Genomic DNA, 115,343 nt, shown 5'->3' on the forward strand with positions numbered 1-115,343 from the left:
GCTGTCTCTATCATACCCGATCCCAGCCCCGGGAGCAAGCACAATCTGTCCCTACTCCCTGGGGCGGCCCAGCAGCTCTCCCACGCCTACCGCCAGCAGAAAGCCCCCAAAGAGCTTGCGCAGCAGCGCCACCTCCAGGGAGGTGGCCAGCCAGGCCCCCAGTCCCGCGCACAGAAGGCCCGCCCCGATGGCGGGCAGCAGGGCACTCCGGCGGATGTAGCCGTTTTTTACGTGGGCGGGCAGGGCCAGCAAAGCGGCCGGGAGAAAGTAAAGGAGGTTGATGCCCTGGGCCTGGTGCTGGTCCACCCCGGCAAAGGCGGTGAGATAGACCAGCAGCAGGGTGCCGCCCCCCACGCCGAAGCCGGACAGCACCCCGGTGGCCGCCCCCACCAGCAGGGGCAGAATCCACTCCGTCATGGCTGTTCCTCCCTCCTCGCCGTCACAGGAAGCACCGCACCCCTCCGTAGATGAGCAGCAGCCCGAAGGCCCGCTTGAGCCACCCCATGTTCATTCCCTTGAACCACCTTCCGCCCACAAAGCCGCCCACCGCCCCGCCGATGAGATAGGGTACGGCTTCCATCCAGTCCAGATTTCCCCGCAGCAGGTAGATGGTGACGGACAGCCCGCACAGAGGCAGCACCACCGCCACCGAAGTGGCGAAGGCCTCCCGCTGGCTCAGGCGGCAGTACCCGGTGAGCATGGGCACCAGCACGGACCCGCCTCCGCCCCCGAACAGTCCGTTGGTCACCCCGGCCAGCCCTCCGGCCAGGGCATAGCGCAGTTTGGAGCACGATTCCAAAAAAATCCTCCCCTTTCCCGCCTAGTGTGGCAGGAAGGGGGAGGATTTATGCAGCAAAGCCGTCTCAGGCGGCCGGGTCCCGGGTCAGCTTTCGCCCCTTGGTAAGGTAGCGCGCCCAGTACAGCACCAGCATCACGGTCCAGGAGACCGCCTCCGCCCAGGCAATGATGCGCCAGCCCGCCCATGGGGCCAGGGCGTAGGAGAGGGCAATGCGCAGTCCCAGCGCGCCGATGCCCGCCAGACTGGAGTACAGTACGTCGCCCAGTCCCTCCAGGAAGCCCCGCAGGGACATGGCCAGGCCGTAGATGAGGTAGAATCCGGCGATGTTGGCAAAGAATTCCGCACCCTGGGCCGCGGCCTGCTCGGTCACGCCGAACAGGGCGATAACCGGGCCACCCACCAGCAGCACCACCCCGGTGAGCACCAGAGAGGTCACCGCCATGATGATACTGCCCACCCGCAGGGTCTCTCTGGCCCGGCCGGGCTGGCCGGCCCCCATGTTTTGGGCCGCTACCGTGGAAATGCCGGAGCTGAGGTTGGTGATGGGAAGCAGCAGCACCGTGTCCACCCGGTAGGCGGTGGTAATGGCGGCCACCGTCTGGGTACCGAAGCCGTTCATAAAGTCCTGCAAGGCCACGCCGCCCAGGGAGTTGATGCTGGACTGGAGGGCAGAGGGCACGCCCAGCGCCAGTCCCTCCCGCAGCTTTACCCGGTCCACACAGCCCCGGCCGGGCCGGAAGCGCAGCGCGGGGCTGCGGTACACGGTATAGAGGATGATAAAGACCATCATCATCCCCTGGGCAGCCACGGTGGCCGCCGCCGCACCGGCCACGCCCATCTCAAGGCCGGCCACCAGCACCAGATCCAGCCCCACATTCACCACCGAGGCCACCAGCACTGCCAGCAGCGGGGCCCGGCTGTCTCCCATGCCCCGCAGCACAGCGGCGTACACGTTATAGACTGCCACAAAGGGCAGGCCCAGCAGGACAATGCCCAGATACTGGCTGGCCTGATCCAGCTCGGGGGTATTGATGGCAGCCAGCACCGGACGCACCACCGCGCTGCCGCCCAGCCCGATGACCACAAAGGCCGCTCCCAGCACCACCACGAAGGTGGAGAGCACAGGCCGCAGCTCTTCCCGCCGCTCCTGCCCCCACAGCCGGGCGGCCAGCAGGGCCGGGCCCAGGGTAATCCCGGTGATCACCAGCACGAACAGGTTGGACAGGGCCGTGGTTGCTCCGATGGCGGCCAGGGCCTGCTCCCCCTCCACGTTGCCCACAATAAAGGCGTCCGCCCAGGCATAGAGCTGCTGCAGCAGTCCGCTGAGCACCAGAGGGATGCTGAACCGCACCAGAATCCCGGCCAGGCTGCCTTGCGTCATATTCCGGGCCATGGTCTCACCTCCGCAGATCAAAAAAGCCCCGAACAGCACTCCTCATTTCCCGGCTGAAGTGCCTTCGGGGGTTCATATAATTGCGGGGAAATTGTAACATTTTCCCCCTGCTCTGTCAAGATTCCCCCTTCCCGCGGGCCGAATGATACCATCTGCGGCATAAAAGAAAAAGGAGGGGCTTCCACCGTGTGGGGGCCCCTCCGCCTCTTCGCTTGTTCAGTCGGCCAGCTTGTCCAGAAGGGTGGCCAGCTCCTCCAGCTTCTCGCCGGGGTCGCCGGAGTCAATCGCCTCCCGGACGCAGCAGTCCATGTGGGCCCGGAGCACCATCCGGTTGGCCTTTTTCAGAATGGACTGGGTGGCCATGAGCTGGTTGGACACATCCAGACAGTACCGGTCCTCCTCCACCATCTTTAAAATGCCGTCCAGCTGGCCCCGGGCGGTTTTCAGCAGGCGGGTAACCTGGGCGTGATCGGCCTTCACTGGATGGACACCACCTCATAGCCCGCCTGGGTGACGGCATCCTTCAGCTCCTGGTCGGAGACGGGGGCAGCCAGAGTGACGGTGGCACACTTGCCCTCCAGGTCGGCCTTGGCCGAGGTCACCCCGCCCAGGGCGCTGAGGGCCTTCTCCACATGGGCCACACAGTGGGCGCACATCATACCTTCAATGTTCAGTTTCTTGGTCATGGTTTCGTTTCCTCCTTGTTCATCTTCTTCCGCTTGCGGGGCGGGACAGGCGCAGGGACAGGCCGGCTCCGCCGGGCTATGGGCACCGGCCTCGGGGCCGGAGACCTTCGGGGCAAATTTACTCTTGAAAAAGCGCAGACGCAGGGCGTTGGTCACCACACACACGGAGCTTAAGCTCATGGCGGCGGCGGCAAACATGGGGTTCAGCATAAAGTCCGTCCAGCCCAGGGCATAGAACACCCCGGCAGCCAGAGGAATGCCCAGAGAATTGTAGAAAAAGGCCCAGAACAGGTTCTCCTTGATGTTGCGGATGGTGGCCCGGCTGAGCTCCACCGCCGCGGCGGCGTCCAGCAGGTCGGACTTCATGAGCACGATATCCGCGCTCTCCATAGCCACGTCGGTGCCCGCCCCGATGGCCAGGCCCACGTCCGCCCGGGCCAGGGCGGGGGCGTCGTTGATGCCGTCGCCCACCATGGCCACCTTCTTCCCCTGCTCCTGGAGCTGGCGCACCATGCGCTCCTTGTCCTGGGGCAGCACCTCGGCCATCACCTGGGTCACACCCAGCTCCCGGCCGATGGCCTGGGCGGTGCGCTGGTTGTCCCCGGTGAGCATGACCACCTCCAGGCCCAGCTGCCGGAAGGCGGACACGGCCGCCGCGCTGGTGGGCTTGGGGGTATCGGCCACGGCGATGAGGCCCAGCACCCGGTGCTCATCGGCAAAGTACAGCGGGGTCTTGCCCTGGCCGGCCAGCTCCTCGGCCCGCGCCCGGAAGGAACCCAGATCCGCTCCGGCCTCCTCCATCATGGCCAGGTTGCCGCCCAGGAAGGTACGGCCGCCAATGGCGGCCCGGACCCCCCGGCCGTGGACGGCCTCAAAGCCTGTCACTCCGGTGACGGCCAGTTGTTCTTCCTTGGCCTTCTCCACAATGGCGGCAGCCAAGGGATGCTCCGAGGGGCCCTCCAGACAGGCGGCCAGAAGGAGCAGGCCCTCCTCCGTCATATCCTCCCCGGGGAGGATGTCGGTAACCACCGGCTCCCCCTGGGTGAGGGTACCCGTCTTGTCCAGCACCACGGTGTCGATGCTGTGAAGGGTTTCCAGAGCCTCGGCGGATTTGATGAGGATGCCGTGCTCGGCTCCCTTGCCCGTGCCTACCATGATGGCCACCGGAGTGGCCAGGCCCAGGGCGCAGGGGCAGGAGATGACCAGCACCGCCACCCCGGCGGTGAGGGCCTGGGTGACGCTGTGGCCGGTAAACAGCCAGGCGGCAGCGGCCACCAGGGCGATGGTCATGACCACCGGCACAAAGACACCGGCCACCTTGTCCGCCAGCTTGGCGATGGGGGCCTTGGAGGAAGCGGCCTCCTCCACCAGGCGGATCATCTGGGCCAGGGTGGTGTCCTCCCCCACCCGGCTGGCCTCAAAGATGAAGGAGCCCGACTTGTTCAGGGAGGCGGCGGCCACCTTGTCCCCCGGCCCCTTGTCTACGGGGATGGACTCGCCGGTGAGGGCGGACTCGTCCACGGCGGAGGAGCCCTCCACCACCACGCCGTCCACGGGGATGGACTGGCCGGGCCGGACCACAATCCGGTCCCCCACCCAGACCTCCTCCACAGGGACTTCGGTCTCCACGCCGTCCCGGAGCACCGAGGCCGTCTTGGGGGCCAGGTCCATGAGCCGGGTGATGGCCTGAGAGGTCTTGCCCTTGGACCGGGTCTCCAAAAACTTGCCAAGCGTGATGAGGGTGAGAATCATGCCCGCCGACTCGAAGTACAGGTCCATGTGGTAGTTTGCCACGCGCTCCAGGTCTCCATGCCCCAGGCCGTAGCCCATCTGGTAAATGGCAAACACGCCGTAGATGACAGCAGCGGAGGATCCCACAGCAATGAGGGAGTCCATGTTGGGGGCGCGATGCCAGAGTGTTTTAAACCCCACCCGATAATACTTATCGTTGATATACATAATGGGCAGAGTGAGCAGCAGCTGGGTCAGGCCAAAGGCCACGGCGTTCTCCAGCCCGGTGAGAAAGCCGGGCAGCGGGGCCCCCAGCATGTGGCCCATGGAGATGTAGAACAGGGGAATGAGAAAGACAAAGGACCAGATGAGCCGGTGCTTCATGGAGGCCAGCTCCGCCTCCATGCCGTCCTCCCGGGCCGCCGTCTTCTCCTGGCCCTTGGCGTTGGGAAGGGAGGCCCCATAGCCTGCCTCGGTCACCGCCCGGATGATGTCCTGGGGGGTGAGGGCGCTCTCGTCGTACTGGGCGGTCATGCTGTTGGTCATGAGGCTCACATCGGCACTTTGAATGCCCGGCAGCTTGCGCACCGCCTTCTCCACATGGGCGGAGCAGGCCGAGCAGGTCATGCCGGTAATGGCAAATTTCTGTTTGGTCACAGGAGAATCCCTCCTAAACAAAGCGATAAACCAGATACCCCCCTGGGGTGGGGTATCTAACGTCAGTTTAGCGCCCGCTGACCATCCTGTCAAGGGGAAGTTTTTCCCTCGCCGCTCCCTCATCGTTTTTCGGGGGTGCTATCCATGCGGCGGCACAGAAAAACGCGCCCGCAATCCGCGGACGCGTTTTTTGTTTCTTATTTGGAGACAAACCGGCGGGCATAGCCGCACTTCCGGCAGAGCTCCTCCGCCGCCCGCCCCTGGGAAAACCCCTCATAGATGGCCCGGGCCCGGGGACTTTCCAGAATCTCCTCCAGGCTCTGCTTATAAAGATTGCCCAGGGGAATGTCCCCCTCATGGTCCAGACAACAGGGGACCACCGTGCCGTCCCACAGGACCCCCACCTGGTCCCGAAGGCCCCGGCAGAAGGCCCGGCCCTCATAGGCCCCGGCCTCCAGGTCGGGCCACTCGAAGCGCTCCCCCCACTCCAGGTAGACGTTGGGAGCCAGGGTCACGCCCTGCCACCCCTCCTTCCAGGGGCGTGGGAAATACCGGGCCATGTGCTCCAGAATGTCCTCATTCTGGGCGTTGGCCCCCTCGGTCTCCGCCCCATCCAGGTTCCACAGGCGCAGGGCACAGCGCTTGCCCGCCTCCGCCGCCTGTTGGGCAAAGGCAAAGCATCCGTCCAGGTAGCCCCCCAGATCCTCGTCCCCGCCCTCGTTTCCTTCGAAGGAGTGCAGGGAAATGCTCACCCGGTGGACGGCCGGACTGCTGCACAGCAGTTCCCCCCGCCGGGGCAGCAGGGTGCCGTTGGTGGTAATCATGATCCGGAAGCCCAGCTCCTCCCCCGTCTCTAATAGCTGCTCCAGCTGGGGGTGGAGCAGGGGCTCCCCCATGAGGTGGAGGTAGAGATACTGGGTGTGGGGCCGCAGCCGTCCCGCCAAAACACGGAATTGCTCCGGGGTCAGAAAGCCCTGAGGCCGCCTGGAACCCGGGCAGAAGGAGCAGCGCAGGTTACAGACATTTGTAATTTCCAGATAGGCTTTTTTCAGTGTTCGCATTGTTTGTCCTTCCTGTGGCTCCTTTGCCCTGTTTTTCTCAGGCCAGATGCTTCTGCAGCAGCCGCAGCAGCTCCCGCATATCCAGCGGCTTGGCCACGTGGGCGTCCATACCGCATTCCAGGCACCGGTGGATGTCCTCGGAGAAGGCGTCGGCCGTCATGGCAATAATGGGAATGGTTTTGGCGTCGGGCCGTTCCATGGCCCGGATGGTTCGGGTGGCCTCATAGCCGTTCATCACCGGCATCCGCAGATCCATCAAAACGAGGTGATAGGTCCCCGGCTGGGATGCCTCAAACATTTCCACACACTTCTGGCCGTTTTCCGCCCAGTCCAGCACAAAGCCCTGGGCGGAGAGCAGCTCATTGGCAATCTCCCAGTTGAGCTCGTTGTCCTCCGCCAGCAGCACCCGCACGCCGGTGAAGTCGTGGACAGCCTCCTGCGCCTCCTCCGCCCGGGCTGCCTCGCCCCCGGCGAAGCGCACAAGGCCATGGTAAAGGGTGGACTTGAAGAGAGGCTTAGCGATAAAGCCGCTGATGCCCGCTGCCCGGGCCTTCTCCTCAATGTCACTCCAGTCGTAGGCGGAGATGAGCAGGATGGGCACACGCTCCCCAATGGTCTGCCGCAGCTTCCGGGCAATCTGGATGCCGTCCATGCCGGGGATCTTCCAATCCAGCAGCACCACGTGGTAGTCCCGGCCCTCTTCACTGCGCTTTTGGGCCATCTCCACCGCCTGCTCGCCGCTGAGCGCCCACTCGGCGCGGACGCCGATCTCCTCCAGGGAGTCCACGGCGGAGCGGCACAGCTGCTCGTCGTCATCCACCACCAGCATGTCCCAGGCGGGCAGCACCATTGCCTCCTCCTGTTCCGGCGCAATCTCCAGATCCAATGTCACATGGAAACAGCTGCCCTGATCCTTCTGGCTGGATACGACAATCGTTCCCTTCATCTCGTCCACAATGTACTTGGTTATGGCCATGCCCAGGCCGGTACCCTCCGTGCGCTGGACCCTGGTATTGTCCTCCCGGGCAAAGGACTCGAAGATCCGCTTCTGGAACTCCTCCGACATGCCGATGCCGGTATCCTGGACGATAAAGTGGGTACGGACATACTTCTCGCCCCTGGGAGAATCCTCCTGGGAGACGGTCATGGTCACCCGTCCCCCTTCCGGGGTAAACTTCAGGGCGTTGGAGAGGAGGTTCAGCAGCACCTGGTTAAGCCGCACCCCGTCACAGAGCACATTTTCCTGCCGGACATTCTGGATAAACACGTCAAAGGACTGCTTTTTGATCTTGATCTGGGGCTGGATGATGCTGACGATGCTCTCCACCGTCTCCCGCAGGCACATGGCATCCAGATTGAGGGTCAGCTTGCCGCTCTCAATTTTGGACATGTCCAGCACGTCGTTGATAAGCCCCAGCAGGTGTTTGCTGGACAGGGAAATTTTCCGCAGACAGGAGGCCACCTGGTCCCGGTTGTCCATATTGGCGGTGGCGATGGCGGTCATACCCACAATGGCGTTCATAGGCGTGCGGATGTCATGGCTCATGTTGGACAAGAATTCGCTCTTGGCCCGGTTGGCCCGCTCCGCTTCCTTCTGGGCCTGCTCCACCGCCTGAAGCTGGCGGCGGGACATGCGGAAATAGAGGAAAAACACCACCAGGGTGGCAGCCAGCAGGATGCCGCAGGCCGCCAGGGTAACGGTTGTCCTCTGGTCATCCAGTTCGTCCAGCGACTCATCCAGCGCTCCGTAGGGCATTACCGTCACCAGATACCAGTCCGAGTTGGAGAGCGGGGAACAGTAGATATGGCGGCGCTGTCCATTCGCCGTGAGCACCAGGCTGAACATCTCGCCTCTGTCCAGTGCACTCTCCATGTCAGATACCACGTCTTCGGGCTCCTGCCCGTCAAATTCGCAGCCTGCCACCAGCCAATCGAAGTAGTTGTCCTCCTCCATATCCGAGTTCTTGATCACAAAGCGGCCGTTGCTTTCAATGATATGGGAGTAGACCAGCGCTCTGTTTACACTGAGGGACAGGCTCTTGTTGATCTCCTCCACCGGTATGCCCGCCAGCAGAGCGGTACACCGACTTCCATCCTTCATGGGATAGCCCTGAGCGTCAGGATAGCCCACCGATACGCCGAAGAGAATCATCCCCTGGCCATCCTCCGTATCCCCCAGAACAACTTTGGGCTCGGCCTGGTTGAGTGAGCGGAGGAAGGCTTCCTCCTCCCGGATGGTCACCTGAGGTCCGTAAATAACATCTGCCTCACCCTCGGTATTATAGAGGGCCAGGCATGAAAAGTCCCGAAAGCGTCCGTTGGCCTCCAGCGCCATGCGCAAAACCTCGTTCATGCTCTTCGTCAAGTCGGGCGGCACTGCTGTGGAAATATCCTCCACCTGAGCCAGCTGCGCTTCCACCAGGGAGTCAAAATGATGCTTGAGCTGGCTGTTCATCTCCTCCATGTAGAGGTTGGCCACCTCGGTGAGTGTTTCATCACTTTTTTCGCCCATCACCCCGGTCAGCCAGGTAAACACAGCCACGCACAAAACAGCCAGGACAAACAGGCTGATCCATAAAAATCGGATGGTTTTCTTTTTCATTGCATCCATTGGAAAACGCACCTCCTGCCGCCAGTTTCCTGCCCGCATCGGTCTTTTTTATACTATACCCTATTTAGTCAAAAAATGGTAGTATTATTTCCCAAAAAGGTACTCTGCTCCCACAGTTGAACAACATTTTGCCCGCCAGCGGCCATCTTCCGATGTAGACGCCGGGAGAAGGTCTCTTCCTGCTGTTTCCAGCCAAAAAGGTTCCCCTGCGGGCGCATGATTTGTACTGTGTCCCCAACCAAAACAAAAAGACAAACGCTGAGCGGCCTGTTTCGGGACAGAACCCCTCAGCGTTTCTTTTCCACGGTGCTTGGACACTTTCTCCGAAGCGCCGCCAGCCGCACCTTCGTTTCGCCGGACACAAAAAAGGCTCCTCTTCAAGAGGAGCCTTTTTGGAGCTGGAGATCGGACTTGAACCGACGACCTGCTGATTACGAATCAGCTGCTCTACCGACTGAGCCACTCCAGCTTATTCCATTCCTGCTGCCCGGCGGAGGTTGCCTTCCGGTCCAGTTTACAGCGCTCCTTATTATATCTGTTTTCCCACCGCTCGTCAAGAGGCGGCTTTGGATTCTCCCCCCATTTCGCACGATTTTCTGCCGAATTCCGCCTTTTTTGTCCCGGCACGGCAAAAGAAATTTTTCATATACAATCCGGCGGCAGAATGATAGAATAGTCCTGCAAGTTTTCCGCACCGCGTGTCCAGAGCAGGATATCCCGGCCCGGATTTGGGAGGATCCTTATGGTAATTTCCGGCTTTCAACAGCTTAAACAGTCTCTGCACCACATGCCGCCCAAGGGCGCGGTGGTAGCAGCAGCTCACGACCTGCACACCCTCCAGGCAGTCTTTGCCGCCCAGAAGGACCAGCTGATCCGCCCCATTCTGGTGGGACGGCGGCAGGAGATTCTGGACCTGAGCCGCCAGTTGGATGTTTCCCTCTCCCCGGACCAAATTATTGACACGGAGGGAGAGGCCGCCTGCGCGGAGCGAGCGGTGGATCTCATCCGGGCCGGGGCGGGGGAGATGCTCATCAAGGGCATGCTCCAGACCAGTTCCCTGCTTCGGGCGGTGGTGAACAAGCAGACGGGCATCTCCACCGGAAGGCTCATGTCCCACGTGGCCATTCTGGACGTGCCCAGCTATCCCAAGCTTCTGTTTGACACCGACGGAGGGATGGTCATCGCCCCCGACCTGGAGCAGAAGCGGCACATTCTCCAAAATGCACTGGACTTCTGCCGCTTCCTGGGCTACGACTGTCCCAAGGCGGCGGTGCTGTGCGCCGTAGAGACGGTGAACCCCCACATGCCGGAGACCCTGGACGCCGCCGCATTGAAGGAGGAGGCCCGTCGGGGGGACTTCGGCCCCTGCGCGGTGGAGGGGCCCATCTCGCTGGATCTGGCCACCGATCCCCAGGCCGCCCAGGTGAAAGGCTACCACAGTCCGGTGGCCGGAGACGCGGACATTCTCCTCTGCCCCTCCATCGCCGCGGGCAACCTGTTGGGCAAGGCGCTGTACGGCCTGGCGGGAGGCCAGATGGCCGGCGTGGTACTGGGGGCCAGCGTCCCCATCACCATCAATTCCCGCGGAGCCACTCCGGAGGAGAAGTACAGTTCCATTCTCATCTGCTCCGCCATGTCCCCCGCGGGTCCGTCCCGCTCCTGACCACCCACAAAGAGGAGGCCTTCTCTATGGCTTACACCATTTTAGTGCTCAACCCCGGCTCCACCAGCACCAAGGCGGCCGTCTATGAGGACGACCGCCCCCTGCTCTCCAAGAGCATTGTCCACACCAACCACGACCTCGCCCCCTATCCCACCCTCAACGACCAGCTGGATTACCGGGTGGCCCTGGTGCGGGGCTGGCTGGCCCAGGAGGGCTTCGACCTCGGCAACCTCTCCGCCGTCGTAGGCCGGGGCGGTATCATCCCCAACATTGTGGCGGGGGGCTATGTGGTGGATGACGCGCTGGCCGACTGCCTGCTCCACCACACCGTTTTCGACCACGCCTCCAACCTGGGCGGCCTGATGGCCCGGGAATTTGCCCGCCCGCTGGGCATTCCCGCCTACATCTACGACGCGGTGACCAGCGATGAGCTGCTCCCCGAGGCCCGGGTCACCGGCTTCAAGGAGGTCACCCGCACCAGCTTCTGCCACGTACTCAACGCCCGGGCCACCGGCCACAAATACGCCCAGGCCATGGGCCGCAGCTATGAGGATATGAACCTGGTCATCGCCCACCTGGGCGGCGGTATCTCCATCTCCGCCCACAGCCACGGCCGGATTATCGACTCGGTCTCCGACGACGCCGGTCCCTTCTCCCCCGACCGGGCGGGCAGCCTGAACATGCTGTATGTGGTGGATATGTGCTACTCCGGAAAGTACACCAAGGCGGAGATGCTGAAGAAGCTGCGGGGCGAGGGAGGCATGTCCGCCCTGCTGGGCACCCACGACTGCCAGGAGGTGGAACGGCGCATCCAGGCCGGGGACGAGTGGGCCGCCCTGGTGTATAAGGCCCAGGCCCTCCAGATTGCCAAGGGCGTGGGCATCATGCTGGGCTGCTTTACCGAGCTCATCGACGCGGTGATCCTCACCGGTGGTCTGGCCAACTCCAAAATGCTTACCGGCATGGTCATCGGCTACCTGCACAACCTGTGCCGGGTGGTAGTCATCCCGGGAGAAAATGAGATGGAAGCTCTGGCCCTGGGGGCACTGCGTATTCTCCGTGGCGAGGAGCAGCCCCATACCTTCCGTCCCCTGTGCAATCCATAAATATTTTAAAGTATGACAAAGGGGCTCCGGCGGATGCCGGGGCCCCTTTCCTTTTTTATTTAATAATGCTCTGTCGTTATTCGCAGCCCGCCAATTCCCGGTTCTCTTCCGGCAGCAGACGCCGCAGTGTCTCCGGGTCCGGGTCCAGATAGAGCTGATGGTTGGTTCCGTCCAGCAGAGCGGTGTGCCCGTCCCAGCACTCGTCCAGGTCCACCTCCGCCATGGCCGGAATCCGGCAGGCCCGCAGCAGCAGAGCGGTATGGCTGTCCACGCTGCCCTCCCGGGCCAGGATGCCCACCACCCGGCTTCGATCCAGCTCAATCACCTCGCTGGGCAAAAACTCATCCGCCACCAAAATGGTGGGCTCATCGTCCAGCGGGTTCTCCATCCGCTCCCCACGAAGGTGCCAGATCACCCGGTAGGTAATGTCCCGGATGTCTCCCGCCCGGGCCCGCATGTATAGGTTATCCATGGTGGTAAAGGTGGAGGCCAGACGGCTGCCGGTCTTCCACACGGCCCACTCCGCACAGGTCTCCTCCTCCCGGATGATCCTGTGCACCGACTGCTCAAAGTCATTGTCCTCCAGCAGCATGGCATGGATAGCAAAGATCGAGGCGGTCTCCTCCCCAATCTGCCGCGCGGCCCGGTCATACAGCGCCCCCAGGTCCAGTACGGCCAGCCGCTGTGCCTGGGCAAAGCGCGCTGCCTCCTCCTGAGGCCGGAGGGCGGGAAGCGGCTGCGGCCGGGGAGGCGCAAGCCGGCAGAACTTCAGTTTGCCTACCACCGCCTGGTCCAGTACGGACTTTCCCTTGACTGTCTGCATCCCATCACCTCCTGCTGTGGCTTCCGTCTCTGGGGGCGAACGCTCCGCTTCCGGCCTCATTTTGGCCGGATGCGCGTTGTTTTTCTATGATTATAGCGGCACCGGACCAAATTGTAAACTACCGAATATTCGTTCTTGCACCGGCCAACCGGAAATTTTTTCGTCGCCGGGCCCCGGTAGGGGTTTGGCTTTACTTCACAAAAGCAGTGTGCTATAATACAATTTGTTCCAATCTTGCCGCCTCTTTTCGCGGTTATTCCGGATTTTTCCAACCCTTTTCCCGGAACGTGTCCGGGTTCTATGTGCTTGTCCTGCTCCATGTCTATGCACAGGCTGGCGCTTCTATGACTATTTATGCAGGAGGTTCTTTATGGTTTCTGAACGCATGCTGGGGCTGGGCACCGCCCGGTCCGTCATTCGAGAGCTGTTTGAATACGGCAAGCAGCGCGCCGCCGTGGTGGGTGCGGAAAATGTCTTTGACTTCTCCCTGGGCAACCCCAGTGTCCCCGCCCCCGACGCCATCAACGAGACGGCCATCCGCATTTTGAAGGAGCAGCCTGACCTCATTCACTGCTACACCAGCGCCCAGGGCGACGCCGCCGCCCGGCAGCGCTTTGCCGATTCTTTGAACCGCCGCTTCGGCGGGGACTACACCGCCGATAATTTCTACATCACCGTGGGCGCTGCCGCCTCCCTGTGCTGCGTCTTCAACGGTCTGTCCTGCCCCGGGGATGAGTTTATCGTCTTTGCCCCCTATTTTCCCGAGTACAAGGTGTTCATCGAGGGTGCCGGCGCCAAGATGGTGCTGATTCCCCCTGAAATTGAGCACTTCCAGATCGACTTTGCCGCCTTTGAGGCGGCCATCACCCCCCACACCAAGGGCGTGGTGGTGAACTCCCCCAACAACCCCTCCGGTGTAGTTTACTCCAAGGAGACGCTGGAGAAGCTGGCCTCCATTCTCACCGCCAAGAGCCAGGAATACGGCCACCCCATTTACCTCATCTCCGACGAGCCCTACCGGGAGATTGTCTTCCAGGGCTTTGAGGTGTCCTGGATTCCCCACATCTATAAGGACACCATCGTGTGCTACTCCTTCTCCAAGTCCCTGTCCCTGCCTGGCGAGCGTCTGGGCTATGTGCTGGTGCCTAACCAGGTCACCGACAGCAAGGAGGTCTACGCCGCCGTGGCCGGCGCGGGCCGCTCCCTGGGCTATGTAAATGCCCCCAGCCTCTTCCAGCAGGTCACCTCCCTGTGCTGTGACATGACCAGCGACCTGTCTATCTATGAGCGAAACTGCCAGCTGCTCACCTCCGCTCTGCGGGAGATGGGCTACCACGTGGCCCAGCCTGGCGGCGCCTTCTACCTCTTCCCCCGAACCCTGGAGCCCGACGACGTGGCCTTCAGTGAGCGGGCCAAGAAGGACTTCGACCTGCTGCTGGTGCCCGGCTCCGGCTTCGGCGCCCCCGGTCACGTGCGCATCGCCTACTGCGTTCAGACCGAGATGATCGAGCGGGCCCTGCCCAAGTTCCGCGCCCTGGCCGAGTCCTATCGGTAAAGTTTTCGTTTGTTTCTTGTAAAAAAGTGCGTCCAGATAAGCTCTGACGCACTTTTTTACTGATTTTTCCCAAATTAGGGTGTGATTTTCATGGATTTCACATCTATTCAAATTCTTTGTTTTCCTGTATGATATGGCTGTAACGAGAGAAGCTAACACCAATTTCCCACAGGAGGAAATCTGATTATGAGAAAAACGAAAATTATCTGCACTCTGGGCCCCGCCGTCAACAGCGAGGAGATGATCCGCAAGCTCATCCTCTGCGGCATGAATGCGGCCCGCTTTAATTTTTCCCACGGCAGCCACGAGGAGCATCTGGGCCGTCTGAATCTGCTCAAGTCCATCCGGGACACCATGGGCTATCCCGTGGCCACCATTCTGGACACCAAGGGTCCTGAGATCCGCATCAAGTCCTTTGAGCAGAAGTCCATCACCCTGGAGACCGGCGATACCTTTACTCTGACCACTCGTGAGGTGGAGGGCACCTCCTCCATGGTCTCCGTCACCTACCCCAAGCTCCATGAGGAGGTGGGCCCCGGCCAGGAGATTCTCATTGACGACGGCCTGGTGGCCATCCGCGTAGAGGAGATCCGCGGCCAGGACATCGTGTGCCAGGTGGAAAACGGCGGCTCCCTGTCCGCCAACAAGTCCATCAACATCCCCGGCGTCCACATCCATCTGCCCGCCCTGACCGACAAGGACGTGGCCGACATCCGCTTTGGTGTGGAGAACGACTTTGACTATATTGCCGCCTCCTTCGTCCGCCGTGCGGCCGACGTGGAGGCCGTCCGTGAGGTGCTCCACTCCTGCGGCGGCGACGACGTGCGCATCATTGCCAAGATCGAAAACCAGGAGGGCGTGGACAACGTGGACGAAATCCTGGCGGCTGCCGACGGCATCATGGTGGCCCGCGGCGACTTGGGCGTGGAGATCCCCGCCGCCCGGGTCCCCATTCTGCAGAAGCAGATGATTCGCAAAGGCCTGCAGGCCGGCAAGCCGGTCATCACCGCCACCCAGATGCTGGACTCCATGATCCGCAACCCCCGTCCCACCCGTGCCGAGGTGTCCGACGTGGCCAACGCCGTCTTCGACGGCACCAGCTGCGTCATGCTCTCCGGTGAGACCGCCGGGGGCAAGTACCCCATCGAGGCTCTCTCCGCCATGGTGGAGATTGTGGAGGAGGCCGAGAGCTCCATCCACTACTGGCGTCAGTTCCAGAAGCAGCGCGTGGTTCCCGCCTCCAACATCAACGACGCCATTACCCACACCTGCTGCCTCACCGCCAAGGATCTGGATGCCAAGGCCATCCTGGCCGCCACCAGCTCCGGCCGCACGGCCCGGAACATCTGCCGCTTCCGCCCCGCCTGCCCCATAGCCGCTCTGACCATGCACGAGAAGGTGCGCCGTCAGCTGGCCATCTGCTGGGGCGTGGTGCCCTTCCTCACCGGCGAAGTCACCTCCACCGACCGCATTTTCTCCCTGTCCGCCGAGGTGGCGCTGAAGGAGGGGCTGGTCCAGAAGGGAGACACCGTGGTCATTACCGCCGGCGTGCCCCTGGGCAAGAGCGGTTCCACCAACCTCATCAAGGCTCAGATCATCGACCAGTAATTTTTATCTGTTCTGCCCTGCCTTTGGGGCAATGCTATGAACGTAAACGGCGGAGGCATGTTTCAACGTGCCTCCGCCGTTCGGGCGCCGTCTCCCAGGAGGCGGCGCCTTAGCTGTGTGTTGTAATCTATGAGAATATGGACGGTGTATCACGATATGTCATCCTTCATCCGCTTCTTAAAACAGGAGACCGTTTTGGTGGTGGCCTGGGTGCTGGCCCTGGCATCCATGGTGCTGGTCCCGCCGGACGGGAAATACCTGGGCTACATAGATTTTGAGACGCTGGGCCTGCTGTTTGCCCTGATGGCGGTGATGACCGGCCTTCGTGGGCTGGGCGTGTTCAGCCGCCTGGGCCGGATGGTGCTCTCTCACACCGGGTCCACCCGCCAGCTGGAGGGCGTGCTGATTTTTCTCCCCTTTCTCACCAGCATGGCCGTAACCAACGATGTGGCGCTCATCACCTTTGTCCCCTTTGCCCTGGAGGTGCTGGATCTGGTGGATCAGCGGGATCGGATTATTCCCGTGGTCAGCCTTCAGACCATCGCCGCCAATCTGGGCAGCATGGCCACTCCCATCGGAAACCCTCAGAACCTGTACCTCTATGCCCACTACGGTCTGAGTCCGGCGGACTTTTTCCGCCTCATTTTTCCGCTGACCCTGGCCTCTGCCCTGCTGCTGGGTCTGTTTCTGCTGCTGAACAAGTCAAAGCATCTCGCCTCTGCACCCCGGCTGGAGGAAGAGCCCAGCGCTGAGCGGCAGTCTCTGCTGTGGGGCTACGGTGTGCTGTTTCTGCTGTGTCTGGGGTCCGTGGGCGGTCTTATTCCGGTGTGGTTCCCCTGCCTGGCCGTCCTGCTGTTTACCGCCCTGCTGGACCGGAAGGTACTGCCCCGTGTGGATTACGCCCTGCTTTTGACCTTTGTGGGCTTCTTCCTTTTTGTGGGCAACCTGGGCCGTCTGCCCGCCTTCCGGGAGCTGGTACAGCAGGTTCTCTACCACCATGAGGTGGTGTGCGCCATTCTGGCCAGTCAGGTCATCAGCAACGTCCCCGCCGCCCTGCTGCTCTCCGGCTTCACCGACCAGGGGCAGGCCCTGCTGGTGGGTACCAATCTGGGCGGTCTGGGCACCCTGATCGCCTCCATGGCCAGCCTGATCTCCTATAAATATGTGGTCCGGGCCCTGCCCGGCAAAAAGGGCCGGTATCTTTTGTGGTTCACCGCAGCCAACGTTCTGTTCCTGGTCATTCTGTTCGGACTTTACAGCCTGCTGTTCTAAGCTTCCAGCCATTAAAAAGGGCCGCCCCGTTGGGGCGGCCCTTTTCACGCTTGGTTTATTTGCAGCAGTTTCTTACAGGAACTGAGCCGCAACAATGGCAGCAATCATCAGAGGGATGTTGAAGTGCAGGAAGGTGGGCACACAGGTATCCCAGATGTGGTCGTGCTGACCATCCGCATTCAGACCGGACGTGGGGCCCAGGGTGGTGTCGGAAGCGGGGGAGCCGGCGTCGCCCAGAGCAGCAGCAGCGGACATCAGAATGATGGTGGCGGCAGGAGAGAAGCCAATCTGCTCACACAGAGGCACGAACAGAACAGCCAGAACAGGAACGGTACCGAAGGAGGTGCCGATGCCCATGGTAACCAGCAGGCCGATGAGAGTGATAACGGTAGCAGCGACCCAACGGTTGCCGCCCATGGCGTGGATACCGGCCTCAACCAGGGCCTCGACGCCGCCGGTGGCCTTCATAACCTCGGCATAACCGCCGGCAATCAGCATCACGAAAGCAATGAGGCCCATGAGCTGGACACCGCCGGCCAGCTGGTCGTCAATCTGGTTCCACTTGATGGCACCAAAGACGATCATGACCATGATGCCGGCCAGAGCGGACAGGGCCAGGTTCTGAGTGATGACCTGAACCACAACCACCACAACAGCGGCGGCCATGGTGATGTAGTGACGGTACTCCAGGGTCTCGCTGATAGCATCAGCAGCGGAGGTGTCGGCCTCCAGCATCTTGTACTCGCGGGGCTTACGGTAGGTGATGAATACAGCAATGAACAGGCCGATGAGCATGGCAACAGCCAGAATCCAGTTGACGGAAGCAATTTGGTTAATGGTAACAGGCATGCCGTTCTCAGTCAGGTTGTTCATGATGATCTCCTGGAACTGCAGACCAAAGCCGAAGGGGATGGCGATGTAGGGGGCCTTGTGGCCGAAGGCCAGACAGCAGGCCACAGCGCGGCGGTCCTGCTTCATCTGATTCATCATGGCCAGCATGGGGGGAATCAGAATGGGAATGTAAGCGATATGAACAGGAATCAGGTTCTGGGACAGGCAGGCGATGATGGTGATGGCGCCCAGCAGAACCAGCTTTTTGCCGCCGATGATCCGGGAGAGCTTCTTGGAAAGAATCTCAGCCAGGCCGGTGGTGGCAATGGCGGTAGCAAAAGTACCCAGAAGGATGTAAGACAGAGCGGTGGTGGCGTTACCGGAGAATCCACCGGTCAGGGTGCCCATGATGGTAGGAATGTCCATACCACCCACCAGGCCGCCCACCACACAGGCGATGAGCATGGCCAGCAGCACGTTCAGCTTCAGCAAGCTGAGGACACACAGGACAATAACGGATATGGTTACGGGGTTGGTTAAAATTTCCATAAACTGTTCTCCTCTTCCTTTCTTGTTCTCGGCTTCTTGGTTGCCCCACGTTTCTCCCTTCTCTTTACCGATACAAAATGGCATGGCCTTTGTCTTTTGGTTCATCGCCTCCAGGAAAAGCCATGTCGTCTTACCAAGCGTTTGTGTGATTGTGGGGCTTACTGGCATTATCATACCATACGTTTTGTCTTATATCAACAAAAATTTTTCCCATCACTCGCCATTGTTTGTGCGCTATTGCAACTGTTCATCGTTGCATTAGTGCATTGCAGCAAAAAAGTTTCCAGTTTTTCCTTCATTTTTTATTCACTTTTTCATTTTGTGCAACCTTCATTCATTTTAGGGAATTCCTTGTTACCGACCTTTCTCCCTCCCCTCCCGCAGCACCGTTTCCCCAAGGAAAATGCACGTATTCCTCCATCCGGCTGCCCCTCATCCAGTTTGCTGTGCTTTTTGCATTTTTTCCTGCATTACTATGCATATTTTTTCGCTATACTGATTTTTTATTTACACGATACGCTATTTCACTAGTGCGGCAGAACGCTAGTGCCTCAGATATTATATACAAATTTAGCCCTTTTTTGGAGGCTACTTTTATTTGATTTTTACAACGCGCAGTGCTATAATTTAGCACAGAAAGGATCCCGCTGGCAAAACAGCCCTGCCTCGTACATAATACTTTCCGCCCTGGCGGACCAGCACACCGAGAGGAGAGCGGTGTATGGACAGGGGGTGGGGATCCCACACCTTAGGCTGAGGGAATGTAAAGAAAAGAGGGATTTATTTATGCCAGAAACTGAGAAGAAAAAACGCACCGTTCGACTTCCTAACTTTATTGAAGCCCTGATCCCCATCGCCGTTATGATGGGCCTGATGATCTACGGCCTGAACTTCAGCGGAGGGGTCTATAGTGACGCTCACATGCCGCTGGTGGTATCCATCGTAGTGGCCTGTATCATCGGCGCCATCTGCGGACACGATTTCTCCGACATGCTGGCTGGTATGATTGACCGTCTGAACGCCACCATGGAAGCTATCCTCATTCTGTGTACCGTGGGTCTGCTGGTTGCCTCCTTTATTATGTCGGGCACCATTCCGGCCCTCATCTACTACGGCCTGGATCTTCTGAGCCCCAAGCTGTTCCTCCCCGTGGGCTGCATCCTGTGCGCCATCGTCGGCCTGGCCTGCGGCTCCTCCTGGACCGCCACCGCTACCATCGGTATCGCTATGCTGGGTATCGGCGCCGGCCTGGGCATCAACCCCGCCATCACCGGTGGTATGATTATCTCCGGTGCCTATGTGGGCGACAAGTTCTCCCCCCTGTCCGACACCACCAACCTGGCTGCCGCCGTGGCCAAGACCGGCCTCTTTGACCACGTGACCGCCATGGTGTCCACCACCGCCCCCACCTTTGTCATCGCTCTGATCCTCTACACCATCCTGGGTCTGATTACCGGCAGCGGCAACTATGATCCCACCGTGGCTCTGGAGCTGCAGGCTGCCCTGAAGGAGGGCTTCAACCTCAATCCCCTGGTGCTCATCCCCATCGTGGTGGTTATCGCCGCCTGTATCGCCAAACTGCCCGGCCTGGTGGGCATCGCCCTCTCCGTGGCCAGCGGCGTTCTCTTCGCCGTGATCTTCCAGGGCGTGGGCAGCCTGGCTGACCTGTTCAACATCCTGCACAACGGCTACTCCTTCGAGACCACCAACGAGCTGGCCAGCGAGCTGCTCAACCGCGGCGGCATGGACAACACCATGTGGACCATCAACCTCATCCTGCTGGCTGTGGCCTACGGCGGCGCTCTGGAGCGCTGCGGCTGTGTTGAGGCCCTGTTCGGCAAGCTGAAGCATCGCCTGCACTCCGTGGGCAGCCTGATTCTGGCTACCCTGCTCACCTCCCTGTTCTGCGACGCTACCATGTGCGACCAGTTCCTGGGCATCGGTGTTCCCGCCCCCCTGTACGAGGACAAGTACGACGAGATGGGCCTGAGCCGCAACATGCTCTCCCGTACGCTGGAAGACTGCGGCACCCTGTGGGCCGTTATGTTCCCCTGGACCGGCTGCGGCGCCTATCAGCAGGGCGTTCTGGGCATGAGCCCCTTCACCTACTTCCCCTTCGCCTTCGTGAACCTGCTCAACCCCATCTATGCCGCCATCACCGCCTTCCTGGGCCGCAATATCTTCTGGGCTGACGGCGCTTACACCAACATCTTTGGTAAGACCACCATGCACAAGCCCGCCGGCGCTCCCGCTGAGGCTCATGAGCGCGCCGTGAAGAACCTGGAGGCCCTGCGCGCTGCCGGCAAGGCTCCCATCCCCTCCAAGTAATCTTTTATCCGGAAAGGAACCTTCGCCGTGAGTGTACATCTTCCCTGGGAGTCGGTCTCCGGCCCTATCTATACAGCAAGACCCCTGAAGCCGCGTAAAAAATGGGTAACGACGGGCGGCTGGATTTTGTCCGTTGTACTCGTTCTGGGCGGCATCGCCACCCCTTACCGCATACTCATTTTGTTTGGTGTGCTCTATCTGCTCACCATGCTCGCGGTCAAGGACACCGTGGTCACCAGCCGCGGTGTGGAGGTCTTCTACCAGATGCGCATTACCACCCATTACGATTTTATTAGCTGGGATCAAATTGAGTCGGTGGTGCGTAAGAAGGAGGACAGTCCCACGATGGTGTCGCTCTACTTTGCCCACGGCGACCGGGTAAAACGGCTGTTTTTCTTAAAGCCTGACGCAGAAAATATTCTGGCTTTGGCCAAGGAGCAAAATCCCAAGGTCAAGCTGGCGGAAGACGACGGAACCCCCATCGTGATTCCGAAAAAGCCCAAAAAAGCCTGATATTACCTGCCAAAGCGGGTCCGGAGCCTGTTCTCCGGGCCCGCTTTTTATATTTGCAATCAGCCCCTTTCCCCCGGTCCGTCCCCGTTGTTTTCCGGCCGCAAAAATTTTTCTTGACTTTGTTGCTTTTTTGCGTTAAACTTCAACGCATCAAAGCAAAGAAGTTGTGAAACGTTTATTTGCAAAGGACGGATCAACGATGGGGATTAAACTGGGACTGCTGCTAATCTTTTTCGGTGTCATGGTGGGCATCGGGCTCTACTGCCGCCGCCACACCACCGACGTCAACGGCTTTGTGCTGGGCGGACGGTCGGTAGGACCGTGGCTCACCGCCTTCGCTTACGGCACCTCCTACTTTTCCGCCGTGGTTTTTGTGGGCTACGCGGGCCAGTTCGGCTGGAAATACGGCATCGCCGCTACCTGGGCGGGCATTGGCAACACCCTGCTGGGCTCTCTGCTGGCCTGGGCGGTGCTGGGCCGCCGCACCCGGATTATGACCCAGCACCTGAACAGCGCCACCATGCCCGAGTTTTTCAGCCAGCGCTTTGGAAGCCGCTCCCTGAAAATTGCCGCCTCGGTGATTATCTTCATCTTCCTGATCCCCTACACCGCCAGCCTCTATAACGGCCTCTCCCGTCTCTTCGGCATGGCCTTCCACATTGACTACTCTGTGTGCGTCATTGTCATGGCGGTACTCACCGGCGTATACGTCATCGCTGGAGGCTACATGGCCACCGCCATCAACGACTTCATTCAGGGCATTATCATGATTGTAGGCATCATTGCCGTGGTGGGCGCGGTGCTGAACAGCCACGGGGGCTTTCTCAGCGCTCTGGATGAGCTGGCCCAGGTGAGCGACCCCTCCGTCTCTTCCACCCCCGGGGTGTTCGCCTCCTTCTTCGGCCCGGACCCCCTGAACCTGCTGGGCGTGGTGCTGCTCACCTCCCTGGGCACCTGGGGCCTGCCTCAGATGGTCCAGAAGTTCTACGCCATCAAGAGTGAGAAGGCCATCGACACCGGCACCGTCATCTCCACCGTCTTTGCCGCCATTGTGGCGGGGGGCTGCTACTTCCTGGGCGGCTTTGGCCGGCTCTACGCCGGTCAGGTGGACGTGGCCGTGGAAGGCTACGACGCCATTATCCCCGCCATGCTCTCCGACCTGCCCGACCTGCTGCTGGCCGTGGTAGTCATTCTGGTGCTGTCCGCCTCCATGTCCACCCTGTCCTCCCTGGTGCTCACCTCCAGCTCTACCCTCACTTTGGATCTGCTGAAGGGCCACGTCATCAAGGAAATGGATCAGAAACGGCAGATTTTTGTCATGCGCTGCCTCATTGTGGTGTTCATTGCCATCTCCGTGGTGCTGGCCATCATCCAGTACAAGTCCAACGTCACCTTCATTGCCCAGCTCATGGGCGTCAGCTGGGGTGCCCTGGCGGGCGCCTTCCTGGCCCCCTTTCTCTATGGTCTCTACTGGAAGAAGGCCACCAAGGCCGCCTGCTGGACCAGCTTTGTCTTTTCCTCCGTGGTCATGCTGGCCAACATCGGCCTCAAGTCCCTATTCCCCCCCATTCTCCAGTCCCCCATCAACGCCGGCGCCTTCTGCATGCTGGCGGGGCTCATTCTGGTTCCGGTGGTCTCCCTAGTTACCCCCAAGCCCGATGCCGGTCTGGTGGAGGAAGCATTCTCCTGCTATGAGGAGAAGGTGCTGGTCCGCCAGCGGCAGGCCCTGGGCGACCAGCAGTGAGGATTTCCTCCTTTTAAAAGTAAAAAACCTGTGGTATGCTCTCTGGTGTACCACAGGTTTTACTCCTTTGTGAAAGGTCTTGTCAGACATGATTGTTGATTTTCATACTCACACATTTCCCGACAAAATTGCCGCCTCCACCCTGCTCAAGCTGCAGAACATGTCCCACACCCGTCCCTTCACTGACGGCACGGAGGCAGGTCTGGCTGCTTCCATGGCCCAGGTGGGCATCGACTACTCCCTGGTGCTCCCCGTGGCCACTGCCGCCCGGCAGGTGTGCCACATCAACGATGCCTCCGCCCGCCTCAACGAGGAGGGGCAGGCCCGGAGCATTTTGTCCCTGGGCTGCATGCACCCGGACTTTGACGGCTGGAAGGAGGAGCTGAGCCGCATTGCCTCTCTGGGCCTCCGGGGCATCAAGCTCCACCCGGTCTACCAGGACGTGGACTTTGATGACATCCGGTACCTGCGGATTCTGGACCGGTGCGGTGAGCTGGGCCTTATTGTCCTCACCCACGCCGGGCTGGACGTGGGCTTCCCGGGTAAGGTGAACTGCTCCCCGGACATGGTCCTCCGGGCGGTGGAGCAGGTGGGACCCGTCACCCTGGTGCTGGCCCACATGGGAGGCTGGCGCAACTGGGATGAGGTGGAACAGCTGCTGCCTCAGACCAGCGTGATGCTGGACACCTCCTTCTCCCTGGGCTCCATGACACCCCTTGGGGACGGCTACTACGGCCCCGGTGACCTGCATCTGCTGGATGACGACGCCTTCCTGCGCATGGTGCGCACCTTCGGCGCTCACCGCATTCTGTTCGGCACGGACAGCCCCTGGGACGGCCAGGCTGAGAGCCTGGCGCGTCTGCGCGCCCTCCCCCTGACGCCTCAGGAGCAGGCGGATATTCTGAGCGGCAACGCGCAGCGTCTGCTGAAGCTCCGCTGATTGTGCTCTATCGTCTCCCGCCTCTCTCTCCGTGTCAACGCCCTTCAACTTTAATTCAACGCAAGCATGGTAACATGACGCTGTTGCATTAAAGCGAGAGAGCAGCAATGTCCGGACGGTGGCCTCAGAGTATGCCCGGACACGGAAGTTCAAAGGAGGAGAGCACTTTTGAGTAACAAACCCCTGACAAAAAAGAAAAAACGGGAATTTCCCCACGCGTTTGTCATTCTGTTTGCCATCCTGGTCCTGATGACGGTACTGACCTGGGTTTTGCCAGCCGGTCAGTATGACTCGGTCACCGTCAATGGCGTGACCACCGTGGACCCCGACAGCTTCCACTATGTGGAGAGCACTCCCGTAAATCTCTTTGAGATGTTCAAGGCCATCCCTCTGGGCATTCAGAACGGTATTTCCCTCATCTGTATGATTCTCACCATCGGCGCCGCCATCGGCCTCATTGACGGCACCGGCGCCATCCGCGCCGCCCTGGTGAGCATGACCCGGCGCACCAGCGACAAGAGCGGCAAGTTTGTACTGGCCGGCATCATGGTCTTCTTCCTGTGCATCGGCGCCTTCCCCTCCATGCTGGAGGGCTCCATCCCCTTTATTCCCATCGGCGTAGGCGTGGCCCTGATGCTGGGATATGACGTCGTCACCGGTGTGGCCATCGTCTTCGTAGCTGACATCGTAGGCTGGACCGCCGGCCCCACTAACCTCTACACCGTGGGCAACGCCCAGACCATCGGCGGTCTGGAGCTCTTCTCCGGCCTGGGCTACCGCATGATCTGCCTGGTGGTGCTGGGCGGCATCGCCATCTGGTTCGTGCTGCGCTACGCCGAGCGGGTCAAGAAGGACCCCACCAAGGGCATCATGTACGGCAACGATTACTCCGACCTGCAGAACGCCTCCGATGCGGAGCTGGAATTCACCCTGCGCCGCAAGCTGATTCTGGTGGTCTTCATCATCACCATCGCCCTGGTGGTGTACGGCAGCCTGGAGTGGGGCTGGGGCCTCTTTGAGATGGCCGCCGTGTACCTCATCTGCGGCATCGTCTGCGGTATCATCGCCGGCTTCAGCGGCGGTAAGATTGCCGACAGCCTGCTGGCCGGCGCGCAGTCCGTGTTCATTGCCGCCATGGCTATCGGTCTGGCCCGCGGCATCTCCATCGTCATGGATGACGGCCAGATTACTTACACCATCGTTCACGGCCTGGTTACCCTGGTGTCCGGTCTGCCCGCTGCGGTTACCGGCATCGCCATGCTGGTGGTTCAGACCATCCTCAACTTCTTCATTCCCTCCGGCAGCAGCCAGGCTCTGGTCACCATGCCCATCCTCATGCCCATGGCGGAAATTGTGGGCATCAGCAAGCAGATGACCATTCTGGCCTTCCAGTTCGGCGACGGTCTGAGCAACCTGGGCTATCCCACCATGGGCGCCCTCATTGCCTGCCTGTCCTATGCCCGCATCCCCTTCAACAAGTGGTTCAAGTTCATTGGTCCCTTCCTGGCCATTGCTTATGCTGCCTGTGCCATTCTGATTGTCATTTCCTCGTTCATCGGTTATTAAGAATGGAATTAATAAGCCCGCGGACCTGCCGTCAGCAGGTCCGCGGGCTTTTTCTTTTCACAGACGTCACAGCTTCTCCAGACGCCTCTGGAGTTCCTCTGTCTCCAGGCGGGGCGGAATCCGTTCCAGGTACTCCAGCCCCCACCGGCAATGTTCCCCTTCGTCCGCGGGCCAGAGCGCCCGCAGCTGGGGGGCCTCCTGTCCCGTCTGGTCCAGCCAGGTGCGAATCCGCCAGGACAGGTAGATGACAACCCCCTTCCACCAGGGCGATCCGATGATGTCGCAGATCCGGTGGGCCTCCTTCAGCTTGTCCGCGGCCCCCGTCAGGTCGCCCTGCCGGACCCCGTAGAGGGCCAGATAGCCCAGGGCCAGCGGACAGCCGGAATACTCATGGGAGGAGCGGTAGATCTCCGCCGCGTAGAGAAACAGCTGATAGGCCCCCTCATACTCGCCCTTCTGGAAGGCGCACACCCCGTAATTGGTGTAAAATACCGCGGCCCCCGGGTAATAGCCCCGGCTGCGGTTGTGAATGATGGCCTTGTCGTAATAGCCGAAGGCCTCCTCATACCGTCCCTCCAGCCGGTAGCACTCGGCAATGTAGTTATAGGCTCCGGCTATGTTGATGGCATAGCGGTCGTCAGAGGGGGAAACCAGAGATTCCAGAGTACGCACGGACTGGTGCAGCAGCTCCCGGGCCCGGGAATAATTGCCCCGCATCTGCTCCAGCAGCCCTTTCAGGCGCAGATAGATGCCGTAGCTCTCCGAGTGCTCCTCCCCGTCCAGCAGGGCGAGGCCCGCCGCCAGGTGGATCTCCATCACCCGGGTATCGCAGATCTGGATGCCATAATAGATGTACTGCAGGTGGACCTGCACCAACAGCCGCTTCTCTCCCCGCCGCCGGCACAGGGCGTTCAGCTGCTCCAGGGCCTCCAGCCCCGGCTCATAGAGGCCGTTGTAGATGCAGTAGCGGCTCTTGGCGTGGAGCAGCGTCATCTCCATCCGGTCCAGCTCCTCCTGTCCGGCGTACAGACGGCGCAGGGCGCTCACCTCCTGCTCCAGCCGCTGAAATTCGGCGGGCAGGCTCTCCGCGTCCGGCTCCTCCCGTCCGGGCGAGACGGTCAGGGTGGGCAGCAGGTCAAAACACAGTCCGGTAAAGGCATTCAGGGACAAAATCCGATAGTGCAGCGCCTTCAGGCGGTTACCCCCCGCCTCATAGTGGTACACCAGCCGGTCATAGAGCTGCGCCCCCATCCGGTCCAGCCGGCTCTCCAGGTGCTGGGCCACTCGCAGGTGGAGAATCCGCCGGGCGGATTCCGGCTCCCGCTGGATTAAGACACGGCGGATCAGGTCGTGGGCTAGGGTGTAGCAGATGCTTCCATCCCGTTCACACTCCGTAATCAGCATCCGCTGCTTCAGCTGCCCGCACAGGCACATCAGGTCCATGGCGTCCTTGGTCAGGATGGAGGCCAGAGCCTCCATGGGCGCCCACTCCGAGAAGGCGGAAATCATGTCCAGCACCTGCAGCTCCTCCACGGTCAGCTGGGCCAGGCGATAGTCAATGACTCCCTTCACCATCCGCCCCATGTCCTGGGGCACGCCGCCCTCCTCCAGCGAGCCCACCAGCTGGGTCAGCAGCAATGCGTTGCCTCCCGTCCCCTGGTACACCTGGCTCAGCTGCTCCTCCGTCAGCTCCTGGCCCCGGTAGTGGCGGACAAATTGTCCCGTCTCGTCCAGGCTGAGGGTTGAGATGGTGTAGCGCTCCAGCAGCTTGTCCCGCTGGGCCCCCTCCACAAACTCCTTCCGGAACCCGGCGGGCAGCTCCCGGGAAGAGCAGATCACCGTCACATTCAGGCCGCGCAGCCGGTGGAGGACGGCGGACAGCAGCTCCACGCTGGTGCGGTCGATCCAGTGGATATCCTCAAAGACCAGCAGCAGGGGGAACTGCCGGGCCACCATGGACAGAATGAGCAGAGTGCTCTCCTGGGCCACGTGGTAATTGTGCTGAAGGGGGTACTGCTCGTCCGAGGCAGTATAGCCCTGGCCGCACTGCAGGGCCAGGCAGGGGAAGAGGGCGGCGGCCGTCTTCAGATAGGTGTCGGGAATGGACAAGCCCCGGCTCTCCATCTCCGAGAGCAGGCCCAGCATCACCGAGTTCCAGGGGGCCAGGGGCACGCCGGACTCCGACTGGTAGCAGCTGGCCCGCAGCACAAGCCGGTCGGAGAAGTCATAGTGATTAAGCACATGGTCCAACAGGTAGGTCTTTCCCACCCCCGCCTCTCCCTCCAGCAGCAGGCAGGGGATCCTCCGGTCGGACAGGGGCCGGTTGCAGACGGAGAGCAATCCGTGCAGCGCCGCCTCCTTGCCGAACATGGGGTGGTCGGACTGCTCCTCAATGCGGTAGGTGGAGGAGTTCCACTCATTGACAATGCGGTAGTAGAGGGCCGTGGTCTCCTTCAGGGGGGAAATGCTCAGCTCGGTCTCCAGATTTTTGCACAGCTGGTGGTAAATCCCAATGGCCTTGCGGAATTTTTTCTGCCGGCTGTAAACCTCCATCAGCACCACATAGGCGCTCTCCTCCAGGGGGTCCCGGCCAATGTACTCCAGCCCCAGCTGCTCCGCCTGCTCCAGCTCTCCGGCGGCAAAGGTCTCCCGCTCCGCCGTCAGCAGCTCCTTGAGGTACCGGGCCCGCAGCAGGTTTCGCTGGGTGTTCAGCCACTCCTCAAAGGCGGCGCCCCCGTGCATCGTAAAGCCGGAGAGAAATTCCCCGTGGTAGGCCTCCAGCTTGCCCTCCCGCAAAAAGTCCAGCACATCACACCGGATGGACACCTGGGGATCCAGCTCCAGCATGGTGCGCTGACCGGACACAAACAGCTCCATCCCCAGGGCCTTGCGCACCGTATAAATGGCATGGCGCAGATTTTTCAGAGCCGCGGAGGGCTCCGTGTCCTCCCACAGCAGGTCCACCAGATCCCTCCGGGCCACCCGCCGCTCCATCACCACATAGTAAAGCAGCGCCTCCGCCTTCCGATAGGGCAGCGTTACAGCCTGTCCATCCACCAGGATGGACGGACTGCCAAACATTCGGACAAACAGCTCCGGCACAGCCGCACCCCTCTCCCTTGTTCTTCCTCTTTATCATAGTACAGACCGCAGAAGGGCGCAAGGAAAACCGTTGAATTTTCTCCTGTTTTTCCACGTCCGGAATCTTTGTTTCATCTTCTTTAAAAATTTCGAAAAATTCAACGCTGTTTCAATGCTTTTGTCGTATAATAAGCTTATCAAAATCCGACCATGGGCCCTGTCCCTATCATCGCAGGCCGGTCGGACCGCTTAGCTGCAAATGAGGAGGGAAACAATGATGAATGTGATCGGAACTGGCCGTCCCATTCACGACGCCAAGGGCAAGGTCACAGGGCGGACCCACTACGCGGGTGACCTCACCCTGCCCCACATGGCCCACATCGCCATGATTTTCAGCTCCATTCCCCACGGCCGCGTGCGGTCGATAGACGCCTCCAAGGCGCTGGAGCTGGAGGGCGTCTACGGCGTGTTCCACTGCTTCAACACACCGGACTACCGCTACAACCGCTACCGCAGCCAGTTCTCCAGCCCCGGCTCCCAGATGCTGCCCGACGAGGAGCATGTGTTCCATTCCTACGTCCGCTTCGTCGGCGACCGGATCGGCGCCGTGGCTGCCCGGGACGAGGAGACCGCCCGGCGGGCCGCCGCCCTGGTGAAGGTGGAGTACGAGGAGCTGCCCTACGCCCTGAACTTCGAGGACGCACTGGCCGGAAAGCACTGCCTGGAGGGCGAGTCTCCCATTGTGGACGAGGGTACCATCACGGTAGGCGAGTCCCAGCCCGATGAAGCTGAGGGCATTGTGGTCACGTCCCACAGCGAGCTCAGCCGCCTCCACCACGCCGCCATGGAGACCCATGCCTGCGTGGCCCAGTATGAGCCGGACACCGGTGTACTCACCGTCCAGAGCCCCAACCAGGCCGTCTTCGGCATCCGTACCGTCATCGCCGACATGATGGGCCTGCCCTACAACCAGGTTCGGGTCATTAAGACCACCATGGGCGGCTCCTTCGGCGGCAAGCAGGAGTGGTTTGTGGAGCCGGTGGCCGCCGCTCTGGCCAAGGAGCTGAACCGCCCGGTGAAGCTGGTCTACGATCGGGCGGAGACCATGCGCTCGGCCTACTGCCGCGGCGCCATGCGCGGTGACCTGCGGGGCGTGTTCCGCAAGGACGGCACCATTCTCCGCCTGGATATGGACGTCCTCTATGACGCCGGCGCCTATATCAGCAGCGGCCGGGACTATATCCGCGCCCCCTTCGGCAAAATGTTCCGCTGCTACCGGGTGCCCTACGCCACCCTCCATTGCCGCCTGGTGTCCACCAACACCACCCCCGGCGGCTCCTTCCGCAGCTGGGGCGTGGCTGAGTACTACACTCTGCTGGAGCACCTGCTGGAAAACGCCGCCAAGGCGCTGAACATGGACCCCGTGGAGCTGCGGCTGAAGAACGTGCTCCAGCCGGGCGAGTACGACATCAAGATGAACCTGCCCGTGGAAAACACCCGCATTGAGGAGTGCCTGGTCCGGGGCCGTGAGAAGTTCCGCTGGGAAGAGCGCCTGGAGGAGGACCGCGCCTTCAATGCCGCCAACCACCGCTACAAGCGGGGCTGCGGCGTGGCCTGCGGCGGACACACCAACACCTACTACACCCGCTTCCGGGACTTTGCTCAGGCGGAAATCCGCATGGGCGACGACGGTACCGTTCAGGCCTGCGCCAGCATCCACGACCACGGCTGCGGCAGCGTCCAGGCCTTCAAGATGATTCTGTCCGAGGTGCTGGAGCTGCCCATGGACCAGATCCGTCTGGGAGAGGCCGACACCGCCGTCACTCCCTACGACTACGGCTGCTACTCCAGCCGCAGCACCTTTATGGTGGGCGGCGTGCTCATGCGCTGTGCCCAGAAGCTGCGCCGGGAGCTTCTCTCCATCGCGGCCCAGATGCTGGATGCCCCCGTGGAGGAGCTCTACTTCCAGCAGGCCGTCATCCACCGGAAGGATCACCCGGAGGTAGCCCTCACCTACAAGGACGTGTCCCAGTGGTCCATCCTGAACCTGTGCCACGAGGTCTTTGCCCGTGAGACCTTTGAGACTCACTCCAACCCCATCACCACCGGCGCCCACTACGCCCACGTGGAGGTGGACACCTGGACGGGCCTGACCAAGGTTCTGGACTATCTGGCCCTCCACGATGTGGGCCAGGCCATCAACCCCGCCATGTGCATTGCCCAGACCCAGGGCGCTGTCCAGATGGGCTGCGGCGCCGCCCTGCGGGAGCAGTACACCTTCTCCCCCGACGGCCGCGGCGTAAACAGCCTGTCCAAGTACCACCTGATGAACGCCCCCGATCTCCCGGAGATCCAGGTGGAGCTCATCCAGGACGGCCCGTCCCAGGACGGTCCCTTCGGGGCCAAGTCCATCGGCGAAATCGGCATGGTCCCTGTGGCCGCCGCGGTAAGCAGCGCGGTAAACCGGGCTCTGGGCACCGACATGGGCGTGCTGCCCATGGACCCGGACCGTATTCTGGAGTGTATTGCAAGGAGGGAAGCCTGACATGCGCCTGAACTTTTTTGTCAACGGAGATCCGATCTCCCTGGACACCGATCCCCAGCGCCGCCTGCTGGACATCCTGCGGGAGGACCTGGGCCTCACCGGCACCAAGGAGGGCTGCTCCGAGGGCGAGTGCGGCGCCTGCACCGTGCTGATGGACGGCGAGGCCGTTCACTCCTGCCTCACCCTGGCCGCCCAGCTCAATGGACGGCACGTAGAGACCATTGAGGGTCTGGAAAAGAGCGGAGAGCTGGATATCCTCCAGCGCGCCTTTGTGGAGGAGATTGCCGTGCAGTGCGGCTTCTGCACCCCGGGCATGATTATGTCCGCCAAGGCCCTGCTGCTGAAAAATCCCAATCCCACCCCCGAAGAGATTCGCACCGCCCTGTCCGGCAACATCTGCCGCTGCTCGGGCTACGTTCAGATTGTCAACGCGGTCAGCCGGGCCGCCCGGGAGATGGGAGGAGAAGCATGAGTACTTGTCTGATCCCCAAAACGCTGGAGGAACTGGGGGAGGCCCTGGGTCAGCTGACCGGGAAGAGCCTGGTTCTGGCCGGAGGCACCGACCTGATTCTTCAGATGCGCGCCAAGCATCTGGAGCCCGATGTCCTTCTCTCTCTCAGCGACGTGTCCGCCCTGCAGGACATCGTCATCACTCCTGAGCAGGCCGTCATCGGCGCCATGGCCACCATGGCCCGGGTGAAGGAGGCCACCGATGGTCTTTCTGACCTGCAGGCCCTGGCCGATGCCGCGGGCGGTGTTGGCTCCCCCCAGATCCGCAACAAGGGCACCATCGGCGGCAACGTGGCCAACGCCTCTCCCGCCGCCGACCTGCCCTCCGTGCTGTGGCTGCTGAATGCCCAGGTGGACATCCTCTGCCCCGGCGGCCTGCGCCGCGCCCTGCCCGTTCAGCAGTTCTTCCAGGGGAAGGACGGCCGCAAGACCCAGCTGGAGCTGGGCGAGGTCATCGTCAGCTTCACCATCGACCGCACCGCCCTCCAGGGCTGGCGCTCCGCCTTCCACAAGCTGGGCCACCGCTCCCAGGTGACCATCTCCCGCATCGGCATGGCCATCGCCCTGCGTCTGAACGGGGAGGGCGTCATTGAGGACGCCCGGGTGGTGGCAGGAGCCATCAAGCCCATCCCCTTCCAGCTGCCTGATGCCGAGGACATCCTCCGGGGCAAGCGGCCCGAGCCCACCCCCGAGCTGTGCATTGCTCTGGGTGAGACCTTTAAGGGCAACACCCGCCGTGTCTACAAAGAAAACGCCGCCAAGGGCGTCTTTGAGGACACCCTGAAGCTGTTTGCCCGGTAACTTCTGATTTCATTGCAAAAGGGCCTGCATGGCACATGCCATGCAGGCCCCCTTTTGTCTTAAGCGTTCAATCTTCCAACGCCCGGTTCAAATCGCCCCGTACAATCATGTCATAGGCCAGGGCAATGTCCCGGCTCAGGTTGCGGTCCCGGTCCAGGAAGGGGATCTCCCGGCGCAGCGTCTCCTTCAGCTTCCGGGTCTTGCAGCCCAGGGCAATGTCTCCCCGCAGGTCGGTGGCCTGGGCCCCGTGCATAGCCTCAATGCCCAGGATGTAGCGCAGGTTGTCCACCATCTTCAGGCACTTGTCCACCGCCAGGGGCAGGTTGCTGGCATGGTCCTCAATGTTCCCGGCCACGGGCATGTGGTCCATGGAGCTTGGATTGGCCAGAGAGCGGTTCTCTGCGTCCAGGGCGGTAAAGGTCTTCTGGATGGTGCCATAGGCAATCACCTTCACGTCCTCCGGGGTGAGGAAGCGGGTCAGCCCGGTGAAGGCGGGATCGGCCAGATGGAAAAGGCGGTTGCAGGCGGCCCTGGACATGTGGCTCAGGGCGTTGGCCAGCATCTCCACTCCCATGGCCAGCTGGAGCACCTCAAAGTTGGGGCTCACCGAGGTTGTTCCCGTCTCGTAGTGGATGCAGGGGTTGTCGTCGGTGGTGTTGATCTGGTGGAGAACAATCTGCTTGACGTAATTCAGCGCATCCACTACCGCCCCCTGGATGGACACGTGGCAGCGGAAGGTAATGGGGTCCTGGAGGGGGCGCTTGGGGTCGGGCTGCTCCAGATAGCTGCCCTTCAAATAGCTGCGGCAGATGGCTGCCGTCTCCATCTGCCCCGGGAAGCCCCGCAGCTCGTTCACCCGCTCCCCCAGAGGCTGGATGCCGCCGTTCAGGCCCTCCAGGCTCAGGCAGAACACCCCGTTGGCCAGCTGCAGCAGCTGCTCCAGCTGTTCAATGAGCAGAATGGTCAGGATCTCCCCCTGGGCGTTGCGGGCCACAATGGACAGCCCGTCCTTGGGCCCCAGTACCGCAGGCTTCAGCCCGGTGAGCTCAAAGGCCCGGGCGGCGGACATCCGCTCCCCCTTATACTCCACATCGTTCTCCCCGATCATGCTCAGACCGATGAGGGACTGGGTGGTGATATCTCCCTCGCCGATGGATCCCCGGTGGGGCACAATGGGGTGAATCCCGTAGTTGAGGAAATCCCGGTAGAGCTCCAGAAGCTCCACCGACACGCCCGTGCGGCCGCACAGCGCCGTGCTCAGCCGCAGGAGCATCATGCCCCGCACCTCCTGAGTGGAGCAGTAGGGGGCCACGCCCAGGGCATGGCAATTGAGGAGGTTTCGATTGTAGGTCTCAAAGAAGTCCTGGTCAAACTCCTTGTCCTTGTTCCAGCCCACCCCCCGGTTGAGCCCGTACACCGGCTGGCCCTTGGCCGCCATGTCAAAGAGCACCTGCCGGGCCTTGGTCACCCGGGCCGCGGCCTCCGGGTCCAGCTCCACGGGGCGGTATTCCGCGACTACCTGGTGCACATTCTCAAAGGTCAGATTACTGCCGGTCAGAATCAGCGGTTCCATCATTCTTCGGTCCTTTCTATCTGTTTTCCCTCCAGCCCTCTCCCGGTCGGGATCCCCGGAAGGCCAATACAAAAAAAGCCGCGGCCCAGTTGGATCGCGGCTTTTTTGTATGAATGGTTCCGATGCTTAGTTGGAAGCGGTATCCAGGTCGGTGTCGCCGCCCCAGATCATGTTCTTGCGCAGCTCAGCGCCCACGGTCTCCATCTGGTGCTTGGCCAGCTGGGCACGCTTGGCGTTGAAGAAGGTGCGGCCGTTCTTGTTCTCGGCAATCCACTTGCCGGCGAACACGCCGTCCTGGATGTCCTTCAGGACCGCCTTCATGTTTTTCTTGGTCTCCTCATAGGGCAGGACACGGGGACCGGAGACATACTCGCCGTACTCCGCGGTGTCGGAGATGGAGTAGTTCATGGCAGCCACGCCGCCCTTGTTGATGAGGTCGATGATGAGCTTCATCTCGTGGATGCACTCGAAGTAGGCGTTCTCGGGCTCGTAGCCGGCCTCGACCAGGGTCTCGAAGCCCAGCTTCATCAGCTCCACAACGCCGCCGCACAGGACAGCCTGCTCGCCGAACAGGTCGGTCTCGGTCTCGTCCTGGAAGGTGGTCTCCATCACGCCGCCGCGGGCGCCGCCGATGCCGGCAGCATAGGCCAGAGCCAGCTTATAGGCGTCGCCGGTGGCATTCTGCTCCACGGCGATGAGGCAGGGCACGCCCTTGCCGTTGACATAGGTGGAGCGGACGGTGTGGCCGGGGCCCTTGGGGGCGATCATAGTCACGTCCACGTCGGTGGGAGGCACGATCTGCTTGAAGTGGATGTTGAAGCCGTGGGCGAACATCAGCATGTTGCCGGCCTCCAGGTTGGGGGCGATGTCCTTCTTATAGACGTCGGCCTGCACCTCGTCGTTGATGAGGATCATGACGATGTCGCCCCACTTGGCGGCCTCGGGCACGGTCATCACCTTCAGGCCGGCCTGCTCGGCGTTGGCCCAGTTCTTGGAGCCCTGACGCAGGCCGACGCACACGTCGCAGCCGGAATCCTTCAGGTTCATGGCGTGGGCATGGCCCTGGGAGCCGTAGCCGATGATGGCGATCTTCTTCCCGTTGAGGTAGTTGATGTCGCAATCCTTCTCATAATACATTTTTGCCATAGTTATATTCCTCCTTCAGTTTGTTGTCATCATATATAGTGCTGCGCCCTCTTTCGATGGCGAGAGTACCCGTTTTTGCGATTTCCAGAATGCCGAAGTCCTCCAGCAGGGCAATGAGCGCCCCGGTCTTGTCCTTGTCTCCGAAGATGGCCACCGTCAGGGTGTCCCGGCCCACGTCAATGATGTTGGCGCGGAAAAGGTTGGAGATCTGAATGACCTCGTCCCGGGCGTTGCGGTCGGCGGTCTTTACCTTAATTAAGGCAAATTCCCGCTGAATGGACTCGGCCTCCTCCAGGATCTTCACCGCCTGCACCGGAATGAGCTTGCGGCACTGGGCGGCAATCTGGTTGACCATCAGCTCGTCCCCGAGAATGACAATGGTAATCCGGGTGGTACCCGGCTTATCCGTCTCGCCGGAGACGATGGACTCGATGTTGTAGCCCTTCCGGGAAAAGAGCCGGGCCACCTGGCTGAGGACGCCTGGGATATCCTGGACCAGAATGGCCAGGGTGTAGAGCTTCTTCTGGGTATCAAATTCTTTTTTCATCCCGTCGCCCCCTTACTTCAGCAAAAAGTTGGTGATGTGGGCGCCGCCGGGCACCATGGGCCGGACCATCTCGTCCATATCCAGCCGACAGTCCAGCACGCAGCCGCAGCCGGCCTCCAACGCCGCCTTCATGGCCTCCTCCATCTCCGCCTGGTTGGTCACCCGGAACCCCTTCAGGCCATAGGCCTCGGCCAGCTTCACAAAGTCCGGCCCCCGGTCCAGGGTGGTCTCGGAGTAGCGCTGGTGGTAGATGAGGTTCTGCCACTGGCGGACCATGCCCAGAGTTCCATTGTTGAAAATCACCGTAATAATCGGCAGGTGATAGTGCTCCACCGTGGCCAGCTCATGGCAGTTCATGCGGAAGCAGCCGTCGCCGGTGGTGTGGATCACCACCTTGTCCGGGTTGCCCATCTTGGCCCCGATGGCGGCCCCCAGGCCGAAGCCCATGGTGCCGAAGCCGCCGGAGGTCAGCAGCTGGCCGGGGTAGTCAAAGTGGAAATGCTGGATGGACCACATCTGGTGCTGGCCCACGTCAGTGGCCACGATGGAGTCCTCCGGGGCCAGGCGGTGGATGGTCTCCAGCACCTGCTTGGGGGTCAGGCTCTCGCTCTGGCGGGGAATGGAGGGCTCCCGCAGGGGGAGAATGTGCTCCTTCCACTCGGGATGGCTGTACTGGGGCAGCTTGGGGTTCAGCAGATCCAAGACTGCCTTGGCGTCGCCGATGATATGGTGATCGGTGAGCACGTTCTTGTCGATCTCCGAACGGTCAATGTCGATGTGGACAATCTTGGCCTGACTGGCAAAGGAGCCGGGGTTCAGAGCCACCCGGTCAGAGAACCGGCAGCCCACGGCGATGAGCAGGTCGCACTCGTTACAGGCCAGGTTGCTGGCCCGAGAGCCGTGCATGCCGATCATGCCGGTGGTCAGGGGGTGTCCCCCGGGGAAGCCGCCGCCGCCCATGACGGTAATGGCCACCGGGGCGTCCAGCTTCTCGGCAAATTCCCGGAACTGCTTGTGGGCCCGGCCCCGGACCACGCCGCCGCCGCAGATGAGCAGCGGGCGCTCCGACTGGGCAATCATGTCCACCAGAATGTCAATATCCTCGCCGTTGGGCTCGGGATTTTTCAGCTGGTGGCTGTCCGCCAGGGCCTGGATACTGCTGCAGGAGCGGTTCTCCGTCCAGGGAATAAACTCATACTCAATCTCCACGCTGGGGGCGGTGACATTTTTCAAAAAGTCAATGAGCACCGGGCCGGGCCGGCCGGTGGCCGCCACGGCGAAGGCCTGGCGCATCACGTCGGGGATGGTCTGGGGATCCCGCACCAGATAGGTGGCCTTGGTGATGGGCATGGCGATGCCGGTGATGTCCACCTCCTGGAAGGCGTCCTTGCCCAGCACATCCTCCGTCACGTTGCAGGTGATAAAGACCACCGGCGAGGAGTCCATGTAGGCGGTGGCGATCCCCGTGGTCAGGTTGGTGGCCCCAGGGCCGCTGGTGGCAAAGCACACCCCCACCTTTCCGGTGGACCGGGCATAGCCGTCCGCGGCGTGGGAGGCCCCCTGCTCGTGGGCCGTCAGCACATGGTGGATTTTATCCTTATAATTATAGAGCTCATCATAGACATTCAGGATGGTTCCGCCGGGATACCCGAAGACGGTGTCCACCCCCTGCTCCAGCAGGCACTCCATGATGGCCTGAGTCGCTCTTACTTTCATAGGTTCAACTCCAGTCAAATTGTTCCGTACGGCAAGATATCACGCTTCACCTGCGCCCGACGCGCAGCTTCCCTCCGATTCGGGACACAAACAGCCGGGCCTTGCCCGCCTTGGTTTGTATCCCTCACTCCGGTCCATCTGCGCTGGGCGCGACGGCTCAGACGCTTAAATCTTTCCTCCGCCCTTCTGCACCGCAATGACGCCGGTGCGGACCACCTCCAAAATGGAGAAGGGGCGCATCATGGCCTGGAAGGTGTCCAGCTGGTCCGGGGCGGCGGACAGCTCCATGGTCATGGAGGTGGGAGAAATATCATCCACCTTGGCCCCCATGATTTCACAGATGGTCATGATGTCCTGGCGGGTCTTGTTGTTGGCGTTTACCTTTAAAATCATCAGCTCCCGGCCGATGAAGGTGTTCTCCTCCAGGGTACGCACCTTGATGACTTCAATGAGCTTGTTCAGCTGCTTTTCCACCTGCTCCACCACACTGTTGCCGCTGTCCACAATGATGGTGATGCGGGAGATGGTGGGATCGTCGGTGACGCCCACGGCCAGAGACTCAATGTTGAAGGCCCGGCGGGAAAACAGCCCGGTAATTCGGTTCAAAACACCCGCCCGGTTTTCCACCAGCACGGAAATGGTCTGTTTCATGGTGTCTCCCCCTCCCTTAGTCGTTGGTGCCCACGTCCGGGTGGACCTCGCAAATCAGCAGGCAGCAGCCCTTGGCGCCCAGGAACTGGTCCAGGGTCTCGTCCAGCTTGTCCTCGTCGTTCACCGTCAGGCTGGAAATGCCGTAGGCGGCGGCAATGGTCTCAAAGTCCGGGGAGCCGTCCAGCGCCACGCCGAAGGGACCGTGGTAGGGCCCGCGGCTCTGAATCTGGTGAACCAGGCCCAGGGTGTGGTTGCGGAAGAGGACAATTTTAATGTCCAGGTCCTCGGTCTTAATGGCGGAAAGCTCGTTCATGGCCATCTGGAAGGAGCCGTCTCCGCACACCACTACGGTCTGCCGGCTCCGGTCGGCAATCTTGGCGCCCACCGAGGCGGGCAGGGCGTAGCCCATGGTACCCAGGCCGCCGCTGGTGAGCAGACGGCCCTGCTTCTGGGGCAGGTACTTGCAGGCAAAGATCTGGTTCTGGCCCACGTCCACGCACACCACTGCGTTCTCGTCCAGCTTCCGGCCCAGCTTCCGCAGCACGGTGCCGGGAAATACGTAGCCCTCCCGGCGGGGGAACTGGCGGCTCAGCTCCGCCTTGCGGTAGTCCTTCAGCCGCTCCAGCCAGGCGGTGGAGTCGGTCACCGGAGCCTGCCGGTCCAGCAGCTGCCGCAAAATCACCTTCACATCCCCCACCAGGGGGATAGCGGCCTGCATGTTCTTGCCAATTTCCGCTGGATCCACGTCAATGTGGATAGTGGCCATCCGGCGCTGAATTTCCCTTGGATCCACCATGGCCCGGTCGGCCGCCCGGGTGCCCACCATAATGAGGAGGTCCGCCTTGGCCAGGGCCTGGTTGGCACAGTGGTTGCCGTGGGCGCCGATCATGCCCATATTCAGGGGATGGTCGGTGGGCATCAGGCCCAGGCCCATCATGGTCTTCACCACGGGGATGGCACAGCGCTCGGCCAGCTCCAGCAGCTCGTCCCGGGCGTTAGCCAGCCACACGCCGCCGCCGGCGCAGATGAGGGGCTGCTTGGACCGGGCAATGGCCTCCACCACCCGCTTAATCTGCAGCTCGTTGCCCTTGACGCTGGGCTTATAGCCCCGGATGTTAACCTGCTCCGGGTAGACAAAGGGCCCCTTCAGCTGCTGCTCCTGCACGTCAATAGGAATGTCGATGAGAACGGGACCGGGCCGGCCGGTTGAGGCAATGTGGAAGGCCTCCTTCACCACCTGAGGGATGAGGTTAGCGTCCTTCACCAGGTAGCTGTGCTTGGAGAAGGGAGCCACCGCGCCGGTGATGTCCACCTCCTGGAAAATGTCCCGGCCCAGCAGGTTGCTGGGCACCTGGCCGGTAATGGCCACCATGGGAATGGAGTCCATGTAAGCGGTGGCAATGCCGGTAATGAGGTTGGTGGCCCCCGGGCCGGAGGTCACCATGCACACACCTACCTTACCGGAAATCCGGGCATAGCCGGAGGCCATATGTCCCGCGTTCTGCTCCGTGCGCACCAGGGTGTACGCAATCTCGGGGTGCTCCTTCAGCGCATCCGCCGCCGGGCAGATGGTAGCGCCGGCGTACCCGAAAATGTGGTCTACCTGCTCCTGTAATAAGCTCTCAATTAACGCCTGCGCTCCGTTCATGGAACGTCACCTCCAATTGGTCTCTGGTCCGGGAAAAGCAAAAACGGCCCCGTCCTATCCTTCCGATAGGACGAAGCCGAAACTCCGTGGTACCACCTAAATTCACAGCGCCCCCGGCGCCGCGCACTCATTTCCCCTGTAACGGAGGGCATCCGTTCCCGCCTACTGAGGCCTCTACCGGTTCAGTGGGACTGCTCACGGGTGAGGTTCGGTGATGGCCCTTCAGAGGAGCTTTCACCAACCGCTCCCTCTCTGAACATCCAGGCGTGCTTACTATCCCGCTCATCGCTTTTTGATGATTGTCCTATATCATACCCGATTCATTTTCGTTTGTCAATTCCTTTTGTCCGATTTTCTTTGCTCCATTAAACTGAAAAATCGCTGAATTCTTTTTTCTGTTTTCACTCCTGCAATGGAGGGCGTTTGGAGACCATGTCTACCAAATGTCTACCAAAAAAGGCGCGGAACCCTTGTGTTTCAAGGGTTCCGCGTTTTTCCATTTTTTGGGTGTCTACCAAATGTCTACCAAGACAACTTTTTTATAATAAAACAAGCTGTTTTTGTCCGTTTTTATGGTGAAATTCTCACATTTTTTGTAATGCAAGGGGCGTTATACTGGCCTAAAAAGCCAGAAAAGTTCCCTGAAACCCGAATTCCGGGTCTGGAAGCCCGGAAAACGGTCCAAAAAGTTACATACTGGAGGACCAAATATTAAAAGGAGGAATTCCAATGAGAAACCTGAAGCGGGCTCTCAGCCTGGCGATGGCTTCTGTCATGCTCCTGGGCATGATGGTTGTCGGAACCGGCGCGAGCTATGCCGACGTGGACTCCAAAGACAATGTGGAGGCCATTGAGGTCATGCAGGCTATTGGCGTCATGGTTGGTGACACCAACGGCAACTTCAACCCCGACCAGAAGGTCACCCGCGGCGAGATGGCCGTGGTCATGGCTAACATGCTGAACCTGAAGGTGGAGGACTTTATTGGTGCCAAGACCCCCTTCACTGACGTGCCCCAGTGGGCTGTCCCCTATGTGGCCGCCTGCTATGCTGACGGCATTACCGCTGGCATCAGCGCTACCCAGTATGGCTTCAACTATGAGGTCACCACTGCTCAGGCCGCTCTGATGATGATGAAGGCTCTGGGCTATTTCCAGTATACCAGCGACTTTGGCTCTGACTGGCAGGTCGCCACTGTAAAGCAGGGCTCCAAGATCAACCTGTTTGACGGTGTTGAGGCCGGTGCTTCCACCGCCATGACCCGTAACGATGTGGCTCAGATCGCCCTGAACACCCTGGAGGCCAATGTGGTCGAGGCTGAGGGCAACGATGGCATTTCCATCGGCGATGTGACCATCGGCAGCAGCATCAAGTATGTTGACCTGCTGGTTGCTCCCAACGCTAAGTACCAGACCATTAGCAACGCCAAGGACAGCACCGGCACTAAGGACATTGTCCAGCTGGGCGAGCAGCTGTTCGACGGCAAGCTGGAGAAGGCTCCTGCCGGCGCTGACGTGAAGGACGAGTTTGCTCGTCCCGGTTACACCTGGCGCTACAACTCCAAGGACGTGAGCTTTGCTGTTGAGAAGCCCGTGGCCGTCTTCACCGCCAAGACCTCCGCTTCCGATGTAGCCAAGGCTCTGTCCGGCTACACCGTGAACAGCCTGAAGATCAACAACGTGGACTCTCAGTCTGGCTCCACCGGCAGCATTGTCTTTAAGAACGGCGCCCAGGTCGGTGAGACCATCAGCATCTCCTCCGAGACCGTGGCCAAGGCCATTGCTGATGAGACTAAGAATGGCTTGGTCTTCGAGTTCTATGACGCCAATGATGATGATGCCATCGATGCTATCATCAAGATCGAGTACGGTGTAGACACTGTCTCTGACGTGACCACCAACAAGACCGGCACCACCTATACCCTGGATGGCGGCGAGAGCGGTATCGTTTATGCCGAAGATCAGGATAAGGACAACACCATTGTCATTGCTGGCACTATTGCTGAGGATGATGTGGTTACCTATGTGAAGGCTGCCAACAACACCTCCGGCACCGGCGATGATATCCTTTACGTCTTCTCCACCACTAAGGTTGTGGGTACTCAGTCCGCTAAGGCTACTGACACTATCACTGTCAGCGGCACCAAGTACGATGTGGCTCTGGGTGTGTCCGGTGTTGCTATGAGCGGTTTCGCCAACAGCAACGACGAGGCTAACTTCTACATGGATCAGTACGGCTATGTTGTGAAGAGCGACGCCATCGCCTCTCAGACCAACTATGCCATCGTGGACAAGATCGCCCTGGTTGGTGCCTCCGGCACTGCTGCTAACCAGTCTGTCGAGGCTGTTCTGGCCTTCGCTGACGGCAGCACCAAGACCGTGAACGTCTCCAAGATCAACGGTATCAAGGCTAAGGACATCACCAACGACGCCGCCGCTGTGACTACCAACAGCAGCAAGGCTGTTACCGCCCTGAAGCTGTCCGATGCTGTCGGTAGCAACGATGCTCTGACCGGCGTTGTTGTAAGCTACACTGAGAAGAGCGGCAGCTATGAGCTGACCTATCTGAATCTCAAGGCCGACCTCACCGCCCAGACCGCTAAGGCCAGCATCTTTGACAAGTATGCTGTTTCTACTTCCAGCGATGATGCTTCCGCTACCACTGTGACCGTGGTGGAGAAGGGCGTCCCCACTGTGATGGGTTATGGCAAGACTGATGCCTCCAACGACACCACTGTTGTTGCCAACAACAAGACCGTGTACCTGGTCAAGACCGGCAGTGGCGATGACGAGAAGTTTGCCACCTACACCGGCTTCAAGAATGTTCCCACCATTAAGATTACTGGTGGCGCCGAGGCTTCCGGTGCTAACGATGCCCACGCTTATGTGAGCTACGCTACTGGCGATAACGGTGTGGAGTTCATCTACATTGACGCCACCGACAGCCGTGCCGCCGCTGGCGATACTGCTACCGGCGACATCCTGTACGTGTCCAGCACTACCGTCACTGAGAGCCTGGTTGGCGATGACACCATCTACGAGCTGACTGGCATTGTGAACGGTGTTGAGGGCGTGACCGTTAAGTCCGAGGACAGCACCATGTTCTCCGGCCTGACCAAGGGCCAGGTGTATGAGCTGACCACCGACAACGATGGTTATGTTACCGCCAAGACTGAGCAGATCACTTCTGGTACTGCTTACATCAAGGCTACTGTTGATACCAACGAGGCCAAGAACGGCATCCTGGATACCAACGGCACCGATTACACTTACGATGGCACCGAGAAGGTCATTGTCATTGATGATGACACTATCATCGGCAACTCCATCAATTCCGCTAAGAACGGCGACACCGTCTATGTCAAGGTTGTCGATAAGAATGGTGATGCCGCTGAGAAGCTGGCCATCGAGGTCATTTACATCGTGAAGGCCTAATCCCCAGGTTTTAGGAACTTGCGATAAAAAAGTGCACCCCCCAAAATCTCGGGGGGTGCATTTTTCATATCCGAATTCCGAACAAAACAACACGGCTCTCAGGCAGCAAGGGGCTGCTGCTGGAGATGGTAAGGTGAGTTAAAGTGTCCCGGGACACAGTGTAATAATGGATTCCCCACATGGATTTCATATTGGTTGCACGGTAAATCCCGTCGATACGAGCAGTGTAAGCCCGTTCGGATTTTCCGCACAACGCATTTCCGAACAGGTTAATAACACACATACCGGCCCCCACAAAGGTCTTGGTTCTGATTTCGTCTAAGCTGATGAACAGCATTGCAGTATCTGCACTTTCATTGGTGTCATGATATGACTTGGTGTAGTACACAGAGTCAGAAATATCATTCAATAAGAATTTGACTGTACCGCTGCTTGCTCCGATTAACTTAGGTGCCCACAGTTCTAATTTGCAGTAATTCTCTAACGGAATATCCTTTAAGTCCAAAACAATTTCAGACTGTTCTGTCTGGAGGCTAACATCTGCAAGACAGATAAGGCGACTTGATTCTCTTAGTGCCATATCGATCTTGGCATTGTCCTGATTGAATTGCTCTCTTAATATTGCATCTTCTGCTTCCCACTGGTTCAATCCATAATTTGAGGTCTGCCCGCTTGCCATAAATATTCCTCCTAATCTATCGCATCAACGGGCGGTCAGAGGCCGCCCCCTATGAGAGAGGCTCATTTGGTTTTCCCTCTCACCCCAGGTGGGCAGCTGCACAAAATCGTACATTAATATACAAATTCTGGAAATTATGCCCCACCATGCCCGCAACACCTCCGGATCGGCTGGCAAAGGTCGGCGTGTCATGTTATAATGAAGTCAAAATCTGATGGGGCCGCCGTCCCACACTGTAAGGAGTGATCCACATGCAGGCGCAAAGCTTCCAACTGCAAAACGGCTGTTCTGTCCCGGCTCTCATGTTCGGGACCTACAAAACGGCCGAGGAAAAGAACGAAGACATCCTTCTCACCGCCATTGAGGCCGGTTACCGGGGCTTTGATACGGCCTCCTTCTATGGGACGGAGGAATATCTGGGCTCCGCCATCCGGAAAAGCGGACTGGCCCGGAAGGACGTTTTCATCACCTCCAAGCTGTGGAAGACGGAGATGGGCTATGAGGGCGCCATGGCCGCCGCCCGCCGGAGCCTGGAGGCGCTGCAGACCGACTATCTGGACCTCTACCTCATCCACTGGCCCCTGCCCGACCCGGACTACGCCGACTGGAAAGCCCTGGACCTGGAGACCTGGCAGGCGTTGGAGGAGCTCTACGACCAGGGCGTGGTCAAGGCCATCGGCGTGAGCAATTTCCACCCCCACCACATTGAGAACCTTCTGGCCCACGGCCGGATTGCCCCCATGGTGGATCAGCTGGAGTACCACCCCGGGCACGCCCAGGAGGCCGCGGTGGCCTACTGCCAGGCCCGGAACATCCAGGTCCAGGCCTGGAGCCCCCTGGGAAAGCGCCGGGTGCTGGGCGATCCGCTGGTCTGCTCCCTGGCGGAGAAATACGGGGTGTCCCCCGCCCAAATCTGTCTGAAATTCGCCCTGCAGCGGGGGGTGGTCCCCCTGCCCAAGGCCTCCTCCCTGGAGCGCATGCGCCAGAACCGGGACCTTTTCTCCTTTGAATTGGAGGAGGAGGACCTCTATCGGCTGACCTGCATGCCCCCGGTGGGCTGGTCGGGGGAACACCCGGATCGCCCCCGGGTGCGGCTGTCCTGACCCAGGCAGGCTCTTTTTGAATACACAGGTTCCTCAAACGAAAAAACGGGAGGCACACGCTGTTGCGTGTGCCTCCCGTTTTGCTTTGCCTGGGTTACGCTTGCTCCCCGTCGGGAACGGACTTGGGCTTGCGGCGGAAGATATGGCTGAGGTTGTCGATGACCGAGTAGTAGACCGGGGTGAAGATCAGGGTAATGATGGTGGAAATGACCATGCCGCTGATCATGGTGATGCCCATGTCGGACATCATCTCGTTGGTGTCTCCGATGCCCAGGGCCATGGGCACCAGGGCCAGGATGGTGGTGAGGGTGGTCATGAGCACAGGCCGGATACGGAGGGGGCAGGCGTGGAGGATGGCCTCCTGGCGGCTTTCGCCCCGCTCCCGGCGCTGGCGGATGTAGTCCACCAGAATGATGGAGGCGTTGACCACGGTGCCCGCCAGCATAATGAGGGCCACCAGGGAGATCATGGACAGGTCCCGGCCGGTGACAGGCAAGGCGAACAGAGCGCCGGTGAAGGCCACGGGCAGAATCATCATGACGATGACCGGCATGAGGAAGGACTCAAACTGGGAGGCCAGCACGAAGTACACCAGGCCCAGGGCCACCACCAGAGCCAGCAGCAGGTCGGAGAAGCTGTCCATCATGTCGGTGTAGGCACCGGAAATCTGGGCGGTGTAGCCGTCGGGCAGGGTGTAGTTGTCCAGAATGGCCTGGATCTGGGCGGTCATGGCGGTGGTGTCGCCGCTGATGGTGTCGCCGGTGACGGAGATCTGCCGGGCCTGGTTCACACGGGTGATGGTCTGGGGGGCCTGGACGATGTCCACCTGGGCCACCGAGGACAGCGGCACCGTGCCGCCGTAGGCAGTGGTAACGGGCATGGAGCGCAGGGCATCCAGGTTCTCTCCGGCGGTGCCGTCGCCCCGGACCACCACGTCCAGCTCCTGGTTGTCAATGGTGACGGTGGTGGCAGTGGCGCCGGACAGCTCCGAGCGCACTGCGGAGCCGATGGTGGCGGCAGTGAGGCCGTACTGGGAGGCGGCCTCCCGGTTGATGGTGACGGTGACCTGGTCCACCCGCTTGGCGGCGGAGGTGGTCACATCCACGGCATCCTCCAGCTGGGCGATCTGCTCCTCCAGGTCCTGGGCAATCATGGTCAGGGTGTTGTAGTCGGTGCCGGTGATGTCCACGCTGATGTCCTGGCCGCCCATGAGGGCGGTCATGTCCGAGGCGGAGACGGTGAGCTCACAGCCCGCGATGTCCGCCAGGGCGGTGCGCAGGTCGTTGGCCACCTGCTGGCTGGTGCGGGTGCGTTCGCTTTTGTCCACCAGGTTCAGGTTCACCGAGGCGGACTCGGCCTGGGAGGTGTAGTAGATGGTGTCCAGCTCGGGCACCGTCTCCTCTACTACCTCCACCACCCGGTCAGCGATGGCGGTGGTCTGCTCCACCTCCGAGCCGATGGGAGTGCTGACGGAGATGGTCACCATGCCCTGGTCCATCTCGGGCATGAGCACCATCTTGGTGGACAGGCAGGACACGCTGAACAGGACCACCAGGGCCACCGAGGCCAGCATGCCCAGCCCCAGGTGGCGGGTGAAGAAGGCCAGCACACGGGTGTACCAGTCCATGAGGGGCAGAGTCTTGCGGGTGCTCTTCTTCTGGGCCTTCTTCAGTGCCTGGCGGTGTACCCGGTTCTCATCCAGCAGGAAGTAGCACAGCAGGGGCACCAGGGTGACGGCGATAACCAGGGAGGCCAGAATCAGAAAGGCAATGGTGAGGCAGAAGTCCTTGAACAGCATGCCCGCGATGCCTCCGGTGAGGCCCAGGGGCAGGAACACGGCCACGGTGGTGAGAGTGGAGGCGGTAAGGGAGGTGAAGACCTCCTTGGTGCCGTCCACGCAGGACTCCATGCGGCTGTGGCCCTCCGCGGCGTAGCGGTAGATGTTCTCCAGCACCACGATGGAGTTATCCACAATCATGCCCACGCCCATGGCGATACCGCCCAGGGACATCATGTTCAGCGTCAGGTCAAAGACGTTCATCAGCACGAAGACGGTGAGGATACAAACGGGCATGGACACGGCGATGGTGGCGGTGGCGCCCAGGCGGCGCAGGAACAGAAAGACCACGATGGCCGCCAGCACCACGCCCAGAATGATGTTCTGGATGGCGGCCTCCACGGAGAGGTCAATGTAGTCGGAGGCCAGGTAGGGAATGGAGTAGGCCACGGCGGCGTTTTTCTCCTTCAGATCAGCCATGGCCTCGGCCACCGCCTGGGCGGTGGAGGCCTCATTGGCCCCCGACTGCTTGGAGACCTGGAGGATGACGCAGGCGGTGCCGTCGGTCTTGGCCACCGTGTCCGGGTTCAGGCTCTCCAGAGAGACGTCGGCCACCTCCGAGAGGCGCACCGACCCGCCGGTGGGCAAAGGAATAATGACGTTGGCCACGTCCTCCACGGTGCTCAGCTTGGCGTCGGTGGAGACGGTGAGGTGCTGGGAGCCGTTCTGCAGGTCGCCTGCCGGATAGAGCAGGTTCTCCGCGGCCAGAATCTGGGCGATGTAGGAGCTGGACAGTCCCAGCCCGGCGGCCCGGGTGTTGTCCACCTCCACGGCCACCTGCTGGCTCACGCCGCCGGAGACGGTGACCTGAGCCACGCCGTCGATGCGCTCCAGAGCGGGGCCCACCGTGTCCTCCGCCAGGGCCTGGACCGAGGCCAGGTCATCCCCCATAAGGGCGATCATGGCCGAGGGCATTAGGTCGCTGACATTGATGTTGACGATGACCGGGTCCATGGCCCCGTCCGGCAGGGAGAGCATGTCAAACTTCTCCCGCAGCTTGGTGGCGGCGATGTCCAGGTCGGTGCCGTCCACATAGGTGACCTGTACCTGGCTCACCCCGTCGGAGGAGGAGGACTGGACGGAGTCCACGCCGGGCACCGACATGATGGCCGACTCCAGGGGGCGGGTGACCAGCTCCTCCATATCGCTGGGGTTGGCGCCGTTGTAGTAGCACAGCACCACCGCGGCGGGGGCCTCAATGTCAGGGAGGAGGGACATCTGCAGCTGGGTGGTGAAGACCACGCCGAAGATGGAGATCATGATGACCGCCATGAGGGTGGTCACCTTGTGCTTGATGCAGAACTTGGCGATGCTGCTCACTGTGCCATCAGCCCTCCCCGGATACAACCCGCACCGGGGTGCCGTCGGACAGGTAGGCCTGGCCCACCGTCACCAGCTGCTGGCCCGGCTGGAGGCCGGAGGTGATCTCCGTGACGCCATTTCCGGTGAGGCCGGTGGTCACGGGGACGTATTTGGCGGTGTCGTTTTCCACCACGAAGACGTACTGCTCCTCGCCGCTGGTGAGGATGGCCTCGGTGGGCACCACCACCGCGTTCTCCGAGGCGTTGGTGCGGAAGGTGACGTCGGCGAACATGCCGCTGAGCAGCCCGCTCACGTCGGCGGGGACGGTGAGGGTGACGGTGTAGAGCTTGGTCTGGGCGTTGGCGGTCTGCTCCACCGAGCGGATCTGGGCGGTAAAGGTGGCGTCCACCGCGGAGACGGTGACCCCCGCCTCGTCTCCGATGGCCAGCTTGGGCACCAGGGCCTCGGACACGGAGACCGTCACCTTCATCTGCTCCGGCCCGTCAATGACGGCCACGGGCATGGAGGGAGAGACGAAGGCGTTCTCCACCGCGTTGAGGGACACCAGGGTGCCTGCCGTGGGGGCGACCACGTTTCCCTGGCTGTCCACGTCCTCCAGCAGGGTGGACAGCTGCTCCACGTTGGACTTGGCGCTCTGCATCCCCGCCTCCAGCTGAGCCAGGGTGGAGGTGCGGCCCGCCTCGGCCTGCTGGAGGGAGAGCTCGGCCTGGTCAATCTCCAGCTGGGAGGCGGCCCCAATCTCATAGAGGGCCTTCAGGTTGTTCAGGTTGTCCTGGGCCAGCTGGACCTGCTTGTCCAGAATGGCCTTCTGGTCCTGGTAGCTCTGGGCGGCGGAGTCGTAGTTAATGGTGGCCGCGTTGTACGAGGAGAGGGTGCTGTCCAGGTCCAGGGTACAGATCTTCTGCCCGGCCTGGACGGTATCTCCGGCCTGGACATACACGGCGGTACATTTGACACTGGAGGCCACGTAAATGGAGGTCTCATTGTCGGCGGCAATCTTGCCGGACACCTTGTTTTCCGTGGCGATGGTGTCGGAGGTGACCTCCTGCACCTGGACGGCCACGCCGTTGGTGCCGCTCTGGCTGGAGGCGTCCGCGCTGGTGTCGGAGGAGCTTCCGCAGGCGGTGAGGGACAACAGGGCCCCGGCCAGGACCAGGGACACAATTCGTTTTCTTGCCATCATAATATGTAGGTCCTCCTGCAGCTTAGTTCAGAATGCCGTAGTCCACGGCCCAGCGGTAGTTGTTGTAGGCGGAGAACAGGTTGCGCTGGGCGGTGTTCACCGTGTCCTGGGCGGTATCCAGGTCGTCCTTTGCGGTGAGCAGGGTGTTTTCCGAAATGGTGCCCTGCTCATACTTCAGCTGGTCCACGGCGTAGTTGTCCTGCTCCACCGCCAGAGCAGTCTGGGCCGCCTGGAGGACCTGCTGGTAATCCTTCACCTGGGCGTAAAGGGTGCGGAAGGAGAGCTCAAAGCTCTGCACCGCTCCGTCGTAGGTGTACTGGGCTGCCTGCCAGGCGTGCTGAGCCTGGACAAACTGATATTTGTTCTCGTTGTAGTTGTACTCCTTGCCCGCGTCCTTGTAGGTCTCCTCCGCGTCGTCCAGCGTTTTCTTGGCGGCGTAGAGGGTGTAGCTGGCCTCCTTGGCGGCGGCCAGGTCGGTCTCCAGGTCCATGGCCGCCAGCTGCTGGTCGGTGACCTGGGGCAGGGCGGAAAGACGCATGCTTCCGGTGAGGGGCGCTCCCACCATGGACTGCAGGTTCATGGTCAGAGTTGCGGCGGAACTCTCCAGGGTCTGCTTCTGGCTGACCAGGGAGGTCCGGCCCGCCTTGGCCTGCTGGAGGGTGAGGGAGGAGATCTGCCCCAGCTCATAGCGCAGCTCCAGCTCCTCGATCTGCCGGTCCAGGGCGTCCAGGGCCCGCTGGAGGGAGGCGTCCGTGGCCTGGAGCTCACTGAGCTGTACGTACATGCTCTGGGCCAGCAGCACCAGGCCGTCCTGGGTGGATTTCAGCTGACGGACGGTGTCCGCCGCCTCCTTCTGGATCTTGCCCTCCTTCAGGTCATCGAACTGCTCCCGCAGGGCGTCGTACTGGGCCTGGAGGGTCTGGCTGGCGGAGGAAGTGGACATGGAAACCATGCCCTGGAGGGCCTGTTCCAGCTCGTCCATACCCGGACCATCCGGCAGCTGAATGGCTCCGCCCATGGTGTGCAGCTGCCACTGGGCGTTGGCGATGTCGTTGAGGCCCTCCCGCAGCTCCTCCTGGAGCTTCTCATAGTCGGTGGCCTCCACCTGGGCGATGGTCTCCCCCAGCACCAGGCAGTTGTAGTCCCCGGACCGCACCCGGCTGTCCACATTGGCAAAGGACAGGGTGCCCTCGGGATCCGGGTCGGGCTGGGCAGGCTCCTGGGCCTCCTGCGTGTCTCCAGTCTCCTCCGTGGTGCCCTCTTCGGAGGGCTCCTGGGCGGCCTCCGCCTGGGAGGCGGAGGTGTCTGCCTGGACCTCCGGCTGGGTTTCCTGTTCTTCCACGGCAGACGTGTCCGGCTCCACCGGATCGGCTGCCAGCACCGCGCCCCCGCACAGGCCCAGAGCCAGGGCTCCAGCCAGCATCAGGGCGGTCAGTTTCTGATTTGTCATGTCCTTCCTCCTTCGTCGCTGTCCCGGTGGAGTTCCGGCTCCGCCAGGCTGCCCCGGCGGATAATATCCACCCGCTGCTGTAAAATTTCCCGCTGGGCTTCCCACTGGTCCGGCTTGCGCAGTGTGGTCATCACCGCGCAGATCAGCGCGCCCATGATCAGAAAGAAAATGTGTTCCAAAAAGCGGTGTTCCCCGCTCTGCAGCCCTCTGGTGTCGATGTGCCGGGCCAGCTGATCGGGCAAAATGGGCCGTTCCTCCCCAGCCATCCACTGCACATCCATGCCCTGGTTGCGCTGCATCACCCGGATGAAGCGGAGCAGGCTCGCATTCGCGCTGCCGCCCTGGTGGACAAACCGGTCAAAGGCGGCCAGGGGCATGGCAAACAGGTCGCCCCGGTTCTTCACCAGGATCTCCTCAAGGACCTGGGTAAAGTAGGCCCACATGTCCCCCAGCAGGTAGGCAAACAGCTCGTCCTTGTCGGTAAAATACTGGTAGAAGCTGCCCCGGGAGATTTTTGCCCCCTGGATAATCTTGTTAATGGACGCATCTGCGCAGCGCACCTGGGTAAATTCCGCCCAGGCCGCATCCAGCAGGCGCTGTCGTTTTTCCTCCGGCAATCGGAAAAAAGTACTGGTAGGCATAGGAGACCTCCAAAATATGACAGGTTGTCATTGTGACAGGCTGTCATAAATTATACGAATCCCCCGATCCCCTGTCAAGGCGGACCGGCGTAAAGATTATGTAAGAATTCCGGTCCGCTCCGGCGGGGAATTCCCGCTGTTCCTCTTGTAAAAGGAGAAAAAAAGCATTATAATGAAAAGACCCGGTCTTTCCGGGCTTATTTGTCTGAAATGATATGGAGAGGAATGCTATGCAGCGTATCACCATCGCTTCTATTTTTGCCGACCAGGATGCTCTGGGCGGCCAGACGGTCACCGTCTGCGGCTGGGCCCGCACCATCCGGGACATGAAGGGCTTCGGCTTTATTGAGCTCAACGACGGCTCCTGCTTCAAGAACCTGCAGGTGGTTATGGACGCCAGTGTGCTGGACAATTATAAGGAGATTGCGTCCCAGAACGTGGGCGCCGCCCTCATTGTCACCGGCACCGTGGTCCTCACCCCCACCGCCAAGCAGCCCCTGGAGGTAAAGGCCGCCTCCATCACCGTGGAGGGCCCCTCCGCCCCCGACTACCCCTTGCAGAAAAAGCGCCACAGCGTGGAGTTCCTCCGCACCATCCAGCACCTGCGCCCCCGCACCAACCTCTTTTCCGCCGCCTTCCGGGTGCGTTCCGTGGCTGCCCACGCCATCCACTGCTTCTTCCAGGACCGGGGCTTCGTCTACGTCCACACCCCCATCATCACCGCCTCCGACTGTGAGGGCGCCGGCGAGATGTTCCAGGTGACCACCCTGGATCTCCAGAATGTGCCCAAGAACGAGGACGGCACCGTGGACTACACCCAGGACTTCTTCGGCAAGAAGGCCAACCTCACCGTCTCTGGCCAGCTCAACTGCGAGAACTTCGCCATGGCCTTCGGCAACGTCTACACCTTCGGCCCCACCTTCCGCGCCGAGAACTCCAACACCCAGCGCCACGCCGCGGAGTTCTGGATGATCGAGCCTGAGATGGCCTTCGCCGACCTCAACGACTATATGGACACCGCTGAGGCTATGATCAAGTATATTATCAACTATGTCATGGCCAAGTGCCCGGACGAGATGAATTTCTTCAACTCCTTCGTGGACAAGGGTCTGAAGGAGCGGCTGGAGCACGTGGCCTCCTCCGACTTCGCCCGGGTGAGCTACACCGATGCGATTGAGATTCTGAAGAAGAACAACGACAAGTTTGACTACAAGGTGGAGTGGGGCTGCGACCTGCAGACCGAGCACGAGCGCTACCTCACCGAGCAGGTCTACAAGCGTCCCGTGTTCGTCACCGACTACCCCAAGGAGATCAAGGCCTTCTATATGCGCCAGAACGACGACGGCAAGACCGTGGCCGCGGCCGACTGCCTGGTGCCCGGCATCGGTGAGATCATCGGCGGCTCCCAGCGCGAGGAGCGCATCGACATTCTGGAGGCCCGCATCAAGGAGCTGGGCATGAACCCCGAGGACTACTGGTGGTACTGCGACCTGCGCCGCTACGGCTCCTGCCGCCACGCCGGCTATGGCCTGGGCTTCGAGCGCATGGTCATGTACCTCACCGGCATCAGCAACATCCGCGACGTGGAGCTGCACCCCCGTACGGTGGGCAACGCGGAGTTCTAAGCCCTCGCCGGGCAGGCGTTCTTTTTCTTGCAAGAAAAAGAACCAAAAAGAACTGAGCGCAAAACTTCGTTTTGCTTCCTGGAATGAACGAAAAAACAGGAGGGACGCACAGCGTCCCTCCTGTTTTGATATTATAAATGTCAGCATCTGCTGTTTAATCCCCCCGCATCAGCTCCGGATTCAGATAAATGAATATTCCTGCCCCCGGAACAAGCAGGAACAAACTGTACTCCCCTAAAACAGACTGAGCCAGAATGGACAGCACCAGAAAAAACAGGACTGCCCCAATTCCAACCAGAACCCTGATCCACATAGGCCACTTCATCATAGTTTCCCACCACGCAAAATTCGTTATCACGAAACATTATAATACACGAAGTGGATAAACTCAACTCATAAATTCTTTATTGCGAATTATGGGTGAGGCTATGCAAAAGATTCGACCGGATCTGGATATTGGACACAACATTCAGGCGCTGCGCCGCAGAGCAGGTATGACCCAGGACCAGGTAGTGGCGAAACTCCAGCTGATGGGTCTGAGTATTTCCAAAAGCACTTATGCAAAACTGGAGACCAATCGCATGAACATCAAAGTGAGTGAACTGGTGGCATTGAAAGAGATTTTTCAGGCGGAATACCAGGACTTTTTTGTTGGATTGGGTTGAGAAACGAAAAGAGGAGGGACGCTGTGCGTCCCTCCTCTTTTATTATGTATGAATTGTCAGCGTGCCCGGTTCATCAGGGGCTCCCCGGCCAGATACCGGCGCAGGTTCTCCAGAGCAATCTCAATGCAGCGCTTCCGGGTAATTTCCAGCCGCATGCCGCCGGCCACATGGGGGGTAATCAGCAAGTTGGGGATGTCCCACAGGGGGCTGTCCTCCGGCAGGGGCTCGGGCACCGTCACGTCCAGAGCCGCTCCCCACAGCTTGCCCTTCTCCATGGCCCGCCCCAGGGCGTCCTGGTCCAGGGCGGAACCCCGTCCGGCGTTGATAAAGATGGCGTCGTCCTTCATAAGAGCGATGCGCGCCTCGTTCATCAGCCCCGCGCTCTGGGCGTTGTGGGGCAGGCAGAGGGCCACCACGTCGGCCTGGGGCAGCAGCTCGTCCAGCTTCTCCAGTGGGAACACCTCATCAAAGCCCTCCACAGGTCCGCGCACCGTCCGCTTCAAGCCGATGGTGTGGGCCCCCAGGGCCCGGCACATGCCTGCGAAGGTGGAGCCGATGTGTCCCGCGCCCACCACCAGCACGGTGCCGCCGTAGATGGTCTTCATCACACCCTCGTCCGTCCAGCGGTGCTGCTTCTGGCTGTCCCGGTAGGTGGGCAGACGGCGGCACAGGGCCATCACGCTGGCCAGCATATGCTCGGCCACGCTCAGGCTGTTGCTGCCGCTGGAGGAGGACATAATGACGCCCGGAGGCAGGATGCCTTCTCCCTCGTACTCGTCCGTTCCCGCCCACATGGTCTGCAGCCACTTAAGATTCCGGGCATAATGCAGCTCCTCGGCCTTGGGCCAGCCGAAAATGATGGTGGCCTCGGCCAACTGCTGCGGGGTAACCGTTTTGCGTCCGGCGTAGACATGGACGGCGTCCGGGGCCAGGGCCTCAAACTTCTCCCGCTCCCCCTCGGCCAGAGGAAGCAGGTTCAAAATATACTCAGACATAGGAATCTCCTTTCCAGAATCAAAACGCTTTGCCCCCATTATACGGGGTAGTTCAGTCTTTGGCAAGGGGCTTTCTTTCGCCTTTACTCCCCGGACAATGTGTGGTAGAATAGCGGAAAGCGGCTGATTTCAGCCGTTTTCACTGCCATTACAGACAGGAGGTGCCCCTATGACCGTGTCGCTGGACACCCCGCTGACCCAGTTCCCCGGCGTGGGGGCGGTGCGTGCGGGGAAGCTCAGCAAGCTGGGCCTGGAGAAAGCAGGGGATCTGCTCCTCCGCTACCCCCGGGACTACGAGGACCGGCGGCAGATGTACTCCATCCGCCAGGCCCCTCTGGGAACGCGGGTGTGCATCTCCGCCATGGCGGCGGAACACCCCCGTCTCTCCCGCATCCGGAAGGGGCTGGAGCTGGTACAGCTCAAGGCGGTGGACCAGACCGGGGTCCTGCACCTCACCTTCTTCAACCAAAGCTATGTGCAGCGGGCCCTGCAGGCGGGGGAGGAGTATATCTTCTTCGGCACCGTGGAGGAGCAGGGCCGCCGCCGCACCATGGTAAACCCCATCTTCGAGCGGGCGGACCGGCCCAACGTCACCGGGCGCATCATGCCTATCTACCACCTCACCGCGGGCATCTCCAACCACCTGCTGGCCTCCCTGACCCAGCAGGCTCTGCCCTGCGCGGGCAGCCTCCCGGAGACGCTGCCCGCCGGCCTTCGCCAGCACTATCAGCTGGCGGAGCTGGAATTTGCCCTACGGAACATCCACTTCCCCCAGGACGAGGAGGCCCTGGACCTGGCCCGGCGGCGGCTCACCTTTGAGGAGCTCTTCTACCTGTCCGTAGGCCTGACCCTCCTGAAGGACCGGCGCGGGGAGGAGACGGGCTTTCCCGTTCCGCCCCAGCCCCAAACAGACTTCGAGGCCCTGCTGCCCTTCGCCCCCACCCAGGCCCAGGGGCGGGTGATGGGGGAGATCGCCGCCGACCTCTCCTCGGGGCGGCCCATGAACCGCCTGGTCCAGGGGGACGTGGGCTCGGGCAAGACGGCGGTGGCCGCCTTCGCCGCCTGGCTGGCGGCAAAGGGCGGATATCAGTCCGCCCTCATGGCCCCCACGGAGGTACTGGCCGAACAGCACGCCCGCTCCCTGTCCGCCCTCTTGGCCCCGGCGGGCATCCGGGTGGGTCTGCTCACCGGGTCCCTGCCCGCGGCGGAAAAGCGGAAGGTACGGGCGGCGCTGGCGGCGGGGGAGCTCGACCTGGCCGTGGGCACCCACGCCCTCATCTCTGCCGACGTGTCCTTTGCCAAGCTGGGTCTCATCATTGCTGACGAGCAGCACCGCTTCGGCGTAGCCCAGCGGGCCGCCCTGGCCGCCAAAGGGGCGGCGGAGGGAGCCCCCCATGTGCTGGTCATGTCGGCCACCCCCATTCCCCGCACCCTGGCCCTCATGATTTACGGGGATCTGGACGTATCGGTCATTGACCAGCTGCCCCCCGGCCGCACTCCGGTGGAGACCTATATCATCCGGGAGGACAAGCGGGAGCGGATGTATAACTTTGTCCGCCAGCAGGTGGCCCAGGGCCGGCAGGTCTATCTCATCTGCCCGGCGGTGGAAGACAACCCCGACGCCGCTCTCCCCGGCGAGGAGCATCCCGCCCTCAATCTGAAGGCGGTGACCAGCTACGCCGCCCAGCTGCAGAAGGATGTCTTTCCCGACCTGCGCCTGGGGGTGCTCCACGGCAAGCTGCGCCCCAGGGAAAAGGAGGCGGTGATGGCCGCCTTTGCCAAGGGAGACATCCAGGTGCTGGTGGCCACCACCGTGGTGGAGGTAGGGGTGGACGTGCCCAACGCCTCCCTGATGATCATCGAAAATGCCGACCGCTTCGGCCTCAGCCAGCTCCACCAGCTCCGGGGCCGGGTGGGCCGGGGAAAGCACCAGTCCTACTGCGTGCTGGTCACCTCCACCCGCAATCCCGAGTCCATGCAGCGGCTACGGGTGCTCTCCTCCACCACCGACGGCTTCCGCATCGCCGAGGAGGATTTGAAGCTGCGGGGGCCGGGGGACTTCTTCGGCAGCCGGCAGCACGGCCTGCCGCAGCTGAAGATTGCCGACCTGGCGGGGGACACCCGCCTTCTGACCCAGGCCCAGCAGGCCGCCCGTGACCTGCTGGCGGAGGACCCGGCCCTGCAGCGGCCGGAGAACCGACCTGTGCTTGCCCGGGTGCGGCAGCTCTTTGCCGACACCCCGGATATTTTCAACTAAATGAGAAAAGGAGTTTTATCATGCTCAGCTTCCGCGACATTACCCCCCAGGATCACGACCTCATCCTGCCCATGGTGCGGGACTTCTACCAGACCGACGCCGTTCTCCATCCGGTGGACGAGTCCATTCTGGAGCACACCTTCCGGGACGCTGCCGACGCCACGGAGCCGCTGCTGCGGGGTGTGCTCATCTCCTGGGACGGACAGCCCGCGGGCTACCTCTATATCACCCTGTGCTACTCCGCCGAGGTGGGCGGCCGGTGCGTCTTCCTGGAGGAGATCTACCTGCTGCCCGAATTCCGGGGGAAGGGCCTGGGACTGGACATCCTCAACTGGATTGAGCAGAGCTACCCCGGCGCCCGCCGCCTCCGCCTGGAGGTCAACCACGTCAACCAGGGGGCCGTCCACCTGTACGAAAAGGCGGGCTACACCTATCTGCGCTACGAGCAGATGATCATTGACAAGGTAAAGTAATCTGAGAAAGAGAGAAGGAACCACATTATGAACCACATGGAACACGTTCGCGCCCTGCGCACCGACACCCAGAATCACTACAACTGCTGCCAGTCTGTGATTATGCCCTTTGCCCAGGAGATGGGCCTTACTCCGGAGCAGGCCCAGGCTCTGGGCTCCCACTTTGGCTCCGGCATGCTCCACGGCGCCACCTGCGGCGCCCTGTCCGGCGCACTGATGGTGCTGGGCGGTCTGGGCTACGGAGAGCAGGAGGCCCGGGAACTACTCCGCACCTTCCGCCAGAAGCACGGCGCCACCGATTGCGCCACCCTGCTGAAGGCCGCCCATGAGCGGGGCGAGGCCCGCAAGGACCACTGCGACGGCCTGGTCTACGAGATCATTGAGACCCTGTCCCAGCTGCACAGCAAGCAATAACCGTCTTTCCGGGGCCGCCCTTCGGGGCGGCCCTGTTTGTCAGCGGCGGTTTAAGAGGCATAACGCAACAACCAGAAAGGGGCACCCCTGCGGGGTGCCCCTTTCTGGTTGATCTGGAAGGATGGATGAAAAAGGAATGATCACGAACAAAGGTTATCATCTCCGATATACCACAAGAGCGGCAGATGGCATATCGTTAATTTTTTAACTTTTGTTCTGTTAAAACTTTAACATCTGGGGCCTGGAAATACCATTCCCAAATTCATTATGTATATTATAATTAAATAGCTATATAGTGGTCCATCTTTCTCCCACTTGCGGCGGAGGCCGGGGGACAGTATAATAGAAAGACACCGCCTGCCGGAGGATACAGGGGCCGGGGGCGGACACAAGGAGGACACTATGGATACACCACTTGGGCAGCTGCCCATTCCGCTGCTTCTCTGGTACCGGGAACACGCCCGGACGCTGCCCTGGCGCAGCCATCCCACCGCCTATCGGGTGTGGATTTCGGAAATCATGCTCCAGCAGACCCGGGTGGCGGCGGTGCTGGACTACTACCGCCGCTTTCTGGAGGCGGCCCCCACGGTGGAGGCCCTGGCCGCTCTGCCGGAGGATCAGCTGATGAAGCTGTGGCAGGGGCTGGGCTATTACAGCCGGGCCCGCAACCTGCAGAAGGCCGCCCGGCAAATTGTGGAGGAGCACGGCGGCCTATTCCCCAATACTTATGATGCCATCCACGCCCTGCCCGGGGTGGGGGACTACACCGCCGGAGCCATCGCCTCCATTGCCTTCGGCCTGCCCACTCCGGCGGTGGACGGCAACGTGCTGCGGGTGGTGGCCCGAATCACCGGGGACCCGGGGGACATCTCCACCCCGGCCATGAAGAAAAAGGTCACCGCCGCCCTGGCGGAGCTCATTCCGGTAGACGCTCCGGGGGACTTCAACCAGGCCATGATGGAGCTGGGCGCCACCGTCTGTCTGCCCAACGGGGCGCCTCTCTGTGACCGCTGTCCGGCGGCCTCCTTCTGCCGGGCGCACCTGGAGGACCGCACCGGTGAGCTGCCGGTGAAGGCGGCCAAGAAGGCCCGGCGGGTGGAGGAACGCACCGTCTGGCTGGTCTTTCACGGGGACAAGGTGGCTCTGCGCCGCCGCCCCGGCCGAGGCCTGCTGGCCGGACTGTGGGAGTACCCCAACGAGCTGGCTGACGGCACCGACTGGCCCGGGCACTGGGGCCTCTCCGGCTCTGCCCAGCGGGGCGGCACGGGCAAGCACATCTTCTCCCACATCGAGTGGCACATGACCGCCCAGGTGCTGGAGGCGGAGGGCGACGCCCTGCCGGAGGGCTGGGTGTGGGCCGACCGGGCGGAGCTGCAGCAGGTATACGCCGTCCCCAACGCTTTCCAGGCCTTCTCCCATCTGGTGGAGGAGCGGCTGCGCTGAGCATCAGAAGAACAGACCGGCCCCGGGCAATGCCCGGGGCCGGTTTCGTTTACCAGAATTTCTTCTTTTTCATAATCCAGAGGGTGAGCAGAACAATGACCACGCTGGCAGCGATGACCGCCGGATAGCCATAGGTCCAGCTCAGCTCGGGCATGCCGGTAAAGTTCATGCCGTACCACCCAGCCACCAGGGACAGGGGCAGAAAGACGGTGGTGACCACGGTGAGAATCTTCATGATGCGGTTTTGCCGGATGTCCAGCTCCGCCTGAAAGAGCTCCCGCACCTGCACGCAGTACTCCCGCAGCAGCTGGGCCTCGTCCCGCAGGCGGGCCAGCCGCTTTTCCAGCATGTGGAACAGCCCTTGCTCCTCGGCGGAAAAGAGGCCCGCCTCGTCGCTCTCCAGCTCGCAGGCCACCCCGTCCAGCTGGGTGTAGTACCGAAGCCAGCCCAGTGCCTGCTTCCGCAGCGGGGAGAGGGCGGCGTTGAAGCCCTCCAGCTCCCCTGCAAGCACCTGGTCCTCCAGCTGGGCCAGCTGGTCCTCCAGTTCCTCCAGGTGGTGGAGATCCCGGGCCAGCAGCTGCTCCAGAAACTCACAGAAGAACCGCCCCGGCCCGTTCTCCCGCCACCGTTTTTCCTTTCCAAGGCGCTTGAGGATGGCATGGGCCGTCCCGGTGTCATCGCACAGCACCACCCGGTCCCCGGTGAGCAGGTAGCCGAAGGCCACCCGGTCCCCCTCCCGGCCCCGGCGGGGGACCACCACTGTACCGCTCATGCAGTCCCGGCGCACCTCCGCCTTGCACACCCGGGCATCCCGGGCACTGGGGGTATGGTGGAGCACGCCCTCCAGCCCGGGCAGCTGGGGGTGCCGGGCCAGCTCCTCGGAGGTGAGCACATAGACCGCCGCCGTCCCCGGCGCCGGCGCTCCCTCCAGCAGTGACAGGGTCTGGCCCAGACCATAGGTATACATACGCCCGCCTCCTGTTTCCGTTCTGTGTCCCCTATTGTACCACAAGGGGCTGCCGGGGACAAAAATTTTTCCGCCCGGCCCCGGTCCCTTTACCAGGGTGGACCCTTTGTGCTATGATGAAGGGACGAATCACGGTTTTGTAAGGAGAATGGACATGTATATCAATCCCACTGTCTACACCGGCCGTCCCACCGATGACCGCATTCCCCAGGAGCTGGCGGTCTACGACCGCCTGGAGGAGCTGAACATCCCCTACCTGCGGATGGACCACGAGCACGCCGACACCATGGAGGCCTGTCTGCAAATCGAGTCCCTTCTGGGAGCCAAAATCTGCAAGAACCTCTTTTTGTGCAACCGCCAGCAGACCCAGTTTTACCTCCTCATGATGCCGGGGGACAAGCCCTTCAAGACCAAGTACCTCTCCGCCCAGCTGGGCTGCGCCCGGCTGTCCTTTGCCGACGAGGGACACATGAAGCAGTACCTTCAGACCATTCCCGGCTCCGTCTCCGCCCTGGAGCTTCTCTTTGACACGGAGCACAAGGTGCAGCTGGTCATTGACCGGGCGCTGCTGGCCGACGAATTTATCAGCGGCCACCCGGGCATCTCCACCTCCACCCTGCGCCTTGGGCGGGAGGACCTGCTGCGCTATGTGGACTCCACCGGCCATGAGCCCATCTATATTGACCTGCCCGACCCCCGGGAGGAAGAGGAACCGCAATAAGAAAACCGCTTCACGGCACGTTGTCCGTGAAGCGGTTTTTTTAGTCTTCCAAATGTCCTGCCAGGGCGTTATCCTCCACCCGCTCCAGGCGCACGGTGCGCAGCTGGTTGTGGAGGTTTTCCTTGCTGTCCACCCGGACCTCGGTATAGCGGGTGGTGTAGCCCCGCCAGTGCCCGTCCCGCTCCTCCTCAAAGAGGACGGGGAGGGACTGGCCCACCCACTCGGTCAGATAGGCCCGCTCCAGCTCCGCGGCCACTGCCGCGGCCCGGTGGGCCCGTTCCTCCTTCACGGCGTTGGGCACCTGGCCGGGCATCTTGGCCGCCGGGGTGCCGGGCCGCTTGGAGTAGGGGAAAATGTGCATGGCGGAGAAGGTACATTTGCGGAGAAAGTCCAGGGTCTCCCCAAACTCCTCCTCCGTCTCCCCGGGGAAACCCACAATGAGGTCGGTGGTGATGCCGGGCCGGTCAAAGTACTGCCGCAGCAGGGCGACGCTCTCGTAGAACCGGGCGGTGTCGTACTTCCGGTTCATCCGCTTCAGCACCGTGTCGCAGCCCGACTGCATGGACAGGTGGAAGTGGGGACACAGGTTGGGCAGGGCCGCCCCCCGCCGGCAGAAGTCTTCCGTCACCGTCCGGGGCTCCAGGGAACCCAGCCGCACCCGGCACTGGGGCGCCGCCTGACACACGGCCTCGATGAGGTCCATGAGGGTGGATCCGTCCCTCCATTCGTGGCCCCAGGAGGAGATCTCAATGCCGGTGAGCACCAGCTCCCGGTAGCCCTCCGCCGCCAGGGCGGCCGCCTGCTCCCGGGCCTTGTCCAGGGGCAGGGAGCGGATGGCACCCCGGGCGTAGGGGATGATGCAGTAGGAGCAGAAGTTGACGCAGCCGTCCTCCACCTTCAGCATGCACCGGGTCCGTCCCTCCAGCCCGCCGGGAGGAAGTACCTCAAAGATGCGGCGGCAGAAGGGGTCGTCCAGGGCGGAGAGCGGCTGGCGCTCCTGCCAGGTGCGCTCCAGCAGCTCCACAAAGCCGGTGCGGTCTCCGGTGCCCGCCACCAGGTCTACCTCCAGCCCCTCCATGTCGCCGGGGTGGGTCTGGGGATAGCAGCCGCACACCGCCACCAGAGCCTCCGGCGCCCGTTTCCGGGCCCGGCGGATCATCTGGCGGGACTTCTTGTCGCTCACCGCGGTGACGGTGCAGGTGTTGATGACGTAGGCGTCCGCCTCCCCCTCAAAGGGGACCAGGGTGTGGCCCCGGGTCTGGGCCAGCTGCTCCAGGGCCTGGGTCTCATACTGGTTGACCTTGCAGCCCAGGGTGTAAAAGGCAATTCTCATGGTTCTCCTTACTTGGCCGGGTGCTCAGGGACCACGGCGAAGAAGGTGAGGTCCCCGTCGCTGTCGTTGATGAGGCTGTGGCTGTGGCCCATGGGGCAGTAGTGGCAGTCTCCGGGGGCTAGGGTCTCGTATTCCCCGTCATAGAGCACCTTGCCGGTTCCGGACAGGATGTAGATGATCTCGCTGCCCGTGTCGTGAGTGTGAAGGCCGATGGAGCTGCCGGGGGCCAGTCTGCCCCGCATAATCTTGTTGTTCTCGTCGGTGTGCATCCGGGCGTTCAGCGCTCCGGTGCCCCCCTTGAACTCGGGCAAAACCTTCTCTTCCATCTGGTCAAACAGAATTTTCATTTGATCGGTTCCTCCTCTGTATCTGGTTCCGAAGCCACAGGCTCCGGGTCTTTCAAATCCTCGGGGCGCAGCTCCATGAGCTGCTCCTTGGTGGGTGCCTCCAACTGGGCCACCCGGTCGGACTGGCGGGCCACCGCCTTCTCAAAGAGATTGCGCACGTCCCGGGCGTTTCCGAAGTTCTCGTCCCGGTTCTCGTAGAGCTCCTTCAGGTCCTCCCGGACCCAGGCCTCTCCCTCCGCTGACAGCTGGTAGCCGTTTTTCCGGCACATGGACTGGAAAATCTCCATGAGCTGACCGCCGTCGTAGTCCTCGAAGAAGAAATACTTGTTAAACCGGGATTCCAGGCCGGGGTTGGCGTGAATGAATTTCTCCATGGGGCCGGTGTAGCCTGCCACGATGACGATGAGGTCGTCCCGGTGGTCCTCCATGTTTTTCAGCAGCACCTCGATGGCCTCGTGGCCGAAGTCGTTGCCGTTCTCCTGGTTCACCAGGGCGTAGGCCTCGTCGATGAACAGCACGCCCCCGATGGCCTTCTGGACCACCTCCTGGGTTTTCAGGGCGGTCTGGCCCACAAAGCCGGCCACCAGGCCGGAGCGGTCCACCTCCACCAGCTGGCCCTTGCTCAAAACGCCGATGCAGCGGTAGATTTTGGCCAGCAGCCGGGCCACGGTGGTCTTTCCGGTGCCCGGATTGCCCAGAAACACCAGGTGCAGGGACATGGGCGGGACGGGCAGGCCCGCCTCCTGGCGCAGCTTGCGCACCTTCACCAGGTTGATGAGGCTCTTTACGTCCTTCTTGACCTTCTCCAGCCCGCACAGCCCGTCCAGCTCCGCCAGAACGTCCTCCAGCTTGGGAGGCTCCTCTTCCGCCCGCTTCTCCTCCGTCTTCTGGGGCGCGGCCTCCTCCTTCTTCTGAGGGGCGGCGGGGGCGGTGGGAACAGGGGGCGGTGGGGAGGGCCGGGAGACAAAGTCCCCGGCGTTGAGGGCGGGGCGGTCGGGCCGCAGGCCGTCCTGGTCGCACAGGGCAATGAGAGTGTCGCTGCAGGCGTTCACAAAGCCCGCCTCGCTCTCGCTCACCAGATCGTCCACCGCCGCGAAGAGCAGCAGAATGAGGGTCAGCTGGTCGGCAAATCGCCTTGCCAGGCTTGTGCCCCGCATCCGGTCATAGCGGCGCAGGTCCTCAAAAAAGGCCGGGGGCCGGAACAGGTCAAAGGAGGCCACTCCGGTGGCCACCTCCCAGTAGAGGGCGGAGGGCACGGGATTTCCGGCGGAGTAGATGGCGTTATAGAACTCCACGTGGCGGGGGGTGATGGAGCTGGCGTTGTCCGCCTGCCACACGCCCAGCACATACTGACGCATGTAGCCGTCCACCTGACGGCTGAAGGTCATGCGCAGAGCGGGGTCGGGAATCAGCTTGCGAAAGGCGGTAATGGCCTCATTGTACTGTTTATGGGCCTCGGTGGCGGTGATAGTCCCCCCCACGGCGTACCCCTCCTGTCGGTCCGGCGCCTGGACGGCGCAGGGTATTCAGCAGGTATTATTATATGAAAAAACGAGAGGACGGTCAAGGGAGGGCGGAAGTAGACATAAAATTATGAACATTTTGTTATTTCGCCTTTTTTCGTTGACGGAGCGGAAAAATTCTTATACAATAAAAGTAATCCTGCCTTGGCAGGATGTTAAACCGCTTTACATGTGGAGGTATGGACATGGCAGACAAACGGCAGCCCTCCCGGCGTGCTTCTTCTGATCAAAAGACCGTCTCCAAAAAGCAGACGGCCTCCCGGCAGTCTTCCTCGGGCAAAGCACCCGTTTCTCAAAGACAGACTCCCATCCGCCGCCCGGACATGATCCGGTGTGAAAACTGCGGCGAGGACTATTCCAGCACCTATAAGCGCTGTCCCTTCTGCGACGAGCGCCCCGGCCGCACCGGCATCGGCGGGCGGCGGGTGGCCGGCGGCGGCAGCCGACAGGTACACCCTGTGCAGCTGGTGGGGCTGGTCATCTCTCTGGTGCTGATCATTGCAGCCCTGTTTATCGTCTTTACCCGGATCGCCCCCCTGATTACCGGCAGCAACAGCGCGGGCTCCGACGTCAGCACCAGCCAGAGCAGCTCCAACGGCTCGGACGCCAGCGGCTCCGACGCTTCCGGTTCGGACACATCCTCGGACGGCGACGTCTCCGCTGACGGCAGCTCCTCCGGCTCCCAGAGCAGCTCGGGCAGCCAGTCCCAGGGCGAGACAGGTACCACGGTTACCTCCATCACCCTGAATAAGACCGATATGACCCTGCAGCCGGGTGAGACCACCCAGCTCACCGCCACCCTGGCCCCCGCGGGCGCCACCGCCACCGTCACCTGGTCCAGCAGTGACACCTCTCTGGCCACCGTGGACGAGTATGGCAACGTGAAGAACGTGAACCAGGGCACGGAAAAGCAGAAGGCGGTGATCACCGCCTCCGTGGGCTCTGTCACCGTCACCTGTGACGTCCACTGCAAGCCCGCCAACACCTCTTCCGGTTCCGGCACGTCCACCGACGGAAACAGCGGCACCTCCACCGGCGGCAGCACCGGCGGTTCCGTGACCCCCAACACCACCGCTACCATCACCAACGCCGGAAACGGTCTGAACGTCCGCTCCGGCCCCGGCTCCTCCTATGACAAGATCGCCAGCGTCAAGAACGGCGACAAGATTATCATTCTGGAAGATGCCGGCTCCGGCTGGTACAAGGTGGACATCGGCGGCGGCGTCACCGGCTATGTGTCCAGTGATTACGTCTCCGTCAGCTGAGTGCCATCCTTATCTTAATATTTCGCTGCACCAAGCGGCCGTCCAAAGGGACGGCCGCTTTTTTGTCCATTTCGCAGAATGTGAAAAAGTTCATCCGCACCTCTTGACCGCTTATTTAGACAAATGTAAAATAAAAGCAGATAGATAGACAAATGTCTAAAATGGAGGTGACCCCTATGGCAGCTCTGACCCACCTGCCAGACGCGGAGCTGGAGGTGATGCAGGCCCTGTGGGCTCTGGACCACTACCCGGCCCACACGGCGGACATCGCGGAAAAGCTCAGCCGGGACTGGAAGGCCCCCACCCTCATCAAGCTTCTCTCCCGGCTGGAGGAGCGTGGCTTTGTGGAGGGCCGGAAGGAGGGCCGGGCCAACGTCTATACCCCCAAGGTGCTGCGGGAGGACTACCTGGCCGCTGAGAGCCGCTCCTTCCTCAACCGGCTCCACGGCGGCTCCCTGTCCAGCCTGGTGGCCGCTCTGGCCCCGGAGACCAAGCTGACCTCAGAGGACGTGAAGGCGCTGCAAGCCCTGCTGAAGAAAGGAGAGGACTGACATGGCGGAAAATCTGGCCCATCTCATCTCCACAAGCCTGGGCTTCGGGGTGGTCATTGCCCTGCTGCTCCTGCTGCGCCGGGCATTGGACGGGCGGTTTGCCCCCACCTGGTGGCGGCAGGTCTGGACCTGGCTGCTGGTGGTCATGTTTCTCTACCTGCCCGCCCGGTCCTTCCTCACGGCTGTGATTCCCTCCCCCATTGAGCTGGACACCCCCCAGGTCGTGGTGGACGGGGCCTATGACCGGGTGAACGACTATGCCTGGGACAACGAAAATATTGTGGCAGCGGGGCGCGGCAGCTCGGGCGGTACCGTGACCATGACAGAGGACGGGAATATGTGGTACCGGCACTACGTCCACTATGAGGACGCCCAGGGTCAGGATGTGACCATCCGGGACAACGACTACCTGCGCTCCGTCACGGTGGATGGAACGACCACCTACACTGTCCACTGGACAGGCGTGGTCTATCTGGTTTATACCGTTGTGGCCGTTCTGCTCTTTGCAGGCGGGCTTGTCCGCTACCGCCTCTTCCGCCGCCGCTGCCTGCGGTGGAGCACCCCTGCCGGGCCAGAGAACCTGGCCGCCCTGGAGGCGCAGAAACAGGTAGTAGGCCTGGAGCGGGAGGTAGAATGTTACCGCTGCTCCCTGGTCCACACCCCTCTGCTCATGGGCTTTCTCCATCCGGCGATTCTGCTGCCCGAGGGGATGCCTCAGGGCTCTTTGGACACCGCACTGGCCCACGAGCTCACCCACCTGAAATCCCACGATACTGCTCAGCTCCTGTGGGCCTCCCTGGCCCGGGCCGTCCACTGGTTTAACCCCATGGTGTGGCTGCTGGTGCGCCAGCTTCACCGGGAGATAGAGCTTTGCTGTGACTATAATCTTTTGAAGGACCGGGATGCGGCGGGACGCCGGGCCTATGGCCAGGCCATTCTGGACCAGATGACCGCCGGGGACCGGGGCCTCTCCCGGCTGACCACCGGCTTTTCCGGGGACAAGAAGGAGGTCTTTGCCCGGTTCAAGGCCATGATGGACACCGCTCCCAAGCGCCGGGGCCGGATTGCCATGGCGGCGGTCCTGGTTGTGGTGGTGCTGGCCGGGAGCCTGGTGGGCTGCCAGACCAGAGCCAGTACCCCAGAGGGGGACGGGGCCTGGATTGCGGGCATAGACCTGGAGGCACGCACCGTCACCTACTACCCCCTGTCCCAGGGGCTCATTGCCGATGAGGAGGCGCTGTCGGAGTGGATTTGGGGGGAGGACGGTATGGCGGCGGAGGAGCCCCGCACGGTCTCCCTCAGCGAGGACGTTCAGTTCCGCCACACCTATGAGGGGGAAACCTACTCCATTCCCGCCTCTACAATTCAGTTCTCCGTCTCCATGACCCAGGCCGGCACCCTGGGCGAAGTGGAAGTGGATGGAAACGAGGCCGTCCGGGTCCAGCTGGCCTCCACTGCCTATCTGGCCCTCTCCGCCCCTGACCTGGACTTCACCGGCTATTGCGGCGCGGTGTACGCCGCGGGCATGGGAGGTGTCCAGCTCCTGGAGGACGGAGACACCATCTCTGTAGACCCCTGTACCGGAGAGGGCTACGACAGCGACCACACCTATTACACCCTGCCCCTGACCCCGGACGTGGTCATTCCTGAGGCAGATTTGCTGTTCCTCACCGGTCTGTCCAGCGCTCAATATCCCGCCTATTGGTATATGAACGTGGTGGATGGACAGGTAACCCTTTTGGGCCGCGTAGAAGACACCGCAGATCATATTCTGGAGACCATGTCTACCCTCCGTGCAGAGGACATTGCAGCAATCTCTTTCTCTGGCGGCCCGGTGACCTCCGGCTGGTTGGATCGTTTGGACCGTGAGGAACTGGCCCAGCTCATCCAGATTGCCGCCGGTCAGCCTCTGGTGGAGGAGAAGGTATACAGCGATGAAGACGTTCTGGACTACGGCCTGTGGGCGCTGGAGCTCCAGCTCACAGACGGTGAGACCATTTCCCTCCACGCAGGGCGGGCGGAGGACCAAATCAGCGTCACGGAGCCGATTTGCCTGAATGGCTGTACCAAGCTGTACCAGCTCATCCGCACCGCCACCGACAGCACCCAGGTTGTTTCTGTCACCGATTCGGAGGTCCTGTCGGTCATGAATGAGGCACTTTCGGACACTCTGGACCTGTGGCGCACGCCGGGGTATGCGGGAGACTATGGGGCATCCTATCTGGAGGTCCAGCTCACCCGTCTGGAACAGCCCGCCCTCCCCGAAAGCCTGGGGGAGAACGTGGAGCTCTATGCCTACGACTTCGGCTTTGTGGTGGATGACCTGTTCAATGCCCCCTGGGCGGGCGCTCCCTGGGTGGACAGCCAGCTGCGCTATCACCCCGGCGGCAATTATTATCTGGCCGTGGAGCGGGCGGAGGACGGTTCCGTTGCTCGCTGGGGCTCCTTCCAGCACGAGTTCTCCCCTCCCTTCGACAGCTGGGAGCCGGAGACCTGGGACGCCTTCTCCTCAAACGTCCGGTCCGCCCTGGAGCGGGGCGGAGTGGAATAATTTCAAAAAGAAAAAACACAGCCCCGGAGGCCCTGCCTTCCGGGGCTGTCCCCTTGTATTTCCCACAAATTTACGGTATGATAGGTTCCGAAAACAGACGGCAAACGCCGAATTACGAATCATTCACTTCCAAGGGAGGTTTTCCGACATGCGGGACGGATTTGTCAAAGTGGCCGTAGGCACTCCGGAGATCCGGGTGGCCGACTGCGCCCACAATGCCCAGGCCTGTATTGCCCTCATGCGCCAGGCGGCGGAGCAGGGCGTCAAGGTGCTGTGCCTGCCGGAGCTGTGCCTGACCGGGTACACCTGCGGCGACCTGTTTTTGCAGGACACCCTGCTCCGGGGCGCGGAGGAGGCCCTGGGCCAGGTGCTGGCGGCTACGGAGGAGCTGGACCTCTTCCTGGCGGTTGGCCTGCCCGTGCGGGCCGGGGGCAAGCTCTACAACTGCGCCGCCCTCCTCTGCCGCGGGGAGCTGCTGGGCCTGGTGCCCAAGACCCACCTGCCCAACTACGGCGAATTTTACGAGAAGCGTTGGTTTGAGCCCGCCCCGGAGGCGGAATTCCTCTGCCTGACCCTCTGCGGCCAAGAGGTCTTTCTGGGCAAGAATCAGCTCTTCCAGTGTGACACGCTGCCCGAGCTCACCATCGGCGCGGAGATCTGCGAGGACCTGTGGGCCCCGGTGCCCCCCTCCGTCACCCTTGCCACCCACGGGGCCACCCTGATCCTCAACCTCTCCGCCTCCAACGAGACGGTGGGCAAGGCGGGCTACCGCCGTTCCCTGGTGGCGGGGCAGTCCGGTCGGCTGCTGTGCGGCTACCTCTACGCCGACGCCGGAGAGGGGGAGTCCACCACCGACCTGGTCTTTGCCGGACACAACATCATCGCGGAAAACGGCACCGTGCTGGCCGAGGAGCGCTTTGCCTCCGGCCTCACCGTCACCGAGGTGGACGTGCAGCGCCTGGCCTTTGAGCGCCGCCGCAACACCACCTTCCCCGCCGCCGGACAGGAGCGGATGGACTTCAGCTCCTTCTCCCTGGAGGTGACGGACACCGCCCTCACCCGCCCTGTCTCCCAGAACCCCTTTGTCCCGGAGGACGGCGGCCACTTGGACGAGCGCTGCCAGGAGATTCTCACCATCGCCGCTCTGGGCCTCAAGAAGCGGCTGGCCCACGCCCACGCCAAAACCGCCGTGGTGGGCCTGTCCGGCGGGCTGGACTCCACCCTGGCCCTGCTCATCACCGCCCGGGCTATGGCCCTGCTCCAGCGGCCCATGACCGACATCATTGCCATCACCATGCCCTGCTTCGGCACCACCGCCCGCACCAAGTCCAACGCCCAGGTGCTGGCCGAGCGCATCGGAACCTCCTTCCGCACCGTGGACATCGGCGAGGCGGTGAAGGTCCACTTCCGGGACATCGGCCAGTCCATGGAGGACCTGTCCGTCACCTTTGAAAACGGACAGGCCCGGGAGCGCACCCAAGTGCTCATGGACATCGCCAACCAGACCGGCGGCATGGTCATCGGCACCGGCGACCTCTCCGAGCTGGCCCTGGGCTGGGCCACCTACAACGGAGACCATATGTCCATGTACGGCGTCAACGCCGGCATCCCCAAGACCCTGGTCCGCCACCTGGTGGCCTACGCCGCCCGGCAGGCCCAGAGCACCGACCCCCAGCTGTCCGCCGTGTTGCTGGACATTCTGGACACCCCCGTCTCCCCCGAGCTGCTGCCCCCCAAGGAGGGGGAGATCGCCCAGAAGACGGAGGATCTGGTGGGGCCCTATCAGCTCCACGACTTCTATCTCTACTACGCGGTGCGGTGGGGCTTCTCCCCCCGGAAGGTGTATCGGCTGGCCCTGTACGCCCTGGGCGGACAGTATGACCGGGCCACCATTCTCAAGTGGCTCAAGAACTTCTACCGCCGCTTCTTTGTCCAGCAGTTCAAACGCTCCTGCCTGCCCGACGGTCCCAAGGTAGGCTCGGTGTCCCTGTCCCCCCGCGGGGATTGGCGGATGCCCAGCGACGCCGTGTCGGAGCTGTGGCTCAAGGAATTGGAGGGGCTGGAATAATCTGATTTCCTTCTACCCGGGGCGGACCCGTTCAGCGGCCGTTTTGCCCCATGTCTACCAAATGTCTACCAAAAAAGGCGCGGAACCCTTGTGTTTCAAGGGCTCCGCGTTTTTCCATTTTCTGGGTGTCTACCAAATGTCTACCAAGGCAACTTTTTTACGATAAAACAAGCTGTTTTTGCCGTTTCCGGGCTGAAATTCTCACATTTTTCGCAATGCAAGGGGCGTTATACTGGTCTAAAAAGCCGGAAAAGTTCCCTGAAACCCGAATTCCGGGTCTGGAAGCCCGGAAAACGGTCCAAAAAGTTACATACTGGAGGACCAAATATTAAAAGGAGGAATTCCAATGAGAAACCTGAAGCGGGCTCTCAGCCTGGCTCTGGCTTCCGTCATGCTCCTGGGCATGATGGTGGTCGGCACCGGCGCCGCGAGCTATGCCGATGTGGACTCCGCTGACAACGTGGAGGCCATTGAGGTCATCAAGGCTATTGGCGTCATGACTGGCGACACCAACGGCAACTTCAACCCCGACCAGAAGGTCACCCGCGGCGAGATGGCCGTGGTCATGACCAACATGCTGGGTCTGGATGTCAACGACTATGTTGGCACTACCCTGACCTTCACCGACGTACCCGACTGGGGCAAGGGCTTTGTGGCCGCCTGTCTGGCCAACGGCATTGCCGCTGGTTACAACGACAAGCAGTTCGGCTTCAATGATTCCGTCACTACTGCCCAGGCCGCTCTGATGATGATGAAGGCTCTGGGTTACTTCCAGTACGCCAGCGACTTCGGCGGCGACTGGCAGCTGGCCACCGTGAAGCAGGGCTCCAAAATTGACCTGTTCAAGGGTATTGCCTCCGGTGCTACTGTTGCTATGACCCGCAACGACGTGGCTCAGATTGCTCTGAACACCCTGAAGGCTACCACCGTTGAGGCTGTCAAGAGCGGCTCCACCATTATCACCGGCGACGTCACCATTATTGGCGAGGTCAAGTATGAGGACGTGCTGAGCACTGCTTCTTATGCCGATGATTTCGGCGATGCCATGGTCACCGGCACCACCTCTTACGCCGTTCAGCTGGGTGAGCAGCTTTACAAGGGCGACCTGAAGCTGAACGCCGGTCAGCGTGATGACTTCAATCGTCCCGGCAAGCAGTGGACCTATAAGGGCAAGAACGTTGCTTTCTCTGCCAACGAGGCTACCAATGTGGCCGTGGTCAATAAGTCCGGCAAGACTGTGGCTCAGTATGTCACCGACGTGCTGAAGAAGACCTACACCTACGCCAACGGCGGCACTATCGTTTCTGTGAACGGTGCGGTTGCCGTTGCCAAGACTTATACTTTGAAGGTTGGCTCTACCGTCGAGTTCTATATGAACGCTACAACTGCCAACCAGGTTGACCGTGTTGTAGTCATTGAGCCCACCGTTTACACCCTGACCGCCGACGCCGCCACTAAGGTTGTGGACAACGAGACCCGCGTCATCGTTCCCGGCATCACCGGCATGGGCGGCTATGTTGCTGCCAACACCACCGAGACCGTGGTTGGCTATGAGGGCCTGAAGAAGGGCGACGTGGTTCTGGCTTACAAGGGCACTGACAACAATGGTGACGGCAAGGTTACCACCTACATCACCAAGGCCGCCTCTGTCACTGGCACTGTTTCCGGCATGCAGGATGGCAGCAAGCTGGTTCTGAACGGCACCGCCTATGCCACTTCCGGTCTGGCCAACGCCAACAACAGCTGGAGCAACGACTACACCAACGAGTACACCTTCTACCTGGATGGTGCCAACAACATCATCAAGGCTGAGAAGAACACCGACAAGGCCACCGACAACTACGCCTTTGTTCTGGAGTCCGCTTGGGTCACCGGCACCGAGCTGGGTCAGACCAGCTATGGCCAGGTTCGTCTGCTGATGCCCGACGGTACCAACAAGATTGTTACCGTTTCCAAGGTTGACGGCAAGGACGCTGTTCCGACCACCGGTGGCGGGACTGCCAAGGTTTCCGCTGACCACGACACCACCACCACCGCCATTGACAATGCCTTTGTTACTTACAAGGTTGATTCTAAGGGCAAGTATGAGCTGACCGAGAAGAGCAGTGCCGATCTGGGCAGCTCCACTCTGACCGGCAACAAAGCTGAGTTTGCCACTGGTCAGGTGGGCAACAGCAGCACCATCTTCCTGGTGAACACCAAGAGTGCGTCCGATCCCGAAATCAAGGTTTATACCGGTATCGCTAACGTGCCTACCATTAACACCCTGACTACCACCAACTGTAAGGTCTATACTGACGATGGCATTGCCAAGTATGTTTATGTCATCACTACTTCCAGTAATATTCAGGGCGCTGACGGCCAGTATGTCTACATCCCCGGCACTGGTGACAATTACGATACCAAGAGCTACACCTACATTCCTGAATCTGCGTCCGGCAAGGGCGATGCCTACTATCTGTTCAACGCCATTGTCAACGGCAAGGTGGAGCAGGTGAAACTGGCTGAGGCTACTGCCAACATTGTTGACAACAACGGTGATACCACTGCCGATGCAGCTGTTGCCGTGAACACCCTGTACAAGGTCATGTCCACCGACAGCAACGGCATTATCACCCTGCTGTCCAACCACAGCTCCAACGTCTCCGCCACTGTTGGCGTTGAGGTGACCGGCGGTGTGCTGAAGACTGATACCGCTTCTTACATTGTCAACGATAAGACCGAGGTGTACTACATTGATCACACTGGCGCTGTTACCGAGCTGAACGCTGCCAATGTGAACAAGGATGCCACTGATAAGGTTTATGTGACTAAGACCAGCGACAGCGCCAAGGTTGCTGACCAGGTCATCATCGTGGAGGACATCAAGGCCACCACTAAGATTACCGGCTTCACCTATGTGATTGACGGTGTGGAGACTAAGGTCACTGGACTGACTACTGAGTTGGACGCTAACAGCGACAATCATATTATTAAGAACCTGACTGGCAAGGGCGGTAAGACTGTCACCATTACTGACATTACCTGCGCTGACGAAGGTATCTGGGCTGTCAGTGGCTCTGCGACCGTTAAGGCTAGCGGTGCTTCTGATGCCACCAGCAGCATCACCGTCACTGTGACCGCCGAGAATGGTACTACTACTGCTACCATGACCATCGGTTTCCAGGTTGACGCCTAATTAGGATTTATTTATATTTCCGTAACAAACTGCTCCTCGCACCCATAAAGGGTGCGGGGAGCAATTTTGTGGGGTTGGTTCCTTAGCCAACCGCCATATACATATATTCCGATGCCTCAGATAGGCTTGGATAATAGGCGCTGTTGTCGTTGTAAATCACACGCTGGACGACAAATCCATCATCATCAATTTCCATGAGTGAAATATTACTGGTGTACTCCTTAATAGGGTATCCATCCAAAACCATAGCGCAATAAAGCAGATAAACAGCGTATCCGCTCACCTGATTTCTCCATACCAAAACCAATTTGGGACGGAACCCCAACGAAACATGATAAGGCTTTCCTAATTGTTCCTGTGGTACCTTATAGATACCAGTCACAATTTGTGGAATCCCTTTGAAGGCGATGTCAATTTTCAAATTATCCCGATTAAATTCTTCCCGCAGCACCGCATCCTCTGCCGCCCACTGATTCAGTCCATAATTCTCTGTCTGACCACTAGCCATAGAAATTCCTCCTCCGCCTGTATATGTATGACGGGCGGATGGGAACATCCGCCCCTACGGCGAGGAAGGATGGTGGCCGTTCTCGGAAGCGCAATTCGCTTCTCCCTAAAATGTGTTCCACGCTGCTCCCTCATGATGGGTGGGCAAGGGCACAAAATCGTACATTTTTATACATTTTCTGGAAATTACGTCACAACTGTCTCCAAATATAAAACGGCCTCCCGCACTGCGGGAGGCCGTTTCCATTTCACAATGTTACATGGCATCCTGGGCCATAGCGATAAACCGTTCGCCAAAGTGGGACAGATAGCGGTCCCGGCGGTATCCGGCCACCAACTTACTGAAGGTAGAGGGGTCGGTGAGGGGGAAAACGTCCACTCCCGCGCTGTCCGCCGGAGCGTTGGGGATGGCCCGGAGGAAGAGCTCGGGACAGATGGTGATTCCCATACCGGCCTGAGCCATGGCCAGAGTTGTAACGGTATTTTCCGTCTCCAGCATCAGCTGCGGCTTGAAATAGTAGCGGCTGAAATACTGGTCCACGATGTTGCGGGTCCGGTTGCCCCGCTTAATCAGCACGAAGGGGAACTGCTGGAAGGCGCTGATGTCCGCCCCCTTGGCATATTGCAGGCGGATCTCCTCGGCATGGATGCCGAAGCGCTGCTCTGTAAACGGCTTGGGCACCACCATCATCAGCCGCTGTTCCGTCAGCGGGACGGTGGTAACTCCCTCGATCATGATAGGCTGGAAACAGATGATGAGGTCCACCCGCCCGTGGGACAGCGCGTCCTCCAGCTGCGTGGAGTTCCCCTCATACAAAGAGAACTCCACCATGGGAAACTCCTTCCGGAACTGGGGCAGCACCACCGGCAGCAGGGCCAGTCCGCAGGTATGAGAAATTCCCACCCGCAGCACACCCAGATAGTGCCGGTTGATGTCTCCCACTTTGGTCATGTACTGACTATACAGGTCCAAAATCTGGGTGGCCGTCTGCACCAGAAGATCGCCCGCATAGGTCAGAGACAGCTTTGGCGAACGGGTAAACAGCTTCACATCCAGCTCCCGCTCCATGTTGCTGATATGGTTGGAGAGGGACTGCTGTGAAATATAAAGACGCTCGGCGGCCCGGGTAATGTTCAGCTCCTCGGCCACCATCAGAAAATAGCGCAAATGCAGGAAGTTCACCCGCATCCCTCCAAACCCACGGCTCACTGCGCCGAAATTTTGACGCCGTTATTTTACCACAGTTAAATAGTTGTGGCAACCCTCACAAAAAAGGTGCTTTTCCTCGGGGAAAAAATATGGCATAATGGACCCATAAGAAGCGGAACAGAGCCGAAACCACGTCAGGTGCGGGGCTCAGGCTCAAGAACCGATTTTATAAGGAAGGGTGTTATTTTATGAAGTGTTTGATCATCGATGCCGTTCACAGCGCTATTGCCGAAGAACTCAGCAAGTATATGCAGGTGGACACCAAGATGCTCCCCACTCAGGAGGAGCTGACCGCCCTGATTCACGATTATGACGTGCTGATTATGCGCGTTGACCCCGCCATCAACAAGACCATCCTGGACGCTGCCAAGAACCTGAAGGTCATCGGCGTTTGCTCCGTGGGTCTGAACCATATCGACATGGAGACTGCCAAGGCCAATGGCATCCAGGTCTTCAACGCTCCCGGCCTGAACGCCAACGCCGTGGCCGAGCTGACCATCTCCAAGATGCTGGACCTGTCCCGCCACACCATTCCCGCCAACGCTGACGTGAAGGTCAACAAGAACTGGGACAAGTATAAGTTCGTGGGCCGTGAGCTGCGCGGCAAGACCCTGGGTATTCTGGGCTTCGGTCGCATCGGCCGCCGCGTGGGCGAGCTGGGCCGCGCCTTCGGCATGACCGTTGTCGCCTATGACCCCTACCTGAAGCCCGAGGACTTTGAGAAGGAGCACGCCGTTGGTCTGGATGTGAAGGACGTGCTCAAGCAGGCTGACTTCGTCACCATTCACATGCCTCTGACTGCCGAAACCAAGAACCTGTTCAACGCCGAGTCCATCGCTGAGATGAAGGACGACGCTGTGGTTCTGAACATGGCCCGCGGCGGCATCGTCAACGAGCAGGATATGTACGAGGCCCTGAAGGCCGGCAAGATCGGCGGCTATGCCTCCGACGTTATGGAGAACGAGCTGGCTGCCGGCGGCCTGACCGAGGGTGCGGGGTTTGATTCCCCCCTGTTCCAGTGTGACAACTTCATCGTCACGCCTCACCTGGGTGCTCAGACCGTGGACGCTTCCCGCGACATCGGCGCGCACATCATTTCCAAGGTCAAGGAAGCCCTGAATCTGGGCTGATTCGACAAATCCCCTCTCTTTTCCCCAACCATATAGAAGGCGCGGCGCTTGGATCTTCCAGGCGCCGCGCCTCTCTGTTTGGGGCAAGTGTCTACCGGAATTTTAGACCATGTCTACCAAATGTCTACCAAAAAAGGCGCGGAACCCTTGTGTTTCAAGGGTTCCGCGTTTTTCCATTTTCTGGGTGTCTACCAAATGTCTACCAAGCCAACTTTTTTACCATAAAACAGGCTATTTTCACTGGTTTCCTACCGAAAATTCTTACATTTTTTCGAGTGCAAGGGGCGTTATACTTTTCTGCGGAGAAAAGTGGGGCTCTACCGCCTGTTTTCGCCCGTTTTTTCACCGAAATGCACAAGTCGGATTTTGGGAAAAATACGGGAGCAAAATCCAAACCACCCTCTTTCATTTTGCTTCGGGCAGGGCGGAGTATTGTCTTTCTTACGCATGAAAAAGAGTGAGTGCTTCCTTTCACTCTTTGACGGTTGGCGCCGTGCGGGATGGTGCTCCGTCCTGTTTTGAAGAGATGTTTGAGCCGGGGCGGATTTTCCATGTGGGTCTTTCCGGCCGCACAGACCGGAGGACCAGAAATTAAAAGGAGGAATTCCAATGAGAAACCTGAAGCGGGCTCTCAGCCTGGCTCTGGCCTCCGTCATGCTCCTGGGCATGATGGTCGTCGGAACCAGCGCCTTGAGCTATGGCGACGTGGACTCCGCTGACAACGTGGAAGCCATCGATCTCCTGCAGGCCATTAGCGTCATGTCCGGTGACGATAAGGGCAACTTCAATCCTGACCAGGTGGTCACCCGTGCCGAGATGGCAGTTATCATCTGCAATGTTCTGTACGGCAAGAACCTGAACGTCGGCCAGTTTGTTGGTGCTGACGTGTTTACCGATGTTCCCGTGTGGGCCCAGGGCTATGTGAACCTGGCCGCCTCTCTGGGCATCGTGGCCGGTGTGGGCGACGGCAAGTTTGCCCCCAACGAGCCTGTTACCACTGCCCAGGCCGCTCTGATGCTCTGCCGCGCTCTGGGCTACTTCCAGACCGACGCTGAGTTCGCCAACGGCTGGATGCTGGCCGCCACCGAGCGTGGCACCAAGATCGGCCTGTACGAGAATCTGACCGGCCTGTCTGCTACCGCTGGTCTGAAGCGCAACGACGTGGCTCAGATGGTGTTCAACGCCCTGACCGAGACCACCCCCGTTGTCTACAATGAGATTTTTGGTTACTACACTGTGGGCGGCACTCTGACCAACGGCGTGCAGACCGGCGACCAGGCCCCCACTCTGACTCTGGCCTACAAGACCTTTGATGTAACCACTTCTCCCAAGACCAGCCACGGTGAGACCGGTCACGTGTGGGTCAACCGTTACAGCAGCAAGGTCCTGACTGACTTCTACATGACCGATTCCAGCCTGGCTGTCTCCACCAATGGCACCGAGATCTCCAAGCTGACCACCAAGTCCGACAGCAAGTTTGTTGTTGAGCTGGATACCACCAACTCCGCTGGTACTTGGACCCAGCTGAAGTTCTACCTGAACGGTACTCAGCTGCGTGTTCTGACTAACGGCGCGTCTTGCACAGCCGGCGAAGTGTATGTCAACGCCACTTCTCTGACCGCCCCCAAGATTCAGGTGGCTGCATCCACCACTACCAATCACAGCACCGACCCTGAGTACGCCAAGAAGGGTGCCATTGTCACCTTCCTGGACCAGAAGGAGTCCGATGGCACCTATGACGGCAAGGCCGAGGTCGTGACCATCGTGGAGAAGTCTGTGGCTACTCTGAGCCGCAATGTTGAGACCTCCACCTCTGGCAGCGTGACCTCTCTGAAGGCCGCTATCGGCACCGGCATGAACGCCATTCCCGCTAGCACCAATGTGGAATATGTCCACGGCTACGAGGGCCTGAAGAAGGATGATGTGGTTCTGTACTACGCTCTGGCCAACGACAGCAACGGCGATACTCAGTACTATATTGAGAAGATCGAGCCCGTCGTTGTCACCTTCAACTCTGTGAACCTGTCCAACGGCAAGGTTACCACCTCCAACGGTACCTACGAGCAGTCCGGCCTGGTTGCCAACGTGGATGGCACCAACAGCCTGGCTACTGTGGCCTCCAGCAACCTGAACAAGGATGCCAAGGTCTATGCTGACTCCTATGGCTATGTGGTTAAGGTTGCTGACGTTGAGGTTACCGACAACTACCTGGTCGTTCTGGGCAAAGACTATAACAGTGTCAGTGGTCTGACCGTCAAGGCCATTGATGAGACCGGCAAGGTGTTCACCACCCAGGTCACCAAGGTTGGTACTTCTGAACCCACCGCTGATACCGCTGTAACCGCATATAGTGTTGTCTACAAGTATGAAGTTACTGAGAAGGGCTATGAGCTGACTGCTTATACCACTGGCAGCACCACTGGCGAGCAGTATCTGAAGTCCTATACCGGCGGCACCAACGCCACCCTTAACAAGAACGAGGCTGCTGTGGTTCTGGATACAGCCGGAAGCCAGATCACCGCTTATGCCAACGACAAGACTATCTTCATTGTTGAGAATACCACTGCTAACACCCGCACTGTTTACACTGGTATCAAGAACGTTCCCAGCATCACTGCGGATGCCGCCAATGTGTACTCCATGGTGTATGAGTATGGTACCTCCAACATTGCTAAGTATGTCTACGTGAAGGCTGCTGGTGCCAAGATTGACGGCGCTGTCTCCACCTCTGACAAGATCTTCATCACCAGCAAGAACGCTGTTGAGACCAAGATCGGCGATACCACTTACTACACCTATGACGCTGTTGTGAACGGTGCCGTGACCACTGTCACCGCTACCGCCGCCGGCAAGAGCAGCATTGATACCGCTCTGTCCACCTCCAGCAGCACCTACACCATCGGTGTTGTAACTGTGAGCGGCCGCGACGGTGACTACATCACCGCTGTGACCTCCGTTGCCGGTGCCTACACCGGTTCCGGTAACACTCTGAAGGCTGCCAACATCACCAAGATCTCTGATGGTACCATCATTGCCAGCGCTGCCATTCCTGGCACCGCCAGCAAGACTGTCATGCAGTACGACGCCAACACCCAGGTTGTAATCCGCGATAAGGACGGCAACGTGGACGTGAACGCCTCTGTGGACAGCATTGATGTGGCCAACGACTTTGTCATTGTGGTTCCCACCTCTGACAATGCCAACCTGGCTGATGTCATCTACGTCGTTCAGAAGTAATTCTGAGTTTCAGAAATACGAACTTAAAAGGAACCCCGGACCAATTGGTCCGGGGTTCCTTTTAACACAACATAAAGTAAACATACTGATTCCACTCGGCATTTAGGGAGGATTGTGCGTATTTGCTGCTCCAGCTAATCCCTTTTTCTGTCCGGATCACGTTCAATGGTACTCCCACTGAACTATTTCCGGACTTATATACGCCTGTCTCTTCAATAACACATCCAAATTCAGCGTTTTCTCCATTTTTATTCATAATCAAGAGAACTTTTGGCAGTCTATTTAAGGCAATAAAGTTTTGATTGTCCGCATTTCCCGTTCCTGAATAGGTTCCAACCAAAATTACAGGATATAATTCCGCCATACCGCGCAATGAAGCGATTTGTGTATCTATTATCTTGTTATCCCGATTAAACTCCTCCCGCAGCACCGGGTCCTCCGCCGCCCACTGATTGAGTCCGTAGTGCTCCGTCTGAGCATTTGCCATCGTTCATTCCTCCCAAAATAAGAATACCCGGTTTTCACCTCCCGCCCATGTGCGGGAACTGGGAAACCGGGTTTGCCCATTTCTGGTCTCTCATATTTGGTACGCAGCGGTACAAAATGGTACATTAAAATACATTTTCTGGAAATTATCTGCCACTATGCCCGCACCAGGGTGCAAAAAGGGCCCGTCTCCCAGAGAAGACGGGCCCTTTCCCATTAAATACGATGTAAGATGCCGATTACTGATCCATCTCGGTGATGAGACCCACACGACGGGCATGGCGGCCGCCCTCAAACTCCGTGGCGAGGAAGGTGTCCACAATGCGCTGGGCCAGGTTGGGCCCCACAATGCCCGCACCCATGGCCAGCATATTGGCGTTGTTGTGCTGGCGGCACAGCTCGGCGGACAGGGGCTCAGAGCACAGGGCGCAGCGGATTCCCTTCACCTTATTGGCCACAATAGAGATGCCGATACCAGTGGTGCAGATGACAATGCCCTTCTCGCAGCGGCCGGAGGCCACAGCCTCAGCGGCAGCGCGGCCGAAAATGGGGTAGTCGCAGCTCTCGGTGCTGTTGGTACCAAAGTCCTCACAGGTAATGCCCTTGGCGGCCAGATAGGCTTTGATATGCTCCTTGAGCTGATAGCCTCCGTGGTCAGAAGCAATGGCGATCATAATAACTCCTCCCAAGCAAATATGGTTTGTCGGCGGGCCGGTTACAGCCGCCGCTGTTCCGGCTTGCGCCGGCGATACACAGTGACCCACTGGAACCCGGTCTCCCGCAGCAGCTGGGCCGCCTGCTCCAGCCCCTTGGCCACATGGGCGGGGCGGTGGGCATCGGAGCCCAGGGTAATGAGCTCGCCCCCCAGGGCCCGGTAGCGCCGGAGAATGGGCAGCCATTCCGTAACCTCCCGGCCGCCGTGGGTGTTGACCTCGATGGCATGTCCGGTTTCGATGACGGTGCGCAGCACCTCGTCCAGCTGATCCCTCCAGGGCTCCAGAGTCATGCGGTGGCCTGCCCGGCCGTTGATGTACCGCAGGGGATAGATGATGTGCCCCAGGCTGTCGTAGCAGCTCTGTCCAGCCTGCCGGAGCAGGTTGGCCATGTAGTCCTCCAGCAGCTGACGGCACAATTCCTCGTCCCGGTAGTCCAGATAAAAAAGGTCCCGTCCCCCCAGCTCCGGGCTCTGGTTATGCACCGAGCCGATGACAAAGTCCAGCGGCGCGCCGGAGAGAATTTCCTCCGCCCGGCCGGGGTTCGTGTAGCCTCCCCCCAGTTCCAGACCCAGCTGCAGCCGGAAGTCCTCCCGGTACTGAAAGAACTCTGCCTCTTCAAACTGCTCCAGAATGGGGCCCCAGTCCCACTCCCCCAGCGGCGTACCGTCCGCCTGCTGCAAATCGCAATGGTCGGTGGTGCACAGCTCCCGGGCGCCGGCCTGCTGGGCCGCCCGCACCATATCAGACAGGCGGGCTTCGCTGTCCGGAGAGCAGCGGGTGTGGGTGTGGTAATCAACAAGATACATGGGGACCTCCTGGGGTCAGGGCCGGACAAGGGGGCTCTGGGTTTACTCCCCTATTGTAGTGTGTTTCCCGCCGCTTGGCAAGAGCAAAGGGAAACTGTTGCCTCCCTTTTCATTTAAAAAGGACCGATTTGCCGGGCATATTCCCAATAAAAACAGTCCAGCTTGCCCAGATAGTGATCTTTCCAAGGTTTATTTCGTCCGCAATAGTGGATGATACGGCTGTTTTCCTCCACCCAGGACAACTCCAGCGGCCCCCTGGGGCTCAGGCTGGCCGCCGTAAACAGCCGCTCCGTCATGTTGTAGCGGTAGGGATTCAGGCGGAGAATTTTATCGCCGTACAGGGCGCTGATAACGTCCTGGTCCGGGAGAAACAGGGTGCGCCGGTGGTCCCGGACGTAGTCCAGCACCGGCTGGAGCTGCTGCTCCCGGCGCAGGAAGGGCAAATTCATAAGCAGCACACCGGAGTTAATGTAGGGCCCCGGCGTCTCCGACTGCAGCCGCACCGCGTTCATCCACTCCAGCCCCTTGGCCACGTGGCTGGCCGCCCCGAACCAGTTGTCCTCCAGATCCAGTTCCCACAGGTCGTCCAGCGGCCCGTTGACCACCAGGTCCGGGTCCAGGTACAGCACCCGCTCCAGGTCCTTTGGCAGGTAGTGGGCGGCAAAAATCCGGTCGTACATCTCCAGGGGATAGCGATCCGTGGTGGGGGCGTCGGCCAGGATGGAATCTCCCGCCGGCAGGTTTACCAGCTCCAGCCCGGGCTCATCCACCATCTGCTCCAGACGGGTGAAATCCTCGGGCAGCAGAGAGCGGTGCAGAATGTAGACCCGCACCGGCCGGTTCCGGTGGTGGACGGCCAGGCTCTTCAGCATGACGGACAGGGGACGGAGGTAGTTGCGGTCAATGGTGACAAGAATATCCATATGTGGGCTCCTTTTGGAATGTGGTGTATCTTAGGGGCGAAAAATATCCAGTTGGGGGAATCTACCTTGCTCCTGCGGCAAGACTTTGGTATCCTCTGGGCAGAAGGAGGTGGCTGAGATGAAAATAACGGTGGAGCACATCCCGGTCCCGGAAAACGAGGTGGTGCTCCGCTGCCCGGAGCTGGACGAGGAGATGCTGTGGGTGCTGTCCCTGCTGCGCTCCGGGCTGCAGCGGCTGCTGGTGTGGGACCAGGAGCGGCAGACCACCCTGCTCCCGCCGGGGGAGGTGGTCTACTGCGAGAGCCTGGAGGACAAGACCTTCGTCTATACGGCCGGCGCCGTGTATCAGACCGCCCTGTCCCTGGCCGAACTGGAGGGGCGGTACGGAGTGACCGGCTTTTTCCGGTGCGGAAAATCCGCCCTGGTGAATTTCCATGGGATTCGCAGTCTGAAAAGTCAGGCCGGCGGGCGGATTGAGGCCCTGCTGGTCACGGGAGAAAAATTTATGGTCTCCCGGCACTATGCGCCCCTGCTGCGGGAGCGGCTGGGGCTGTGAGAAAGGAGCAGATGGTTATGACTGGATTTCTTCATTTTTACCGCTGGGGCCTGGAGATGAAGTACAACATGGGGCTTTATTTCTCCGGGCTGGTGTTCATGAAGGCCATCTCCGATGCGGTGGCCGGGCGCTTTGTCATGGACACTCTCATTCTGATCGAGATGCTTCTGGTATGCATGGCCTTCGCCAGTGTGGAGAGCGCCCTTTTTCCGCGCCACCGGGAGCAGACGTACCTGAGACGAAACACCGTGCTGTGGGTTCTGTTGGCCCACCTCGCCTTCCCGGGCGGGGCGGCTGTGATGGGGTGGTTTACGCCCACGCCCTGGTGGATGCTCCTGATTTTGCTGCTCACCTTTGAGGCTAGCCTGGCCGCCATGTGGTTTGGATTCCACGTGGCCCTGAAGCAGGACTCCCGGCAGCTTAACCGCCATCTCCAGCAGTATCAGAATCAGATTTGAACAGAGGGCCGCCCGTTCGGGCGGCCCTCTTAGTGTTCTTGGTTTGAGAACGGCTTATACCATCAGGGAGCTGACCAGCTGAGCAAACTCCGCCGGGTCCTCCAGAGGCAGGTCGGCCAGCAGCAGAGCCTGGCCGTAGAGCACCTTGGCGTACTTGGCCACGGTCTCCTTATCTCCGGCCTCCACCGCCCGCTTCAGGGCAGCAAAGGGGGCAGCGTCGGGGTTCAGCTCCAGCACACGCTCAGCCTTCATGTGCTCGCCGCCCTCCAGCTTGCTCATATACCGCTCCATCTCCAGGGAGACGGGGCCGTCGGCGCTGAGGCAGCAGGCACCCGACTTCAGGATGGAGGAGATGCGGACCTCCTTCACCTGGTCGCCCAGGGCCTCCTTCACGGCCTCCAGCACACCCTTGCCGGCCTCGGCCTTCTCCTCGGCCTCCTTCTTCTCCTCTTCGGTCTGGGGCAGCGCGTCGTCGTCGGCCACGGACTTGAACTTCTTGCCGTCCACCTCGTCCAGGGCCTTCATGACAAAGTCGTCCACGTCCTCGGTGCAGTAGAGAATCTCATAGCCCTTGTCCAGGATGCGCTCCACCTGGGGCAGCTTTGCAATCTTGTCCACGCTCTGGCCGCAGGCGTAGTAGTAATAGGGCTGGTCCTCGGGCATACGGTCCTTATAGGCGGCCAGGGTGGTGTAAGCGCTCTCCTTGGAGGACCAGAACAGCAGCAGGTCCTGGAGAAGCTCCTTCTTGGCGCCGTAGTCGGCCACCACGCCGTACTTAATCTGGGTGCCGAAGGCCTTCCAGAACTTTTCGTACTTCTCCCGGTCGTCCTTCTGCATCTTGAGCAGCTCGGACTTGATCTTCTTCTCCAGAGCGGTGGCGATGACCTTCAGCTGGCGGTCGTGCTGGAGAATCTCACGGCTGATGTTCAGAGAGAAGTCGGGGGAGTCCACCACGCCTTTCACAAAGCGGAAGCAGTCGGGCAGCAGGTCGGCGCACTTGTCCATGATCATCACGCCAGAGGAATAGAGCTGCAGGCCCTTCTGGTACTCACGGGTATAGAAGTCGTAGGGGGTCTGGGCGGGGATATAGAGCATGGCCTTGTAGGTCACGGCGCCCTCGGCGCTGGTGTGAATGACGGCCAGGGGGTCCTGCCAGTCGCCGAACTTCTCCTTGTAGAAGGCGTTATACTCCTCGGGCTTCACCTTGGACTTCTGGCGCTGCCACAGGGGGACCATGGAGTTGATGGTCTTCCACTCCTTCACAGTCTCCCACTCGGGCTTGTAGTCGTCGCCGGCGTCGGCGGGCTTCTCCTTCTGGCGGTAGTCCTCCACCTCCATGACGATGGGGTAGCGGATATAGTCGGAGTACTTCTTGATGAGCTCCTGGAGCTGATAGGTCTCCAGGTACTTGCTGTAATTCTCCCCGTCCTCGTCCGCCTTCAGGTGCATGATGACATCGGTGCCGGGGGCGTCCTTCTCACACTGGGTGACGGTGTAGCCGTCGGCCCCGTCGGACTGCCACATCCAGGCCTCGTCGCTGCCCCAGGCCTTGGAGATGACGGTGACGTGGTCGGCCACCATAAAGGCGGAGTAGAAGCCCACGCCGAACTGACCGATGACGTCAATCTTGTCGGCGGCCTTGTCGTCCTCGGAGAGGTTTGCCTTGAACTGTCCGGAGCCGCTGCGGGCGATGGTGCCCAGGTTGGACTCCAGGTCCTCCTTGCTCATGCCGATGCCGTTGTCGGACACGGTGAGCAGCCGCCCCTCCTTGTCGGGGACGATGGTGATTTTCAGGTCCTTGCGCTTGATGTCCACGTTCTCATCCGTCAGGGACTTGTAGGCCAGCTTGTCCTCCGCGTCACTGGCGTTGGAGATGAGCTCCCGCAGGAAAATCTCCTTGTGGGTGTAGATGGAATTGACCATCAGGTCCAGCAGGCGTTTGGATTCCGCTTTAAACTGCTTTTTTGCCATGGTGTCTGATGCCTCCATAATATTTGAAAATTTGTTAAAAACAAAAAATAACGTTAGCACTCGTTTCAACTGAGTGCTAACGTTATCATAGCGCGCTCCCCGTAAAAAAGCAAGGGTATTCACAATTTTTTTACACTTTCCTGCTAAGACTGCTTATCCAGGCAGTCCAAAGTACACCCGCAGGACGCACTTGCCGTCCTCGGGGCGGTAGTAGGCGGACATGGTGTCGGAGCACACCTCCACCAGGGAACCGCTGGTGGAGCACCAGCTGCCCTCGCTCCAGGGAAAGCTGGCGGCCAGGGTGCCGTCCCAGTTGTAGAGCAGCCACAGCGGCTCGCCCTCCAGGCGCACGGCCAGCCAGGAGCTGCCGCCCTCCCAGTCGTTCTGCAGCACCGCAAGGGTGCCCTCCCGCTTGGGGAGAATGACCTTGCCCGCCAGGTCGGTGACAGCGAAGGCACCCTGCCCGTCCTCAAAGATGACCCGGTCGCCTCCGGATACATAGGGCAGGGCGTCCCCCATATCCAGAGGGGCGGTAATGGTGTGGGATTCGTCTCCCATGGTCAGGGTGTAGGTTCCGTCGCCGTTGGCTTTGGCATCCCACCAGGTCTGGGGAGCACTCTGGAACTTCTGGTCCAGGCTGTCATACCAGGCCTGGGCGGAGCTGGTGGTCACTTCCCCCGTCATGGGGTCCAAAAACCGGGCCTCGCTCCCGTCTGTCCCATAGCAGCCCAGGAAGAACCGGTCCCCGGTCCACTGGAGGGAGGAGTAGGCGTCCCCGGTGAACCAGGGCACCGAGCTTGCGTTGTCAATGCCCAGCTCTGCCCAGCTCCACTCCTTGACTGCTTCGCCCGTCTCCGGGGCCAGCAGGTCCATGCCATCCTTGCCGCCGGCCAGAATGGCGGTGGGACTGGCGGCGCAGCCCCAGTAAACAAAGTCCGTGCACCAGCTCCCGTCGGCGGAGGCCAGGGCGATAAGCGAGCCGTCGCTGGGGTCGCCCCGCTCCTTGTCCCCCTTCTCCAGGGCCAGGACGGGCAGAGGGACGCTGTCCCCCACTCCGGTGGAGTAGGACACCCGGTAGATGGAGGTGCACACCGGGTCCATCACCACGGTGCCCTCCTGGGTCATAAGCCCGTAGAGGAAGCTGGTGGAGAGATAGTCCTGGGACTCGCCTTCCATGGGCTGAATGGTGACCCGGGCACCCACATAGGGCAGCAGAGTGCCGTAGTCTTTCCGGGAAATGAGGTGGTCGGTGTAGCTGTCATACCAGCGGTTCCAGACCGTGGGCAGGGTCTCCTCCCCGCCCTCCAGCACGGACCAGTCGGTCTGGACGCGGATGGTCCCGCCGCCCTGGGCGGAGGAGGAACTCTGGGAGCCCTCCGGCTGGCTGGACGCGCTCTGGGAGGCGGAGGTACTCTCACCGGGGGCGGAGCACCCGGCCAGCAGGGTGGCGGACAGCAGCAGCGCAGGCAGCATTCGTCTCATGCTCACCCCTCCTGTCCGGTCACCGGCACATAGCCCTCCATCTGGGCCAGCTTCTGGCCGTCGGGACCCAGCACCCAGTCATAGAGGATGCGGATGGGGCTGTCCTGGGGGGTGTCCTTGGCGATGGAGACGTAGTAGGGGTTGAGGAAGGGGTACTCCCCGGAGCGGATGGTGGCCTCGCTGGGCTGCACCCCGTCAATGGACAGTACCTTCAGCCCCTGGGCCATCTCCATGTCGTTGGCGTAGTAGTAGACGCTGTATCCGATAGCGGAGGGGGAGTTATCGTAGTCCCGCACCGCGTCCATGAGGCCCATCATGGAGTCGGGCACCCAGGCCTGGGGGGCCGCCATCATCTCCTTGCCGTCCATGACCAGCTTCTCCATCAGGGTCTGGCTTCCCGCCCCGTCATTGCGCTGGAAGGCCACAATCTCCAGGTCAGAGCCCCCCACCTGCTTCCAGTTGGTAATTTCTCCGGTGTAAATCTTCTGCACCTGCTCCGTGGTCAGATTGTCCACAGGATTGTCCTGGTTCACCACAAAGACCAGGGCGTCGGTGGCGAAGGGGGTGAGCAGCCACTTGTCCTGGGCCTTCATCTCATCCAGAACCTCCGGGGCGGGCTCCGCCGCCAGTACCAGGTCCACCGTCCCCTCCATCAGGTTGCGGTAGGACTGGGTGGTGCGGGAGAATTGCACCAGGTCGGCCGTGGCCTCCGGGTCCTCCCCCAGCAGCACCCCGCACATGGCCTTGGCCAGGGGGACGGTGGAGGTGGAGCCGTCCAGCCGGGGCAGATTCTCCCGGGTAAAGACAAAGTCGGCGGTCTGGCTGCTGTCCGTCCCTGTGGACTGGGAGGACTGGCCCGAGGAACTGCTGCCGCCGGACTGGTCAGCGGGGGCACACGCTCCCAACAAAAGGGCAGCGCCCAGCAGAAGGGCGGCCCAGGAAGTGGTACGTCTCATAAGAAAACCTCCTTGCTCGGTTGGTTGGTACCTTTATTTTATGGGAAAAACAGGGACATTGCAACGACAATTCTCCCTCAAATTCCCTACAAACCGGCAACAAACCGGTTCCACAAAATTAAAATTTCATTAAGGAGAAAAAATCTCTTGACAAAACGGACCGGGTGTATTATTGTACTAATCACTTAATACAATCATACAAGGAGGGTGTTCCATGGAATGGAAGTTCACCGAGGACCGCCCCATCTGGCAGCAGCTGAGCCAGCAGATTGCCCGGCAGATTCTCATCGGGGTCTATCCACCGGGGAGCAAGCTGCCCCCGGTGCGGGAGCTGGCGGCCCAGGCGGGGGTCAACCCCAACACCATGCAGCGGGCGCTGGCCCAGCTGGAGCAGGCGGGGCTGGCGGAGTCCAACCGCACGGCGGGGCGGCTGGTCACCCAGGACCAGGGGGTCATTGAGGCGGCCCGCCGGGCGGAGGCCCAGGGCATCATCCGCCGCTATCTGGAGTCCATGAATGAGCTGGGATACAGCCCGGAAGAGGCTGTGGAGCTGCTGAAGGAGGAGAAATGATGAACGATATGCTCATTGAGAGCTGGGGATTGACCAAATCCTACGGCCGCAAGATTGCTCTGGACGGGGTGGACCTGTCCATTGGCCGGGGCAAGATTATCGGTCTGCTGGGCCCTAACGGCAGCGGCAAGACCACCCTTATCAAGATTCTGTGTGGCCTGCTGCAGCCCACCTCGGGCACGCTGGCCATCAACGGACAGAGCGTGGGGCCGGAGACCAAGGCCATTATCAGCTACCTGCCCGACCGGATGTACTTTGCCAACTGGATGCGGGCGGTGGATCTCTTCGACCTGTTCCGGGACTTCTACCGGGACTTTGACTATGAGAAGGCGGTGGCCATGTGCCACAGCCTGGGGGTGGAGCCCCGCAACCGGCTGAAGACCATGTCCAAGGGCACCAAGGAAAAGGTGCAGCTGGCCCTGGTCATGGCCCGGAAGGCCCAGCTCTATCTGCTGGATGAGCCCATCGCCGGGGTAGACCCGGCGGCCCGGGACTTTATTCTCCGCACCATTCTGACCAACTACAACGAGGAGGGCACTGTCCTCATCTCCACCCACCTGATTGCCGACATTGAGAAGGTGCTGGACGAAGCCATCTTCTTGAAAGAGGGAAAAATTATGCTCCACGAGACGGTGGACAACATCCGGGAGCACGAGGGCAAGAGCGTGGACACCCTGTTCCGGGAAATCTTCCGCGCCCAGCCCATGGAAGGAGGCGAGTTCTGATGCTGTGGAAGCTGCTCAAATACGATTTTCGTTCTATGGGCAAGTCCTTCGCCCTTATCTGGCCGGCCGCCCTGGTGCTGGCCCTTATTAACCACTTCACCCTGCCCTATGACAGCAGAGAGGCGGAGGTCACCGGACTGCTGGAGCTGGTTCTGGTCATTGCCTTTGTCTCTGTCCTCTTCGCTATGTTCGTAGCGGTGATGATTTTTGTGGTCCAGCGCTTTTATAAGGGCCTGCTGGGGGACGAGGGCTATCTGATGCACACCCTGCCTGTGCGGGCCTGGCAGCTGGTGCTGTCCAAGCTCATCTGCGCGGTGGTCACCTCGGTGGTCAGCATGGCCGTCATGCTCGCGGCCTGTATTCTCATGGTGCCCATCCGCTGGAGCCAGGTGCTGCGCATTACCTTCTTCCAGGACCTGTGGGAGGCAATTGCCTCCCACCCCGACTCAATTGTCTACCTGCTGGAGTTCCTTCTGGTGTGTGTGCTGGCCCTGATTCTCTTCATCACCATGACCTACTTGTCCATGGCCATCGGCCACCTGTTCCGCCGTCGGATTCTCATGAGCGTGGCAGCCTTTATCGGGCTGGACATTCTGGGCACCGTATACCTGGATTGTCTGGATAAACTGCATGTTTTGGAGCACATGCTCAGCGCCAACACCCATGCCACTTTTCTGGGCGCTTCGGCCATGATGCTGCCTCTGGTTCTGCTGTTCACCGCCGGTACTGTGTGGATTCTGGGGCACCGGCTGAACCTGGAGTAAAGGAGCGGGTATGGATTCCTGGACTGTCTTTTCCCTGGCCTTTGCCGGGGTGCTGATCTCCGCCTGGCTGGGGCGCAAAAACTCCCCGGACTGGTACCTGGGCGGGATTGTGCCCCTGCTTTACGGTGGGGTGGTGGCCTGGATGTTCCTGGAGGAGGACCCCCTGCTGGCCCTCCGGATCATTCTCTTCGGCGCCCTGCTGCCCGCCGGCCTGCTGGGCTGGCTGTGGTGGGACCGCCGCCGGGAATCATCCAACCCGCCCGACGAGCCATAATACCATAAAAAAGCCCGGAGCACCGTGGGTGCTCCGGGCTTTCTGCATATTGGGTTAGCCCCGCTTGTAGGACTCGAAGGACTCCTGGATGGAGGCGTCGGGGGCGGGGGTGAGCAGGGAGACCACCACGATGGCGGCCAGGGCGCTGAGGAAGGCGGGCAGCAGCTCGTAGATGCCCAGGGCGCCGCCCATGGGGCGGACCAGGAACTTCCACACGAAGACCATCACGCCGCCCACCACCAGGCCGGCCAGGATGCCCTGGCGGTTGCTGCGCTTCCAGAACAGGGCGCAGAGAATGGCGGGGCCGAAGGTGGCGCCGAAGCCAGCCCAGGCGAAGGACACGATGGCGAAGACGCTGCTTTCGGGGTCGGCAGCCAGGAAGACCGCGATGACGGCAATGCAGATAACGGTACCCCGGGCCACCAGCATGGTCTGCTTGGGGGTGAGCTTGATGCCGAACACGTCCTGAAGCAGGTTCTCCGAGAAGGCGGAGGCGGCGGAGAGCAGCTGGGAGTCGGCGGTGGACATGGTGGCGGCCAGAATGCCCGCCAGAATGAGACCGGCTACCACACCGGCTACCACGCCGAAGTTAGACAGCAGGTTGGCAATCTGGACAATGACCGTCTCAGAGGCGCTGCCCTCCAGCACGGGGATGCGGCCCGCCTTGGACACGGCGTTGCCGATCATGCCGATGCACACGGCCACGGTCATGGAGATGACCACCCATACCGAGGCGATGCGCCGGGACAGCTTCAGCTCCTCCTCATTCCGGATGGCCATGAAGCGCACCAGAATATGGGGCATGCCGAAGTACCCAAGGCCCCAGGCCAGCATAGAGAAGATGTTCATGAAGGGGTAGGGCTGCGCCGCACCGGTGGAGGGGTTGTAGGTCTGGAAGAAGCCCAGATAGCCGGGCAGGGACTTGGCGTTCTCCACCACCGCGTCCACGCCGCCCGCCTGGACGATGCTGAAGATGGTGATGACGGCCAGGGCGACGGTCATGATGATGGACTGAATGAGGTCCATGGTGGCCACGGCGGAGAAGCCGCCCACGGAGGTGTAGCTGATGATGACCAGGGCGCCGATGACCACGGCCAGCATATAGTTCCAGCCGAACAGGCTGTTGAAGAGCTTGCCGATGGCGGCCAGGCCCGAGGCCACATAGGGCACGAAGAAAATGAGGATGACCAGGGAGGCGATGCACATGATCACAGGGCGCTTCTCCTGGTAGCGCTTGGAGATAAAAGAGGGGATGGTGATGGCGTCCAGCTGTACGCTGTACCGGCGGATGCGCTTGGCCACCAGCAGGAAGTTGAGGTAGGTGCCCAGAGCCAGGCCGATGGCGGTCCAGCTGGCGTCCGCCACACCGCTGAGGTAGGCCACGCCGGGCAGACCCATCAGCAGCCAGGAGGACATGTCACTGGCCTCCGCACTCATGGCGGTGACCAGAGGGCCCATGCCCCGGCCGCCCAGGTAAAAGCCCTCGGCGCTCTTCTTGCTCCGGCGGCCAATGAACACGCCGGTGCAGATAACAAAACAGAGGTAGACGATAATCGTCGCCATAATACAAATCTGTGCCGCAGTCATACGTTTCTCTCTCCTTTTCGGCGGCCGGGCCGCCTTTCTTCCACACACAAGTTCCGGGCTTTCCGCCCGAACTCAGACACGTGTGACCATCATAGCACAAAGAAAAACAGAATAAAATAGAGAACGATGTGCAGAACAAATTCCGTACACCGTTCTCTATTTTTTCTTATATTCATTGAAGCACAAGGGATTTAAGCTGAACATTTTATCATTTTCTCATTTGTATTATTTTACAAAAATTCAGCTGTGGCTCCGAAATCCCTGAAAAAACATGGGCATCATGGTCCGGCCGTACTGCAGCAGGGAGTAGTCTCCCCCGGAAAGACACCAGTCATAAATGAGAGCACGCTCACACAGGGCGTACACCCGCACCATCTCGTTGACGGTCACGTCTCCCCGCAGCTCCCCCCGCTCCTGGCCCTGGAGAACAATCTGCCGCAGCAGCTTATAATAGGTGCGGTTATGGTCCAGCAGGTGCTTGTCCCCCCGGGTGATGAGCTGGGAGGAGTAGAGCCGGGCCAGCAGGTCCAGGGAGATGGAGTTCTCGATCATGGCAAAGAGCTCCCGGTTTAAATACATCAGCTGGTCAAAGCGGTCCATCTCCGGGTCCATGGTCTCCATCAGCTCCTCATACTTCTCATCGAAGAGGAAGGAGACAGAGGAGAGCAGGGCGTCCTTGCCCTCGAAGTAGTGGTAGAAGGAGCCCCGGGAGGTACCTGAGGCCTCGATAATCTCCTCCACGGTGGTGTCGTCGTAGCCCTGGCGGTAGAACAGCTGCCAGGCGGCCTGGATGATCCGGCCCTTGGTATTGCGGGCGTTTTTCTTGGCCATAATGGGCTCCTTTCCGGGAAAAATGGGCCCGCAACTGTTGGTTGCGGCCATTTCCAAGGGGACTTGGTTGTAAATTTCCTTCGTTTCCTTTATCATAACATCAACCAAGCCCAATGGAAAGGGGAAGATTTCTTTGTCACTGTCGGAAAAAATCTTGTCGCTGCGTACCCAGCTGGGGCTCTCCCAGGAGGAGCTGGCGGAAAAGCTGGCGGTGTCCCGCCAGAGCGTCAGCAAGTGGGAAACAGGCCAGTCGGTACCCGATTTGGATAAACTCATTAAATTGGCGGACCTCTTCGGCATCAGCGTGGATGAGCTGGTACGTGAGGGGGAACGGCCCCAGCCCCCGGAGCCGCCGAAGGCCCCGGAGCCCCAGGTGGTTTATGTAAAGGAGAAGCGCAGCCTGACGGGCACCCAGACGGCAGGCGTGTGCCTGGAGCTCATCGGCCTGGCCCTGGCCCTGATGGGACTTGTGGGTGCGGGCATCCTTCTGGTTTTTGTGGGTACGGCGCTGATTGTTCTGGGTCTGCCCCTGCTGCTGGCCAAAAAGCACCCCTGGCTCATCTTCGGCTGGCTGGTAGTGGGACTGAGCCTGCTCATTTTCAACCCGTACACCATGGCCTATATGCCCTGGGGGCTGCTGGGGGGGATTCAACTGCTTGTCATGTGCGTCCTTTCCCCGAAGGAGTGGTATGTGTCCACCCAGCTTGGTATTTTAATCTCGGTGAGTCGAGGGGTGCTGACCCTGTGGCTGATTTACAGCTCCTTTCATGCCTGGAGCAAAGGGAGGAACCCAACATGACCCTGGCCGAACGAATTTTCGCTCTCCGCACCCAAAGGGAGCTGTCACAGGAGGAACTGGCGGAACAGCTGGGGGTATCCCGTCAGAGCGTCAGCAAGTGGGAGACGGGCCAATCGGTGCCCGATTTGGATAAACTCATCAAGCTGGCCGACCTCTTCGGCGTCACCCTGGATGAGCTGGCCCGGGACACGTCGGAGCAGGGAGAGGACACATCCGCACGAGAGCCTGAACGGACTCCCTTCTGGCGGCGGGACCTGCTGTCCCCCTGGCTGGAGGATCTCCAGCACCGGATTTTTGTGTTCATCGTGCTCATCCTGGCCACGGTCCTGGCTGTCGCTCTGAAGGTTCCGGGGGCCCTGTGGCTTCCGGTTCTGGCCTTTGAGGTGGTACTGGTGACGAAACGCCAGCCTCTGGTGGTGGGAGGCACCCTGCTCATTGCCCTTCTGCTGCACGTGCCTCCCCTTCTGGTGGGGGTGCTGGTAGGACTGTTTCTTGTGGGCGCGCTGTACCTGGTCCTGCCCGACATAGGCAAAAAGAAATAGACCACACCACAGAGGGCGCCGCTTTTGCGGCGTCCTTTCATTTTCGCCCCATTCCACGGCCTTCGGCGTTTACATCCCTCTCCGGCTGTGATAAAATAACCACTGACTTCAAGCAGAGGGGGATTTTCTCTTGCCCTATCACTTTTTCCCCATGATTGCCCGGATGCGGTACATCAACCGCTGGGGGCTCATGCGCAACACCGACCCGGAGAACATCCAGGAGCACTCCCACATGGTGGCGGTCCTGGCCCACGCTCTGGCCGTGCTGCAGAATGAGCGCTTCGGCGGCCAGGTGGATCCGGGCGCGGTGGCGGTGGCGGCGCTGTACCACGACGCCAGCGAGATTCTCACCGGCGACATGCCCACCCCCATCAAATACGATAACCCCGACATTCAGTCTGCCTACAAGCAGGTGGAGGCCGTGGCGGAGCAGAAGCTGCTGAACATGCTCCCCCAGGACCTGCGCCCCGCTTATAATGAGGCTCTCACCATCCCCAACCCGGAAATCCGGGCCCTGGTAAAGGCGGCGGACAAGCTGTCCGCCTACCTCAAGTGCGTGGAGGAGCTGAAGGCGGGCAACAGCGAGTTCAAAAAGGCCAAGGAACAGACCTGGGCCGCCCTCCAGGACAATCCTCTGCCCGCTCTGCAGTGCTTTATGGAGGAGTTTTTGCCAGGCTTTGAGCTTACATTGGATGAACTGAATTAAGCGACCGAGCCGTCGCGAGCAGCACAGATGGACCGGAGCGAGGGGGAGAAACCAAGCCGCCAGCGACGACTGTTTCGAGCCCGAGACGAAGGGAAGCTGTGCGTCGCGAGCAGGCGAGGCGTGATACTGTGGAGCGCCTTGCTCTCCCGAAAACAAACCATAAAACCACAAAAGAAAGGAACTTGTTTTATGAAGGCTATTGTTACCGTCATCGGCAAGGACCGGGTGGGCATCACCGCCTCCGTGTGTTCCCTGCTGGCCCAGCACAACATCAACATTCTGGACATCACCCAGACCGTCCTCCAGGAGTTCTTCACCATGGTCATGCTGGTGGACACCTCCGCCTGCCAGCAGTCCATCGGCGAGATGTCTGATATTCTGGAGCAGGCCGGCAAGGAACAGGACCTGTCCATCCGCATCCAGCGGGAAGACATTTTCAATGCTATGCACCGCATTTAAGCAGGAGGACCAATATGCTCAATCAACACGAAATTATGCAGACCATCCAGATGATTGACCAGCAGCATCTGGACGTGCGCACCATCACCATGGGCATCTCGCTGCTCTCCTGCGCCCACAGCGACGTGAAGGTGGCCTGTGACAAGGTGTACGACAAGATTACCCGCTACGCCGAGCACCTGGTGGCCACCGGCGAGGCCATTGAGAAGGAGTTCGGCATTCCCATTGTGAACAAGCGCATCTCCGTCACCCCCATCGCCCTGGTGGCGGCGGCGTCTGAGACGGACAACTACACCCCCTTCGCCCAGGCCATGGACCGCGCGGCCAAGACCTGCGGGGTCAACTTCATCGGCGGCTTCTCCGCCCTGGTGCAGAAGGGCATGACCGAGGCCGACCGCATCCTTATCAATTCCATTCCCGAGGCCCTGTCCACCACCGACATCGTCTGCGCCAGCGTCAACGTGGGTTCCACCAAGGCGGGCATCGACATGGACGCGGTAGCCCTCATGGGCCGAACCATCAAGGACCTGGCTGGCCGCACCGCCGACAAGGGCGGCTTCGGCTGCGCCAAGCTGGTGGTGTTCTGCAACGCCGTGGAGGACAACCCCTTCATGGCCGGCGCCTTCCACGGCGTAGGCGAGCCAGAGAAGGTCATCAACGTGGGCGTTTCCGGCCCCGGCGTGGTGTACCACGCCCTCCAGAGCGTGAAGGGCCAGCCCTTTGACGTGGTGGCTGAGACGGTGAAGAAGACCGCCTTCCGCATCACCCGCATGGGTCAGCTGGTGGCCCAGGAGGCCTCCCGCCGCCTGGACACCCCCTTCGGCATTGTGGACCTGTCCCTGGCCCCCACCCCCGCCATCGGCGACTCCGTGGCCCGGATTCTGGAGGAGATGGGTCTGGAGGTGTGCGGCACCCACGGCACCACCGCCGCTCTGGCCCTGCTGAACGACGCGGTGAAGAAGGGCGGCGTCATGGCCTCCTCCCACGTGGGCGGCCTGTCCGGTGCCTTTATCCCCGTCAGCGAGGACGAGGGCATGATTGCCGCGGCCGCATCCGGGGCTCTCACCCTGGACAAGCTGGAAGCCATGACCTGCGTGTGCTCCGTGGGCCTTGACATGATTGCCGTCCCCGGCGATACCCCCGCCGAGACTTTGTCCGCCATTATCGCCGACGAGGCCGCCATCGGCATGGTCAACTCCAAGACCACCGCCGTCCGCATCATTCCCGCCCCCGGCTGCAAGGTGGGCGATACCGTGGAATTCGGCGGCCTGCTGGGCTCCGCCCCCGTGCAGCCCGTCCACCCCTTCTCCGCAAAGGCCTTTGTGGACCGGGGCGGCCGGATTCCCGCCCCCATGCAGAGTTTGAAGAACTAAACCTTGTACCCTGTTCAGAGCTAAAAAAACTGGGGCGGGCATATTCCAAATATGCCCGCCCTTTGGATTTTGGCTGGAACACCAACGGAAGGAGAGACACACCCATGATCTGCCGCCTGTGCCCCCGGAACTGCGGGGCTCTGCGCACCGCTACGGAAGGACAAGGCCTGTGCCGCATGCCGGAGACCCCGCTGCTGGCCCGGGCAGCCCTTCACCACTGGGAGGAGCCCCCCATCTCGGGCACCCGGGGCTCGGGCACCGTCTTCTTCACCGGCTGTCCCCTTGGCTGTGTCTTCTGCCAGAACGGGGACATCAGCCAACGGAACTTCGGAAAGCCGGTGACGGAGGAGCGGCTGTGGGACATCTGTCAGGAGCTCATCGCCCAGGGGGCCCACAACATCAACTTCGTCACCCCCACCCACTATGCCCACGTCCTGGCCTCCCTGCTGGAACGGCCCCTACCCGTGCCGGTGGTCTACAACTGCGGGGGCTACGAGAAGGTGGACACCCTCCGCGCCCTGGAGGGGAAGGTGCAGATTTACCTCCCCGACTTCAAGTACCTGGACCCGGCAGCGGCCCAGCGCTATTCGGGCGCTCCCGACTACCCGGAGGTAGCCTCCGCCGCCATTCAGGAGATGGTCCGCCAGACAGGCCCCTGCCAGTTTGACGAGGACGGCCTGCTCACCCGGGGCGTCATCATCCGCCACCTCATTCTGCCCGGGCAGGTACAGGGAGCCAAGGCGGTGATGGACTGGGTGGCCGAGACCTTTCCGCCCCATACGGTGCTCTTCTCCCTCATGAGCCAGTACACGCCCTGGGGCGACCTGTCCCAGGTGCCGGAGGTCAACCGGCGGCTCCGCCGGGGGGAAATGCGGGCGGCTCAGGACTACATGGCCGCCCTGGGCCTGGACGGCTTCACCCAGGAGCGCACCAGCGCCAAGGAGGAGTATACGCCTCCCTTCGATTTGACCGGAGTATAAGAGAAAGAAACCCGCGGATTGGGAACAGCGGAAGCAGCTACTGTCTCCAATCCGTGGGCTTCTTTGTTAGGCCGAGGGAATGCATATGTTGGTAAGTGTCGAATGAAAACCTTGCGGGCAGCAGTCCCGCCACTACCCGAAAATAAAGTTTGGTAGCCATGTGGTGATAGCGGGGATGTAGGTAATCAACAGCATGGCTATAACCAGCGGAATCCATACATATATGGTGGACTTTACGATCTCTGAGAACTTCATTTTAGATACCGTACACATGATCATTAGGCCTGAGCCCACCGGCGGGGTCATGGTTCCGAGAAGGCCGACCAGCGTGTGAATGACGCCGAAGTGAAGGAGATCGATGTTCATGGCCTGAATGACAGGCAAAAGAAGGGGTACAGTGATAATGCGGATAACCGTTGCTTCCAGAAACATTCCCATGATGGTCAGGAAAATGAGAATCAGGAACAGCATCACATACTTGTTGGAAGTAAAGGTAAGCATAGCTTCCGTGAGCAGATGAGGCAGCCGTTCCAAAGTCAGCACATAACCGATGCCGCTGCCCATTCCGATCATGAACATAATGATGGCAGACGATTCAATAGTGTCAATGAGGGTGGCAATCAAATCCTTTACATGCAGTTCCTTATAAATTGCACCGGCAATTAAAGAGTACAAAACGGCGATAATTCCAGTTTCAGTGGCGGTTACTACACCGCTGAACAGGGAAACCAAAAGGATAACCGGGGCCAGAAGCGCCCAAAATCCACTTTTAAACGTAACCCAGACACGTTTTATATCAAACTTTTCCGGCGGAGGGCAAGCCACTTTGCCGCTTCTTGCAATAACGGTATTTGCAGCCATCAGACAGGCTGCTAGAACAATGCCGGGGACGACGCCGGCGACAAAAAGTTCTGTAACAGAGACGCCGGTAAGACTTGCATATACAATAAACGCCACACTGGGAGGAATAATGGGCCCCAAAATGGAGGAGGCCATGGTGACAGCCACGGACCAGCCACGATCATATCCTTTTCGCGTCATGGCCTCAATTTCAATCATTCCAAGGCCAGCGGCATCTCCGGAGGAAGTTCCGGATATACCTGCAAAGATTACGCTGGCCACCACATTGACCTGTGCCAGACCGCCATGCATCCAACAGCAAAGAGACTCGCAAAAATCAAAAATACGATTGGTAATTCCACTCCGGTTCATAATATTGGCAGCCAGAATGAAGTAAGGAATTGCTACTAGCGTATAGGAGTTGGCTCCTTTTTGAATCAGCAACGGAAGTGTAGAAATATCATAACCGCCCAAAAGCAGAGACGTCATGGTGCCAATGCCCATACCCATACTAATGGGCATCCCGAGTACGATAACAACTAAAAATACAACGATGAGTGCCAGACCCGCTATCATCTACAGCTTCCCCCTTCCTTATGTGCGGTAATGCGCTTAATAAATTTTTCAAAATACATAACGGCCATCAGGAAAAAGGAAACATTCATGGCAAGGGTATAATAAATGAGAGGAATTTCCGACGCCGACATGGCTTTTCCCTGACGCAGGATAGCCAAATTTACGCTGAAGACAAAGAGAATTGCACAGGTGACTGCAACAACAATATCGTTAAACACCACAATTATGTTTTTTGCCTTTGGTGGAAATTTCCCGAAGAAATAGTCGACAACCACATCGGTGCCCTTGTGAGAAATCTTGACCATACCGGGGAAAATAAACCACATCATGCACAGGAGTGTAAAGTCCTGGATCCACAGTAGGCTTTTTGCAAACACCATTCGTCCTACGATTTCATAAGCGTTTACAGCTACTGCCAGAATCAATGCGATAACGGCAATGGCCATCATAATGTCTGCGACATGTTTGATTAGCTTGCTTATCAAAATTAACCCCCTCCTGACAGCGCAGCCGCGACGATGAAAATATCTTCAGCTTATATCTTGATATTTTGCAGTTTAAGCACCACAGGCATCGCCCAGCAAGCGATATCCACGGGCTATCAACGGCGACTGCAGGTTATATTAAGTACTAAATGTGCACCCAAAAGGGCGACAGCGCGGTTCTTGTTGGTTATTGTTTAAATGAGGCAGGCACAATACATGCCGATACATGCCGATAACTGTATTGTGCCTGCCTGTCAGTAAGAAAACGTTACCTATCTCAAGGGCGTACAACGAAAAAGTAAACCATTTTGTTGTATAAACAGGTGCGGTTCGTTTTTCGTGCAAGCCCCATATGCCTCGGTACCATTACTGCGCCAGAACGATATCCACGGTTCCGGCGGGCAGCGCTCCATTTTCCTCCATAGAATAGTAGAAGTCTTTCAGTGCCTCGCGCGCAGGAGCGGTATCGATGTCAATAAACTCCACACCAGCAGCCGCCATCTCGTCCAGATCTCCCTGGAGGCTGGCGAGGGACAACTCCTCCAAATCCTCACCAAATTGGTCGGCACAGGACTTCAGGATAGCCTGATTTTCCTCTGACAGCCCTTCATAAGTAGAACTGCCGGCCAAAAGAAGTACAGTAGACACATATTCATTGATATTGGTGACATAAGGAGCAACTTCTGTAAAGTGTTGACTCTTCAAATCACTGATAGCACAGGTACAGGCATCGGCCAGCCCGTTTTGCAGTGCCATATAGGTTTCACTGTAAGCAATTACAATGGGATTGGCACCTAAAATGGTATAAGCCTCATTGTAATTCTTGTTTTCAAACGTGCGGAAGCGGAGACCCTGTAAATCGTCAATGGTACGGACAGGAGTTTTGGAAACCATTACCCGATAGGGACCCCGGAACGCATTCCGAGCCTCATTCAGCAAAATCAGCCCGTTATCCTTCAAAATCTGGATCTGTGTGTCAGCTGCACCGCTCTCTTTCAGAATTTTGGCCACCGAATCATTGTCTGCATACAAAAACGGGATGGCTTCCAAGCCAAAAATCTCATCAAAGGTCTTAAAGTCGCTGGCAGGCAGGATAATGATGTCCACGTTGCCCAACTGTGCGCTCTCAATGACAGTCGCTGGTTCTCCTAGCTGCCCGGAAGTATAAACCTCGATTTTGACTTCCCCGTTTGTCTGCTCATAGACGTTGTCGGCAAAGGCGTAAGTGGCATCCGCCTCGGGCGAACCATCTGCCATCTCAGTGGCCAGTTTCAAAGTTATGGTTTCCTTTTGTTCTGAATCAGACGGCGAAGAAGTACCTGCAGAACTGGATGAGTTGCCGCAGGCTGATAGGCAGCTCAACAGCACAGCGGAGACAAGCAACGTCCCAATCAATCTCTTTGTCATGTTTCATATCCTCCTTATCCGAATAACAGTCCTGTTCACCTTCTTGAAATGGCGCCCACCTTTCCTCCCTTTGATGCGGGAAGATAAGGGTTACTTCATCTGATATTCCTTGTAGCCCTCCTGAAAACGGAAGCAAGAGGTTCCAATTCCCCATGGGAAGTAGAAGTAGGCCCAAGCAGCAACTTGATTGGTATAGAGAGTAAATGCGTCCACAACACACTGAAACTCATCACGAGTAATACAGTGTTCCTGCATGAGATGCCGGATCTCCTTGGCAAAGTCACGCAGGTCAGTGAGGCCGTAAGAGCCCAGCACTCCTGTGTAGCCCGGCTCTAACTCGCAATAAATTTGCTCCAACTCCCGCACGGACAAGGACGTGGTGCGGCACATATGGGAGATTGGATAGAGTGTGTACATGGAGAGATCCCGGCTCAAGCTGTAAACAAACTCCCAGGTGCTGAAGTATTGTCCGCAGGAACCTACACCTGCCACCCGCCCCGTGCGGGCTTTTTTGTTGTCCTCCGGCTCGACCTGGGTAGCCTCAAATGCCTTGTCGAGGATTCGACCTACTAAGTCGGTTACTGCTTGAGCGCAATTCTCGGGGAGTTTCACGCTTGGCTTTGCGGCCTGTCGAGTTTCAGATCTATCTAGGCGAGAAATTTTGATGTGCAGTTCTTGTTTAGTCATAAAAATAGCTTCCCGCGCCTTTTCTCCCACCCGTTTTATGGTATCGATATCTTCGGGAATAACTGCGCCCAGCACTGTGCCGTTTACATCCTCATAGCACTGGGAATATTGGACAATTAGTTTGTTTCCGGTTCCCTGGGAATACCGCAAACGACCAATGGGAGCCTGATCAATCCGCTCCTTGAAGTGAATAGGAGCAAAGCTTAAAATCGGAAGCCAGCAGTACATAGACCCATCGGTAATGACAGCATTGTTCATAATACTGCAAATGGGAAGTGCGTTCCAAAGATCGTTACATAGTTCGGGGTTTTTATCATCAGCCAGTTCGGCCACAGCGGATAAATTCAAATCCGGCCATTCCAACAAAATCCTGCGATTCATCTCTCCCACCGTCCTTACAACATGGACTTGCCATGCAACCAGAGCTGGGAGGCCCGGTCAATGGTATCGAGAGATTCTGTCAAGTCGCCGGGGAATGCGGCAATGTTGGCATGCTTTCCTACTTCCAGCAAACCAAGTTCCGGGCGATCCACAATCTTTGCAGAGATGCTGGTGGCGTGGGCAATGGCTTGGACTGGAGAGAGATCCGCTGCCGCAGCAATGGAACGAATCTCATCGCTGAGACGGCCGTAACTGTCCGTACCTGTGCCAACCAGAAGGCCCGCCTGAACCGCTTTTCGGACAGAGATGGCATGTGGCCCCCAAATACGCTCCTCCAGCAGGGGAATACTACGCTGCTTCTCTTCTGTAATGGGCTTGATAAAATACGAACCTTTCACACCGGTCATAGTAGGGACAACCGGGATGTTTTTTTTCACCATAAGGTCAATGCACTCATCATCCATCTGCACCCCATGCTCCACACAGTCAATTCCTGCATTCAGCACCCGCATGATAGCCGCCTTTGGGTAAACGTGGGCAGCAGTTTTCACTCCAGCGTCGTGTGCGACTTCGATGCCCGCACGTAACTCTTCCAGCGTAAATTCGGGATACTTGGGATCCTCACGGGGAAAGTTTTCTAAGCCTCCGCTAGCCATGAATTTGATAAAATCAGCTCCAGCACGGATTTGCTCCCGTACCGCCTTCATCACCTCGGCAGGGCCGTCCACCTGCAAAGCTGCAGCATGACAGTGACCACCGCTCATACAGATATCGAGACCGCAAACCATCATCTCAGGTCCAGGAACCAAGCCTTCCTTAATTCCTCGCTTGAGGTTGATAGCTGTGTATTCACCCAAACCGAAGTCCCGAATGAAGGTAATTCCTTCGGTGAGCATATTCTTCACATTGTGCACGCCGTGCAGCAACATATACTGGTAGGGCTGAGCCATAAACGTTTTGGAACGCACATTGAGCGGGAGCGAGGAAGGTTCGTCTCGCAGTGCCTTACGGTTTACATGGTCATGGAGGTTAAAAAGTCCCGGAGTTAGGGTACAGTCACCCATGCTGGTGGTATTGTGATCGTTTGCAGCCTCGGGTTTGCGGTCGCTGACATACGTAATTTTGTCGCCATCGATTCCCACCCAAATTGGAGACAGAACCTTTTTACCGTCTCCGATAATACCTCGTTTTGCGGAAATGAATGCCTCACTCATGGTGTCGCGCCTCCTCTAAACGTCGTTTCTTTTACAATGCAGCAAAGTAAAGAATTTGCTGGTTTATTTATATATATCATTCACGCCACAAATTGTCTAACAACGTTTTGGAGTAAGTCACCAGCCAAAAGGCTGTGAGAAAGCACCACACAAATATTGACTACTAACCAAAATGTTCTTCTGTTCAGGTTAGATAGCGTTCTCCAAGAATCATATCAATCAACTCTCTGGCAGCCATAGAGAGGTACTTCTTATTTAAATAATTGACGCAAATCTCGCGGGAGAGGCCATTATACCAGGGAAATATATAAGTTTTGTGTTCCATACTTTTGTAAATTTTCTGGTACGGATATAAGAAAATATCGGGACAGACCAGTATTCCCATACCGTCAAAGCACAGGCGCAACAGCGTGTCAATTGTCTGTGCCTCCAACACAATGTTAGGTGTGATCTCAAGTTCTTTGCATATTTTATAAAATGGGACGCCAGATTGATGCTGAGGATTCAGCGCAATAAAGGGGCAATCTTTCAAAATACGCCAGTCGAACGGCTCTTTTTCTTTCAAAGAACGCAGCAGTATCTCCTTGTACTCTCCGAGTTGACTATCCATAATGGCATGGGGAATTACTGCAACAATATGCTCTGTCCAAAAAGGGATACTTACCACCTCAAAATCGTTTTTGGGATGAGCGGCAATCGTAATATCAACCTTAGCTCTGCGTAGCACATCTTCAATTTCTGGCGCAGAGCCCTCAATAATCTTAATTTGAATGTTTGGAAATTTTTTTCTATATCTTGGTAATAGCGGCGTCAGGTAGATAGCACCACGGACCCGGGTGATACCGATAGTCAGCACACCGCGCTTAAAATCTTTCATGTCCCGAATTCTGCGCTCTATGTCATCGGCTAATCCCAGCAACTCTTTGGTCCTATTGACAAGTTCAATACCCTCAGGAGTTAAAGACATAGGGGCGGTTCGGTCAAAAAGTTTACAGTCATAGTATTCCTCAATCTTTGCAATGTGATTACTTAAAGATTGCTGGGTAATAAATAGTTTCTGCGCAGCACGAGTAAAGTTTAATTCCTCTGCCGCAACAAGGAAATACTGCAAATTTTCTAACGTCATAATGTATCACACCCATCCGCAATTTTAATTGATAGCATAAACACTAACTCTATCTGCGTATTTCAAAAAAGTAACCCAGGACACAACAGTCAGTAGTATAAAAATTTATATTTTATTATAGCATTACACTGCAGTAACAACAACAATCCAGCGATGCCAGTTATTCCCAGTGATTTAAAAAGTTGATATTTTAGCACCAGAATAAAACGGTTTTAAATTTAAACATTTGATTTTGTAGTCCTGTTTCACCTTAAATCTTAATTGTAATTATAATACCCCCCTGTGGAAAATAAGGAATCTTACCTTTCACAGGGGGGTATGTCATTTGTCTTTACTTGTGATAGCTAGAGCCCTCGTTAATTTTGAAGGCCCGGTAAATCTGCTCCAGCACCATCACACGGGCCAGGTGGTGGGGGAAGGTCATGGGGGACATGGACAGCTTCAGCCAGGCCTCCCGCTTCAGGCTCTCCGCCATACCGTAGGACCCGCCGATGACAAAGACCAGATGCCGCTGACCGCTCTGGGCAAAGTCCGCTACCAGCTTGGCCAGCTCCGGGCTGGAGCGGGGCTTCCCCTCCACGCACAGGCACACCAGACGGCTGTTTTGGGGGATTTTGGCCCGGATGGCGGATGCCTCCCGCTCCAGGGCGGCGTCAATCTGGGCCTGGGAGGGGCTGGCAGGCAGCCGCTCCTCGGGAATCTCGGTGAGGGTGAAGGAGCAGTAGCCGGACAGCCGCTTTTTATACTCGGCGGAGGCCTCCAGATAAAACTTCTCCTTCAGCTTACCCACGCAGATGAGATGAATGCTCAGCATAGGGCCGCCCCCCGCAGGGCGAAGGCCACGGCGGCCCCGTCCTCCTCCAGCCGGTACACCGGTCCCGTCTCCTTCCGGGGTGCCACCGCCAGACAGATATCCCGCTCCGGGTCACAGCCCATGGCGCTCAGCCTCCGGCACACCGCCGCCCGGGCGTGGGCGGGGGTGTTGTTCTCCGAGGACAGATGGGCCAGAATCACCGTGCGGGCTCCGCTCTCCACCGCCAGGGCGGCCAGCTCAGCCCCTGCCTCGTTGGACAGGTGGCCCCGGTCGCCCAGCACCCGCTGCTTTAAGTAATAGGGATAGGGGCCGGTCCGCACCCAGTCCTCATCGTGATTGGTCTCGCAGATAAGGAGGTCGCAGCCCTCCGCCGCCCGTTTGACCTCCGGGGTGACGTACCCCAGGTCGGTACACAGCACCAGCCGCCGCCCCTCAGCGGAAAAGGAGTAGCCTACGCTGCCCGCGGCGTCGTGGGGGGTGGCGAAGGACTCCACCCAGATCTCTCCCATCTGCACCCCGGTGCCCGGCTCCTGGCCCCGCAGCCGCCCCTGCAGCTGGGGCAGCTTGTCCGCCAGGTACCGGCAGGTGGCGGGAGAGGCCGCCACAGAGGCGGGAATCTGCTTGCACAGCACCCCCAGGCCGCTGACATGGTCGTGGTGCTCGTGGGTAATGACGATGGCGGACAGCTCCTGGGGCGGGACACCCAGAGCCTTCAGCGCCGTGGTAATCCGCCGGGCGGAGATGCCCGCGTCCAGCAGAATATGAGTCCGGCCGCAGGACACCAGGGCGGCGTTGCCGCTGGAGCCGCTGGCCAGGGTGGTAACCGTAAGCAAAAGGACGCCCTCCCTCGTTTCGTATCCAGGCCCGGAACAAATGCCCGGGCTCTGCAAAAAATCAGGAGTCAGGAAGGAGGAAGCCTCCCAGCCTTCGGGAATTCCTCGTGCCTGACTCCTGATTGCAAATCCTACAATGGCTCAGCCCGCCTGGGACTGCTCCTCCTCGTCGGGGGTGTTGATGATCCGAATGTCGGCCCCCACGCCGGAGAGCTTCTCCACCAGGGTTTCATAGCCGCGCTCGATGTGGTAGATGCCGTCAATCTCCGTGACGCCCTGGGCGCACAGGCCGGCAATCACCATGGCCGCTCCCGCCCGCAGGTCGCAGGCATGAACCGGGGCGCCGGTGAGCTTCTCCACGCCCTCAATGACGGCTACCTTGCCGTCAACCTGGATGGAAGCGCCCATGCGGCGGAACTCGTCCACATAGCGGTAACGGTTCTCCCACACGCCCTCGGTGAGGACGCTGGTCCCCCGGGCAGTGCACAGCACAGCGGCAATCTGGGGCTGCATGTCGGTGGGGAAGCCGGGATAGGGCATGGTCTTCACATTCACCCGGCTGAGGGGACCGGAGCGGCGCACCAGCACGGCGTCGTCCTGCTCTTCCACGTCCACACCCATCTCCACCAGCTTGGCGGTGATGCAGTCCAGGTGCTTGGGGATGACGTTCTTAATGAGCACCTCGCCCCCGGCGGCGGCCACGGCAGCCATATAGGTGCCCGCCTCAATCTGGTCGGGGATGATGGAGTAGGTGCCGCCCTTCAGGCGTTCCACGCCGCGGATCTTGATGACGTCGGTGCCCGCGCCCATAATGTTGGCCCCCATGGAGTTGAGGAAGTTGGCCAAATCCACGATGTGGGGCTCCTTGGCTGCGTTTTCGATGATGGTCATGCCGTTGGCCAGGGCGGCGCAGAGCATGATGTTCATGGTGGCGCCCACAGAGACCATGTCCAGGTAGACCTGGCCGCCGGCGGGCCGTCCGCCGCCGGGCACCTGGGCGTAGATGAGGCCGTTGCGCACGTCCACCTCGGCCCCCATGGCCACAAAGCCCTTGATGTGCTGGTCAATGGGACGTCCGCCCAGATCGCAGCCGCCGGGCAGGGGCACCTCGGCCCAGCCGAACCGGCCCAGCAGGGCGCCCACAAGGTAATAGCTGGCACGGATCTTCCGGGCCAGCTCGTAGGGAACCTGACGGTTCCGGATATGAGAGCAATCCACGTCAACGGTGGTACGGTTGACGGTACGCACATCCGCCCCCAGCTCCCGCAGGATCTGGAGGATCAGAGTCACGTCGCTGATTTGGGGAATATTTTCAATGCGGCACACTCCGTCCACCATCAGGGCGGCGGGAATGATAGCCACAGCGGCATTCTTGGCGCCGCTGATTTCAATGGTACCGTGAAGGGAGTTTCCTCCGCGAATTTGATACTTGGTCAAAATACGCACCCTCTTTATCAAGGCCACAATCTCTGTGACATATGGAAAATACAGCGCGGACGCGCCATATGTAAACTACACATCATGCTCCGGCCGCCCGTAAGGGTCGGGCCGCAAAGAGGAGAAAAGGTTTCCTCTCTCATAAGCATCTCAAACATTATAGCACTATTATGTCCCGGTGGCAATGAATTTTGCGCGTCAGATGATAAATTGTTCATTATTATGGAAGTTTTATGAAAACCAAAGGAAGGCTCCGTCCATTTGCGAAAAGCAGCTTCCAGATTTCGGATCCAATCGAGCCGTTACGACTTTGACCCGTCCTCCCGCCGATGGCCGAACTGCTCCCGGGCCCGGGGCAGCAGGTCCTGGAACCCGGCCCGCTCCTGCCGCTCCAGCAGGTCGCCGATGAGCTGGTTGGAAATGAGAAAGCCCCTGGGTGTGAGCCGCCAGCGGCCCTCTTCCGTCTTCTTTGCCCAGCCCTGGGCCTGGAATTCCTCCAGCCGGGCCTCCAGAGGGGCAAAGTCCATGAAGTAGGTCCCCCGGTACTCCCATTCCTCGATGCCCTCCACGGTACGCAGCCGGAGCATCAGGTACTCATAGCCCCGCTCCCGCTGGGGGATGAGCTCCTCGCTGTCCAGGATGGTTCCTCCCTTCAGCACCCCGTCGATGTAGCCGTCCAGGTCCCGGACCCAGGAGTAGCGCCGCCCGCCGAAGTCGGAGTGGGCCCCGGGGCCGAAGCCGATGTAGGGCTTGAGCTGCCAGTAGCGCAGGTTGTGCCGGGAGGCAAAGCTGGGCTTGGCGAAGTTGGAGATCTCGTACTGGGGATAGCCCGCCCGCTCCAGACGGCCCACCGTCCACAGGTACATGTCCGCCTGCTGGTCGTCGTCAGGCAGCACCTCCCCGGCCTCCACCCGCTTCTGCAGGGGGGTGCCCTCCTCCACCTTCAGTCCGTAGCAGGACAGGTGCTGGGGAATGAGGGACAGGGCGTGCTCTACCGAGGCCTTCCACTCCTCCATGGTCTGGCCGGGCAGGCCGTAAATCAGGTCCAGAGAGAGATTTTTAAACCGGGCCTTCTTGGCGGCGGTCACCGCCTCGTCCGTCTGCCGGGGGCTGTGGGGACGGTGGACCGCCTCCAGCTCCGCCGGACAGGCCGACTGCATGCCCAGGGACAGGCGGTTGAAGCCCGCCTTCCGCAGGCGCTTCAGGGCCTTCAAATCCACGCTGTCCGGGTTGGCCTCCAGGGTAATTTCCGCCCCCTTCTCCACGGTAAACAGCTTCTCAATGGCCGCCAGCAGCTCCCGCAGCCGCTTGTCCCCGTAAAAGCTGGGGGTGCCGCCGCCGAAGTAGATGGTGTCCACGGGAATCCCCTTGGCCAGGGGCGCGGTCTCCGCCAGATGGGCCAGCAGCGCCTTCTGGTAGTCGTCCATCCGGTCCTCCCGGCCGGCCAGCGAGTAAAAGTCGCAGTAGTCGCACTTGCTGCGGCAGAAGGGTATATGAATGTAAATGCCCAGCTTGTCCCGCTCGGGGGCCTGGGACGCAGGGCCTTTCTTGTGTCCGAACATGGGAAATCCTCCTTGTTTGTTCCCTTGGTTGGGTACATTCCCGCCTTTATTATAATGCGTACGGCACAAAGCCACAAGCCTTGAAAGCCAAGACTTTCAGGGCAAAATGGCTTTGTGCAAGTGCAAGGGGTTTGGGCAATTTTGTCCAAACCCCTTGTACGTTCTGCCGGCGCGTTTCAACGCGCCGGCAGAAAGACGCATTGTAACAATGACTGAATTCCATAAAAGCGGCTTCTTTGATCCGCTTTTATGGAATTGCGCGGCTACCGCCGCGTAAAGAAACCGATTTTCGGTTTCTTCCGTAGACATTATTATAACGTCCGGTACAGCGCAATGCAAACAGAACCGAAAAAGGGCACGGAAAAAGAGACTGAAATTTTTTCACCTGCAAAATGTAAAGCTACCTTGACACAAAGTGTAAAGCGTGCTATACTCCGATTGTAAAGTAAACTTTACCTTTTGACTTAGATTGGAGGCGGTAAGGTGACCAATCGAATTGCCCAGCTGCGGAAGGAGCGGCGCATCTCCCAGGCGGAGCTGGCCGACGCGGTGGATGTCACCCGTCAGACCATCATCTCTCTGGAGAGTGGGAGGTATAACGCCTCCCTGCTGCTGGCCCACCGCATTGCCAAATACTTTGGCCTGACCATTGAGGAAGTCTTTTTGTTCGAGGAGGAAGAGCCATGAAAGGAGATTGGAAGGGAAAGGTCGCCTATGGCGCGCTGATGCTGTGCGCATTCTGGAAGGTGACCGTTGTACCCAACACGCAGGGCTCACCCTTATATGAGCCGATGAAGGCAGGAGTGATGTCCATAGGCTGGGTTCTGGCGGTCTATCTGTTTTATTGGTACACCCGCAAAAAGCAATGGGAAAAGGCGTCGCCGGAGGAGCGGCGGGAGCTGGAACGGGCGGAGACCGACGAGCGCAACCAGTTTTTGTGGGGTCAGGCGGCCTACTTCTCCTGGCAGATTATGCTCTTTTCCCTGGCCGCGGCGGGGGTGGTCATGTCTGTACTGGACTGTGTGCCCGGCATGCTGATGGTGATGGCTCTGTTCGGTGTTCAGATGCTGTCCTATCTGGCCCGGCTTCGCGTTCTGAATCAAAGATTTTGATGCCCGGCCCACTATTGCCAAATATTTTGGTCTGATCGTTGATGAAATCTTCTTATTTAGGAGGAAACACCATGAAGAGACGAAACTGGTTTCCCTGGACCTGCGGAGTCCTTCTGCTCGTTGGACTGCCCCTTCAGATGGCTGTCCTGCCCGGGCTAGTGGATGCGCCTTATTACCGGGCCCTTCGGATTGTACTCAGCGCAGTGACCGCCGGCTCCGCTGCCGGTCTTGTGGGCTGGGCAATTCAGCGAAGGAATCCAGAAAAGAAGCGGCAGGCGGAGCGGGCAGAGCGGGACGAGCGCAACCGGATGATCTGGGAAAAGGCGGCCTATTTTACCTGGCAGGCCACCCTGTTTTTCCTTCTGGCAGCTTATATTGTGCTGGACATCCTGGAGTGCACTCCGGGGGTGGCCGCAGTGCTGGCGGTTTTGTTCCTCAGCCTGGTTACCTACCTGGTCGCAGTACGTTTTCTGGCAAAGCGCTTTTGATCCGCCGCTTGGCGGGGAAAGGATATGGATATGAAGAGCGAGCATAAAAAATTGGTTCTGGGCGCCCTGGGCCTGCTGGCCGGACTTCTTCTCATCGGATACGCCCTGGTGCTGGGCGATCGCCTGCCCGGCCCCATTATTGGCCTTATGTGCGGGTGCGGCGGCGCTCTGGGCGGCGTGGGAGGAACCGCTCTGCTCATCCCCCTGCTGATGCGCTCTCTGTCCCCGGAGCAGCGCAGGGAGGCGGAGCGGGCGGAGACCGATGAACGCAACATTGCCATCCGGGAGAAGGCCGCCCAGAGCAGCTTTTTTTGGACGCAGTGCCTGCTGTGGGTCCCCTTTGTGGTGGCCCTGATAGAGGGGAGCCTGCTGTGGATTCTCCTCTCCACAGGGGCCATTGTCCTCCACAATGTCTTTTACCTTGTGAACCTGGCCCGGTGGAACCGGCGTCTGTAAGGGAGGGGTTTTTTATGATTCTCAACCGCTGTACCGCGGGGGACGACTACGGCCGGGCCCTCCGCATCCGCCGGAGGGTGGGCCTGTGGCTGGCCGGTCTGGGCCTGCTGGGGCTCATTGTCTCCGTCACTCTGCTGCCCCAGAGTCCCCTCAGCGACATAGCCCGGGCCTTCTACCGGGGCGGCAGCTTCGGCATCCTCATCTCCGCCTGCGGCATCGTGTTCCGCTCTCAGTGGATGCTCCGCCATCCGGAGCGCTGGAAATCCGCCCGCATCCGGGAGCGGGACGAGCGTGGCCAGTACCTGGTGTCCCAGGCCGCCCAGTTTGCCGGGGACGCCCTCATTTTCCTCCTGACGGGAGCATCCTTTGTTCTCATCGCCGTGGACACCCGTTTGGCCATGGCGGCAGTGGGCTGCCTGGTGCTCTACGGCCTCCTGTACGGGGCGGCCTATTGGCGGCTGTCCAAAAAGCTGTGAGCCGCCGGCTGGAGCTGCCCGTCACGGCGGAGCTGGCAGGTATCAAGGTGGACACTCTGCTGAAAAAGCACCTGGGTTTGTCCGGGACGGTGGTGCGGCGGGTAAAGTGGCTGGAGGACGGCATTCTGGTGGATGGGGTGCGGGTAAACACCCGGTACTGCCCCCAGGAGGGGCAGGTACTGTCGGTGCGGCTGTCCGACCCGGAGCGGCGCAGCGGCATCGTCCCCGCTCCCGGTCCCCTGGACATCGTCTACGAGGACGAGGACTTGCTGGTGCTGAACAAAGCCCCCGGCGTCCCCGTACACCCCGGTCCCGGCCACTTTGATGATACAATTTGTAATTTCCTGCTCAATTATTACGATTCAAAGGGAATCGAGGGGGACGCCCACCCGGTTCACCGGCTGGATCGGGGCACCTCCGGCCTGCTGGTGGTGGCCAAGCACCCCCACGCCCAGGAGGTGCTGAAGGAGCAGCTCCACACCCCCCAGTTTCGCCGGACCTATCTGGCGGTGTGCGAGGGGGCTCCCCAGCCCCCTTCTGGGCTGATTGACGCCCCCCTGGGCCCCAAGGCGGGCTCCCTGGTGGAGCAGGAGGTGCGCCCCGACGGCAAGGCGGCCCGCACCCGGTACGAGACCCTGTGGACCGACGGGACCCGTTCCCTGCTCCGTCTGGAGCTGGACACCGGCCGCACCCACCAGATTCGGGTCCATATGGCCTACTTAGGCCACCCTCTGGTGGGGGACTTTCTCTACGGCCTGGAGGCGCCGGAGCTCATTCCCCGCCCTGCCCTCCACTCCTGGCAGGTTACCTTCCGCCACCCCATTACCGCACAGGAGCTCACCTTTACAGCTCCTCTGCCCCGGGACATGGCGGCCCTCCTTCCCCCGGAAGCAAGCTCAGCCCTTTAAAAATCTTTTGTCTCCGCCGCGGAACGATGCCGGCAGAGAATTTTCTCCCCGCTCTCCCCCAAGAAGCACTGGAAGTCTCTCTGCCGGGATGCTATAATAAAACCACGTATTTGGGCCGCCGGCCCGAGGGAGATTTTAACATAGGAGGTCGTTGTTATGTCCTATCGCGATACTTACCAGGCCTGGCTGAACAGCCCCGCCCTCTCTGCCCAGGAGAAGGCCGAGCTGGAGGCCATTCAGAATGACGACAAGGAGATTGAGTCCCGCTTTTTTGACCAGCTGGCCTTCGGCACTGCCGGGCTTCGCGGCACCATGGGCGTGGGTCTTTACCGGATGAACGTCCATGTCATCCGTCACGCCACCCAGGCCTTTGCCCAGGTGATCCTGGAGGAGGGCCCCCTGGCCGCCGCCCGCGGTGTGGCGGTTTGCTTCGACTGCCGGAACAATTCGGACATCTTTGCCCGGGAGGCCGCCTGCGTCATGGCGGCCAACGGCATTCCCGTGCGTCTCTTTGAGTCCCTGCGCCCCACTCCCGAGCTGTCCTTTGCGGTCCGGGAGTACGGCTGCATCGCCGGCATCAACGTCACCGCCAGCCACAACCCCAAGGAGTATAACGGCTACAAGGTGTACTGGGAGGACGGCGCTCAGCTGCCCCCCAAGCACGCCGACGAGGTAGCCAAGAAGATGAAGGAGCTGGACGTGTTCGCCTGTGTCAAGACCATGGACTACGATCAGGCGGTGGCTGAGGGCAAGATTGTCCTCATGGGTGCCGAGACCGACGAGAAGTTCCTGGCCAACGTGATGGAGCAGGTCAACGACAAGGCGGTGGTGGAGCAGGTGGCCGACACCTTCAAGATGGTGTATACCCCCTTCCACGGCACCGGCTACAAGCTCATCCCCGAGGCCCTCAAGCGCCTGGGCATGAAGCACGTCATCTGCGTTCCCGAGCAGATGGTCATTGACGGCAACTTCCCCACCGTGGTCTCCCCCAACCCGGAGAACCCCGAGGGCTTCTACCTGGCGGTGGATATCGCCAAGAAGGAGGGCGCTGACTTCATTCTGGGCTCCGACCCCGACGCCGACCGCGTGGGCATTATGGTCCGCACCAAGGAGGACGACTTTGTGGTCATCTCCGGCAACCAGACGGGCGTGCTGCTGCTGGACTACCTCATCGGGGCCAAGAAGCGCACGGGCAAGCTGCCGGAGAAGCCGGTGGCTCTCAAGACCATCGTCACCACCGAGATGGCCCGGAAGGTGGCCGAGGTCAACGGCCTGCAGTGCTATGACACCTTCACCGGCTTCAAGTTCCTGGCCCAGAAGAAGGACCAGCTGGAGGAGAGCGGCCAGGGCAAGGTTATTCTGTCCTACGAGGAGTCTTACGGCTACATGCTGGGTGACTATGTGCGGGACAAGGATGCCGTCTCCGCCAGCGTGGAGCTCACCGAGATGGCCGCCTGGTACGCCTCTCAGGGCCTGACCCTGTACGACGCCCTCCAGCAGCTCTTTGAGAAGTACGGCTACTACGGCGAGAAGACCCTGAACCTGGTCATGCCCGGCCTGGACGGCCTGAAAAAGATGGCCGACCTGATGGCCGGCCTGCGGGCCCAGCCCCCGGTGGAGATCGCCGGTGTGGCGGTCCGCCAGCAGAAGGACTACCAGGACGGCAGCGTGGTCACCGTGGCCGACGGCAGCAAGTCCACCATGGAGCTCAGCGGCTCCAATGTACTGCGCTATGAGATGGCCGACGGCACCAGCCTCATTGTCCGTCCCTCCGGCACCGAGCCCAAGGTCAAGGTCTACATCCTGGCCAACGGCCAGAGCAAGGCCGAGTGCGATGAGAAGGTGGCCAAGTACGCCGCCTGGGCTGAGTCCCTCAAGGGCTGAACCACAACCGGATAAAACGCTGCAAGGCCCGCCTCCTTTGGGAGGCGGGCCTTGTTTTTGTATTTGCGGTGCCATTCGGGCATAGCGATACAAAATTTCCAGAAAATGTATAATATTGTACCATTTTGTACCCATCCCATCCGGGGGTGAGAAGGGAGGAAAAGGAGCGCGCCGCCCCTGGTTTCCAGGTACATACTAGGTATGAACGCAGCCCGGCCGACGCTCCTTTGCAGGGCGAAGCGCATCCGTCCGCCGTTTGAAGCCGGTCCCCTTCCAGGGACGGCCCTGTGAGCCGTCCGGTGCGCCCGCCCATGCTCTGCCCACAACCGGTGCGGAATGGGCGCAGAAAACAAAAAGAAGGAATGTTTATGGCAAGCAGCCAGACAACCAATTACGGACTGAATCAGTGGGCCGCCGAAGACACGGTACTGCGGGAGGCGTTTAATCAGGACAATGCCAAAATTGATATGATATTAAGGAATATAGAAACAGCAATTCCTAAAATAGCTTTTGGCCAGTACACAGGGACCGGTGTTTATGGCACGGACAATCCAAATGTGATAACATTCCCCTTCGTACCAAAGCTGGTGCTGATTTCCAATTATCAGGTCATCGGCAGCCGGAAAAATGTGGTGGGCTGGTTTTACGGCTACACCACCGGCGCCAATGACAACGATGTCAACACGAACAACGTGGAACTAACTTGGAATGGCACAACGCTCTCCTGGTACTCAAAAGACAGTGCCATGTATCAGTTGAACCAGCTCAACCAGACATATTATTACTGCATTATCGGATAAGTGTAAAAGCAGGCCCCGGGAATTTTCCCGGGGCCTGCTTTGTGATTAAGTTTCGGGTAACCAGTAACTGGTTAGGCAGAGGTCTTGTCGGTGTCGGTGACGACGATCATGCGGACGTTGTTGTCCTTAT

General features: G+C 59.9%; 97 protein-coding genes, 1 tRNA gene and 1 other annotated feature (1 of these 99 running past the window's edge). Of the genes, 49 read left to right on the forward strand and 49 right to left on the reverse strand.

The window, feature by feature from the left end:
- Positions 1 to 51: 51 nt before the first annotated feature.
- The 8 genes from AC3YUO_RS03145 to AC3YUO_RS03180 all read right to left on the reverse strand — a co-directional run bounded on the left by AC3YUO_RS03145 (position 52) and on the right by AC3YUO_RS03180 (position 9,407).
- The gene (locus tag AC3YUO_RS03145; protein WP_489961599.1) at positions 52 to 417 is read right to left on the reverse strand and encodes a TSUP family transporter; all 366 of its coding nucleotides are present in this window, start codon (positions 415 to 417) and stop codon (positions 52 to 54) included.
- A 22-nt stretch (positions 418 to 439) separates the two neighbouring features.
- Positions 440 to 799 (reverse strand): sulfite exporter TauE/SafE family protein, encoded by a 360-nt coding sequence (locus AC3YUO_RS03150; RefSeq protein WP_243093435.1) that lies wholly within the window; start codon positions 797 to 799, stop codon positions 440 to 442.
- 64 nt (positions 800 to 863) lie between these two features.
- Complete coding sequence (locus AC3YUO_RS03155) at positions 864 to 2,192, reverse strand: MATE family efflux transporter (RefSeq protein WP_489961600.1); 1,329 nt, start codon at positions 2,190 to 2,192, stop codon at positions 864 to 866.
- 216 nt (positions 2,193 to 2,408) lie between these two features.
- Positions 2,409 to 2,672, reverse strand: a complete 264-nt coding sequence (locus tag AC3YUO_RS03160; RefSeq protein WP_489961601.1) for a metal-sensing transcriptional repressor — start codon at positions 2,670 to 2,672, stop codon at positions 2,409 to 2,411.
- The gene (locus AC3YUO_RS03165) at positions 2,669 to 5,266 is read right to left on the reverse strand and encodes a heavy metal translocating P-type ATPase (protein ID WP_489961602.1); all 2,598 of its coding nucleotides are present in this window, start codon (positions 5,264 to 5,266) and stop codon (positions 2,669 to 2,671) included. Before AC3YUO_RS03165 ends, AC3YUO_RS03160 begins: the two co-directional genes overlap by 4 nt.
- A 197-nt stretch (positions 5,267 to 5,463) precedes the next feature.
- The gene (locus AC3YUO_RS03170; protein WP_489961603.1) at positions 5,464 to 6,327 is read right to left on the reverse strand and encodes a radical SAM/SPASM domain-containing protein; all 864 of its coding nucleotides are present in this window, start codon (positions 6,325 to 6,327) and stop codon (positions 5,464 to 5,466) included.
- 37 nt (positions 6,328 to 6,364) lie between these two features.
- A complete protein-coding gene (locus tag AC3YUO_RS03175; RefSeq protein ID WP_489961604.1) occupies positions 6,365 to 8,938 on the reverse strand; it encodes a response regulator in 2,574 nt (857 codons plus the stop codon).
- Positions 8,939 to 9,331: 393 nt separating this feature from the next.
- A tRNA-Thr gene (locus AC3YUO_RS03180) sits at positions 9,332 to 9,407 on the reverse strand.
- A gap of 273 nt (positions 9,408 to 9,680) precedes the next feature.
- Here AC3YUO_RS03180 and AC3YUO_RS03185 point away from each other — a divergent pair.
- Both AC3YUO_RS03185 and buk read left to right on the forward strand, forming a co-directional pair.
- Positions 9,681 to 10,601: a bifunctional enoyl-CoA hydratase/phosphate acetyltransferase gene (locus tag AC3YUO_RS03185; RefSeq protein ID WP_489961605.1), complete on the forward strand. Its 921-nt coding sequence runs from the start codon at positions 9,681 to 9,683 to the stop codon at positions 10,599 to 10,601.
- A 26-nt stretch (positions 10,602 to 10,627) separates the two neighbouring features.
- Positions 10,628 to 11,707: a butyrate kinase gene (buk, locus tag AC3YUO_RS03190; protein WP_489961606.1), complete on the forward strand. Its 1,080-nt coding sequence runs from the start codon at positions 10,628 to 10,630 to the stop codon at positions 11,705 to 11,707.
- Between the two features lie 76 nt (positions 11,708 to 11,783).
- Here buk and AC3YUO_RS03195 read toward each other — a convergent pair whose 3' ends face one another.
- Positions 11,784 to 12,530 carry a phosphoenolpyruvate-utilizing N-terminal domain-containing protein gene (locus AC3YUO_RS03195; RefSeq protein ID WP_489961607.1) on the reverse strand — a complete coding sequence of 249 codons (747 nt, stop codon included), beginning with the start codon at positions 12,528 to 12,530 and terminating at the stop codon, positions 11,784 to 11,786.
- 370 nt (positions 12,531 to 12,900) lie between these two features.
- On the opposite strand from AC3YUO_RS03195, the gene AC3YUO_RS03200 reads away from it, so the two are divergent.
- From AC3YUO_RS03200 to AC3YUO_RS03210, 3 genes are all read left to right on the forward strand, one after another.
- Positions 12,901 to 14,085, forward strand: a complete 1,185-nt coding sequence (locus AC3YUO_RS03200) for a pyridoxal phosphate-dependent aminotransferase (RefSeq protein ID WP_489961608.1) — start codon at positions 12,901 to 12,903, stop codon at positions 14,083 to 14,085.
- Between the two features lie 186 nt (positions 14,086 to 14,271).
- Positions 14,272 to 15,693: a pyruvate kinase gene (gene pyk, locus AC3YUO_RS03205; protein WP_489961609.1), complete on the forward strand. Its 1,422-nt coding sequence runs from the start codon at positions 14,272 to 14,274 to the stop codon at positions 15,691 to 15,693.
- Between the two features lie 129 nt (positions 15,694 to 15,822).
- Positions 15,823 to 16,965, forward strand: coding sequence for an SLC13 family permease (locus AC3YUO_RS03210; protein ID WP_489961610.1), 1,143 nt, complete (start codon positions 15,823 to 15,825; stop codon positions 16,963 to 16,965).
- A 72-nt stretch (positions 16,966 to 17,037) separates the two neighbouring features.
- On the opposite strand, the gene AC3YUO_RS03215 is transcribed toward AC3YUO_RS03210, so the two are convergent.
- Entirely contained in the window at positions 17,038 to 18,345 is a 1,308-nt protein-coding gene (locus AC3YUO_RS03215) for a Na+/H+ antiporter family protein (RefSeq protein WP_489961611.1), read from the reverse strand.
- 786 nt (positions 18,346 to 19,131) lie between these two features.
- Between AC3YUO_RS03215 and nhaC the strand changes: the two genes are divergently transcribed.
- From nhaC to AC3YUO_RS03240, 5 genes are all read left to right on the forward strand, one after another.
- Entirely contained in the window at positions 19,132 to 20,673 is a 1,542-nt protein-coding gene (gene nhaC / locus AC3YUO_RS03220) for a Na+/H+ antiporter NhaC (RefSeq protein WP_489961612.1), read from the forward strand.
- A 27-nt stretch (positions 20,674 to 20,700) separates the two neighbouring features.
- On the forward strand, positions 20,701 to 21,186 hold the full coding sequence (locus tag AC3YUO_RS03225; RefSeq protein ID WP_489961613.1) for a hypothetical protein: 486 nt from the start codon (positions 20,701 to 20,703) through the stop codon (positions 21,184 to 21,186).
- A gap of 199 nt (positions 21,187 to 21,385) precedes the next feature.
- A complete protein-coding gene (locus tag AC3YUO_RS03230; protein WP_489961614.1) occupies positions 21,386 to 22,930 on the forward strand; it encodes a sodium:solute symporter family protein in 1,545 nt (514 codons plus the stop codon).
- Positions 22,931 to 23,018: 88 nt separating this feature from the next.
- On the forward strand, positions 23,019 to 23,870 hold the full coding sequence (locus tag AC3YUO_RS03235) for an amidohydrolase family protein (RefSeq protein ID WP_489961615.1): 852 nt from the start codon (positions 23,019 to 23,021) through the stop codon (positions 23,868 to 23,870).
- 168 nt (positions 23,871 to 24,038) lie between these two features.
- Complete coding sequence (locus tag AC3YUO_RS03240) at positions 24,039 to 25,436, forward strand: YfcC family protein (RefSeq protein WP_489961616.1); 1,398 nt, start codon at positions 24,039 to 24,041, stop codon at positions 25,434 to 25,436.
- A gap of 66 nt (positions 25,437 to 25,502) precedes the next feature.
- On the opposite strand, the gene AC3YUO_RS03245 is transcribed toward AC3YUO_RS03240, so the two are convergent.
- Positions 25,503 to 28,517 carry an ATP-binding protein gene (locus tag AC3YUO_RS03245; RefSeq protein ID WP_489961617.1) on the reverse strand — a complete coding sequence of 1,005 codons (3,015 nt, stop codon included), beginning with the start codon at positions 28,515 to 28,517 and terminating at the stop codon, positions 25,503 to 25,505.
- A 274-nt stretch (positions 28,518 to 28,791) separates the two neighbouring features.
- Between AC3YUO_RS03245 and AC3YUO_RS03250 the strand changes: the two genes are divergently transcribed.
- The 3 genes from AC3YUO_RS03250 to AC3YUO_RS03260 are packed head-to-tail and all read left to right on the forward strand — an operon-like array spanning position 28,792 to position 32,373.
- Positions 28,792 to 31,062, forward strand: coding sequence for a xanthine dehydrogenase family protein molybdopterin-binding subunit (locus AC3YUO_RS03250; protein ID WP_489961618.1), 2,271 nt, complete (start codon positions 28,792 to 28,794; stop codon positions 31,060 to 31,062).
- Position 31,063: 1 nt separating this feature from the next.
- Positions 31,064 to 31,534 (forward strand): (2Fe-2S)-binding protein, encoded by a 471-nt coding sequence (locus AC3YUO_RS03255; protein WP_489961619.1) that lies wholly within the window; start codon positions 31,064 to 31,066, stop codon positions 31,532 to 31,534.
- Positions 31,531 to 32,373 (forward strand): FAD binding domain-containing protein, encoded by an 843-nt coding sequence (locus AC3YUO_RS03260; protein ID WP_489961620.1) that lies wholly within the window; start codon positions 31,531 to 31,533, stop codon positions 32,371 to 32,373. Before AC3YUO_RS03255 ends, AC3YUO_RS03260 begins: the two co-directional genes overlap by 4 nt.
- Before the next feature lie 67 nt (positions 32,374 to 32,440).
- On the opposite strand, the gene AC3YUO_RS03265 is transcribed toward AC3YUO_RS03260, so the two are convergent.
- The 6 genes from AC3YUO_RS03265 to ilvB (AC3YUO_RS03290) all read right to left on the reverse strand — a co-directional run bounded on the left by AC3YUO_RS03265 (position 32,441) and on the right by ilvB (AC3YUO_RS03290) (position 39,654).
- Positions 32,441 to 33,949: an HAL/PAL/TAL family ammonia-lyase gene (locus AC3YUO_RS03265; RefSeq protein WP_489961621.1), complete on the reverse strand. Its 1,509-nt coding sequence runs from the start codon at positions 33,947 to 33,949 to the stop codon at positions 32,441 to 32,443.
- A gap of 123 nt (positions 33,950 to 34,072) precedes the next feature.
- Positions 34,073 to 35,092: a ketol-acid reductoisomerase gene (ilvC, locus tag AC3YUO_RS03270; protein ID WP_489961622.1), complete on the reverse strand. Its 1,020-nt coding sequence runs from the start codon at positions 35,090 to 35,092 to the stop codon at positions 34,073 to 34,075.
- A complete protein-coding gene (gene ilvN / locus AC3YUO_RS03275; protein WP_118641603.1) occupies positions 35,073 to 35,639 on the reverse strand; it encodes an acetolactate synthase small subunit in 567 nt (188 codons plus the stop codon). The genes ilvC and ilvN (AC3YUO_RS03275) overlap by 20 nt, the downstream gene beginning before the upstream one ends.
- 12 nt (positions 35,640 to 35,651) lie before the next feature.
- Positions 35,652 to 37,355, reverse strand: a complete 1,704-nt coding sequence (ilvB, locus tag AC3YUO_RS03280; RefSeq protein WP_489961623.1) for a biosynthetic-type acetolactate synthase large subunit — start codon at positions 37,353 to 37,355, stop codon at positions 35,652 to 35,654.
- Positions 37,356 to 37,520: 165 nt separating this feature from the next.
- Complete coding sequence (ilvN, locus tag AC3YUO_RS03285; protein WP_489961624.1) at positions 37,521 to 38,006, reverse strand: acetolactate synthase small subunit; 486 nt, start codon at positions 38,004 to 38,006, stop codon at positions 37,521 to 37,523.
- Positions 38,007 to 38,022: 16 nt separating this feature from the next.
- The gene (ilvB, locus tag AC3YUO_RS03290) at positions 38,023 to 39,654 is read right to left on the reverse strand and encodes a biosynthetic-type acetolactate synthase large subunit (RefSeq protein WP_489961625.1); all 1,632 of its coding nucleotides are present in this window, start codon (positions 39,652 to 39,654) and stop codon (positions 38,023 to 38,025) included.
- A gap of 63 nt (positions 39,655 to 39,717) precedes the next feature.
- Positions 39,718 to 39,949, reverse strand: a binding site (T-box leader).
- Between the two features lie 434 nt (positions 39,950 to 40,383).
- Here ilvB (AC3YUO_RS03290) and AC3YUO_RS03295 point away from each other — a divergent pair.
- On the forward strand, positions 40,384 to 43,086 hold the full coding sequence (locus tag AC3YUO_RS03295; protein WP_489961626.1) for an S-layer homology domain-containing protein: 2,703 nt from the start codon (positions 40,384 to 40,386) through the stop codon (positions 43,084 to 43,086).
- Positions 43,087 to 43,150: 64 nt separating this feature from the next.
- On the opposite strand, the gene AC3YUO_RS03300 is transcribed toward AC3YUO_RS03295, so the two are convergent.
- Entirely contained in the window at positions 43,151 to 43,765 is a 615-nt protein-coding gene (locus AC3YUO_RS03300) for a hypothetical protein (RefSeq protein WP_489961627.1), read from the reverse strand.
- A 251-nt stretch (positions 43,766 to 44,016) separates the two neighbouring features.
- On the opposite strand from AC3YUO_RS03300, the gene AC3YUO_RS03305 reads away from it, so the two are divergent.
- Positions 44,017 to 44,868: an aldo/keto reductase gene (locus AC3YUO_RS03305; RefSeq protein WP_489961628.1), complete on the forward strand. Its 852-nt coding sequence runs from the start codon at positions 44,017 to 44,019 to the stop codon at positions 44,866 to 44,868.
- 94 nt (positions 44,869 to 44,962) lie between these two features.
- Here the strand turns inward: AC3YUO_RS03305 and AC3YUO_RS03310 are convergent, their stop codons facing one another.
- Genes AC3YUO_RS03310 through AC3YUO_RS03325 form a run of 4 tightly spaced genes read right to left on the reverse strand, consistent with a single transcriptional unit; the run spans position 44,963 to position 51,302 of the window.
- A complete protein-coding gene (locus AC3YUO_RS03310; protein ID WP_489961629.1) occupies positions 44,963 to 48,025 on the reverse strand; it encodes an efflux RND transporter permease subunit in 3,063 nt (1,020 codons plus the stop codon).
- 7 nt (positions 48,026 to 48,032) lie between these two features.
- Entirely contained in the window at positions 48,033 to 49,211 is a 1,179-nt protein-coding gene (locus AC3YUO_RS03315) for an efflux RND transporter periplasmic adaptor subunit (RefSeq protein WP_489961630.1), read from the reverse strand.
- 22 nt (positions 49,212 to 49,233) lie between these two features.
- Positions 49,234 to 50,661 carry a TolC family protein gene (locus AC3YUO_RS03320; RefSeq protein WP_489961631.1) on the reverse strand — a complete coding sequence of 476 codons (1,428 nt, stop codon included), beginning with the start codon at positions 50,659 to 50,661 and terminating at the stop codon, positions 49,234 to 49,236.
- Entirely contained in the window at positions 50,658 to 51,302 is a 645-nt protein-coding gene (locus AC3YUO_RS03325) for a TetR/AcrR family transcriptional regulator (RefSeq protein WP_489961632.1), read from the reverse strand. The genes AC3YUO_RS03320 and AC3YUO_RS03325 overlap by 4 nt, the downstream gene beginning before the upstream one ends.
- A 230-nt stretch (positions 51,303 to 51,532) precedes the next feature.
- On the opposite strand from AC3YUO_RS03325, the gene asnS reads away from it, so the two are divergent.
- On the forward strand, positions 51,533 to 52,927 hold the full coding sequence (gene asnS / locus AC3YUO_RS03330) for an asparagine--tRNA ligase (protein WP_489961633.1): 1,395 nt from the start codon (positions 51,533 to 51,535) through the stop codon (positions 52,925 to 52,927).
- Positions 52,928 to 53,343: 416 nt separating this feature from the next.
- Entirely contained in the window at positions 53,344 to 53,592 is a 249-nt protein-coding gene (locus tag AC3YUO_RS03335; RefSeq protein WP_489961634.1) for a helix-turn-helix domain-containing protein, read from the forward strand.
- Between the two features lie 56 nt (positions 53,593 to 53,648).
- Here the strand turns inward: AC3YUO_RS03335 and AC3YUO_RS03340 are convergent, their stop codons facing one another.
- A complete protein-coding gene (locus tag AC3YUO_RS03340; protein ID WP_489961635.1) occupies positions 53,649 to 54,587 on the reverse strand; it encodes a D-2-hydroxyacid dehydrogenase in 939 nt (312 codons plus the stop codon).
- A gap of 169 nt (positions 54,588 to 54,756) precedes the next feature.
- Between AC3YUO_RS03340 and recG the strand changes: the two genes are divergently transcribed.
- The 4 genes from recG to mutY all read left to right on the forward strand — a co-directional run bounded on the left by recG (position 54,757) and on the right by mutY (position 59,174).
- The gene (gene recG, locus AC3YUO_RS03345) at positions 54,757 to 56,844 is read left to right on the forward strand and encodes an ATP-dependent DNA helicase RecG (RefSeq protein WP_489961636.1); all 2,088 of its coding nucleotides are present in this window, start codon (positions 54,757 to 54,759) and stop codon (positions 56,842 to 56,844) included.
- Positions 56,845 to 56,864: 20 nt separating this feature from the next.
- Positions 56,865 to 57,317, forward strand: coding sequence for a GNAT family N-acetyltransferase (locus tag AC3YUO_RS03350; protein ID WP_489961637.1), 453 nt, complete (start codon positions 56,865 to 56,867; stop codon positions 57,315 to 57,317).
- Positions 57,318 to 57,353: 36 nt separating this feature from the next.
- Entirely contained in the window at positions 57,354 to 57,731 is a 378-nt protein-coding gene (locus tag AC3YUO_RS03355) for a C-GCAxxG-C-C family protein (RefSeq protein ID WP_489961638.1), read from the forward strand.
- 402 nt (positions 57,732 to 58,133) lie between these two features.
- Positions 58,134 to 59,174 (forward strand): A/G-specific adenine glycosylase, encoded by a 1,041-nt coding sequence (gene mutY, locus AC3YUO_RS03360; RefSeq protein WP_489961639.1) that lies wholly within the window; start codon positions 58,134 to 58,136, stop codon positions 59,172 to 59,174.
- Positions 59,175 to 59,223: 49 nt separating this feature from the next.
- On the opposite strand, the gene AC3YUO_RS03365 is transcribed toward mutY, so the two are convergent.
- Positions 59,224 to 60,141 (reverse strand): magnesium transporter CorA family protein, encoded by a 918-nt coding sequence (locus AC3YUO_RS03365; RefSeq protein WP_489961640.1) that lies wholly within the window; start codon positions 60,139 to 60,141, stop codon positions 59,224 to 59,226.
- A 154-nt stretch (positions 60,142 to 60,295) separates the two neighbouring features.
- Between AC3YUO_RS03365 and AC3YUO_RS03370 the strand changes: the two genes are divergently transcribed.
- A complete protein-coding gene (locus AC3YUO_RS03370; protein WP_489961641.1) occupies positions 60,296 to 60,862 on the forward strand; it encodes a prolyl-tRNA synthetase associated domain-containing protein in 567 nt (188 codons plus the stop codon).
- Between the two features lie 40 nt (positions 60,863 to 60,902).
- Here the strand turns inward: AC3YUO_RS03370 and mtaB are convergent, their stop codons facing one another.
- Genes mtaB through AC3YUO_RS03385 form a run of 3 tightly spaced genes read right to left on the reverse strand, consistent with a single transcriptional unit; the run spans position 60,903 to position 64,023 of the window.
- Entirely contained in the window at positions 60,903 to 62,195 is a 1,293-nt protein-coding gene (mtaB, locus tag AC3YUO_RS03375) for a tRNA (N(6)-L-threonylcarbamoyladenosine(37)-C(2))-methylthiotransferase MtaB (protein WP_489961642.1), read from the reverse strand.
- 8 nt (positions 62,196 to 62,203) lie between these two features.
- On the reverse strand, positions 62,204 to 62,542 hold the full coding sequence (locus AC3YUO_RS03380) for a cupin domain-containing protein (protein ID WP_489961643.1): 339 nt from the start codon (positions 62,540 to 62,542) through the stop codon (positions 62,204 to 62,206).
- The gene (locus AC3YUO_RS03385; protein WP_489961644.1) at positions 62,539 to 64,023 is read right to left on the reverse strand and encodes an AAA family ATPase; all 1,485 of its coding nucleotides are present in this window, start codon (positions 64,021 to 64,023) and stop codon (positions 62,539 to 62,541) included. The genes AC3YUO_RS03380 and AC3YUO_RS03385 overlap by 4 nt, the downstream gene beginning before the upstream one ends.
- Before the next feature lie 227 nt (positions 64,024 to 64,250).
- Here AC3YUO_RS03385 and AC3YUO_RS03390 point away from each other — a divergent pair, with 227 nt between their 5' ends.
- From AC3YUO_RS03390 to AC3YUO_RS03410, 5 genes are all read left to right on the forward strand, one after another.
- Positions 64,251 to 65,330, forward strand: coding sequence for an SH3 domain-containing protein (locus tag AC3YUO_RS03390; RefSeq protein ID WP_489961645.1), 1,080 nt, complete (start codon positions 64,251 to 64,253; stop codon positions 65,328 to 65,330).
- Between the two features lie 176 nt (positions 65,331 to 65,506).
- Positions 65,507 to 65,881, forward strand: coding sequence for a BlaI/MecI/CopY family transcriptional regulator (locus AC3YUO_RS03395; protein ID WP_489961646.1), 375 nt, complete (start codon positions 65,507 to 65,509; stop codon positions 65,879 to 65,881).
- A 1-nt stretch (position 65,882) separates the two neighbouring features.
- Entirely contained in the window at positions 65,883 to 68,432 is a 2,550-nt protein-coding gene (locus AC3YUO_RS03400; RefSeq protein ID WP_489961647.1) for a M56 family metallopeptidase, read from the forward strand.
- Positions 68,433 to 68,580: 148 nt separating this feature from the next.
- The gene (locus AC3YUO_RS03405; protein ID WP_489961648.1) at positions 68,581 to 70,500 is read left to right on the forward strand and encodes an NAD(+) synthase; all 1,920 of its coding nucleotides are present in this window, start codon (positions 68,581 to 68,583) and stop codon (positions 70,498 to 70,500) included.
- 346 nt (positions 70,501 to 70,846) lie between these two features.
- Positions 70,847 to 73,678: an S-layer homology domain-containing protein gene (locus tag AC3YUO_RS03410; RefSeq protein ID WP_489961649.1), complete on the forward strand. Its 2,832-nt coding sequence runs from the start codon at positions 70,847 to 70,849 to the stop codon at positions 73,676 to 73,678.
- A gap of 82 nt (positions 73,679 to 73,760) precedes the next feature.
- Here the strand turns inward: AC3YUO_RS03410 and AC3YUO_RS03415 are convergent, their stop codons facing one another.
- Together AC3YUO_RS03415 and AC3YUO_RS03420 are read right to left on the reverse strand one after the other, a co-directional pair.
- Positions 73,761 to 74,186: a hypothetical protein gene (locus tag AC3YUO_RS03415; protein ID WP_489961650.1), complete on the reverse strand. Its 426-nt coding sequence runs from the start codon at positions 74,184 to 74,186 to the stop codon at positions 73,761 to 73,763.
- A 255-nt stretch (positions 74,187 to 74,441) separates the two neighbouring features.
- Positions 74,442 to 75,368, reverse strand: coding sequence for a LysR family transcriptional regulator (locus tag AC3YUO_RS03420; protein ID WP_489961651.1), 927 nt, complete (start codon positions 75,366 to 75,368; stop codon positions 74,442 to 74,444).
- A 215-nt stretch (positions 75,369 to 75,583) separates the two neighbouring features.
- Between AC3YUO_RS03420 and AC3YUO_RS03425 the strand changes: the two genes are divergently transcribed.
- Positions 75,584 to 76,525, forward strand: a complete 942-nt coding sequence (locus AC3YUO_RS03425) for a D-2-hydroxyacid dehydrogenase (protein ID WP_489961652.1) — start codon at positions 75,584 to 75,586, stop codon at positions 76,523 to 76,525.
- 609 nt (positions 76,526 to 77,134) lie between these two features.
- Complete coding sequence (locus tag AC3YUO_RS03430; protein WP_489961653.1) at positions 77,135 to 79,762, forward strand: S-layer homology domain-containing protein; 2,628 nt, start codon at positions 77,135 to 77,137, stop codon at positions 79,760 to 79,762.
- 61 nt (positions 79,763 to 79,823) lie between these two features.
- On the opposite strand, the gene AC3YUO_RS03435 is transcribed toward AC3YUO_RS03430, so the two are convergent.
- From AC3YUO_RS03435 to AC3YUO_RS03450, 4 genes are all read right to left on the reverse strand, one after another.
- On the reverse strand, positions 79,824 to 80,249 hold the full coding sequence (locus AC3YUO_RS03435) for a hypothetical protein (RefSeq protein WP_489961654.1): 426 nt from the start codon (positions 80,247 to 80,249) through the stop codon (positions 79,824 to 79,826).
- A 238-nt stretch (positions 80,250 to 80,487) separates the two neighbouring features.
- On the reverse strand, positions 80,488 to 80,922 hold the full coding sequence (rpiB, locus tag AC3YUO_RS03440) for a ribose 5-phosphate isomerase B (protein ID WP_489961655.1): 435 nt from the start codon (positions 80,920 to 80,922) through the stop codon (positions 80,488 to 80,490).
- 41 nt (positions 80,923 to 80,963) lie between these two features.
- Positions 80,964 to 81,770 (reverse strand): PHP domain-containing protein, encoded by an 807-nt coding sequence (locus AC3YUO_RS03445; protein ID WP_489961656.1) that lies wholly within the window; start codon positions 81,768 to 81,770, stop codon positions 80,964 to 80,966.
- A gap of 113 nt (positions 81,771 to 81,883) precedes the next feature.
- Positions 81,884 to 82,693: a glycosyltransferase family 8 protein gene (locus AC3YUO_RS03450; protein ID WP_489961657.1), complete on the reverse strand. Its 810-nt coding sequence runs from the start codon at positions 82,691 to 82,693 to the stop codon at positions 81,884 to 81,886.
- A 118-nt stretch (positions 82,694 to 82,811) separates the two neighbouring features.
- Between AC3YUO_RS03450 and AC3YUO_RS03455 the strand changes: the two genes are divergently transcribed.
- Both AC3YUO_RS03455 and AC3YUO_RS03460 read left to right on the forward strand, forming a co-directional pair.
- Entirely contained in the window at positions 82,812 to 83,249 is a 438-nt protein-coding gene (locus AC3YUO_RS03455) for a LytTR family DNA-binding domain-containing protein (protein ID WP_489961658.1), read from the forward strand.
- Positions 83,250 to 83,266: 17 nt separating this feature from the next.
- Positions 83,267 to 83,707 carry a hypothetical protein gene (locus tag AC3YUO_RS03460; RefSeq protein ID WP_489961659.1) on the forward strand — a complete coding sequence of 147 codons (441 nt, stop codon included), beginning with the start codon at positions 83,267 to 83,269 and terminating at the stop codon, positions 83,705 to 83,707.
- 54 nt (positions 83,708 to 83,761) lie between these two features.
- On the opposite strand, the gene htpG is transcribed toward AC3YUO_RS03460, so the two are convergent.
- The 3 genes from htpG to AC3YUO_RS03475 form a co-directional block, all read right to left on the reverse strand.
- Positions 83,762 to 85,678: a molecular chaperone HtpG gene (gene htpG, locus AC3YUO_RS03465; RefSeq protein WP_489961660.1), complete on the reverse strand. Its 1,917-nt coding sequence runs from the start codon at positions 85,676 to 85,678 to the stop codon at positions 83,762 to 83,764.
- A gap of 153 nt (positions 85,679 to 85,831) precedes the next feature.
- Positions 85,832 to 87,160, reverse strand: coding sequence for a hypothetical protein (locus tag AC3YUO_RS03470; RefSeq protein ID WP_489961661.1), 1,329 nt, complete (start codon positions 87,158 to 87,160; stop codon positions 85,832 to 85,834).
- A gap of 2 nt (positions 87,161 to 87,162) precedes the next feature.
- On the reverse strand, positions 87,163 to 88,116 hold the full coding sequence (locus AC3YUO_RS03475; protein ID WP_489961662.1) for a PstS family phosphate ABC transporter substrate-binding protein: 954 nt from the start codon (positions 88,114 to 88,116) through the stop codon (positions 87,163 to 87,165).
- A gap of 214 nt (positions 88,117 to 88,330) precedes the next feature.
- On the opposite strand from AC3YUO_RS03475, the gene AC3YUO_RS03480 reads away from it, so the two are divergent.
- From AC3YUO_RS03480 to AC3YUO_RS03495, 4 genes are read left to right on the forward strand one after another with little or no spacing between them, the layout of a single operon-like run.
- Positions 88,331 to 88,687, forward strand: a complete 357-nt coding sequence (locus tag AC3YUO_RS03480) for a GntR family transcriptional regulator (RefSeq protein WP_489961663.1) — start codon at positions 88,331 to 88,333, stop codon at positions 88,685 to 88,687.
- On the forward strand, positions 88,684 to 89,412 hold the full coding sequence (locus AC3YUO_RS03485; protein WP_489961664.1) for an ABC transporter ATP-binding protein: 729 nt from the start codon (positions 88,684 to 88,686) through the stop codon (positions 89,410 to 89,412). Before AC3YUO_RS03480 ends, AC3YUO_RS03485 begins: the two co-directional genes overlap by 4 nt.
- Entirely contained in the window at positions 89,412 to 90,176 is a 765-nt protein-coding gene (locus tag AC3YUO_RS03490; protein WP_489961665.1) for a hypothetical protein, read from the forward strand. The genes AC3YUO_RS03485 and AC3YUO_RS03490 overlap by 1 nt, the downstream gene beginning before the upstream one ends.
- Before the next feature lie 10 nt (positions 90,177 to 90,186).
- Positions 90,187 to 90,450: a hypothetical protein gene (locus AC3YUO_RS03495; RefSeq protein WP_489961666.1), complete on the forward strand. Its 264-nt coding sequence runs from the start codon at positions 90,187 to 90,189 to the stop codon at positions 90,448 to 90,450.
- Between the two features lie 54 nt (positions 90,451 to 90,504).
- On the opposite strand, the gene AC3YUO_RS03500 is transcribed toward AC3YUO_RS03495, so the two are convergent.
- Together AC3YUO_RS03500 and AC3YUO_RS03505 are read right to left on the reverse strand one after the other, a co-directional pair.
- The gene (locus tag AC3YUO_RS03500) at positions 90,505 to 92,037 is read right to left on the reverse strand and encodes a sodium/proline symporter (protein WP_489961667.1); all 1,533 of its coding nucleotides are present in this window, start codon (positions 92,035 to 92,037) and stop codon (positions 90,505 to 90,507) included.
- Positions 92,038 to 92,277: 240 nt separating this feature from the next.
- The gene (locus tag AC3YUO_RS03505; protein WP_489961668.1) at positions 92,278 to 92,868 is read right to left on the reverse strand and encodes a TetR/AcrR family transcriptional regulator; all 591 of its coding nucleotides are present in this window, start codon (positions 92,866 to 92,868) and stop codon (positions 92,278 to 92,280) included.
- Positions 92,869 to 93,022: 154 nt separating this feature from the next.
- Here AC3YUO_RS03505 and AC3YUO_RS03510 point away from each other — a divergent pair, with 154 nt between their 5' ends.
- The 6 genes from AC3YUO_RS03510 (at position 93,023) to AC3YUO_RS03535 (ending at position 97,727) form a co-directional block, all read left to right on the forward strand.
- On the forward strand, positions 93,023 to 93,667 hold the full coding sequence (locus AC3YUO_RS03510; protein ID WP_489961669.1) for a helix-turn-helix domain-containing protein: 645 nt from the start codon (positions 93,023 to 93,025) through the stop codon (positions 93,665 to 93,667).
- Positions 93,664 to 94,209 (forward strand): helix-turn-helix domain-containing protein, encoded by a 546-nt coding sequence (locus tag AC3YUO_RS03515; RefSeq protein WP_489961670.1) that lies wholly within the window; start codon positions 93,664 to 93,666, stop codon positions 94,207 to 94,209. Before AC3YUO_RS03510 ends, AC3YUO_RS03515 begins: the two co-directional genes overlap by 4 nt.
- 130 nt (positions 94,210 to 94,339) lie before the next feature.
- Entirely contained in the window at positions 94,340 to 94,915 is a 576-nt protein-coding gene (gene yfbR / locus AC3YUO_RS03520) for a 5'-deoxynucleotidase (RefSeq protein WP_489961671.1), read from the forward strand.
- 189 nt (positions 94,916 to 95,104) lie between these two features.
- Complete coding sequence (locus AC3YUO_RS03525) at positions 95,105 to 95,374, forward strand: ACT domain-containing protein (protein ID WP_489961672.1); 270 nt, start codon at positions 95,105 to 95,107, stop codon at positions 95,372 to 95,374.
- Positions 95,375 to 95,388: 14 nt separating this feature from the next.
- Positions 95,389 to 96,747, forward strand: a complete 1,359-nt coding sequence (locus AC3YUO_RS03530; protein WP_489961673.1) for a PFL family protein — start codon at positions 95,389 to 95,391, stop codon at positions 96,745 to 96,747.
- A gap of 104 nt (positions 96,748 to 96,851) precedes the next feature.
- Complete coding sequence (locus tag AC3YUO_RS03535) at positions 96,852 to 97,727, forward strand: radical SAM protein (protein ID WP_489961921.1); 876 nt, start codon at positions 96,852 to 96,854, stop codon at positions 97,725 to 97,727.
- Between the two features lie 132 nt (positions 97,728 to 97,859).
- Here the strand turns inward: AC3YUO_RS03535 and AC3YUO_RS03540 are convergent, their stop codons facing one another.
- From AC3YUO_RS03540 to hemW, 10 genes are all read right to left on the reverse strand, one after another.
- Positions 97,860 to 99,143, reverse strand: coding sequence for a TRAP transporter large permease (locus AC3YUO_RS03540; RefSeq protein WP_489961674.1), 1,284 nt, complete (start codon positions 99,141 to 99,143; stop codon positions 97,860 to 97,862).
- Positions 99,140 to 99,628, reverse strand: coding sequence for a TRAP transporter small permease (locus tag AC3YUO_RS03545; RefSeq protein WP_489961675.1), 489 nt, complete (start codon positions 99,626 to 99,628; stop codon positions 99,140 to 99,142). Before AC3YUO_RS03545 ends, AC3YUO_RS03540 begins: the two co-directional genes overlap by 4 nt.
- A gap of 366 nt (positions 99,629 to 99,994) precedes the next feature.
- Positions 99,995 to 101,035 (reverse strand): TRAP transporter substrate-binding protein, encoded by a 1,041-nt coding sequence (locus AC3YUO_RS03550; protein ID WP_489961676.1) that lies wholly within the window; start codon positions 101,033 to 101,035, stop codon positions 99,995 to 99,997.
- Between the two features lie 90 nt (positions 101,036 to 101,125).
- On the reverse strand, positions 101,126 to 102,103 hold the full coding sequence (locus AC3YUO_RS03555; protein ID WP_489961677.1) for a cucumopine synthase-related protein: 978 nt from the start codon (positions 102,101 to 102,103) through the stop codon (positions 101,126 to 101,128).
- 14 nt (positions 102,104 to 102,117) lie between these two features.
- Positions 102,118 to 103,317, reverse strand: a complete 1,200-nt coding sequence (locus AC3YUO_RS03560; protein ID WP_489961678.1) for an amidohydrolase family protein — start codon at positions 103,315 to 103,317, stop codon at positions 102,118 to 102,120.
- 184 nt (positions 103,318 to 103,501) lie between these two features.
- Positions 103,502 to 104,443, reverse strand: coding sequence for a LysR family transcriptional regulator (locus tag AC3YUO_RS03565; protein WP_489961679.1), 942 nt, complete (start codon positions 104,441 to 104,443; stop codon positions 103,502 to 103,504).
- A gap of 331 nt (positions 104,444 to 104,774) precedes the next feature.
- The gene (gene rlmH / locus AC3YUO_RS03570) at positions 104,775 to 105,257 is read right to left on the reverse strand and encodes a 23S rRNA (pseudouridine(1915)-N(3))-methyltransferase RlmH (protein WP_489961680.1); all 483 of its coding nucleotides are present in this window, start codon (positions 105,255 to 105,257) and stop codon (positions 104,775 to 104,777) included.
- The gene (locus tag AC3YUO_RS03575) at positions 105,251 to 106,090 is read right to left on the reverse strand and encodes an MBL fold metallo-hydrolase (protein ID WP_489961681.1); all 840 of its coding nucleotides are present in this window, start codon (positions 106,088 to 106,090) and stop codon (positions 105,251 to 105,253) included. The genes rlmH and AC3YUO_RS03575 overlap by 7 nt, the downstream gene beginning before the upstream one ends.
- A gap of 141 nt (positions 106,091 to 106,231) precedes the next feature.
- Entirely contained in the window at positions 106,232 to 107,527 is a 1,296-nt protein-coding gene (murA, locus tag AC3YUO_RS03580) for a UDP-N-acetylglucosamine 1-carboxyvinyltransferase (protein WP_489961682.1), read from the reverse strand.
- Positions 107,528 to 107,829: 302 nt separating this feature from the next.
- Positions 107,830 to 109,089 (reverse strand): radical SAM family heme chaperone HemW, encoded by a 1,260-nt coding sequence (hemW, locus tag AC3YUO_RS03585; RefSeq protein WP_489961683.1) that lies wholly within the window; start codon positions 109,087 to 109,089, stop codon positions 107,830 to 107,832.
- 483 nt (positions 109,090 to 109,572) lie between these two features.
- On the opposite strand from hemW, the gene AC3YUO_RS03590 reads away from it, so the two are divergent.
- The 8 genes from AC3YUO_RS03590 to AC3YUO_RS03625 all read left to right on the forward strand — a co-directional run bounded on the left by AC3YUO_RS03590 (position 109,573) and on the right by AC3YUO_RS03625 (position 115,213).
- On the forward strand, positions 109,573 to 109,776 hold the full coding sequence (locus tag AC3YUO_RS03590; RefSeq protein ID WP_118641645.1) for a helix-turn-helix transcriptional regulator: 204 nt from the start codon (positions 109,573 to 109,575) through the stop codon (positions 109,774 to 109,776).
- On the forward strand, positions 109,773 to 110,201 hold the full coding sequence (locus AC3YUO_RS03595; RefSeq protein WP_489961684.1) for a hypothetical protein: 429 nt from the start codon (positions 109,773 to 109,775) through the stop codon (positions 110,199 to 110,201). The genes AC3YUO_RS03590 and AC3YUO_RS03595 overlap by 4 nt, the downstream gene beginning before the upstream one ends.
- Positions 110,202 to 110,272: 71 nt before the next feature.
- The gene (locus AC3YUO_RS03600) at positions 110,273 to 110,689 is read left to right on the forward strand and encodes a DUF2178 domain-containing protein (protein WP_489961685.1); all 417 of its coding nucleotides are present in this window, start codon (positions 110,273 to 110,275) and stop codon (positions 110,687 to 110,689) included.
- A 30-nt stretch (positions 110,690 to 110,719) separates the two neighbouring features.
- On the forward strand, positions 110,720 to 111,145 hold the full coding sequence (locus AC3YUO_RS03605; RefSeq protein WP_489961686.1) for a hypothetical protein: 426 nt from the start codon (positions 110,720 to 110,722) through the stop codon (positions 111,143 to 111,145).
- Between the two features lie 14 nt (positions 111,146 to 111,159).
- A complete protein-coding gene (locus AC3YUO_RS03610; protein WP_489961687.1) occupies positions 111,160 to 111,621 on the forward strand; it encodes a hypothetical protein in 462 nt (153 codons plus the stop codon).
- Complete coding sequence (locus tag AC3YUO_RS03615) at positions 111,597 to 112,529, forward strand: RluA family pseudouridine synthase (RefSeq protein ID WP_489961688.1); 933 nt, start codon at positions 111,597 to 111,599, stop codon at positions 112,527 to 112,529. The genes AC3YUO_RS03610 and AC3YUO_RS03615 overlap by 25 nt, the downstream gene beginning before the upstream one ends.
- A gap of 156 nt (positions 112,530 to 112,685) precedes the next feature.
- Positions 112,686 to 114,413: a phospho-sugar mutase gene (locus AC3YUO_RS03620; protein ID WP_489961689.1), complete on the forward strand. Its 1,728-nt coding sequence runs from the start codon at positions 112,686 to 112,688 to the stop codon at positions 114,411 to 114,413.
- A 368-nt stretch (positions 114,414 to 114,781) separates the two neighbouring features.
- Complete coding sequence (locus AC3YUO_RS03625) at positions 114,782 to 115,213, forward strand: hypothetical protein (protein WP_489961690.1); 432 nt, start codon at positions 114,782 to 114,784, stop codon at positions 115,211 to 115,213.
- Positions 115,214 to 115,284: 71 nt separating this feature from the next.
- Here AC3YUO_RS03625 and AC3YUO_RS03630 read toward each other — a convergent pair whose 3' ends face one another.
- Positions 115,285 to 115,343 carry the 3' end of an S-layer homology domain-containing protein gene (locus AC3YUO_RS03630; RefSeq protein WP_489961691.1) on the reverse strand. The gene runs 2,524 nt beyond the window's last position, so 59 of the gene's 2,583 nt are visible here — the last part of the coding sequence; its start codon lies off the right edge, out of view — the gene reads right to left on this strand; the stop codon is at positions 115,285 to 115,287.

Source organism: Pseudoflavonifractor sp. HNCC25GI2, from assembly GCF_058136395.1.

Coding starts and splice junctions, on each gene's coding strand:
- AC3YUO_RS03185 (WP_489961605.1), top strand. CDS start 9,681: ATGGTAATTTCCGGCTTTCAACAGCTTAAACAGTCTCTGCACCACATG.
- AC3YUO_RS03595 (WP_489961684.1), top strand. CDS start 109,773: ATGAAAGGAGATTGGAAGGGAAAGGTCGCCTATGGCGCGCTGATGCTG.
- AC3YUO_RS03495 (WP_489961666.1), top strand. CDS start 90,187: ATGGATTCCTGGACTGTCTTTTCCCTGGCCTTTGCCGGGGTGCTGATC.
- pyk (WP_489961609.1), top strand. CDS start 14,272: ATGAGAAAAACGAAAATTATCTGCACTCTGGGCCCCGCCGTCAACAGC.
- recG (WP_489961636.1), top strand. CDS start 54,757: ATGACCGTGTCGCTGGACACCCCGCTGACCCAGTTCCCCGGCGTGGGG.
- AC3YUO_RS03300 (WP_489961627.1), bottom strand. CDS start 43,765: ATGGCAAGCGGGCAGACCTCAAATTATGGATTGAACCAGTGGGAAGCA.
- AC3YUO_RS03175 (WP_489961604.1), bottom strand. CDS start 8,938: ATGGATGCAATGAAAAAGAAAACCATCCGATTTTTATGGATCAGCCTG.
- AC3YUO_RS03410 (WP_489961649.1), top strand. CDS start 70,847: ATGAGAAACCTGAAGCGGGCTCTCAGCCTGGCTCTGGCTTCCGTCATG.
- AC3YUO_RS03435 (WP_489961654.1), bottom strand. CDS start 80,249: ATGGCAAATGCTCAGACGGAGCACTACGGACTCAATCAGTGGGCGGCG.
- AC3YUO_RS03500 (WP_489961667.1), bottom strand. CDS start 92,037: ATGACTGCGGCACAGATTTGTATTATGGCGACGATTATCGTCTACCTC.
- mtaB (WP_489961642.1), bottom strand. CDS start 62,195: ATGAGAATTGCCTTTTACACCCTGGGCTGCAAGGTCAACCAGTATGAG.
- AC3YUO_RS03515 (WP_489961670.1), top strand. CDS start 93,664: ATGACCCTGGCCGAACGAATTTTCGCTCTCCGCACCCAAAGGGAGCTG.
- rpiB (WP_489961655.1), bottom strand. CDS start 80,922: ATGATCGCCATTGCTTCTGACCACGGAGGCTATCAGCTCAAGGAGCAT.
- AC3YUO_RS03455 (WP_489961658.1), top strand. CDS start 82,812: ATGAAAATAACGGTGGAGCACATCCCGGTCCCGGAAAACGAGGTGGTG.
- AC3YUO_RS03605 (WP_489961686.1), top strand. CDS start 110,720: ATGAAGAGCGAGCATAAAAAATTGGTTCTGGGCGCCCTGGGCCTGCTG.
- asnS (WP_489961633.1), top strand. CDS start 51,533: ATGCAGCGTATCACCATCGCTTCTATTTTTGCCGACCAGGATGCTCTG.
- AC3YUO_RS03230 (WP_489961614.1), top strand. CDS start 21,386: ATGGGGATTAAACTGGGACTGCTGCTAATCTTTTTCGGTGTCATGGTG.
- AC3YUO_RS03315 (WP_489961630.1), bottom strand. CDS start 49,211: ATGATGGCAAGAAAACGAATTGTGTCCCTGGTCCTGGCCGGGGCCCTG.
- AC3YUO_RS03260 (WP_489961620.1), top strand. CDS start 31,531: ATGAGTACTTGTCTGATCCCCAAAACGCTGGAGGAACTGGGGGAGGCC.
- AC3YUO_RS03550 (WP_489961676.1), bottom strand. CDS start 101,035: ATGACAAAGAGATTGATTGGGACGTTGCTTGTCTCCGCTGTGCTGTTG.
- AC3YUO_RS03340 (WP_489961635.1), bottom strand. CDS start 54,587: ATGTCTGAGTATATTTTGAACCTGCTTCCTCTGGCCGAGGGGGAGCGG.
- AC3YUO_RS03620 (WP_489961689.1), top strand. CDS start 112,686: ATGTCCTATCGCGATACTTACCAGGCCTGGCTGAACAGCCCCGCCCTC.
- AC3YUO_RS03370 (WP_489961641.1), top strand. CDS start 60,296: ATGTATATCAATCCCACTGTCTACACCGGCCGTCCCACCGATGACCGC.
- AC3YUO_RS03390 (WP_489961645.1), top strand. CDS start 64,251: ATGGCAGACAAACGGCAGCCCTCCCGGCGTGCTTCTTCTGATCAAAAG.
- rlmH (WP_489961680.1), bottom strand. CDS start 105,257: ATGCTGAGCATTCATCTCATCTGCGTGGGTAAGCTGAAGGAGAAGTTT.
- AC3YUO_RS03610 (WP_489961687.1), top strand. CDS start 111,160: ATGATTCTCAACCGCTGTACCGCGGGGGACGACTACGGCCGGGCCCTC.
- AC3YUO_RS03540 (WP_489961674.1), bottom strand. CDS start 99,143: ATGATAGCGGGTCTGGCACTCATCGTTGTATTTTTAGTTGTTATCGTA.
- AC3YUO_RS03215 (WP_489961611.1), bottom strand. CDS start 18,345: ATGGAAATTTTAACCAACCCCGTAACCATATCCGTTATTGTCCTGTGT.
- AC3YUO_RS03195 (WP_489961607.1), bottom strand. CDS start 12,530: ATGCAGACAGTCAAGGGAAAGTCCGTACTGGACCAGGCGGTGGTAGGC.
- AC3YUO_RS03335 (WP_489961634.1), top strand. CDS start 53,344: ATGGGTGAGGCTATGCAAAAGATTCGACCGGATCTGGATATTGGACAC.
- AC3YUO_RS03295 (WP_489961626.1), top strand. CDS start 40,384: ATGAGAAACCTGAAGCGGGCTCTCAGCCTGGCGATGGCTTCTGTCATG.
- buk (WP_489961606.1), top strand. CDS start 10,628: ATGGCTTACACCATTTTAGTGCTCAACCCCGGCTCCACCAGCACCAAG.
- AC3YUO_RS03355 (WP_489961638.1), top strand. CDS start 57,354: ATGGAACACGTTCGCGCCCTGCGCACCGACACCCAGAATCACTACAAC.
- AC3YUO_RS03625 (WP_489961690.1), top strand. CDS start 114,782: ATGGCAAGCAGCCAGACAACCAATTACGGACTGAATCAGTGGGCCGCC.
- AC3YUO_RS03235 (WP_489961615.1), top strand. CDS start 23,019: ATGATTGTTGATTTTCATACTCACACATTTCCCGACAAAATTGCCGCC.
- AC3YUO_RS03470 (WP_489961661.1), bottom strand. CDS start 87,160: ATGAGACGAATGCTGCCTGCGCTGCTGCTGTCCGCCACCCTGCTGGCC.
- AC3YUO_RS03600 (WP_489961685.1), top strand. CDS start 110,273: ATGAAGAGACGAAACTGGTTTCCCTGGACCTGCGGAGTCCTTCTGCTC.
- AC3YUO_RS03485 (WP_489961664.1), top strand. CDS start 88,684: ATGATGAACGATATGCTCATTGAGAGCTGGGGATTGACCAAATCCTAC.
- hemW (WP_489961683.1), bottom strand. CDS start 109,089: ATGTTCGGACACAAGAAAGGCCCTGCGTCCCAGGCCCCCGAGCGGGAC.
- AC3YUO_RS03560 (WP_489961678.1), bottom strand. CDS start 103,317: ATGAGTGAGGCATTCATTTCCGCAAAACGAGGTATTATCGGAGACGGT.
- mutY (WP_489961639.1), top strand. CDS start 58,134: ATGGATACACCACTTGGGCAGCTGCCCATTCCGCTGCTTCTCTGGTAC.
- AC3YUO_RS03305 (WP_489961628.1), top strand. CDS start 44,017: ATGCAGGCGCAAAGCTTCCAACTGCAAAACGGCTGTTCTGTCCCGGCT.
- AC3YUO_RS03395 (WP_489961646.1), top strand. CDS start 65,507: ATGGCAGCTCTGACCCACCTGCCAGACGCGGAGCTGGAGGTGATGCAG.
- AC3YUO_RS03445 (WP_489961656.1), bottom strand. CDS start 81,770: ATGTATCTTGTTGATTACCACACCCACACCCGCTGCTCTCCGGACAGC.
- AC3YUO_RS03200 (WP_489961608.1), top strand. CDS start 12,901: ATGGTTTCTGAACGCATGCTGGGGCTGGGCACCGCCCGGTCCGTCATT.
- AC3YUO_RS03505 (WP_489961668.1), bottom strand. CDS start 92,868: ATGGCCAAGAAAAACGCCCGCAATACCAAGGGCCGGATCATCCAGGCC.
- AC3YUO_RS03525 (WP_489961672.1), top strand. CDS start 95,105: ATGAAGGCTATTGTTACCGTCATCGGCAAGGACCGGGTGGGCATCACC.
- AC3YUO_RS03535 (WP_489961921.1), top strand. CDS start 96,852: ATGATCTGCCGCCTGTGCCCCCGGAACTGCGGGGCTCTGCGCACCGCT.
- AC3YUO_RS03350 (WP_489961637.1), top strand. CDS start 56,865: ATGCTCAGCTTCCGCGACATTACCCCCCAGGATCACGACCTCATCCTG.
- AC3YUO_RS03250 (WP_489961618.1), top strand. CDS start 28,792: ATGATGAATGTGATCGGAACTGGCCGTCCCATTCACGACGCCAAGGGC.
- AC3YUO_RS03155 (WP_489961600.1), bottom strand. CDS start 2,192: ATGGCCCGGAATATGACGCAAGGCAGCCTGGCCGGGATTCTGGTGCGG.
- AC3YUO_RS03425 (WP_489961652.1), top strand. CDS start 75,584: ATGAAGTGTTTGATCATCGATGCCGTTCACAGCGCTATTGCCGAAGAA.
- AC3YUO_RS03460 (WP_489961659.1), top strand. CDS start 83,267: ATGACTGGATTTCTTCATTTTTACCGCTGGGGCCTGGAGATGAAGTAC.
- AC3YUO_RS03555 (WP_489961677.1), bottom strand. CDS start 102,103: ATGAATCGCAGGATTTTGTTGGAATGGCCGGATTTGAATTTATCCGCT.
- AC3YUO_RS03475 (WP_489961662.1), bottom strand. CDS start 88,116: ATGAGACGTACCACTTCCTGGGCCGCCCTTCTGCTGGGCGCTGCCCTT.
- htpG (WP_489961660.1), bottom strand. CDS start 85,678: ATGGCAAAAAAGCAGTTTAAAGCGGAATCCAAACGCCTGCTGGACCTG.
- AC3YUO_RS03400 (WP_489961647.1), top strand. CDS start 65,883: ATGGCGGAAAATCTGGCCCATCTCATCTCCACAAGCCTGGGCTTCGGG.
- AC3YUO_RS03565 (WP_489961679.1), bottom strand. CDS start 104,443: ATGACGTTAGAAAATTTGCAGTATTTCCTTGTTGCGGCAGAGGAATTA.
- AC3YUO_RS03530 (WP_489961673.1), top strand. CDS start 95,389: ATGCTCAATCAACACGAAATTATGCAGACCATCCAGATGATTGACCAG.
- AC3YUO_RS03145 (WP_489961599.1), bottom strand. CDS start 417: ATGACGGAGTGGATTCTGCCCCTGCTGGTGGGGGCGGCCACCGGGGTG.
- ilvN (WP_118641603.1), bottom strand. CDS start 35,639: ATGAAAAAAGAATTTGATACCCAGAAGAAGCTCTACACCCTGGCCATT.
- AC3YUO_RS03245 (WP_489961617.1), bottom strand. CDS start 28,517: ATGTTTGGCAGTCCGTCCATCCTGGTGGATGGACAGGCTGTAACGCTG.
- nhaC (WP_489961612.1), top strand. CDS start 19,132: ATGCCAGAAACTGAGAAGAAAAAACGCACCGTTCGACTTCCTAACTTT.
- AC3YUO_RS03480 (WP_489961663.1), top strand. CDS start 88,331: ATGGAATGGAAGTTCACCGAGGACCGCCCCATCTGGCAGCAGCTGAGC.
- ilvB (WP_489961625.1), bottom strand. CDS start 39,654: ATGAACGGAGCGCAGGCGTTAATTGAGAGCTTATTACAGGAGCAGGTA.
- AC3YUO_RS03325 (WP_489961632.1), bottom strand. CDS start 51,302: ATGCCTACCAGTACTTTTTTCCGATTGCCGGAGGAAAAACGACAGCGC.
- AC3YUO_RS03265 (WP_489961621.1), bottom strand. CDS start 33,949: ATGATGGAACCGCTGATTCTGACCGGCAGTAATCTGACCTTTGAGAAT.
- AC3YUO_RS03405 (WP_489961648.1), top strand. CDS start 68,581: ATGCGGGACGGATTTGTCAAAGTGGCCGTAGGCACTCCGGAGATCCGG.
- AC3YUO_RS03380 (WP_489961643.1), bottom strand. CDS start 62,542: ATGAAAATTCTGTTTGACCAGATGGAAGAGAAGGTTTTGCCCGAGTTC.
- AC3YUO_RS03210 (WP_489961610.1), top strand. CDS start 15,823: ATGAGAATATGGACGGTGTATCACGATATGTCATCCTTCATCCGCTTC.
- ilvC (WP_489961622.1), bottom strand. CDS start 35,092: ATGGCAAAAATGTATTATGAGAAGGATTGCGACATCAACTACCTCAAC.
- ilvB (WP_489961623.1), bottom strand. CDS start 37,355: ATGAAAGTAAGAGCGACTCAGGCCATCATGGAGTGCCTGCTGGAGCAG.
- AC3YUO_RS03450 (WP_489961657.1), bottom strand. CDS start 82,693: ATGGATATTCTTGTCACCATTGACCGCAACTACCTCCGTCCCCTGTCC.
- AC3YUO_RS03365 (WP_489961640.1), bottom strand. CDS start 60,141: ATGTATACCTATGGTCTGGGCCAGACCCTGTCACTGCTGGAGGGAGCG.
- AC3YUO_RS03255 (WP_489961619.1), top strand. CDS start 31,064: ATGCGCCTGAACTTTTTTGTCAACGGAGATCCGATCTCCCTGGACACC.
- AC3YUO_RS03430 (WP_489961653.1), top strand. CDS start 77,135: ATGAGAAACCTGAAGCGGGCTCTCAGCCTGGCTCTGGCCTCCGTCATG.
- AC3YUO_RS03170 (WP_489961603.1), bottom strand. CDS start 6,327: ATGCGAACACTGAAAAAAGCCTATCTGGAAATTACAAATGTCTGTAAC.
- AC3YUO_RS03320 (WP_489961631.1), bottom strand. CDS start 50,661: ATGACAAATCAGAAACTGACCGCCCTGATGCTGGCTGGAGCCCTGGCT.
- AC3YUO_RS03415 (WP_489961650.1), bottom strand. CDS start 74,186: ATGGCTAGTGGTCAGACAGAGAATTATGGACTGAATCAGTGGGCGGCA.
- AC3YUO_RS03490 (WP_489961665.1), top strand. CDS start 89,412: ATGCTGTGGAAGCTGCTCAAATACGATTTTCGTTCTATGGGCAAGTCC.
- ilvN (WP_489961624.1), bottom strand. CDS start 38,006: ATGAAACAGACCATTTCCGTGCTGGTGGAAAACCGGGCGGGTGTTTTG.